This window comes from Enterococcus sp. 5H (genome assembly GCF_028128615.1).
In the GTDB taxonomy this organism is placed as follows: Bacteria; Bacillota; Bacilli; order Lactobacillales; family Enterococcaceae; genus Enterococcus_L.
In genome coordinates this window covers 173,014-288,356 of record NZ_AMDP01000019.1, presented here as the reverse complement: position 1 = coordinate 288,356, position 115,343 = coordinate 173,014, and the positions used below count along the sequence as shown (strand labels likewise).

At 36.2% G+C, this 115,343-nt stretch carries 101 protein-coding genes and 2 other annotated features (2 of these 103 only partly in view); of the genes, 24 read left to right on the top strand and 77 right to left on the bottom strand.

The features are described from left to right. The 4 genes from mreD to rpsO all read right to left on the bottom strand — a co-directional run. Positions 1-491: the 5' portion of a rod shape-determining protein MreD gene (mreD, locus tag C240_RS07370; protein ID WP_271493285.1), read on the bottom strand. The gene continues 19 nt to the left of window position 1, outside the view; only the first 491 of its 510 coding nucleotides appear in the window; its start codon is at positions 489-491; its stop codon lies beyond the left edge, outside the window. A 7-nt stretch (positions 492-498) separates the two neighbouring features. Next, the gene (gene mreC / locus C240_RS07365) at positions 499-1,359 is read right to left on the bottom strand and encodes a rod shape-determining protein MreC (RefSeq protein WP_271493284.1); all 861 of its coding nucleotides are present in this window, start codon (positions 1,357-1,359) and stop codon (positions 499-501) included. A 187-nt stretch (positions 1,360-1,546) separates the two neighbouring features. Next, positions 1,547-3,661, bottom strand: a complete 2,115-nt coding sequence (pnp, locus tag C240_RS07360; protein WP_271493281.1) for a polyribonucleotide nucleotidyltransferase — start codon at positions 3,659-3,661, stop codon at positions 1,547-1,549. A gap of 209 nt (positions 3,662-3,870) precedes the next feature. Next, positions 3,871-4,140 carry a 30S ribosomal protein S15 gene (rpsO, locus tag C240_RS07355; RefSeq protein ID WP_069663025.1) on the bottom strand — a complete coding sequence of 90 codons (270 nt, stop codon included), beginning with the start codon at positions 4,138-4,140 and terminating at the stop codon, positions 3,871-3,873. A 286-nt stretch (positions 4,141-4,426) separates the two neighbouring features. On the opposite strand from rpsO, the gene def (C240_RS07350) reads away from it, so the two are divergent. Beyond that, entirely contained in the window at positions 4,427-4,990 is a 564-nt protein-coding gene (gene def / locus C240_RS07350) for a peptide deformylase (protein ID WP_271493278.1), read from the top strand. A 52-nt stretch (positions 4,991-5,042) separates the two neighbouring features. Here the strand turns inward: def (C240_RS07350) and C240_RS07345 are convergent, their stop codons facing one another. From C240_RS07345 to C240_RS07335, 3 genes are all read right to left on the bottom strand, one after another. Beyond that, the gene (locus C240_RS07345) at positions 5,043-5,819 is read right to left on the bottom strand and encodes a Cof-type HAD-IIB family hydrolase (RefSeq protein ID WP_271493276.1); all 777 of its coding nucleotides are present in this window, start codon (positions 5,817-5,819) and stop codon (positions 5,043-5,045) included. 22 nt (positions 5,820-5,841) lie between these two features. After that, positions 5,842-6,489, bottom strand: a complete 648-nt coding sequence (locus C240_RS07340) for a DNA alkylation repair protein (protein WP_271493274.1) — start codon at positions 6,487-6,489, stop codon at positions 5,842-5,844. A 102-nt stretch (positions 6,490-6,591) separates the two neighbouring features. Beyond that, complete coding sequence (locus C240_RS07335) at positions 6,592-7,389, bottom strand: formate/nitrite transporter family protein (RefSeq protein WP_271493272.1); 798 nt, start codon at positions 7,387-7,389, stop codon at positions 6,592-6,594. 361 nt (positions 7,390-7,750) lie between these two features. On the opposite strand from C240_RS07335, the gene C240_RS07330 reads away from it, so the two are divergent. Continuing rightward, the gene (locus C240_RS07330) at positions 7,751-9,076 is read left to right on the top strand and encodes a TPM domain-containing protein (RefSeq protein ID WP_271493270.1); all 1,326 of its coding nucleotides are present in this window, start codon (positions 7,751-7,753) and stop codon (positions 9,074-9,076) included. 275 nt (positions 9,077-9,351) lie between these two features. Then, a complete protein-coding gene (gene rpsD / locus C240_RS07325) occupies positions 9,352-9,963 on the top strand; it encodes a 30S ribosomal protein S4 (protein WP_271493267.1) in 612 nt (203 codons plus the stop codon). Between the two features lie 123 nt (positions 9,964-10,086). Here the strand turns inward: rpsD and C240_RS07320 are convergent, their stop codons facing one another. Both C240_RS07320 and C240_RS07315 read right to left on the bottom strand, forming a co-directional pair. Beyond that, positions 10,087-10,761, bottom strand: a complete 675-nt coding sequence (locus tag C240_RS07320; protein ID WP_271493265.1) for an ABC transporter ATP-binding protein — start codon at positions 10,759-10,761, stop codon at positions 10,087-10,089. A 36-nt stretch (positions 10,762-10,797) separates the two neighbouring features. Then, positions 10,798-11,883, bottom strand: a complete 1,086-nt coding sequence (locus C240_RS07315) for an ABC transporter permease (RefSeq protein WP_271493263.1) — start codon at positions 11,881-11,883, stop codon at positions 10,798-10,800. Positions 11,884-12,057: 174 nt separating this feature from the next. Between C240_RS07315 and lepB the strand changes: the two genes are divergently transcribed. Continuing rightward, positions 12,058-12,606, top strand: a complete 549-nt coding sequence (gene lepB / locus C240_RS07310) for a signal peptidase I (RefSeq protein WP_271493261.1) — start codon at positions 12,058-12,060, stop codon at positions 12,604-12,606. A gap of 51 nt (positions 12,607-12,657) precedes the next feature. On the opposite strand, the gene C240_RS07305 is transcribed toward lepB, so the two are convergent. The 15 genes from C240_RS07305 to C240_RS07235 form a co-directional block, all read right to left on the bottom strand. After that, a complete protein-coding gene (locus tag C240_RS07305; RefSeq protein ID WP_271493260.1) occupies positions 12,658-13,275 on the bottom strand; it encodes a DUF1054 domain-containing protein in 618 nt (205 codons plus the stop codon). Between the two features lie 50 nt (positions 13,276-13,325). Continuing rightward, positions 13,326-13,898: a GNAT family N-acetyltransferase gene (locus tag C240_RS07300; protein WP_271493258.1), complete on the bottom strand. Its 573-nt coding sequence runs from the start codon at positions 13,896-13,898 to the stop codon at positions 13,326-13,328. Positions 13,899-14,001: 103 nt separating this feature from the next. After that, complete coding sequence (gene trpA, locus C240_RS07295; RefSeq protein ID WP_271493255.1) at positions 14,002-14,772, bottom strand: tryptophan synthase subunit alpha; 771 nt, start codon at positions 14,770-14,772, stop codon at positions 14,002-14,004. Then, the gene (trpB, locus tag C240_RS07290; RefSeq protein ID WP_271493253.1) at positions 14,769-15,962 is read right to left on the bottom strand and encodes a tryptophan synthase subunit beta; all 1,194 of its coding nucleotides are present in this window, start codon (positions 15,960-15,962) and stop codon (positions 14,769-14,771) included. The genes trpA and trpB overlap by 4 nt, the downstream gene beginning before the upstream one ends. Further along, a complete protein-coding gene (locus C240_RS07285; protein ID WP_271493251.1) occupies positions 15,955-16,560 on the bottom strand; it encodes a phosphoribosylanthranilate isomerase in 606 nt (201 codons plus the stop codon). Before C240_RS07285 ends, trpB begins: the two co-directional genes overlap by 8 nt. After that, a complete protein-coding gene (trpC, locus tag C240_RS07280; RefSeq protein WP_271493249.1) occupies positions 16,557-17,315 on the bottom strand; it encodes an indole-3-glycerol phosphate synthase TrpC in 759 nt (252 codons plus the stop codon). Before trpC ends, C240_RS07285 begins: the two co-directional genes overlap by 4 nt. Beyond that, positions 17,316-18,329 carry an anthranilate phosphoribosyltransferase gene (gene trpD, locus C240_RS07275; protein WP_271493248.1) on the bottom strand — a complete coding sequence of 338 codons (1,014 nt, stop codon included), beginning with the start codon at positions 18,327-18,329 and terminating at the stop codon, positions 17,316-17,318. After that, on the bottom strand, positions 18,322-18,906 hold the full coding sequence (locus C240_RS07270) for an anthranilate synthase component II (protein WP_271493246.1): 585 nt from the start codon (positions 18,904-18,906) through the stop codon (positions 18,322-18,324). The genes trpD and C240_RS07270 overlap by 8 nt, the downstream gene beginning before the upstream one ends. Then, positions 18,903-20,267: an anthranilate synthase component I gene (trpE, locus tag C240_RS07265; RefSeq protein WP_271493244.1), complete on the bottom strand. Its 1,365-nt coding sequence runs from the start codon at positions 20,265-20,267 to the stop codon at positions 18,903-18,905. The genes C240_RS07270 and trpE overlap by 4 nt, the downstream gene beginning before the upstream one ends. Before the next feature lie 628 nt (positions 20,268-20,895). Continuing rightward, positions 20,896-21,125, bottom strand: a binding site (T-box leader). Between the two features lie 70 nt (positions 21,126-21,195). Beyond that, positions 21,196-22,431: a peptidase T gene (pepT, locus tag C240_RS07260; RefSeq protein ID WP_271493242.1), complete on the bottom strand. Its 1,236-nt coding sequence runs from the start codon at positions 22,429-22,431 to the stop codon at positions 21,196-21,198. Between the two features lie 75 nt (positions 22,432-22,506). Further along, positions 22,507-24,153, bottom strand: coding sequence for a peptide ABC transporter substrate-binding protein (locus tag C240_RS07255; RefSeq protein ID WP_271493240.1), 1,647 nt, complete (start codon positions 24,151-24,153; stop codon positions 22,507-22,509). Between the two features lie 263 nt (positions 24,154-24,416). Next, positions 24,417-24,649: a binding site (T-box leader), on the bottom strand. Positions 24,650-24,758: 109 nt separating this feature from the next. Further along, entirely contained in the window at positions 24,759-25,721 is a 963-nt protein-coding gene (locus C240_RS07250) for a siderophore ABC transporter substrate-binding protein (RefSeq protein WP_271493238.1), read from the bottom strand. A gap of 91 nt (positions 25,722-25,812) precedes the next feature. Further along, positions 25,813-26,571: an iron ABC transporter ATP-binding protein gene (locus C240_RS07245; RefSeq protein ID WP_271493236.1), complete on the bottom strand. Its 759-nt coding sequence runs from the start codon at positions 26,569-26,571 to the stop codon at positions 25,813-25,815. After that, a complete protein-coding gene (locus C240_RS07240; RefSeq protein ID WP_271493234.1) occupies positions 26,568-27,536 on the bottom strand; it encodes an iron chelate uptake ABC transporter family permease subunit in 969 nt (322 codons plus the stop codon). Before C240_RS07240 ends, C240_RS07245 begins: the two co-directional genes overlap by 4 nt. Beyond that, positions 27,533-28,480: an ABC transporter permease gene (locus C240_RS07235; protein WP_271493232.1), complete on the bottom strand. Its 948-nt coding sequence runs from the start codon at positions 28,478-28,480 to the stop codon at positions 27,533-27,535. Before C240_RS07235 ends, C240_RS07240 begins: the two co-directional genes overlap by 4 nt. Before the next feature lie 226 nt (positions 28,481-28,706). Between C240_RS07235 and C240_RS07230 the strand changes: the two genes are divergently transcribed. Continuing rightward, positions 28,707-29,156: a YueI family protein gene (locus tag C240_RS07230; protein WP_271493229.1), complete on the top strand. Its 450-nt coding sequence runs from the start codon at positions 28,707-28,709 to the stop codon at positions 29,154-29,156. A 15-nt stretch (positions 29,157-29,171) separates the two neighbouring features. Then, entirely contained in the window at positions 29,172-29,579 is a 408-nt protein-coding gene (locus tag C240_RS07225; RefSeq protein WP_271493227.1) for a hypothetical protein, read from the top strand. 75 nt (positions 29,580-29,654) lie between these two features. Here C240_RS07225 and gshAB read toward each other — a convergent pair whose 3' ends face one another. Continuing rightward, the gene (gene gshAB, locus C240_RS07220) at positions 29,655-31,925 is read right to left on the bottom strand and encodes a bifunctional glutamate--cysteine ligase GshA/glutathione synthetase GshB (protein ID WP_271493225.1); all 2,271 of its coding nucleotides are present in this window, start codon (positions 31,923-31,925) and stop codon (positions 29,655-29,657) included. Positions 31,926-32,144: 219 nt separating this feature from the next. On the opposite strand from gshAB, the gene C240_RS07215 reads away from it, so the two are divergent. Together C240_RS07215 and C240_RS07210 are read left to right on the top strand one after the other, a co-directional pair. After that, positions 32,145-32,639, top strand: coding sequence for a cysteine hydrolase family protein (locus C240_RS07215; RefSeq protein ID WP_271493223.1), 495 nt, complete (start codon positions 32,145-32,147; stop codon positions 32,637-32,639). 184 nt (positions 32,640-32,823) lie between these two features. Beyond that, positions 32,824-33,702, top strand: coding sequence for a YitT family protein (locus C240_RS07210; RefSeq protein ID WP_442896580.1), 879 nt, complete (start codon positions 32,824-32,826; stop codon positions 33,700-33,702). A gap of 172 nt (positions 33,703-33,874) precedes the next feature. On the opposite strand, the gene C240_RS16365 is transcribed toward C240_RS07210, so the two are convergent. The 16 genes from C240_RS16365 to C240_RS07135 form a co-directional block, all read right to left on the bottom strand. Beyond that, entirely contained in the window at positions 33,875-33,961 is an 87-nt protein-coding gene (locus C240_RS16365; protein ID WP_442896583.1) for a type I toxin-antitoxin system Fst family toxin, read from the bottom strand. 145 nt (positions 33,962-34,106) lie between these two features. Next, positions 34,107-35,342, bottom strand: coding sequence for a signal recognition particle-docking protein FtsY (ftsY, locus tag C240_RS07205; protein WP_442896582.1), 1,236 nt, complete (start codon positions 35,340-35,342; stop codon positions 34,107-34,109). Between the two features lie 33 nt (positions 35,343-35,375). Further along, the gene (locus C240_RS07200) at positions 35,376-36,203 is read right to left on the bottom strand and encodes a Cof-type HAD-IIB family hydrolase (RefSeq protein ID WP_271493219.1); all 828 of its coding nucleotides are present in this window, start codon (positions 36,201-36,203) and stop codon (positions 35,376-35,378) included. Between the two features lie 18 nt (positions 36,204-36,221). Then, positions 36,222-39,800, bottom strand: a complete 3,579-nt coding sequence (gene smc / locus C240_RS07195) for a chromosome segregation protein SMC (RefSeq protein WP_271493216.1) — start codon at positions 39,798-39,800, stop codon at positions 36,222-36,224. A gap of 23 nt (positions 39,801-39,823) precedes the next feature. Then, on the bottom strand, positions 39,824-40,516 hold the full coding sequence (gene rnc / locus C240_RS07190) for a ribonuclease III (protein WP_271493215.1): 693 nt from the start codon (positions 40,514-40,516) through the stop codon (positions 39,824-39,826). Between the two features lie 264 nt (positions 40,517-40,780). Then, on the bottom strand, positions 40,781-41,179 hold the full coding sequence (ndk, locus tag C240_RS07185; protein ID WP_271493213.1) for a nucleoside-diphosphate kinase: 399 nt from the start codon (positions 41,177-41,179) through the stop codon (positions 40,781-40,783). Positions 41,180-41,635: 456 nt separating this feature from the next. Further along, on the bottom strand, positions 41,636-43,387 hold the full coding sequence (locus C240_RS07180; protein WP_442896581.1) for an oligopeptide ABC transporter substrate-binding protein: 1,752 nt from the start codon (positions 43,385-43,387) through the stop codon (positions 41,636-41,638). 44 nt (positions 43,388-43,431) lie between these two features. Continuing rightward, positions 43,432-44,334: an ABC transporter permease gene (locus tag C240_RS07175; protein ID WP_271493211.1), complete on the bottom strand. Its 903-nt coding sequence runs from the start codon at positions 44,332-44,334 to the stop codon at positions 43,432-43,434. Between the two features lie 30 nt (positions 44,335-44,364). Further along, a complete protein-coding gene (gene opp4B / locus C240_RS07170; RefSeq protein ID WP_271493210.1) occupies positions 44,365-45,327 on the bottom strand; it encodes an oligopeptide ABC transporter permease in 963 nt (320 codons plus the stop codon). Further along, entirely contained in the window at positions 45,327-46,271 is a 945-nt protein-coding gene (locus C240_RS07165; protein ID WP_271493209.1) for an ATP-binding cassette domain-containing protein, read from the bottom strand. Before C240_RS07165 ends, opp4B begins: the two co-directional genes overlap by 1 nt. After that, complete coding sequence (locus C240_RS07160; RefSeq protein ID WP_271493208.1) at positions 46,271-47,278, bottom strand: ABC transporter ATP-binding protein; 1,008 nt, start codon at positions 47,276-47,278, stop codon at positions 46,271-46,273. The genes C240_RS07165 and C240_RS07160 overlap by 1 nt, the downstream gene beginning before the upstream one ends. A 309-nt stretch (positions 47,279-47,587) precedes the next feature. Continuing rightward, a complete protein-coding gene (acpP, locus tag C240_RS07155; protein WP_271493206.1) occupies positions 47,588-47,827 on the bottom strand; it encodes an acyl carrier protein in 240 nt (79 codons plus the stop codon). 143 nt (positions 47,828-47,970) lie between these two features. After that, on the bottom strand, positions 47,971-48,969 hold the full coding sequence (plsX, locus tag C240_RS07150) for a phosphate acyltransferase PlsX (protein WP_271493205.1): 999 nt from the start codon (positions 48,967-48,969) through the stop codon (positions 47,971-47,973). A 112-nt stretch (positions 48,970-49,081) separates the two neighbouring features. Beyond that, complete coding sequence (recG, locus tag C240_RS07145) at positions 49,082-51,121, bottom strand: ATP-dependent DNA helicase RecG (RefSeq protein ID WP_271493204.1); 2,040 nt, start codon at positions 51,119-51,121, stop codon at positions 49,082-49,084. 218 nt (positions 51,122-51,339) lie between these two features. After that, a complete protein-coding gene (locus tag C240_RS07140) occupies positions 51,340-53,019 on the bottom strand; it encodes a DAK2 domain-containing protein (RefSeq protein ID WP_271493203.1) in 1,680 nt (559 codons plus the stop codon). A 195-nt stretch (positions 53,020-53,214) separates the two neighbouring features. Further along, complete coding sequence (locus C240_RS07135; protein WP_010761897.1) at positions 53,215-53,577, bottom strand: Asp23/Gls24 family envelope stress response protein; 363 nt, start codon at positions 53,575-53,577, stop codon at positions 53,215-53,217. Between the two features lie 267 nt (positions 53,578-53,844). Here C240_RS07135 and rpmB point away from each other — a divergent pair, with 267 nt between their 5' ends. Continuing rightward, positions 53,845-54,033, top strand: a complete 189-nt coding sequence (rpmB, locus tag C240_RS07130; protein WP_010761898.1) for a 50S ribosomal protein L28 — start codon at positions 53,845-53,847, stop codon at positions 54,031-54,033. A gap of 45 nt (positions 54,034-54,078) precedes the next feature. Here the strand turns inward: rpmB and C240_RS07125 are convergent, their stop codons facing one another. The 10 genes from C240_RS07125 to C240_RS07080 form a co-directional block, all read right to left on the bottom strand. Further along, positions 54,079-54,726 carry a thiamine diphosphokinase gene (locus C240_RS07125; protein ID WP_271493190.1) on the bottom strand — a complete coding sequence of 216 codons (648 nt, stop codon included), beginning with the start codon at positions 54,724-54,726 and terminating at the stop codon, positions 54,079-54,081. Further along, a complete protein-coding gene (rpe, locus tag C240_RS07120; RefSeq protein WP_271493188.1) occupies positions 54,726-55,376 on the bottom strand; it encodes a ribulose-phosphate 3-epimerase in 651 nt (216 codons plus the stop codon). The genes C240_RS07125 and rpe overlap by 1 nt, the downstream gene beginning before the upstream one ends. Positions 55,377-55,550: 174 nt before the next feature. After that, entirely contained in the window at positions 55,551-56,453 is a 903-nt protein-coding gene (rsgA, locus tag C240_RS07115) for a ribosome small subunit-dependent GTPase A (RefSeq protein ID WP_271493186.1), read from the bottom strand. Positions 56,454-56,557: 104 nt separating this feature from the next. Then, positions 56,558-58,720, bottom strand: coding sequence for a Stk1 family PASTA domain-containing Ser/Thr kinase (gene pknB, locus C240_RS07110; RefSeq protein WP_271493184.1), 2,163 nt, complete (start codon positions 58,718-58,720; stop codon positions 56,558-56,560). Then, a complete protein-coding gene (locus C240_RS07105) occupies positions 58,717-59,466 on the bottom strand; it encodes a Stp1/IreP family PP2C-type Ser/Thr phosphatase (RefSeq protein ID WP_271493183.1) in 750 nt (249 codons plus the stop codon). Before C240_RS07105 ends, pknB begins: the two co-directional genes overlap by 4 nt. A 15-nt stretch (positions 59,467-59,481) precedes the next feature. Beyond that, a complete protein-coding gene (rsmB, locus tag C240_RS07100; RefSeq protein WP_271493181.1) occupies positions 59,482-60,846 on the bottom strand; it encodes a 16S rRNA (cytosine(967)-C(5))-methyltransferase RsmB in 1,365 nt (454 codons plus the stop codon). 5 nt (positions 60,847-60,851) lie between these two features. Continuing rightward, positions 60,852-61,793 carry a methionyl-tRNA formyltransferase gene (fmt, locus tag C240_RS07095; protein WP_271493178.1) on the bottom strand — a complete coding sequence of 314 codons (942 nt, stop codon included), beginning with the start codon at positions 61,791-61,793 and terminating at the stop codon, positions 60,852-60,854. Further along, complete coding sequence (gene def, locus C240_RS07090) at positions 61,786-62,280, bottom strand: peptide deformylase (RefSeq protein WP_271493176.1); 495 nt, start codon at positions 62,278-62,280, stop codon at positions 61,786-61,788. The genes fmt and def (C240_RS07090) overlap by 8 nt, the downstream gene beginning before the upstream one ends. 24 nt (positions 62,281-62,304) lie before the next feature. Beyond that, positions 62,305-64,737, bottom strand: coding sequence for a primosomal protein N' (gene priA / locus C240_RS07085; RefSeq protein ID WP_271493174.1), 2,433 nt, complete (start codon positions 64,735-64,737; stop codon positions 62,305-62,307). A 147-nt stretch (positions 64,738-64,884) separates the two neighbouring features. After that, complete coding sequence (locus C240_RS07080; RefSeq protein ID WP_271493172.1) at positions 64,885-65,304, bottom strand: MerR family transcriptional regulator; 420 nt, start codon at positions 65,302-65,304, stop codon at positions 64,885-64,887. 79 nt (positions 65,305-65,383) lie between these two features. Between C240_RS07080 and C240_RS07075 the strand changes: the two genes are divergently transcribed. After that, the gene (locus C240_RS07075) at positions 65,384-66,115 is read left to right on the top strand and encodes an SDR family oxidoreductase (RefSeq protein ID WP_271493170.1); all 732 of its coding nucleotides are present in this window, start codon (positions 65,384-65,386) and stop codon (positions 66,113-66,115) included. A gap of 62 nt (positions 66,116-66,177) precedes the next feature. Here C240_RS07075 and rpoZ read toward each other — a convergent pair whose 3' ends face one another. Both rpoZ and gmk read right to left on the bottom strand, forming a co-directional pair. Continuing rightward, entirely contained in the window at positions 66,178-66,483 is a 306-nt protein-coding gene (gene rpoZ, locus C240_RS07070) for a DNA-directed RNA polymerase subunit omega (protein ID WP_271493168.1), read from the bottom strand. A gap of 4 nt (positions 66,484-66,487) precedes the next feature. Beyond that, positions 66,488-67,102, bottom strand: a complete 615-nt coding sequence (gene gmk / locus C240_RS07065) for a guanylate kinase (RefSeq protein WP_271493166.1) — start codon at positions 67,100-67,102, stop codon at positions 66,488-66,490. A gap of 703 nt (positions 67,103-67,805) precedes the next feature. Between gmk and C240_RS07060 the strand changes: the two genes are divergently transcribed. Continuing rightward, entirely contained in the window at positions 67,806-69,251 is a 1,446-nt protein-coding gene (locus tag C240_RS07060; protein WP_442896579.1) for a DUF1958 domain-containing protein, read from the top strand. A gap of 53 nt (positions 69,252-69,304) precedes the next feature. On the opposite strand, the gene C240_RS07055 is transcribed toward C240_RS07060, so the two are convergent. The 4 genes from C240_RS07055 to C240_RS07040 form a co-directional block, all read right to left on the bottom strand. Beyond that, positions 69,305-69,592: a hypothetical protein gene (locus tag C240_RS07055; protein ID WP_271493165.1), complete on the bottom strand. Its 288-nt coding sequence runs from the start codon at positions 69,590-69,592 to the stop codon at positions 69,305-69,307. Positions 69,593-69,662: 70 nt separating this feature from the next. Beyond that, positions 69,663-70,547, bottom strand: coding sequence for a YicC/YloC family endoribonuclease (locus C240_RS07050; RefSeq protein ID WP_271493163.1), 885 nt, complete (start codon positions 70,545-70,547; stop codon positions 69,663-69,665). 16 nt (positions 70,548-70,563) lie between these two features. Continuing rightward, on the bottom strand, positions 70,564-70,782 hold the full coding sequence (locus tag C240_RS07045; protein ID WP_271494190.1) for a YdbC family protein: 219 nt from the start codon (positions 70,780-70,782) through the stop codon (positions 70,564-70,566). Between the two features lie 2 nt (positions 70,783-70,784). Further along, a complete protein-coding gene (locus C240_RS07040; RefSeq protein WP_271493161.1) occupies positions 70,785-72,476 on the bottom strand; it encodes a patatin-like phospholipase family protein in 1,692 nt (563 codons plus the stop codon). Positions 72,477-72,635: 159 nt separating this feature from the next. Between C240_RS07040 and C240_RS07035 the strand changes: the two genes are divergently transcribed. The 3 genes from C240_RS07035 to C240_RS07025 are packed head-to-tail and all read left to right on the top strand — an operon-like array spanning position 72,636 to position 77,841. Continuing rightward, positions 72,636-74,324, top strand: a complete 1,689-nt coding sequence (locus C240_RS07035; RefSeq protein ID WP_271493158.1) for an Hsp70 family protein — start codon at positions 72,636-72,638, stop codon at positions 74,322-74,324. Next, the gene (locus C240_RS07030) at positions 74,321-76,387 is read left to right on the top strand and encodes a hypothetical protein (protein WP_271493156.1); all 2,067 of its coding nucleotides are present in this window, start codon (positions 74,321-74,323) and stop codon (positions 76,385-76,387) included. Before C240_RS07035 ends, C240_RS07030 begins: the two co-directional genes overlap by 4 nt. A gap of 17 nt (positions 76,388-76,404) precedes the next feature. Further along, entirely contained in the window at positions 76,405-77,841 is a 1,437-nt protein-coding gene (locus tag C240_RS07025; RefSeq protein ID WP_271493154.1) for a DUF1958 domain-containing protein, read from the top strand. Positions 77,842-77,934: 93 nt separating this feature from the next. On the opposite strand, the gene pgsA is transcribed toward C240_RS07025, so the two are convergent. From pgsA to yfmF, 4 genes are all read right to left on the bottom strand, one after another. Continuing rightward, positions 77,935-78,513 (bottom strand): CDP-diacylglycerol--glycerol-3-phosphate 3-phosphatidyltransferase, encoded by a 579-nt coding sequence (gene pgsA, locus C240_RS07020; RefSeq protein ID WP_271493152.1) that lies wholly within the window; start codon positions 78,511-78,513, stop codon positions 77,935-77,937. Between the two features lie 186 nt (positions 78,514-78,699). Continuing rightward, entirely contained in the window at positions 78,700-79,635 is a 936-nt protein-coding gene (locus tag C240_RS07015) for a helix-turn-helix domain-containing protein (RefSeq protein WP_271493151.1), read from the bottom strand. A 186-nt stretch (positions 79,636-79,821) separates the two neighbouring features. Continuing rightward, on the bottom strand, positions 79,822-81,114 hold the full coding sequence (yfmH, locus tag C240_RS07010) for an EF-P 5-aminopentanol modification-associated protein YfmH (RefSeq protein WP_271493149.1): 1,293 nt from the start codon (positions 81,112-81,114) through the stop codon (positions 79,822-79,824). Beyond that, on the bottom strand, positions 81,107-82,375 hold the full coding sequence (gene yfmF, locus C240_RS07005; protein ID WP_271493147.1) for an EF-P 5-aminopentanol modification-associated protein YfmF: 1,269 nt from the start codon (positions 82,373-82,375) through the stop codon (positions 81,107-81,109). Before yfmF ends, yfmH begins: the two co-directional genes overlap by 8 nt. 205 nt (positions 82,376-82,580) lie before the next feature. Between yfmF and mscL the strand changes: the two genes are divergently transcribed. After that, complete coding sequence (gene mscL, locus C240_RS07000) at positions 82,581-83,021, top strand: large conductance mechanosensitive channel protein MscL (RefSeq protein WP_271493145.1); 441 nt, start codon at positions 82,581-82,583, stop codon at positions 83,019-83,021. A 56-nt stretch (positions 83,022-83,077) separates the two neighbouring features. Here mscL and C240_RS06995 read toward each other — a convergent pair whose 3' ends face one another. The 4 genes from C240_RS06995 to treR form a co-directional block, all read right to left on the bottom strand. Next, entirely contained in the window at positions 83,078-83,506 is a 429-nt protein-coding gene (locus C240_RS06995) for a GNAT family N-acetyltransferase (protein ID WP_271493143.1), read from the bottom strand. 19 nt (positions 83,507-83,525) lie between these two features. Beyond that, positions 83,526-83,963: a hypothetical protein gene (locus tag C240_RS06990; protein ID WP_271493141.1), complete on the bottom strand. Its 438-nt coding sequence runs from the start codon at positions 83,961-83,963 to the stop codon at positions 83,526-83,528. A 132-nt stretch (positions 83,964-84,095) separates the two neighbouring features. After that, complete coding sequence (locus C240_RS06985; RefSeq protein WP_271493139.1) at positions 84,096-84,881, bottom strand: sulfite exporter TauE/SafE family protein; 786 nt, start codon at positions 84,879-84,881, stop codon at positions 84,096-84,098. 33 nt (positions 84,882-84,914) lie between these two features. Next, complete coding sequence (gene treR / locus C240_RS06980; RefSeq protein WP_271493137.1) at positions 84,915-85,628, bottom strand: trehalose operon repressor; 714 nt, start codon at positions 85,626-85,628, stop codon at positions 84,915-84,917. A gap of 204 nt (positions 85,629-85,832) precedes the next feature. On the opposite strand from treR, the gene C240_RS06975 reads away from it, so the two are divergent. The 3 genes from C240_RS06975 to C240_RS06965 all read left to right on the top strand — a co-directional run bounded on the left by C240_RS06975 (position 85,833) and on the right by C240_RS06965 (position 90,205). Beyond that, positions 85,833-88,559 (top strand): glycoside hydrolase family 65 protein, encoded by a 2,727-nt coding sequence (locus C240_RS06975; RefSeq protein WP_271493135.1) that lies wholly within the window; start codon positions 85,833-85,835, stop codon positions 88,557-88,559. Positions 88,560-88,561: 2 nt separating this feature from the next. Then, entirely contained in the window at positions 88,562-89,212 is a 651-nt protein-coding gene (gene pgmB / locus C240_RS06970; protein ID WP_271493133.1) for a beta-phosphoglucomutase, read from the top strand. Positions 89,213-89,380: 168 nt separating this feature from the next. After that, positions 89,381-90,205, top strand: a complete 825-nt coding sequence (locus tag C240_RS06965) for a VanW family protein (protein WP_271493131.1) — start codon at positions 89,381-89,383, stop codon at positions 90,203-90,205. Positions 90,206-90,548: 343 nt separating this feature from the next. Here C240_RS06965 and C240_RS06960 read toward each other — a convergent pair whose 3' ends face one another. Continuing rightward, complete coding sequence (locus C240_RS06960; protein WP_271493130.1) at positions 90,549-91,064, bottom strand: ClbS/DfsB family four-helix bundle protein; 516 nt, start codon at positions 91,062-91,064, stop codon at positions 90,549-90,551. Between the two features lie 134 nt (positions 91,065-91,198). On the opposite strand from C240_RS06960, the gene C240_RS06955 reads away from it, so the two are divergent. Then, the gene (locus C240_RS06955; protein ID WP_271493127.1) at positions 91,199-91,987 is read left to right on the top strand and encodes a MerR family transcriptional regulator; all 789 of its coding nucleotides are present in this window, start codon (positions 91,199-91,201) and stop codon (positions 91,985-91,987) included. A 96-nt stretch (positions 91,988-92,083) separates the two neighbouring features. Here C240_RS06955 and C240_RS06950 read toward each other — a convergent pair whose 3' ends face one another. From C240_RS06950 to C240_RS06930, 5 genes are all read right to left on the bottom strand, one after another. Beyond that, positions 92,084-93,544 carry an LPXTG cell wall anchor domain-containing protein gene (locus C240_RS06950; RefSeq protein ID WP_271493125.1) on the bottom strand — a complete coding sequence of 487 codons (1,461 nt, stop codon included), beginning with the start codon at positions 93,542-93,544 and terminating at the stop codon, positions 92,084-92,086. A gap of 260 nt (positions 93,545-93,804) precedes the next feature. After that, positions 93,805-95,235 carry an amidohydrolase gene (locus C240_RS06945; protein WP_271493123.1) on the bottom strand — a complete coding sequence of 477 codons (1,431 nt, stop codon included), beginning with the start codon at positions 95,233-95,235 and terminating at the stop codon, positions 93,805-93,807. 54 nt (positions 95,236-95,289) lie between these two features. After that, positions 95,290-96,165: an L-serine ammonia-lyase, iron-sulfur-dependent, subunit alpha gene (gene sdaAA, locus C240_RS06940; RefSeq protein ID WP_271493121.1), complete on the bottom strand. Its 876-nt coding sequence runs from the start codon at positions 96,163-96,165 to the stop codon at positions 95,290-95,292. Positions 96,166-96,184: 19 nt separating this feature from the next. Further along, positions 96,185-96,847: an L-serine ammonia-lyase, iron-sulfur-dependent subunit beta gene (gene sdaAB, locus C240_RS06935; RefSeq protein ID WP_271493119.1), complete on the bottom strand. Its 663-nt coding sequence runs from the start codon at positions 96,845-96,847 to the stop codon at positions 96,185-96,187. A gap of 5 nt (positions 96,848-96,852) precedes the next feature. Beyond that, positions 96,853-98,049, bottom strand: coding sequence for an MFS transporter (locus C240_RS06930; protein ID WP_271493117.1), 1,197 nt, complete (start codon positions 98,047-98,049; stop codon positions 96,853-96,855). A gap of 453 nt (positions 98,050-98,502) precedes the next feature. Between C240_RS06930 and C240_RS06925 the strand changes: the two genes are divergently transcribed. Beyond that, positions 98,503-100,431, top strand: a complete 1,929-nt coding sequence (locus C240_RS06925; protein ID WP_271493115.1) for a collagen-binding domain-containing protein — start codon at positions 98,503-98,505, stop codon at positions 100,429-100,431. Positions 100,432-100,510: 79 nt separating this feature from the next. Here C240_RS06925 and C240_RS06920 read toward each other — a convergent pair whose 3' ends face one another. After that, a complete protein-coding gene (locus C240_RS06920) occupies positions 100,511-102,856 on the bottom strand; it encodes a helix-turn-helix domain-containing protein (RefSeq protein WP_271493113.1) in 2,346 nt (781 codons plus the stop codon). A 141-nt stretch (positions 102,857-102,997) separates the two neighbouring features. Between C240_RS06920 and C240_RS06915 the strand changes: the two genes are divergently transcribed. From C240_RS06915 to celB, 3 genes are all read left to right on the top strand, one after another. Continuing rightward, the gene (locus C240_RS06915) at positions 102,998-103,759 is read left to right on the top strand and encodes a DeoR/GlpR family DNA-binding transcription regulator (RefSeq protein WP_271493110.1); all 762 of its coding nucleotides are present in this window, start codon (positions 102,998-103,000) and stop codon (positions 103,757-103,759) included. Between the two features lie 191 nt (positions 103,760-103,950). Further along, positions 103,951-105,342 carry a glycoside hydrolase family 1 protein gene (locus tag C240_RS06910; protein ID WP_271493108.1) on the top strand — a complete coding sequence of 464 codons (1,392 nt, stop codon included), beginning with the start codon at positions 103,951-103,953 and terminating at the stop codon, positions 105,340-105,342. 15 nt (positions 105,343-105,357) lie between these two features. Further along, complete coding sequence (gene celB / locus C240_RS06905) at positions 105,358-106,704, top strand: PTS cellobiose transporter subunit IIC (RefSeq protein WP_271493107.1); 1,347 nt, start codon at positions 105,358-105,360, stop codon at positions 106,702-106,704. Between the two features lie 126 nt (positions 106,705-106,830). Here celB and C240_RS06900 read toward each other — a convergent pair whose 3' ends face one another. Both C240_RS06900 and C240_RS06895 read right to left on the bottom strand, forming a co-directional pair. After that, a complete protein-coding gene (locus C240_RS06900; RefSeq protein WP_271493104.1) occupies positions 106,831-107,418 on the bottom strand; it encodes a DUF308 domain-containing protein in 588 nt (195 codons plus the stop codon). Positions 107,419-107,609: 191 nt separating this feature from the next. Then, entirely contained in the window at positions 107,610-108,581 is a 972-nt protein-coding gene (locus C240_RS06895; protein WP_271493102.1) for a ribose-phosphate diphosphokinase, read from the bottom strand. 310 nt (positions 108,582-108,891) lie between these two features. Between C240_RS06895 and C240_RS06890 the strand changes: the two genes are divergently transcribed. Then, entirely contained in the window at positions 108,892-112,668 is a 3,777-nt protein-coding gene (locus C240_RS06890; RefSeq protein WP_271493100.1) for a 5'-nucleotidase C-terminal domain-containing protein, read from the top strand. A gap of 130 nt (positions 112,669-112,798) precedes the next feature. Here the strand turns inward: C240_RS06890 and C240_RS06885 are convergent, their stop codons facing one another. The 3 genes in view from C240_RS06885 to C240_RS06875 are tightly spaced (each overlapping or abutting the next) and all read right to left on the bottom strand, a layout consistent with a single transcriptional unit that may run on beyond the window. Continuing rightward, positions 112,799-113,542 (bottom strand): hypothetical protein, encoded by a 744-nt coding sequence (locus C240_RS06885; RefSeq protein ID WP_271493098.1) that lies wholly within the window; start codon positions 113,540-113,542, stop codon positions 112,799-112,801. Next, positions 113,539-114,513 carry a DUF5067 domain-containing protein gene (locus C240_RS06880; RefSeq protein WP_271493096.1) on the bottom strand — a complete coding sequence of 325 codons (975 nt, stop codon included), beginning with the start codon at positions 114,511-114,513 and terminating at the stop codon, positions 113,539-113,541. Before C240_RS06880 ends, C240_RS06885 begins: the two co-directional genes overlap by 4 nt. Beyond that, on the bottom strand, positions 114,510-115,343 hold the 3' end of the coding sequence (locus C240_RS06875) for a YfhO family protein (protein ID WP_271493094.1). Its footprint extends 1,773 nt past the window's final position; 834 of the gene's 2,607 nt are visible here — the last part of the coding sequence; the start codon falls outside the window, past its right edge; it ends in the stop codon at positions 114,510-114,512. Before C240_RS06875 ends, C240_RS06880 begins: the two co-directional genes overlap by 4 nt.

Sequence of the window (115,343 nt, the reverse complement as noted above, 5' to 3'; positions counted from 1 at the left end):
CTCTTTAATGGATATGAAAAAATAACAAATATTAACATATTAAAGAGCAAAGTTGGTCCTAAAACTCTCGTGATAAATAATAAAGGTGCAACGTTAGATAGATGGAAAACAACTTGTAAACCAACCGAAATCAACTCGTATGTCGTCACAAATATAATCATTCCGAAAAAAGCAGTTAACAAATTAGTGTGTACTACTTTCTGAAAGTGATACATCATCATAACCGTCGCTGTTAAAGCTACCGTATAGATGCCTATAACACCTAAATAATAACTGTCACAAATCATTCCTAGAATCAATGCAGTAATCAATAAATAACGCTTAGATAGATTTGGTATCGCCATTAAAAATGCCAGTAACATAAAATGAGCACTTGCAAAATAAACATTATCTGTTAAACGTTGTGCTGATTGGGTCAGATGTCCGTCAATCAACATCAATAAAAAGAAAACAACCGGCGCATAATATTTAACATTTTCTTTCCGTATCATTTATTTCTCAATCCCCCGCTCCAGCTAGCCTTTTGATAATCGTAACAACTGGGACATCAGATGTATCTGCGTAAGGTTTAACATAGATTTCTCTGTCTAAGCCGTAGCTGTCAGGTTTTACTTTTTGGACAATCCCAACAGGCAAATTGGCCGGAGAGTTTTGGCCTAAACCAGATGTTTGAACAACATCGCCTTCTTTGATCTCTTTTTCTCCAACTACTTGGGAAACGATCATCATATTTTCTTTGTCATCGTAACTTTTCAAAAGTCCGTACGAATCGCCTTGTTCTGAAGTGATTTTTACTGGAAAATGGTTTGAATTTTGATTTTTAGATGTTAACAATTCTACTTTTGAAGAGGCTGCGTTAACTTCAATCACGCGTCCAATTAACCCTTTTTGTGATAACACTGCCATGTTCGGCTCAATACCATCATTCGTACCGCGATCAACAATTAGGAAATCTTGCCACATATCCGGTGTACGTGTTACAACAGTTGCTGTTACTTTTTCATAATTGCCCAGCGTTTCATTTAAGTCTAACTCTGTTTTTAGTGATTCGTTTTCTTTTTTCAAGTTATCGTTTTGGATTGCTAGTTCTCCGTATCCATCAATTCTTTCTTTTAAACGTGTATTTTCATCATACGTATTTAATAAGGCGCTGATTGAAGATACCCCATTTCCAATCGCTTTGGCAGGAAATGAGACGATTTTATCAATGAAACTAACACTGTCATTCACTGCAGATTGACCAAGATTGTTTTTTCCGCTGTTTGCTCGATGGGCAGCGGTCAAACTGATAACTGTCACCACGATAATCACAACGATTAACGTAATAATTATATTTTTATTTGGATTAAATTTTTTCACATCGACACCCCGAATAATCTTTAGACTGATAGCAATAATTTTACCACTAATTTAAGGCAAACAAAAGAGCTGTGGTGCGTCTTTACATTTTTTTATTAAATATTCTTGTTTTTCACAAAAAAACAGAGCAAGATAAATCCTCACTCTGCTTTAAACGACTCTTTAGATGACTCGCAGTTTTTATTGATTATTTTTCTTTGTTTTCTTCTGTTAGCAATGCTTTGCGGGAAACATTTACACGACCTTGTTTATCGATTTCAGTAACTTTTACAAGAACTTCATCGCCAAGTTTTACAACGTCTTCCACATTATTCACACGTTCATTAGCTAATTGAGAAATATGAACTAGACCGTCTTTTCCTTTAATCAAGTTAACAAACGCACCAAATTTTTCGATACGAACAACTTTTCCAAGGTACACTTGTCCTACTTCAACTTCTTTTGTTAACTCTTCAATAATTTTGATTGCTTTTTTAATCATCTCAGCATCAGCAGAGGCGATACTTACATTACCATCTTGATCGATATCAATTTTGACACCAGTTTCTTCGATGATACCATTAATTGTTTCGCCGCCTTTACCTATAACATCTTTGATTTTAGCAGGAGCAATTTGGATCATTTCAATCTTAGGTGCGTATTGACTTAGCTCAGCACGTGGTTCAGCCAATGTTGATGTTAATTCAGCAAGAATTTCCATACGGGCTTTTTTCGCTTGTGTTAATGCTTCTGTCAAGATTTGTTCTGTGATTCCTTGAATTTTAATATCCATTTGTAAAGCTGTAATTCCGTCTTTTGTTCCGGCAACTTTAAAGTCCATATCACCTAAATGATCTTCTAGACCTTGGATATCAGTTAGAATTGTATAATTTTCACCATCGCTGACAAGTCCCATCGCAATTCCGGCAACTGGTGCTTTAATTGGCACACCCGCATCCATTAATGCTAAGATTCCGGCACAAATACTTGCTTGAGAAGATGAACCGTTTGATTCTAATACTTCAGAAACTACACGGATTGTGTATGGGAAATCTGTTTCATCTGGGATAACTTGCGCCATTGCACGCTCACCTAAAGCACCATGACCGATTTCACGACGACCAGGAGATCCGGCACGACCTGTTGAACCAACAGAAAATTGCGGGAAGTTATAGTGATGAATGAAACGTTTACTGTCTTCTACACCTAGACCGTCAATGATTTGGTGTTCACCAAGCGGCGCTAATGTACAAATAGATAATGCTTGTGTTTGTCCGCGGGTAAATAAACCAGACCCATGAACACGTGGTAAAATACCAACTTCTGATGCCAACGGACGAATTTCATCTAACTTACGGCCATCAGGACGGATTTTATCAATGGTAATTAATTCGCGCACAACATCTTTTTCAAGATCTTCTGCGATTTGTTTTACTTCTTTAGTTACTTGCTCTTCATCTTCATGTCCAGCAAATTTTTCAGCATAAGCTTCTTTTACTTGGTCTTTGACAGCGTCAATGTTTACTTCACGCGCTAATTTTTCTTCGGTCATAACGGCTTCTTTCATTGTGCCGTAATATGCATCAAAGATTTCCTTTTTCAAGTCTGCATCAACTTGTAATAATTTGATTTCCATTTTTTCTTTACCGACAGCGGCAACGATTTCTTCTTGGAAAGCAACTAATTCTTTAATCGCATCAAAACCAAAAAGTAAAGCACCCAGCATGTCTTCTTCTGATACTTCTTTGGCTCCACTTTCCACCATATTGATAGCTTTTTTCGTACCAGCAACAGTTAATTCGATATCTGTTTTCTCGGCTTGTTCAACGGTTGGATTTAGGACATATTCTCCATCCACACGACCGACATCAACACCTGCAATCGGGCCGTCAAAAGGAATATCTGAAATTGCTAATGCTAGAGATGAACCAAACATTGCTGCCATTTCTGGTGTGCAATCTTGTTCCACACTCATAACAGTGTTTGTAATTTGCACTTCGTTACGGAAACCTTCCGCAAACATTGGACGAATCGGACGGTCAATCAAACGAGCTGTTAATGTTGCACGTTCACTTGGACGACCTTCACGTTTAATAAAACCGCCAGGAATTTTACCAACGGCGTACATTTTTTCTTCATAGTTGACTGTTAATGGGAAAAAATCAAAATCACGGGCATCTTTTGAAGCAACGGCCGCACTTAAAACAACTGTGTCGCCATAACGAACTAAAACAGCTCCGTTTGCTTGTTTGGCTAATTGTCCTACTTCAACTTGTAAAGGGCGTCCGCCCCAAGTTGTTTTGAAAACTTGTTTTTCTGACATATATCTGTTCTCCTTCGATTCTTCGGAAAAGCGAGACTGCTACTAAACAAATGAAAAGATTCAAATATTTGAGTCCTTTTATTTGGTTAGTAGATTCATTCAAACTTTCCAAAGATAGTTATTTTTTAGTATTTTAAGGATACTCAACCTGCGCTTTTAAATAAGCTAAAAAGCGAGGTTCATTAAGAATCTCGCTTTTCCTTGTTTGATTAACGACGTAATCCTAAGCGTTGGATCAATTCGCGGTAACGTTGGATGTCAGTTTTACGCAAGTAAGCTAACAAGTTACGACGGTGTCCAATTTTTTTCATTAGTCCACGGTAAGAATGATGATCTTTTTTGTGAACGCGTGCGTGTTCGTTAAGGTGGTTGATATCAGCAGTTAATACAGCGATTTGTACTTCTGGTGAACCAGTATCTCCTTCATGACGAGCATACTCTTTAATGATTTCGTTTTTCTTTTCTTTAGACATTGCCATGTTTTTCACCTCTTCTTTAAGTAATCATCTCACTACTGAGTAATGCGTTGGTGACTCGCACAACCAAGTAAAAGACGGTACGTTTCCATACAGGTACACTTTACAGGAAAGCTCTTAAAAATGCAAGACCAAACGTTAGGATTTGCTTGTTTTTTGAACAATTTATCCCCATTTATAAATGTTTTATGATAAACTAAATGAGCGAATAAATACATCAACGAATAGATTGATCTTTTTGGATTCGAAAATCTGGACGTTTAATATAAGTTGAAGGAGGAACTATCCTATGATTACCATGGAGGATATTATCCGTGAAGGAAAACCTACACTTAGAGAAGTTGCTGAAGAAGTTGCGTTGCCGCTTTCTGATGAGAATATCAAGTTAGGTGAAGAGATGATGGAGTTCTTGAAAAATAGTCAAGATCCTGTCAAAGCAGAAGAATTAGCATTACGAGGCGGTGTTGGTTTAGCTGCCCCGCAATTAGATATTTCAAAACGAATCATTGCAGTACATGTACCAAGTGGAGATTTAGAAAATCCTGAACCTACTTTAAGCGCAGTTATGTACAACCCTAAAATTTTGAGCCATTCCGTACAGGATGCTTGCCTTGGCGAAGGTGAAGGTTGCTTATCTGTTGATCGTGAAGTCCCTGGTTACGTGGTCCGTCATAATAAAATTACACTTTCTTATGTTGATATTGCTGGTGAAAAACAAAAAATTCGTTTGAAAAATTACGAAGCAATTGTGGTTCAGCATGAAATTGATCATTTGAATGGAGTTATGTTTTACGATCATATTAACAAGGAAAATCCATTCGCGTTGAAAGATGGCGTTTTGGTGATTGAATAATTAAAAGCTACCCGATCTTCTACGATGTTAGAAGATCGGATAGCTTTTTTATTTAAATTGCCTTTAATTCTTTCAACGCTTTCCAAATACCATCATTATCATTCGTATCTGTCACAAATTTTGCTTCTTTTTGAATGTGAGGTAATGCGTTCCCCATTGCAACACCAATACCCGCTTCACGCAACATTTCGCGATCATTTTCGCCATCACCAAAGGTAATAATATTTTCTCGCTCAATCCCCACACGATCAGCTAAATTCAATAAGGTCGCTGCTTTAGAACCATCTTTCGGTACAATATCAACACTTTCAGCGTGCCAACGGATGAAACGGAAGCTAGAAAATTCATGGTCAAATACACCATCTGAAGCTTCATCATAAAAAGCTAAAGCTTGATAAATATCATTTTCTTTTTGGAAATTCGTATCATATTCCGGCGCTTCAAAATTAATTGTGCGCATCGCTTCAGCCATTTGTTCACGGCGGTGATGATTTTTCTTTTTCACATCATCTAAACCAACATAAGCTAAACCAATCTCTCTCTTCTCCACTTCAGAAGCGAAGCGATGTAATTCATCTTGATCCAGTAAATTCTGGAAATACTGCTCATGATCTAAAAACGCTGCTGCTCCATTACAAAGAACATAGTTTGAAAAATCTAAATCCATAATAATATCTTGTGCCATAAATCGGCTGCGTCCTGTAGCTACTGTCACTAAATGACCTTGTTTTCTTAGTGCCTGTAATGCTTCTCGTGTGCTTTCCAATGGTTGTTTGTCTGTTCCCAACAAGGTTCCATCAATATCAAATGCAAAAAGTTTTCTTTTCATCGCGTGTTTTTTCGCTCGCTTTCTATGGTTTTGGCAAGTATTTACTGCCTTCTCTAACGGCTAATGGGCTTAAAGTATTGGTCGCAATCATTTCTTTGACCCATTCAGGATCAATTTTACTATGTTGACGCAACGCCCAGCCAATTGCTTTTTGAATAAAGAACTCATCTGTAGTTTTATCATAAATGATGGCTTTTTTCAATAACGCTGTGTTTGTTTTTTCTTTATATAATAGTTGCAGATTGATTGCAATTCGGCGATGCCAAAAATCTTCTTCACCATAAAATGCATCAAATAGCTGCGGCATTTCGTCAAAGTGATACGATCCCCAAAGTCCAAAAAATTTACGCCACGAATCCACACTATCCCACCAAGCTTTTTCAACGACAAAAGGTTTAAAACTTAACATTTCATCAAAAGATAATCGTTTAACATTAACAGTTGCCAGATCAATTGCAACATATTGGTACTCACGCTCTGGTTTTTGATAATAATAAGAGATTAGCTCAAATAATTCTTCGTAAGAAAATTGTTTACTTTTTTTCAGTAACTCTTTCTGAAGTGCTGTCCTTTCGGGCGCTGGTACACCTGCAAAAGGAAATAAATTTTTCATATATGCTGACATTTGCTGGGCTTTTTCTTTATTTTCTGGAAAAATCACTTCATTCATTTCAGGTCTCCTTTTAGCTATTTATTCCATTTTACTTTATTTAGTTCAAAACAACAAAAAAGCTGAAACAAACATTCACGTTTTGTCTCAGCTTACATTTAATTAGTCTAAATAATTGGTATCTGCGTTATTTAGCCATGCATAGCCTAAGCCCATTACTAAACCACCACCGATAAAGTTACCGATCAAAGCAAAGAATAAATTATGCGCTACACTACCAACTGTCATTGCCGCCATTGTTCCATGAGAAGCAAAATACGCTAAACTAAACGCAGGGAAATTAGCGATAACGTGTTCGTAGCCAAGAAAAGCAAAGATAAAGATAATAAAAACAATTGCTGCAACTTTACCCGCATCATCTTTCATACGCATACTTACTAATACGGCCGTATTTACAACAATATTTGCAAAAATAGCTTCTACTAAAATTTGTGTCGTTGTTTTATTTAATTTTCCAGCAATAGAAGTGAAAAAGAAGTTATCTGATGCCAAGTCTTGATAAGGTACTGTTAGCGAAATCAAATAGCCGAAAAATACGCCGCCGACTAAGTTGAAGAAAATACAAGCAAATAAAATTTTAGCTGCAAAAGAGAAATTGATTTTCTTACGGTAGACACCTACTGTCATATATAACATATTCGATGTTCCTAATTCAGCATTCATATAGAGAATCATCACAAGTGACCAACTGAACATAAATGCATAAAGCATTTTGCCTAAACCATGTGAGATATCTTCACCTTTCATAGCAATAGCAAAAGCTACCGCAGTTCCTAATGTTAAGAACATACAAGCCAGCATAGCACGAAAAGCATAGCGTAAAAAACTACTTTGGAATAAGTTCATTTTTTTATTAATAGATTTGTCGATCTGTTCAAATAATGGCGATACAGGTTTCATTTTGTTTCTCCTTTTCATATCGTTTTCAACTTATATTTTCAAAAACATCCTTTATCATTTTAAAGACCAGCAAGCAATTTGTCTAGTGCTTTTTCATACAAAGTACCACTTTTTACCATTATAAGCAAAACAAGCGGTAAAGTTCGTCAAGCCCTCGCTCTTTTTCATTCTTTTCACTCACTTCATTTTTTATGAAGAAACAATGAGAAAATCATTCGGAAGACCGATGAGATTTCACACTTAACTGATAAAATAGGAGTAAGTTATCTATTGAGCAATAAAAACGGGGTTGTTTTTATGAAAAAGCTGATAACCTTTGAGACAAAATTTTACCAAACTATGGGGAAGTAAGGTGAGCGAAATGTCAAAACAAGAACAAATCAATCAAGTAAAAAAACTGGATCACCGAATCAAAAATCATTATAAAACGATAAAATTTACAAACACCGTATATTCAATCGGTATGCTTACTATTTTCTTGATCTGTGTGGGCCTTTTCAGTATCTTTTTCTTAACTAATTCGCGCTACTCAGAAAAAATGGCCGCCTATGACCAAGAACTTAACAACCTACGGCAAGAAAAAGTAGCGATTGAATCAGGAAAAATCATCACTGCTGAGAAATCTTTTGACACTATTTTACAGGAAAATCTGAATAATTTAAAAGAGTATCCTCAAACAGAAAACAACTACACCGTTTCTATTGAAGGTACAAATAGCGAGATCACACTCAACGAAAATAATATTTTTGTCTCAGATAATGCAAACATGTTAAATAACAAGACCAAACAAAAAATTTATGAGCTTAATAAACAATTAGCAGCAAGTACGAATGGCGCGCAGTTAGAAGTCATTACGGTTCCCGAACTACCAAGAGGCGAAGATATTGAATCGTACGCTAACAAATTGTTCAACCAATTAGGGATCGGCGATAAGACGGAGAATAACGGTATTTTATATCTGATTGCTCTGGACGATCGTGAATTTCGTTTGGAAGTCGGCTATGGGTTGGAAGGTATAATCCCTGACGGAACAGCCGATTCAATCATCAATGATGACGAGATCGTTGATGCGTTTAAAGATGAAAAATATGACCTGGCAGTGAATCAAGTACTCGATCAAGTATTCCCTCTAATGAATACCAAAACGGCCTTAGTCGATTCAAAGATTAATCAAGTCGAGAGTCAAAAAAGTGCCGCCAAATGGGGGCATTGGGGACTAGGGATCTTTCTGTTCTTTGCTGTATTGACGAATTTAATCCTAACGTTTAGGAGTCTTTCAGCAGGGAAAGCTTTAAAACAAACATACAACGACTATCAAAACCAGATTTCAATCTCTGCGAATAAAGAGACAGAAATTCAGCTCGCTGAAATGAAACAAACGAACTTCTACCACCTAATGTTAAGCGGCAGTTCATTGATCGCTTCAAGAAGAAAATTACGTCGCTCGATTGCCCGAGGTCGTTTACTAAAACATCCTTCAGCTCAAAAGAAAGCCTTTGGACGTGTCTTGATTGGAGACACTTTATATTCTGGTGACGGTTATGTGTTAACAACAGCCTACCTTGCCTCTAATTATAATTCTGCCAACTGGTCTGACAGTAGCAATGGTTCTGATGGCGGCGGTTCGTCTTGGGGCTCATTCGGAGGGGGTTCATCTGGCGGTGGCGGTGCATCCGGTGGATGGTAATTGCTTGGAATGATGCAAGAAAAAGCTTGAGTTATCCGCTATTCTGAGGTATACTAGTCAACGTGTAAAATAAGCAGCAGAAAAATAATAGACTCGTCAACAGTTCATTGCCTTATTGTTTAACTTCTAAGACTAAAAAGTCTTAACAGTTTTTCTGGTTCAACTGCGTAACCACGGCTGCAAAGGGTGAAGGTTGAAGAATGAACTGAACGAATATGAATTTTTCAGAAGATTATTTTACTCCAAAAAAACTTATTTTATTGGAGGAATTTTTAATGTCACGTTATACAGGACCATCATGGAAAATCTCTCGTCGTCTAGGTATCTCTCTATCAGGAACTGGTAAAGAACTAGCACGTCGCCCATACAAACCAGGACAACACGGACCAAACAGCCGTGGTAAAGTTTCTGAGTACGGTATGCAATTAACTGAAAAACAAAAATTACGTCATATGTACGGTATGAACGAACGTCAATTCGTTAACTTGTTCGTTAAAGCTAGCAAAATCAAAGAAGGTAAACACGGTGTTAACTTCATGATCTTACTAGAACAACGTTTAGATAACGTCGTTTACCGTTTAGGTTTAGCAACTACTCGTCGTCAAGCACGTCAATTAGTTAACCACGGTCACGTGACTGTAGATGGCAAACGCGTAGATATCCCTTCTTACCACGTTGAAGTTGGTCAAGTGATTTCTGTTCGTGAGAAATCTCAAAATATCGTAACAATCAAAGAAGCAGTTGAAGCGACAGTTGGACGCCCAGCATTCGTAAGCTTTGACGCTGAAAAATTAGAAGGAAGCTTCTCTCGTTTACCAGAACGTGACGAGTTATATCCTGAAATCGACGAAGCTCTTGTCGTTGAATACTACAACCAAAAACTTTAAGATATCAGAGAAAATTTTTCACGATATCTTTCTATCAAACCTTGCTCATTTTATGAGCAAGGTTTTTTGTTATAAAAAATAAAGCCTCACCTGATTAGTAGGCTGGCTTTATTTTTTACGATACTATGATGTTTGTTTTTCCAATACGCCATCTTTCATAATGAAGACTTCATCACAGTAATCAATTAAGCGTTGATCATGAGTTACCATGATCGTTGCTTTGTTTTTTTCTTTTGTTTCTTTCGCTAATATTTTTACCACTTCAAATGCTCGATCTGAATCTAAACTAGCTGTCGGTTCATCTGCTAAAATAATCGATGGATCATTATACAATGCTCGAGCGATAGCAACACGTTGACGTTCTCCCCCTGAAATTTCATCTGGATATTTTTTCTTTAAATGTTCAATACCCAATTGTGTTAATAACTCATTGACTTTATCCACATTCGCCTTTTCCTTTTGAACTTTATCCACTAAATACAGCTGTTTTTCCACAGTTAAAAAAGGAACTAAATTAGAAGCTTGTAAGATAAAGCCAATTTCAGCAAAACGAATTTTTGAGCGTTGCTTTTCACTTTCTTGGCTAAATGCTTCGTCGTTAATCTTAACTTCCCCATTGGTCGGTGTTTGCAAGCCTCCAGCAAGTGTTAAAAATGTACTTTTTCCTGAACCACTCGGACCAATCACTGCCACAAATTGACCTTTTTCCACAGAAAAATTCGTCGGCTTTAATGCTTCAATGGTTGTATCTCCATCTAAAAACTGTTTATCCACAGTTAGAAATTCAATTGCCTTCAATTTGATTCCTCCTTATATAAAAGCTTTATCCAAAGGTTAGCCAATAGATTTCAACGGATCAATTTTCACAATCGTTCGGACAGAGAATAACGCTCCTAACACTGCAATAATCACCATCAATCCTGCAATCGCTAAAAAGAACAACCAATTACTTTGGAAAGGAACGGCCACGGGCAAGACTAATGCTGTCCCCACTGTTCCAAGTAATCCAATCAAAACACCAATTACTGCCAATAAAAAGGTTTGAGCAATCACTGATCTCGAAATATAGCCACTTGAAATCCCTTGTGCTTTCATAATCCCGAAAACATTCGCTTTTTGCATTGTTAAAACATATATGAAAATCCCAATAACAATCGCTGCAATTACCACTAAAAAACCGATCATAAAGCCAAATGTCAAGACTTGAGCACTGTAACCAGGCAACTTATTAATGAATGTTTTGATCGGATAAATCTTCAAATCCTTATCATCCACCGATGCATTCTTTAGATCATGATCTTTTGCGCGAAACACAATTGCATTTACTCGAGCGTTCTCTGAGGTATCCGTTTTTTCAAAACGAATTTCCTGATATGATTCAGTTGAAACATACAAAACAGGTGATACATTAAATTTTGCATTTTCTGTAAATCCGACTACTTTTAATTTTTTGTCACTACCGGCTAATTTGATAGTATCGCCTAACTGAATATCATTTTCTTTTTTTAGACTATTATCCACAACGGTTTCATTTTCATTAGTAAATGCTTTACCTTCGACGATGTTTGGCATCAAAAATTCATTTTTATTAATCCCAAAAAAACTGACATTAATTTTTTCACTGCCTTTTTTATCCAGTTGAATGACACCAGCTGTTTGTCCAAGTACCGCTTTTTCTTTAGCTTCCACCTGATCCTTTGATTTAATCGGGATCATTGACATATTAATATTGGTATTGGCTTCATCCGACAAAACGATACCATCTGCCTGCCACTTATCCACAGCCGTTCGGTTATCTTCCGCTAAGCCATAAGACAAACCTGTTAAAAAGAAAACTAAATAAGAAATTAAAAACATAACCCCAATAATCAATACATATCGCAATTTTGAACGTAAAATTTCATTCCATGCTAAAAACATATCCATCCTCCTTATCGTTTGATAAGTTTTATCAAAGTATAACAAATTTTAAATATAGGGACAAAACATCTGTTTTAAACTAAGAATATTTCATAGAATTTTCTATTCTTCTTCTTTTTTCATAATTTTAATCTGATATACTAAAATAAACAAGTTTTTAAAAGGAGATTTATAATGGAAAAGAAAAAGAGTAATGTACTTTGGACTGTCTTGCAATTGGGTTTTATTTTATTATCCGTACTTTTGTTAAGAATGTTCGTTTTTACACCTGTTGAAGTTGTTGGAATTTCGATGGAACCCACTTATCATGAATCAGATCGTTTATGGCAATCATCATTGCTTACACCTGAACGCTTCGATATTGCTACATTTCCAAGTCCACGAAACGGTAAAAGAATCGTTAAACGTATTATTGGATTACCTGGTGATACCGTTCGGATGGAAAACGATCAATTGTATATTAACGATAAAAAATACGATGAACCTTATTTAGATGAATTTAAGAGTGAAGTATCTGACGGAATGCCTTTAACTGCTGATTTTAGTTTAGAAACGATTGAAGGCGGTGCAGCAGCTGTTGTTCCAGAAGGAAAATATTTTGTTTTAGGAGATAATCGCCGAAAAGCAGATGATAGTCGCTATTTTGGTTTTGTGGATGAAGAGGATATCGTTGGTGTTGTTTATTTCCGTTACTATCCATTGAATAAAATTGGCGTACAGTAAATAAAAAAAGTGAACGGGCTATCAAATTTTTCTGATAGTTCGTTCACTTTTTTATTGCTGTAACTCAATTGCCAATTGATACAAAGGCACTAACTCCTGATAAGTTTTCAACATGTATCCACGTGCTTTTTCCGAATCATTCAATAAAGCATCTTCTTTTTTTATAATTCGACCAATTTGAAATTCACCTTTTTTGACATCACGAAAACGGGTTAAATGCTTTTCTAAATCAGCGTCTTGCAATCGCTCGATCATTGGCTGCGTGTGGTCAATCGATAGATAAAAATCATCATCCAATTGTTCAAATAATTCTTGATTATCTAAAAATGCCTGTGCAATTTCTTTTTCATTTTTTGGGTTATCAATCAATGACAGCCACATAAAAAGATAGTCTTCCCAAATACCTAATTGGAAGTGAGCTTCCATTTTATAGCCGCGCTTTTTCTGACTTAATGCAGACCACGTATTCTCTGGTGGATAAACGGTTCTACGGCGATGCTGAGCAATATGAACAAAAAATTCTGTTCCCAATTCTTCACCTAATTTTTCCGCAAAATAATCATCCAACTCTTGGAATTTCGGCTGAATTTTTGCACGAATTTCAGCCATTCTTGGATCTAATCCCTCGATTGTAAATACTTCAAAATCTTTTTCTGTAAACATTAGCATGTACTATATTCTCCTCTAAACCGTTCTTTCCCAACGATTTTCTTCTAAAGCTATTTTTTATTTTGCCGTTGCCACTCTTCCACAGTAATTCCTCGCATAACGTCAGTGACAACTTTACCTTTACAAATTCGAGCATTAGGAACGGTTCCTTCAACTTTCATACCAATTTTTTCCATAACTCGTCCAGAATTTGGATTATCAATATCATGTTCGGCGAAAATTCGAATCAGCTGTAATTTTTCGAAACCTAATCTCAAGATCTCTCTAGCTGCTTCTGGCATATAACCCATTCCCCAGAAGTCTTTATTTAACGTATATCCAATATCACCAATCGCATGTTTTTCTATAATTCGTATTTCAATTGTACCAATTAGCTTGCCTGTTTCTTTTATCTCCATACCATATTTCCCGAATGGTTCAGACATAAAATAATTAGCAATATTTTCTTTTGTATCTCTAACTGACTGGTGCTGCGGAAAAACGAAAGTTACTGTCTCTTCATCCGAGCCGTACTCAAACATATCATCTGCATCCGCTAGTGTAATTGGGCGTAAAAGTAAACGCTCCGTCTCTAAGTATTGGTTTTCTGCAAAAATCAAGTTTCGATTGATTACGAGTTCCATAGGCCCACCTGCTTTTTATACTACTTTACAGAAAGAACGGTTTGGAGGCAAGGGGAAAATGAAAATTAAATAAATTCTGTTTTGCTTTCAAACTTTACAAATTTTAGCTATCACATGTTATTTCTTCAATAAAGACTCTAACCTCTTCTTGTTTTCCTTCACCTAACATCTGGACAATTTTACTGCCAACAATTACACCTGCACAATTTTTTCTAAAACGCTCCACATGTTCTTTGGTTGACACACCAAATCCAGCCAATACTGGTTTATCACTGACTTTTTGAATATAGGCTAAATGCTCATCTAGCGACTCTTGGTAATCTCGCCCAGTTCCCGTCACACCATTTACCGCAACGGCATAAATAAATCCCTCACCTGCTTTTGTTAACTCAGGAATTCTTTCTTTTGGTGTAGTTAAAGCAATTAATGGCACTAATGAAAGATCACTTTTTTCTAATAATGGTGTTACTAAATTTTGATGTTCATAAGGTAAATCAGGAATAATTAACCCTTTTACATTTGTCTCTGCTAGATCTTGAACAAATCTATCTAATCCATAAGTAAAAATCGGATTGAAATACGTCATAATAACTAATGGTGTTGAGGTTTTTATTTTTTTAAGTTGCTGAATAATTTTGCCTAAAGTCACTTTTTGTTTTAGCGCTCGTAAACCTGCTTCTTGAATCACAGGTCCGTCTGCAACAGGATCAGAAAACGGAATACCTAGTTCAATCGCGCTAGCTCTTGCTTGGGAAAGTAATTGGATTTCTGCATCTAATTGATCCAAACCTTGAGCACCCGCCATAATGTAGGGAATGAAAATCATTTCGTTTGCTTGTTGTTTTGCTGTTAAGTGTTTCGTTAATGATTTCATTTGTTTCCCTCCGTTTCAAAAAGTTCTTTAATTTGTTGTACATCTTTATCGCCTCGACCTGAAAGGCAGACGATAATTTGTTTTTCTGAACCTAATTCTTTGGCTAATTTTAAGGCGTGACTAATCGCATGGGCACTTTCTAAAGCTGGAATAATTCCTTCTGTTTGGCATAAAATTTTAAATGCTTCCAGTGCTTCTGCATCTGTTACAGATTCATAGCTTGCTCTATTGGTTTCATTTAAATAGCAATGTTCCGGACCTAATCCTGGATAATCTAAGCCTGCTGAAATAGAAAAAGCTTCTAAAATTTGTCCGTCAGGATCTTGCAACAGCTTCATCATCGCACCATGTAAAACACCGGTCGTGCCTTTATTAATTGAAGCAGCATGGGAACTAGTTTCCAATCCTAGGCCAGCAGCCTCCACACCAATTAAAACAACTTCATCATTGATAAATGGATAAAAAATCCCCATTGCGTTACTACCACCGCCGACACAAGCGACAACTGCATCTGGTAATTTATTTTCCTCAGCTAAAAACTGACGTCTAGCTTCAATCCCGATAATACTTTGATAATCACGAACAATTTCAGGAAATGGATGAGGACCTAAAACAGAACCCATAACATAATGAGTATCTTCTACATTGGCAACCCAGAAACGAAGTGCTTCATTCACTGCATCTTTCAATGTTTGACTGCCAGATGTGACACTTTCAACTTTAGCGCCTAACAATTCCATCCGAAAAACATTCAGAGATTGACGCACCACATCTACTGCACCCATAAAAATTGTACATTCCATTCCGAATAATGCTGCAACTGTTGCTGTTGCAACGCCATGTTGCCCTGCGCCTGTTTCGGCTACAACTTTCGTTTTCCCCATTTTTTTCGCTAATAAGATTTGCCCAATTGTATTGTTAATTTTGTGCGCTCCTGTATGATTCAGGTCTTCTCTTTTTAGATAAATTTTTGCTCCGCCAGCGTAGTCCGTCAGACGTTCCGCGAAATACAAGGGATTTTCTCGCCCGATATATTGTTTTAAATAATAATTCAATTCCGCTTGAAATTCTTCATCTTCTTTTGAAGCTTTGTAAACTTCCTCTAATTCCTTAACTGCATACATTAAGGTTTCCGGCACAAATTGACCGCCATAGTTACCGTAAAACCCTTGATTTGGTTGATTATACATCTAATTCCTCCTTGGCTTGTTTTAAAAAAGCGATTATTTTTTGAGTATCCTTTTCACCATTTGTTTCTACTCCGCTGGAAACATCCACAGCATAGGGGTGAAATTGTTTTTTGGCTTGTTGAACATTTTCTATCGTTAAACCACCTGCAATGATGATTTTCTTATGATTAATTTGGGTTAAATCCAATTGCTGCCAATTAAAGACCTCACCGTTTCCGCCAACGAATTTTTTAGGCGGTGCATCAAAGAGTAAATAGTCAGCTTTTTCTGAATCTATTCTATTCACTTGTTCTGTTCCATCAACGGCAATTGCTCGAATAAGTGGTACAGAAAATTGAGTAGCTTTCAGTTCACCATGAATCTGGACTACATCTAAACCTACACTTTGAATAATTGCTTCTACATCTGATTTATTTGGAGAAACAAACACACCAACTTTTTTGACTTGTTTAGGCACGGAAGCTGTGATTTCTCTGACTTTTTCAGGTGTTACTTGGCGTTTACTTTCAGCAAAAACAAAACCCAGATAATCGGCTCCATGCCTGACCGCTGTATCCACATGTTCTTTGGTCTTTAAACCGCAAATTTTGACCTTCATCTCTGCACCTGTAATTCTTGCACTTTTTCCTTTGGATTTCCTTGTCGCATTAGACTTTCACCAACTAAAACTGCTTGATAATTTTCTTTTATAAGCTTGACTTGTTTACTTGTTGAGAATCCAGATTCACTAATATAAACGGCTTGCGTTTGTTGCTTCTGAGCCAATTTCTGACTTACTGATAAAGAAACATCAAATGTTTTTAAGTTGCGATTATTTACGCCAATTAATTTTGCAGGCAATGCTTCGGCAATCGTTAGCTCTATTTCATCATGAACCTCAACTAGAACTTCTAAATCAAGACTTGTAGCAATTTTATACAACTCTGCTAACTTTTCTTTGGTCAGCGCTGCGACAATTAACAATACAATCGTCGCTCCTGCGTTTCTGGCTCGAATCAACTGCTTTTTATCAATAATGAAATCCTTACACAAAACAGGAATATCCACCTCTTTTGTCACCTGCTTCAAATCTTCAATTGAGCCCTTAAAAAATACTGTATCCGTCAGTACAGAAATTGCTGATACGCCTGCTTGTTGATAGTCTTTAGCTTGCTCAACAACGTTTACTTCTAAATTAATATCTCCCTTAGAAGGCGAAGCGCGCTTAACTTCACCTATAATATGAATTTTCTCTGGGTGCTCTTTGACGAATTGATAAAAAGAATATGTTTTTCTTAGTGGCAAAATTTGTTCTTCTGGCATCTGATTGACTTCTATTTCTTTTTCGCTGATAATTTTGTCTAAAAAATCCATTTAAGCTACCTCCTTTTGAATTCGAATCAGTTGTTGTAACTTATCAAACGCCGCTCCGCTGGCAATACAATCTTTTGCTAATAAAACACCATTTTCTACACTAGACGTCTTGCCATTACTGAAAAACCCTAAACCCGCATTTAATAAAACTGAATCCAAATATGGACTTTGCTGATTATTCAAAATAGATAAAAGTGTTGCTGTATTTTGTTCTGCATTGCCACCACGTATCCCGTCTAGTGGTATTCTCTTTAGCCCTACCTCTTCTGGTTCAATCGTATGCATCGTAATTTTTCCATGCTCAAGTAATGCATAGTTTGTTGTTCCAGCAAGTGAAGCTTCATCTAAACCACCGAAACCATGCACTACAACCGCTCGTTTCCGTCCAAGTTCACCTAAGGTTTTTGCAGTTTCTTCTAAAAGATCTTGACGATAGGTTCCCATTAATTGTGATTCTAGTGATACAGGATTCGTTAACGGACCAATTAAATTTAAAATTGTCGGTATTCCGAGCTCTTTTCGAACTTTCATTACGTATTTCATTTTTGGGTGCATATGTGGGGCAAAGAGGAAAGCTAAGCCGATTTCATTTAATAACGTCTCTAATTTTTCTGGTGAAAGAGCCAAATCTACGCCTAAGCATTCAAAAATATCTGCACTGCCGGATTTACTGGAGATACTACGATTCCCATGTTTCGCAACAGTTACACCACCCGCTGCTAAAACGAAAGCCGAAGTTGTACTGATATTAAAACTACCTGATTGATCTCCGCCAGTACCGCAATTATCCATCACATTTTCTTTTTGGCACTTAATGACTACTGCTTTTCGTTGAATCGTTTCCGCAATTCCAGCCATTTCTTCAGCAGTTTCACCTTTACATTTCATCGCTGTTAAAAAAGCTGCAATTTGGCTATCTGTAAGCTTTCCTTCAAACATTTTATCTGCTACTTGCTGCGCTTCTAAACGAGTTAGATGTTGTTTACTAAAAAGTTTTTCAAATAAATCATTCATTTGATCGTTCCTCCGTTAATTGAATAAAGTTTTTTATCATCGTTTGGCCTTCAAGTGTTCCGATAGATTCAGGATGAAATTGAAATCCGAAAACTGGATATATTTTGTGCTCTATCGCCATAATTTCCTGATCGTCATCTGCTATTGCTGTAATAGTAAATTCACTAGGTAATGTTTGCGGTTCAATTATTAATGAGTGATAACGCATAACAGCAGTATTCTTTTCGATTCCTTGAAATAGTTGATTCTTTTCTCTTATTGAAATCATTGATTGTTTGCCGTGTCGAATCTGTTGAGCTGAACTTATCTGAGCACCGAACACTTCACCGATTGCTTGATGACCTAAACAAATTCCTAAAATTGGTTTAATTTGATAAAATTTTTGAATAACTTTTTTTATTTCCCCAGCTTCATTTGGTCTGCCTGGTCCCGGTGAGATTACAATTGCCCGCGCTTGTTCTGCCAGTTGATATATTTTTTCATCATCATTGCGGACAACAACTACTTCTTGTTCTGTTTCGATTAATTGTGCAAGGTTGTGCGTAAATGAATCATAATTATCAATCAATAAAATCATCCCCCCACCTCCAAAAGAGCTTTTGCTTTATGCAAAGTTTCTTCATATTCTTTTTCCGGTACTGAATCATAAACAATTCCGGCGCCAGCTTGGACATAGGCTTTTTTCTGGTGAATAACCATTGTACGAATCGCAATCGCAAAATCAGCTTGATCGTTTTTAGAAAGGTAACCAACTGCTCCAGCATATATCCCTCGTTTAACTGGCTCGAGTTCATAAATCCGCTGCATCGCTCGAATTTTCGGTGCACCGCTAACTGTTCCAGCAGGTAAAGTTGCTTTTAAAGCATCCATCGCTGATAATCCTGTTTTTAACTTCCCTGTCACAACAGACACTAAATGCATGACAAAACGATATTTTTCAACGGTCATATAAATAGGAACTTCAACTGAACCAGTTTGACTGACTTTTCCTATATCATTTCTACCTAAATCAATTAGCATTAAATGTTCTGCACGTTCCTTTTCATCATTCAATAATTCTTGTTCTAATGACAAGTCTTGCTCAACTGTTCGCCCACGTTTTCTAGTCCCTGCAATTGGATTCGTTGTGACTAGTTGGTTTTTAACACTCACTAGACTTTCCGGCGATGAGCCAATTACGTATGTTTCCCCAAAATCTAAAAAGTATAAATAGGTTGAGGGATTTGTCACTCGTAAACGGCGGTAGTAATCAAAAGGCTCTTCAGTAAAATCTGCAGTTAAACGTTGAGACGGAACCATTTGAAATAAGTCACCTTGTTGGATATAATCCTTGATTTTTCTGACTGTTTGTTTGAATGTTTGTTTAGTAAAATTACTACGGTAGTTTAATTTGTTTAGTTTGATTGTTTTTTGTTCTTCTAAGCTTGGTGTTTCCAGCTCTTTGATTTTTTGCTGCAGTGCTTGTTCAAGCTGCTTTTCTGTCCGCTTAGAATAAGTATTTGCCTCTATTAATGAAATTGTTTCGCTTACATGGTCGAAAATTAAATAAGAGTCAAATAGGTAAAAATGAATATCCGGTACGTTTAATTCATCAAATGGTATAGTGCCTAAGTTTTCGTAACAGGCTATTACGTCATAGCCTACGTACCCAATGGCACCCCCTTGAAATGGTAAATCGATTAGTAGTTCTTCTTCTTTTAAAACATATTTTTCAATTTCTTTTAGTGGATCTTTTATACTAGTTGTTTGTCCATCTATTGTTAATCGGTTACCCCGGCAAGTAATTTCAGAAACGGCATCCCATGCAATGATGGAATAACGACCTGTGCTTTTGTCTCTGGGAATACTTTCTAATAGGCATTTGTTCTTTCCTTTAATTCTTAGAAATGCGGAGATTGCAGTTAGATAATCGGCTTGGATTTTTTTTAGTTGTTGCATTGAGAAACCTCTTTTCTTTGTGGATTTTTAATTTGTTTTCTTTCATCACTGAATATTATTTGATTACTGATTTTTGATTAGTTTCCTATACCTAATTTGATATTAAAATGGTGAGTTTCTTTCGTGCGGCAATTTCGCTCTATTTGGTCGCCAAGTATTGTTCAACATCTGCTCTGGTGGAGCCAATCGCAGTCCTTCAATTCTTTGAGCTTTAGCTCTTAGAAATTGATGTGATCGTAACGAAGTGTAGTGTTTCTCTAGTTCGGTAACTTCGCTCCCCTTGGTCGCCAAGTATTGTTCAACATCTGCTCTGGCAGAGCCAATCGCAGTCCTTCAATTCTTTGAGCTTTAGCTCTTAGAAATTGATGTGATCGTAACGAAGTGTAGTGTTTCTCTAGTTCGGTAACTTCGCTCCCCTTGGTCGCCAAGTATTGTTCAACATCTGCTCTGGCGGAGCCAGTCGCAGTGTTTCACAACAAAAAACCTCACAAAACAGCACAGAAATCTGTTTTGTGAGGGCGAATAGATATATCCACGGTACCACCTCATTGAAAATCATTCCTCTTAATCTTCGAAACATCCGTAAATTGATATACAAAAAAGCCCTCAAACCACATAAAACATGTAGTTTGAGGGCGAAATATTCACGGTGCCACCTCAAGTTTGAAAGAAATTCTTTCCTCTTTTCAGTCGTCTATCAACGACCTTACTCTATAACGGGAGTTCCCGAAAATGCCTACTTAATCATTCAACATTTTGCTCGAAAGTCCATTCACAACCCATCCCCTGCTGATTCACACCACCATCAGCTCTCTGAAAAGTTACTGTGTTGTTACTCCTCTTTCTCAAAGCTTTATTATTGAAGATAATACTATTAGAAAATCTTAATCTTGTCAACTACTTTTTACTAAAAAAATAAAACTCGCTTTTATTTTCCTGATTTAATAGCCGTTTCTTTAATAATTTCTACAATCGTTTTTGCCGCTGTTTCCATCGACTCTAATGTAATAAATTCATACTGTCCATGAAAATTTTCACCACCAGTAAATAAATTAGGCGTCGGAATTCCCATAAATGAAATCTTAGAGCCGTCTGTTCCGCCACGAAATGGTTGAATATCTGGCTTAATACCTAAATTTTCCATTGCCTTTATTGCCAGCTCAACGGATGTCATATCTTTTTCGATAATTTCTTTCATGTTATAGTATTGGTCAGTGAATTCAATTGAAAGTCTTGGCTTATCCAACGAATTATTGATTTCTTCTACGTGTCTTTTAAGCCGTGATTTTCTAGCTAAAAATTGTTCCTTATCGTGATCCCGAATAATGTACGTAAGTTCTGCAAAATCTAAACTTCCATTGAATTTTGTTAGTAAATAGAAACCTTCATAGCCACGTGTTTTTTCTGGAACTTCATCTTTAGGTAAACGAGCATCCAGCAATTCTCCAAGCTTAATCGCGTTGACCATCATGCCGTAAGCTGTCCCTGGATGAACGCTCGTTCCTTCAATTTTGATTACTGCTTGAGCAGCATTAAATGTTTCATATTCAAAACAACCTACCCGACCGCTATCTATTGTATAGGCGAATTTTGCAGGAAAATTGGCAGCATCAAATTGATCTGCACCACGTCCAATTTCTTCATCTGGTCCAAAGGCTAACAAAATTTTTCCATGTTCAATTTCCGGATGTGCCATTAAATATTCAATAGCAGCAATAATTTCCACAATTCCAGCTTTATCATCAGCACCTAAAAGTGTTGTGCCGTCTGTTGTTATAAGTGTTTGTCCAATATAGCCTTTCAAATTAGGAAATTCGGCTATTTCCATGATAATTTTCAATTCTTCATTCAGTAAAACGTCTTGCCCATCATAATTTTCAAAAACTTTTGGTTGGATATTTTCTGCATGATAATCGGCAGTATCCAAATGGGCAATAAATCCGATTGTTGGGATTTCTTTAGTGGTATTTGCTGGTAGGGCTGCTGTTAAAAATCCATTTTTTTGATTATATTGAATTTCTGAAAGTCCTAGTTCAACTAATTCTTGTTCAATTAATTTGGCTAGATCTACTTGTCCTAATGTTGTTGGTGTTGTTTGACTCGCTGCATCTGATCGTGTGTTTACTTTAACGTAACGTAAAAATCGTTCTAGTAATTGACTCATTTGCTCACTCCTAAATTTAGAATTAAAAAAAGTGAATGTTTTTCAGCACATTCACTTTTCTTGTTTAACAACTCTCTATTCTGCTAAATATGCATTTCTCAGATTAAAGTAATCTCCATATAAATGATAGCTGATTCCTTTAATAGATGGATTAATCAAATAGTTTGAAGCACTTTGATATAACGGAACTTGAGCTGCATCTTGTGATAATAAAATCTCTTCTGCTTCTTTGTAATTTTCAAATTGCTTGTCCGGCGTATTAGCATTAACTGTACGTGCATCAGTGATTAAAGCATCATAATCAGCGTTTTCATATGAACCATAATTGTATGCAGAATCGCCAGCATATAAATTAAAGTAAGAATCTAAATCACTACTGCCTGCGATCCAACCTGATAGTGACAATTCATAATCCTTATCTTTACGCGTTTGTAAAACGTTGTTTCTTGGTTGAGCATTGATTGTAATTTCTAAGCCATTTAGGTTTTCTTGCAACTGACTTTGAACATATTCTGAGATTTTTTTACCGTTATCATCGTCAGAAACTAATAATGATAGTTTGATTTTATCTCCTAAATCTGCCTGAGCTTTTTTCCATTCTTCTTGAGCTTTTTTCACATCATAAACAGATTGGTCACCACTGAATTCTCTGAAATCTTCAGAAGTATCCGGATTTTTATAAAGGTTTCTTGGAATCAAACCATTCAAAGGTTTTGAACCATCATTTAAAACACTTTTCGTTAAAGCATCTTTATCGATTGCTTGGCTGATTGCTTTACGCAAATGAGTGTTAGCCAACGGTGTTCCTGCTTTTTTATTGAAATCCAGATAATAGTTTGCCACATCAGAATAAGTAATATAGCCCGGATCGTCACTGTATTGCTGCACGTATTGACCACTAATTCGTGTTAAATCTAAATCACCAGATTGATATAAATTAATCCCAGTATTCTCTTCTTTAATTGTATTTACCTTAACTTCCTCAAGCTTTACTTCATCTGCATCATAATATTCAGGGTTTTGCTTTAATGTCCATGTATCAGAAGAAGCATCCCAGTCTGTTAAAATAAATGGTCCACTGTAAATCAGATGATCGCTGTCTGTAGCATAATCTTTCCCTTGTTCTTCAACAAATGCCTGATTTTGCGGCGCTAACCAACCTATAGAAACAACAGTTAAAAATGACGGTTGGGCTTGTTCCAACTCAACTACAAATTCTTTGTCACTTGGTGCTGAAAGTCCGATTTCATCGACTGGTTTTTCACCATTACGGATCGCTTTACTATTTTTTACGTTATCTAACAAGTACGCATTTGGTCCAATTGTTTCAGGCGTTACAAGTTTTTTCCAAGAATAAAGAAAGTCTTGGGCTGTAATTGGTTCACCGTTGCTCCATTCGATATCATCTTTCAAGGTAAATTTATAAGTCAAACCATCTTCGCTGATATCAACATTTTCTGCTAATCCAGGGATCGGAGTGCTGTCGTCATCAAAGCGGTATAAGCCTTCAAAAAGGTGTTGAACAATCGTAAACGTATTTTTGTCCATCGTTTGTGTCGTATCCAAAGTTGAGAGTGGTGCTGGTGAACTGATTTCAATTTTCTGACTAGCTGCAATTGTTCCCGCCTCAGTTTTAGTAGCTTCTTTTTTGTCATTTTCCCCGCACGCTGTAAGTACTAATCCCGTTAGTATTGCGCTTACAATTAATAATTTTTTCTTCATTGTATTTCTCCCTCCAATATTTTCATACATTAACTACTCCTACCATGTTTTTGTGAAATTTTGTTGCTTAGAAAGTTTGCTTTTTAGCTGTGGATAGTATTTTTTTTGAGTGTAAAAAGTGGTAACTTCGCTCGCCAAGTACTGTTCATCATCTACTCTGGCGTAGCCAATCGTAGTCCTTCAATTCTTTGAGCTTTAGCTCTTAGAGATTGATGAGATCGTAACGAAGTGAAGTGATTCACAGCAAAAAGCCCCCGTCCTATAAAAAGGACGAGAGCTATAAACTTTCGCGGTACCACCTTCAATTGACTTAAATAAGTCCACTCTGTCAGTACAAACATACTGAGGCGCTATAACAGGCGCACCTGAATTGATTTCAACGTATTCAATCAATTTGCTCAAAGGCCATTTTCATTTCCATATTCACTATCTCTTTCCACCAGCCGAGACTCTCTAAAAGTTATCTGAAAAATACTTTCCTTATCTTCACATTTAATTTTAATAGATAATGTATTACAAGGATTGTAGCATATAAAAATAATCGACGTCAATAGGAGATAAATTAAAAACAAGAGGAACATTTTTATCCCTCTTGTTCTAATACTTTAATTAAATGCTTTTTTCACATCTTCGATCATCAAATGAGTAGATTCTAACCCACCACCGCTTAAATACCACACGTCTGGTTGTAAAGAAATAACTTTACCGTTTTTCCCAGCATTTGTTTGTTTCACTAATTCATTGTCCGCAACATTATCATTTGTATCGTCTCCACCGATGGCTTTAGTACGATCTACTACAAATAAAATATCAGGATTTTTTTCTAGCACATATTCATATGAAACACTTTGCCCATGAGTTGAAGCTTCGATAGCATCATCTGCTTGTTTAAAACCAAAAGTATCATGAACGATGCCGAAACGAGAACCTGTACCGTAAGCTGAAAGTTGGCCTTCATTTACTAAAGTAACTAGCGCAGTTTGATTGCTTGCTTCTGCTTGTTCTTTAACATCAGCAATTTCTTTTTCTAAATCAGCGATCTTTTTATCCGCTTCATCTTTTTTATCAAAAATTTCAGCTAATGTTTCGATATTGTGTTTTGTTGAGTTCCATGTATCTTTGGCATCTACTGATAGATAAACAGTTGGAGCTATTTTGCTTAATTTTTCTTGGAAATCTTGTTGACGACCAGAGATAATGATTAGTTCTGGTTGTAGTTCATTAATTTTCTCTAAATCTGGTTCTTTAATTCCACCAGCTGATTCTACATCTTTGTAACTTGATAAATACTCCGGTAAATTTTTTGTTGCTGCGCCAACAATTGTATCACCAGCACCTAATGCATCAATTGTATCTAATGAGCCGTTATCGAAAACAACAACTTTTTTAGGATTTTTCGGAACTTCAATTGAACCATTTGAATCCGTTACTGTAATTGTTGTTGCTTCTGCTGAACTTGATTCTTTAGCCGCTGAACCGTCTGTTACTCCATTATTATTTCCACATGCCCCTAAAGTTAATAAAGCAAGCATTGATACCGTAGCAATAGCTAAAAATTTCTTTTTCATTTTTGTCCTCCGATTAATTATTATTTTTTAATGTTTATTCAACATTTAGATTCCTAATTTTCATGAAAATTAAGTACGTTTTTTCACTGTTCTAATTAAAATACATACAAAAACGTTTGCCCTCAATTTCACAAATTCGGATGTTCATATCGTAAAGTTCGTTTAATACTTCTGATTGAATAATTTCATCCGTTGTACCATTTGTAAACAATCGTCCATCTTTCATTGCGACAATTTCATCCGCATAACTTGCGGCAAAATTAATATCATGTAAAACAATTACTACGGTTTTGCCAAACTCATCTACTAAACGTCGTAATGTTTGCATCATTTGAACTGCGAAATTCATATCCAGATTATTCAATGGTTCATCCAGTAAAATATAATCCGTATCTTGCGCTAAGACCATAGCAATGTAGACACGCTGCAATTGTCCACCTGATAATGTATCAATCAATTCATCAGCCAAATCCAACAAGCCTAAGTTTTTCATGGCCTCTTCGACTTTTTCATGATCTTCTTTTTTCAAGCGACCTTTACTATAAGGAAAACGACCGAAATTGACTAATTCTCTTACCGTAATTTTTAAATTAATCCCGTTTGTTTGCTTTAAAATTGATAATTTTTTTGATAGCTCACTTTGTTTCCAGGTTTTCACTTCATTGTGGTCTAAATAAATTTCTCCTGTATCTTTAGGAATTAAACGGCTCATCATTGAAAGCAGCGTACTTTTCCCTGCACCGTTTGGTCCAATAAAAGCTGTAAGTTTTTGCTCAGTAATCGGTAATTGAACTTCTGAAACCACAATTTTTTCACCATATCTTTTTGAGACATTTTTTATTTCAATCATACGTGCTGCTTCCTTTCGCTAATGATTTTTCCAACAAAATATAGTCCACCGCCAAATTCAATCACAATACTTAAAGTCGTATTCAACTGGAAGACTTGTTCAACGAGAAATTGCCCTAAAACTAATAAAAGAATAGATAACAAACTCCCGCCTACAAATAATTCTCGATGCTTATATGTTCCCATCAACTGATAACTCATGTTTGCTACAATAAAACCTAAAAAAGTCACTGGACCCACTAAGGCTGTCGACAACCCAATCAACCCACTAATCACCGTTAATAAAACAAATTGAAATCTAGGAACATTAATGCCTAAACTCGTTGCCTGATCGCTACCTAAATGCAACACATCCAGCGCATGACTTTTCACCCACAAGAATCCTGCTAACAAACTAATCAAAGTGCCTGCAATCAATAAATACTGGCTATTGACATTGCCAAAACTGGCAAATAATTTTCCTTGCAGCAGATCATATTCATTCGGGTCCATCACCACTTGCAAAAACGTGCTAATACTATTGAAAAAAGTTCCTAAAATAATACCGATCATTAATAATAAAAATAAATCATTGTTCCCTCTTTTCAATAGAAACCTTGATAAAACAATACTCACCGCAACCATTAATAAAACATTTAATAAAAAAGTTCCGATCGTTTCATTACCCAACAATTGCTGCCCACCTAAAAAGAAAAACAATAATGTCTGGATAAATACATATAACGAATCCAGTCCTAATATATTAGGCGTTAAAAAATGATTCTGGGTCATCGTCTGAAAGCTAATGGTCGAAAATGTCGCAGCAATTCCGACAAAAACAAATGCTAGTAATTTCCGACCACGAAGGTCTAATGCAAATGCCCAGTTTCCATAGGTTTTATAGGTTAAGTACAACACGCATACCGCAATAACAGCGATTGAGAGCATGATAATTTTAAACGCAAATGAGTGGAAGAATTTTTTCATACTGTTTTCCTCCTCATCAATAATGCGATAAAAATAAAACTGCCGAGCACACCTACGACAACGCTAACTGGAACTTCGTACGGCGCAATTACAACTCGCGCTAATACATCACAAGCCAGTAAAAAAATACTTCCTCCAACTGCAGTAATTGCTAACGTATTTTTCATATGATCGCCATAACGCATTGACACCAGATTAGGTACAATTACACCTAAAAATGGAATGTTTCCTACCATAATCAAAACGACTGCACTGGATAATGCCACAATGCCTAAACCAAACAACTGAATCCGTTGATAATTTAAGCCTAAATTTGTCGCCATATCTTCCCCCATCCCAACGACGGTAAAGCGATATGCAAACAGATACGTCACAATTAATAACGGAATCGTCAGATACAGCAACTCATAATTGCCTTTCATCACTGTAGAAAAATTTCCCTGCAGCCATGAAGACATATTTTGTACTAATTGAAACTGATACGCGAAAAATGTCGCTATTGAACCAATGATGTTACCAAACATAACCCCGATTAACGGAATCATCACTTGGTTTTTCGCTGGTAAAAATCGTGTTAAGTAAATAAACACCAAGGTGCCCCCAAAGGCAAACAAAAACGCAACAAAAGACCGAAATAATAATGGTGCACTTGGAAAGAAAATCATCACTACTAAAATTCCTAGACGTGCACTATCCATTGTCCCGGCGGTACTTGGTGACACAAATTTATTCTGTGTTAAATGCTGCATAATTAACCCTGAAATACTAATCGTACTTCCTGCAATCACCAAACTAATTGTCCGCGGTACCCTTGTCGTTAATAATACTAATTGCTGCTGTGAATCCCATTGAAATAATTGAGTCAGAGAGATATCTTTCACTCCAACAAAAATCGATGACACAATCAAAAGGAGTAAGAGAACAAATAGGCCTATTTTTTTCATACACTCGCTCCGTTTTTTCTACTTCCTAGAATAAAAACAGCCTCTCTAATTGAGAATGATTTTCATTCTTAGTTATTAGTTTATGCGAAAGCTGTAAGAAAAGCAATACCTTTTTAGAACTTAGCTTTCACGAGATTCTTATAAAATCAGCCTTTTCAGGTGAATTAGCCTAGTTCTATGCTATAATTTAAAGTAAGAAAAATAATGGAAGCAGGTTAGATAATTAATGGCACAAGATGACTTACAGAAACATTTAGACAATGCAATGTATGGCACCCCGTTGCTTAAACCCGAAGAACAACGTAAATATATGGGTACTTTTCGAGAACGTTGTTACCTAACAATGACAATTACCCAAATGAACTCTTCTGAAAATAAAACCAGCTTTTTAACTGAGCTGAAACAACACCCAGACGCTACCGTTCTATTGAACGGTTCTATGGATATTGCCTTACAATCTAGTTATATAAAGCTAATTAATGAAAATAATACGAATTTTACTGTGGTTAACGATTTTGTCACTAATTCACCGGATGCTTTGGGTCTAATTTTAACAGCTAAAGAAGCAGTCAATGAATCGGTGATTGATATTGAGGAAAAATATGCGAAAAAAGAAGAGGAGCCTGCTACTGTAGAAACGCCGAAAAAAAGTTTTTGGCATAAATTATTTCACTAAATAGGAGGAAAAAAGATGGTAGATCAACAGTTGTTAAAACAAGATTTGGCTAATGCACTAAACACTCACATTAAATTACTGCGGGAAGTAGAATTAATAGAAGCAGATCATATGGATGCTTTTACGTTTATGATGCGCAGCTTTGGTTTTATGCTGGATCGTGCGCCAAAGGTCATGCTTGAAAATGATGAAGAAGATCTAAAATACATGATGTTCCAATACTATAGTTTATTAAATGAACTTAAGTATAATCTAATTTTAAATTTCCCTTACGCTCGTTTGCAAGGAAGAACCATGAGCGAAGTAGCAGATGATTTCCCAACAACCTATGAACGTGAAATGAAGCAATGGTGGGAAGAAAAAACTGGTTTAGAAGTAGAAGAAACCAAACAAACCATTGCTATTAAAGCTTTAGAATACTAACCTAAGAAAAAAGATACTGGATTACTGCTAAACACAGTAAGACACAGTATCTTTTTAATTTATCTAACATCAAACTTATTCAAATAACTCTGGATACAACATCTTCAAGACATCCATTGTTAGATGACGTCCTTGACCAGAATGTGGATAAGCATGCATATGCATGGCAGGATTGAAATTCGCTTCGATGATACCATATGTCTGGCTATTTTTTGTTCCTATTACTGATTTATCAGGAATAATTAAATCAATCCCGCAAATTTTGGCTCCTAATGCCTGAACAGCTTCAACGGCAATTGTTTTATAACTTTCATCAAAATGATCGGTTACATCAATGGAATCTCCGCCAGTACTGATATTAGAATTTTCACGTAAGTAAACAATTTGGTCCTTTGCCGGCACCGATGTAGTCAGTAAATTTTGCTCTTTTAACATCAGACGTTCAAGATCACCAAGTTGGATCACTTCTAAAGGAGAACGATGATGTGTCCCTCTTAATGGATTAAGATTTTTTTCAGCTACTAAAGCTTCGATTGAACGCACTCCGTCACCAACAACATTGGCTGGTATACGTAATAAAATTGCTCGTACTTGGTCATCCAAAACAAAGAAACGATATTCTGTTCCCGGTAAAAACTCTTCAATCAAAACAGCTGAATCTTCTTTGAAAGCGATCTTCAACGCTTCCGTATAATCTGCTAAAGAAGCCCCTTCTTTGAAAATCGTAATCCCTACACCGTAATTCGTTGTTTTAGGTTTGACTACAAAGGCTTGCTCTGAATATTTTACGTAGGCTTGTTCCGCCTGTTCCATTGATGTAAATTCGTCACCGCCCGGCACTGTAAAACCAGCTTCTGCTAGAACTTTTTTAGTTACTGTTTTATTTTCCATTATTAAAGGAACTATATAACTGTCTTTACTAGTCATATTAGCATTTTTAACATATTCGACGTGATTTTTGTGTTTTAGTTTTAAGAACTGTTCTTTTTCATCCAGAATCTCAACTTCAACACCTTTTTGAATTGCATCAAATAAAAGCAGCTGTGTGGATAATTCCATATTTCTAAAACCAGCTAATTGATAGGGACGTTCAAACGCCATTCCTTGATATTCTTTACCAAAGATAATACCTAGTTCATGGTTTGAGTTGCTTTCGATAATTGTCCACATTTTCCCAGCTACTGTTAGATCTGGTGTTCTTAGCTGACTGCGGTGAATTTCTACAATTTTTTGTGCTCTAAACAAACCTAGCGCTTCAATCATTTCATCCATTTCAGCAAAAATCCGATCACCTTCTGCAATCATTTTCACTTGAGCATATGGGTGTCCTAAGGCAACTTGTTCATTTAAAAATTCTCCTGTTGCTACCCAGTCATTTGGTGCTTCTTTTTCATCTGTCCATAATAAAAATAGCATAAATAAATGAATAAATTCTAATGAATCTTCATCAACACCTAACGGAGCAAACGGATTTAGATCCAGATTTCGCAATTCAATGTAGCGAATCCCAGTTTTAGGCAAATCTGACATTTGTTTACCGCCACGCATTCGAACAGCTGAATAAAATTCTTTTTCCTCTGATAAAATGCCATTTTCAACCATGCGGTGAATATCATCAATATACTGTTGTAATGACTCATAAGAAACTTTGACTTCTTCATTATTTTTATAGCCAAAAGAACTGTTACGAATACTTCTGACTGGCTCTTTTGGACGATCTTCATGCTCAGTAAAGTAACCCATCTCGCTAACTGGAGAAGCACCAAATAGGTACGTAATTAACCAACGGTAACGTAAATAGTTACGCGCTACTTTCATATAAAGGATATTTTTAAATTCTTCAATTGTTTGATACTCTGCTTGTGCTGCAAAAAGTTGTTGCACCAATTCAATCGAAAATTCAAAATTAAAATGAATTCCGCTGACCATTTGCTTGCGTTTACCATATTCTTTTGCTAAATAACGACGATAAAGAACACCTTCAAATTGCTCTAGCTTAGCAATTTTAATATCTTCATCTCTTAGTGGTAATTTTGGCGGCATACTTAAGGGCCAAAGCATTTCTTGTTTATTCATTGAACGTTGAGCCACATCGTGAATAGCAGCCAAATAGCGCATCATTTCATTGATTGAATTTGCCACAGGAGTAATTAACTCCATTTGTGTTTCACTAAAATCTGTTTGAATATATGGATGGTACGAGCGATTCCCTAAAACTTCCGGATGATCTGTCGTAGCCAATTGTCCATTAAATGTGGTGCGCTGACTTTCTTTTTCTAAACCAAAGCGTGCCGTCATTGTATACGGACGAACATTTTTTTGTTGGAGTAAACTTCTAAATTTCATACTGTCGCCTTTCTTCCCGTTATTATTCCATTACCAACCATTATATAGAAAAAGTAAGGTAAAAAGAATATTTCGGCTTACATTTTTCCAAAAATTGAAAGAATCTTTCTTAATTTCGTAAAAAAACTATTTTTTGCACTTATCTATGATGTTTATCTTCACTTCCGTCAGTTCCTCTACTATTGTATACTAAAACAAAAAAGATAGAGAGGTTCAAAAATGAAAAATAAAGCCTTAATTATAATCGATCTTCAAAAAGGATTAAATAGCTTTGGGACCGGATTATTCCAGTTACCAGAAGTTTTAAACGGCGTTAATCAACGAATTATCGAGTATCGAAAACATGATTCACCAATTATCTTTATTCAGCATGAAGACGAGGATCTAGTTTTTAATACTGATAACTGGCAGCTATTTGATGAACTAGATGATCGTGACACTGATTTTTATATTGGTAAAACACATGCAAATGCCTTTTATCAAACCTCATTAAAAGAACTGTTGGACAAACTTTCTATAACAGATCTCGAATTTTGTGGAGCTCAAACAGAATATTGCGTTGATACTACTATTCGGATGGCTCATGGATTAGGCTATACTTGTTCAATGAAAAGCGGTTTAAGTACAACTTTAAGTAATGATTTACTTGGTGCGAAAACGATTATCTCACATCACGAAAATTTATGGGATCAACGCTTTTTAACATTCATTTAACTAAACACATGTTATCCTATCGTTCCTTCTAATTTTACCACAGCCATTGCTTAAAAAATTAAAAATATCTCATGATATTGTTTAGAAATTCATGATAGTATAACTAAGGGATCATTTTCTGTGATTATTTACAGTTGTACAATGAACGTCTCAGTTATTCTTTGAAATGGAGGAAGTTATAAAAATGAAATTTTCGAAAAGACAAATTCAAGACACACTCTATGTAACGATTGGTTCTTTTATTTTAGCAGTATCGATCAATTCTATTTTACTGCCGAACAAAATTGTTGCTGGAGGGGCTAATGGTATTAGTGTTGTAATTAACTATTTATTTGGAATTAATCCTGCTATTGTATTATATGCCATTAATTTACCTCTATTAGTCCTATGTTTTGCTTTATTAGGTAAAGAAGTCGGAATCAAAACGATTTACGGCAGTTTAATTTATCCATTTTTTGTTGGAATTACAACACATTTACCTGTACTGACACATAATATTTTTCTTGCAACTTTATTCGGCGGAATTCTGACTGGGATTGGATTAGGATTAGAGTTTAGAGGAAACGCCTCAACTGGCGGAACAGCAATTATTTCACAAATCGTTAATAAATATTTTAAAATTTCTTTAGGTGTCTCAATTTTATTTGTAGATGGACTGGTAATTTTATCGGCCTTGTATGTTTTTAATACAGACACCGTTTTATTCTCATTGATTTGTTTATATATTATTGGTCGTGTGGTAGATATGGTTCAAGTCGGTTTTGTCCGTTCGAAAAATGTACTTATTATCTCACCAAAATATGCCGAAATCAAAGAGAAAATATTAATCGGACTGGATAAAGGAATTACAATGATTCCAATTGAAGGTGGCTACCAACAAAACAAAAGCATGTTAATGATGACGGTCATTAGCGAAAAAGATTTTGTTAAGATTAAAGAAAGTGTTCTAGCAATTGATGAACAAGCATTTATCGTTTCAATGAACGCTAGTGAAGTTTTCGGGCGCGGCTTTAGTTTGAAGAAAATCGCAGAAGAATACGGAATCGAAGCTGGGAATTTGTAACTGAAAATAGAACAAATAGAATACTTACCACAAAAATTAAAATTGTTATTGAAATATTTTTTACATCAAGGTATAATTGATCTATAAACTGTTAACATTAACGACACACGAAACCCCTAGAGAGGGCTAGTCTCTAGGGGTTTTTCGTTGGCTAATGTCGCCATGCTTCAACTTACTTCTTATTTTTGGTATTTAGCCAATACTCAAATAAAGCGACCAGAATTCCTACCGCAAGTGAAGAAACAAATACTGCTAACATTAACGACACCTCCTTCCAGTCGTAAAACTGTAAATAGGCGACAAATTAACATACGCAATAGTTGTTCACTTTTATTTCAATTCTATAAAAAAACAACCTTTCAAATCCCTACTTAAAAGTAGTTATCTAAAAAGTTGTTTACTTTTTAATCTTCTTCTTTCAACAAGCCTTTAAACAAACCAATCGCAAAATCATTCGCATCGAACGGTTCTAAATCGTCGATTCCTTCACCAAGTCCAACTAATTTTACTGGTAAATGCAATTCATTACGGATCGCTAAGACAATTCCGCCTTTCGCTGTGCCATCTAGTTTTGTTAAGACTAAACCAGTTACATCTGTTGTTTCTTTAAATTGTTTGGCTTGTGACATTGCGTTTTGTCCGGTGGTTGCATCTACTACAAGTAAAACTTCGTGCGGTGCATCAGGTAGTTCACGTTGAATCACACGTTTGATTTTTTCTAGTTCGTTCATTAGGTTTACTTTATTTTGTAAACGACCTGCGGTATCAACAAGTAAAATATCCGCATTTTCAGCTTTAGCACGTTCAACAGCATCAAATACAACGGCCGCCGGATCACCACCAGCATTCCCACGAACAACTTCTACACCAGCGCGTTCGCCCCAAACGACTAATTGATCGATTGCGCCAGCTCTAAAGGTATCAGCTGCAGCTAACAAGACTTTTTTGCCATCTTGTTTAAATTCATGAGCTAGCTTTCCAATGCTAGTTGTTTTACCAACACCATTCACTCCCACAAACAACATCACAGTCAATCCGTCTGTCTGAATATTTAAGGCATTATTTTCTTCAACACCTTCAGCTTCATATAAATCAACCATTTTTTCAATGATCGTATTTTGAATCGCTGCTGGTTTCTTTACATTACGTAATTTTACTTCTTGACGTAATGATTCGGTGATTTTAATAGATGTATCAAAGCCAACATCAGCTCCAATTAAGGTTTCTTCTAGTTCTTCAAAGAAGTCTTCATCAACTGAGCGGAAATTAGCAAATAATTCATTTAAACGTTGACCAAATGTTTTACGTGTTTTTTCCAAACCTTTTTCATATTTTTCTTGGATGATGATTTCTTCTTGTTGTTCTTCAATAATTTCAGGATCAACAAGTTCTTCTGCTTGTATAGCTGAATTAACAACAATTAGTGGATCAATTTCAGCTTCTGCTTCAATTTCAACTGGTTCTGCTTCTGATATTGCTGGTAGGTCCTCATCTTCTGTTGTTTCAATTTGAGTTTCAGCTTCTACAGGTTCTGTTTCAGTTTGGTGCGACTCTTGTTGCTCAGCATCGGCTGGTTCAGTTGATTCATCAAGTAATTCATCCGTTTCAGTTTCAACTGGTTTCGTTTCTTTTTCGTTCATAAAAGCTTTTTTTATTTTATCGAAAAACCCCATTTAATTTCCTCCTCTCAATGGTTCTAAAACAAATTTTTCAACGGCATGTGCAACACCGTCATTATCATTTGTATCGGTAATAACATCAGCTAAAGCTTTCACACTGGCTACCGCATTTTCCATAGCAACACCGAGCCCAGCATATTCAATCATCGGTAAATCATTTTCTTCGTCGCCGATTGTCATAATTTCTTCTTGTTTGATCTCTAAATCTCTGGCTAATAAGGAAATTCCGTAAGCTTTCGTAATTCCTTTTGGCATAAACTCCAGTAAGTTACTTCTCGTTTTGATGATTTCATAACGATCATAAAACGTCGTTGGAATTTTTGAGATTTGCTCATCTAAATAATCCTCATCAATCGCTACCACCGCTTTGTTGTAAATTCTATCCGCTGTTAAATGTTGTAATTCAGCAGCTTCAAAAGTCAATAAATTGTTTAATTGACTATAAAGTGAACGATTTTCTAGTGAAGTCGGCAACTGTAAAACTAGTCCATCCGATAAGATATCAAGCGGCACATTTAATTCAGCAGCCAATTGATACAAATCATGAACAGCGTCTAAAGGCATTAATGCTTTTTCAATGATTTCACCTGTATCATTTTTTTGGACTAAACCGCCATTAAACGTAATACTGTAATCTCCATTATCACGTAAGCCCAATGTTTCTAAATAGACTTCGATTGCCGCTAATGGTCGGCCTGTACACAAAACAATTTTAACCCCTGCTGCTTTGGCTTGAGCTAAAACGTCTTTATTTTTTTGTGAAATTTCTTTATGACTATTTAATAATGTGCCATCTAAATCAATGGCGACTAATTTAATCAAGCCGATTCCTCTTTTCTATTATCCTCCAGCAGCAATTGCACCGCCTTCTTTGACATCTTCTAAACGAACAGAAACGATTTTCGATACGCCCGATTCCTGCATGGTCACTCCATATAAAACATCAGCGGCTTCCATCGTCCCTTTACGGTGTGTTACCACGATAAACTGTGTTTCGTCTTCAAATTCACTTAAATAGTGACCGAAACGGGAAACATTAGCATCGTCTAACGCTGCTTCAACTTCATCCAGCACACAGAATGGCACTGGTCGTACGCGAATGATTGAAAACAGTAAGGCTATCGCTGTTAAGGCACGTTCGCCACCAGAAAGTAAACTTAAATTTTGTAGTTTTTTACCTGGCGGTTGAGCTTCGATTTCCACACCTGTATTCAGCAAGTCTTCAGGATTTGTTAAAATCAATTCTGCTCGACCACCGCCAAACATGTTTGGAAAGACGACTTTAAATTGCGCCCGAATTGCTTCAAAGACTTCACTGAAACGAGCTTTTACTTCTTCATCCATTTCGCCCATTGTTTCAAAAAGCTGGTCTTTGGCATCCAATAAATCATCACGTTGAGAAACTAAAAATTCATGACGTTCGTTCACTTGCTCATATTGTTCGATCGCATTAAGATTGACTGGACCTAAGCGCTCAATTTCACGTTTTAGACGTTTGACTTCTACTTTGGCCTGTTCTTTATCCATAGTTAATTGATAGTCTTCATTTGCCCGTTCGAAAGTTAAACTGTATTCCTCTTGTAAATATTGCAGAGAATTATCTAGTTTGATTTCTGCACGATTTTTTTCCACTTCGATTTGTGTTTGTTCTGTAAGCAGATGTTGCTGCTGTTTGTTTTCTTCTGCTAAACCAGTATCAATCTGATCGACTTGCTCTTGCAATTGTTGACGAGCTGTTTTGGCTTCTTGAATACTTGTTTGCAGCTGCTCTTTTTTATCAGATAATTGTTCCAGTTGTACAGCAAGACTTTCTTCTGTCACTTGGTGATCTGTTGAATTGTCATTTAATTGTTGTAATTGCTGGCGTAGCGCTGTTTCTCTGGCTAAAAATTCATCCAGCTGCGTTTGTTTTTCAGCGACTTGACCTGTTAAATGAGCCAATTGCTCTGCTGCAACTGCTTGATCTGCCTGAATTTGATTATACCGCTCAAAAGCTTCTGCTCTTAAGGTTTCCATTTGACTCGCTTCTTGATCGACTTGTTTCATCTCTTGATCTAAACGGTCTTTTGTTTGGTTTAATTCTTGTTGTTGTGCGGTTAATTCTTCTTTGCGCGTTTGATATTCTGTTAAAAATTGATGCAATTCACGTGCTTCGAATTCAAACAGGCGCTGCTCTTTGGTTAAACGAGTAATTGTTTCTTCTTGGTTGGTTTGTTTATTTTGTAATTCCAATTGTTTCAAGCGGCTCGTTTCGCCAGTTGAACGTAATTGTTCTAATTTTTCGTTTAAGAGTTTCACTTCATCCGTTAGCTGCTGAACTTCTTTTTCAGTAACGGTTAATTGTTTTTCCACTCGTTCCATTTGCTCGGTTAACGTTTGTAGTTCTTGGGTTTGTGAAAATAAGCTTCCTTGGTTACCACGTTTATTTGCTCCACCAGTCATTGAACCACCTGAGTTCATTACATCGCCGTCTAAAGAAACAACACGGTACTGATAGTTTACTACTTTCGCTAGTTGATTGGCGCTTTCTAGACTTTCGGCTAACAATGTCACACCTAAAAGATTTTGAATCACATTGCTGACTTCATTAGGAAATTGTACCAATTCACTGGCAATTCCCAAAAATCCTGATACGTTATTGACACGTTCACGGACAGCAGTAGACACAGTTCTTGGTTTTATCGTAGTCACTGGTAAAAATGTTGCTCGACCACTGTGTTGTTGTTTTAAGAACGTAATCCCAGCACGTCCATCTTTTTCTGATTCGACAACCACATGTTGTGCGGCTCCGCCTAATGCTGTTTCGATGGCGACTGTATATTCTTTCGGTACCTCAATTAATTCAGCCACAGCTCCAACAATTCCGGTTAATTGGTCTTTATGTTTTAAAACAGATCGAACACCTTGATAAAAACCAGAATAATTTTCTTGGATTTCCTGCAAGCTTTTTTGACGTGCTTTAGCTTGCTGAACTTGATTCATCGCTTGGTACATTTGTTTTTGTTTCGTTGCTAATTGTTCTTGTCTTTGATCTAATTGGTGTTTTAGCTTAGTATATTCTTCTCTTTGATCCATTAGCGATTGCTCTGACTCAGCTAAGTTGACTTCAATTTGTTCTTTTTCTTGCAAAGCTTCTGTCATTTGCTTTTCTAATGCTTCATGCTTTTGGATCGATTGTTGATTTTTCGCAGTTTCTTGTTGATATTGACGTTCTAAATACTTCAGATCATTGGTCGTGTTTGCTTGCTCTTGCATTACTTCCACGTACTGGCTACGCAACTCTTCTAATAATTCTTTGGAAGATTTACTGTATTTTTCAACTTCTTTTTCTGACGCTTGAATTGCTTCTACTAACTCTTCACGCTGAGTTTTTTTCTCTGCAACTTTTGTTTGTAATTCTTGAACTTCTTCACGATAACGAGTGATTTTTTCCGCATTTTCTTCTAAAGACTGCTGATATTCACTAGTTGTTTGCATCGTGTGTTTTGAGCGTTCGATTAGAACGTCTTTTTGTCCTTCGGTCTGTTTCAAAGCTTCTGTGATTTGTAATAGTTGTTGCTGTTGGGTTTCAATTTGCTCATCTAATTTGTTTCGTTTTCCACGTAATTGGAATAATTCATCTTCTGAATCACGAATTTTTTTGCTTGCAATTTGCAGGCGTTCTTCGATTTTGGTTAGCTCGGCTGCTTTGATTTCCCAGATTTCTTTTGCTGCTTCGATTTCAGTCACTGTTAAGCTAACATCGATTTCCGTCAAGGTTTCTTTAAGTCTCAAAAACTCCTTAGCCGCTTCGCTTTGTGCAGCTAGAGGAGTCAGTTGATCTTCTAATTCATAGATAATATCTTGCACACGACTTAAGTTATCTTCTGTTTCAAATAGTTTTTGCTCTGCTTTTTTCTTACGTTGCTTGTATTTCAATACGCCCGCTGCTTCTTCAAAAATCCCACGACGGTCTTCTGGCTTACTATTGAAAATTGCTTCAACTTTCCCTTGAGAAATAATTGAAAAAGATTCTTTCCCTAAACCGGAATCCATAAATAAATCATGAATATCTTTCAAACGGCAGGCCTGTTTATTAATGTAAAAGTCACTTTCACCTGTTCTGCGGTAACGTCTGGTTACACTGATTTCAGTAAAGTCCAAAGGTAAAAAGTGATCGCTATTGTCTAGTACAACCGTCACTTCTGCTATATTCAGCGCCTTACGACCTTCTGATCCAGCAAAAATAATATCCGGCATTTTTCCACCACGAAGACTTTTCGCAGATTGTTCGCCTAAAACCCAGCGAATCGCTTCTGTAATGTTACTTTTTCCACTACCATTAGGTCCGACAACGGCAGTTACACCATTTTCAAACTCTATCACGGTTCGATCCGCAAAGGATTTAAATCCTGCGATCTCAATTCGTTTTAAATACACGAATAAAACGGCTCCTTCCAAACTTACTCAGGATCTTTTTTCAGCGCTTTTTCGGCGGCATCCTGTTCAGCTAGCTTCTTAGATTTCCCTTGACCTTCCCCAATCATTTTTTCATCCACATAGACTTCAACTGAGAATATGCGATCATGGGCAGGTCCTTCTTCATTAACCAAGCGATACTCAATTGTGACATCCCCTTGGCGCTGTAAAACTTCTTGTAAATGTGTTTTGTGATCCATCTCATGTGAAAAAGCACCGGCATCGATTTTTGGAAAAATGACCTCTGCAATAAATTTCTTAGCAGCAGGTGCCTTTTGATCTAAGTATAACGCACCTAAAAATGCTTCAAATAAATCACAAAGCAGGGCAGGTCGCTGGCGTCCGCCAGAATTTTCTTCTCCTTTGCCTAGGAGAATATATTGGTCAAAATGACATTCTTTCGCAAATTTGGATAAACTATCTTCCCGTACAATTGCTGCCCGCATTTTTGTTAACTTGCCTTCCGGTAAGTCTGGGAATTGCTCGTATAAGTATTGTGATACTAATAATTCCAATACAGCATCGCCTAGAAATTCTAGTCGTTCATTGTCGGATAGTTTTAAATATCGATGCTCATTCACATAGGATGAATGCGTAAAAGCCTGTTCTAATAGGTTGACATCATGGAAAACAATGCCGTAACGTTCTTTTAATTCGGTAGTTAACTGATTGTCCATTTTCTACATTCCTTTAAGTTTATTTACAGCCTTCTCTATTATACTTTTTTTTGTGGAATTTTTAAATGGTTAGGGGGGAATTCCCTTGAAATACGTGCTGTATTTAACATATTTGAATGGTTTTTTCATTATTTAGGCTATTAGTATGAGATATTTTATCATCTACCATTAAAATCCCTAATTTTCTTATAGTAAAATAAAAAAACGTGTAGATTCAGCTTTTCTAAAAAAACAAAATCTTCACACGTTGTTTATTATTTAAGTTTAGTTGAAAAATCGTCTAATTTCTATTGTAGCAGCCTCTGGTGAGTCTGATGCATGAACTATATTTTGATAGCTGCTGCCGCCATAGTCGCCACGAATCGTACCAGGTTCAGCTTCTAAACAATTAGTTATGCCAATCATCTTTCGGACAGTTTTAATCACATCATTACCTTCTAGAATAATATACACTACTTCAGATGAGGTCATATAAGTCATCATATCTTCAAAAAAATCGTATTTTTTTATATGAGCATAATGTTCTTCAGCCAATTCTCTAGACATGGTAGCAACTTTTAATTGGCTAAGTTTTAACTGTTTTCTTTCAAAACGCTGAAGAATTTCTCCGACTAATTTACGTTTAACACCATCTGGTTTAATAATAATTAGTGTTTGTTCCATATTGTCACTCTCCCTATTTTATCTGATTCATTTACTTTAGCAGCGAAAATGAAAACGTTTAACAAGAGATTATCATGCCTAGATAATCGTGTCTAGTATACAACAAACAAAAAAAGTTTTCGGTTTGTGGCTTTTGATCATTCAAGCAGACGATCATCAAAATAAACACTGGGACTAGGACATAACTATCTAAATTATATCTACGTCAGCGAAAATCAGAATAAACTGTGTGAACAAGTCGGACACTCCATTTCATTTCGATCACATTGTCGGAAATCACGAAGAATATTGTGATTCGATGATGAACGGCGCAAAACACAGAATATACGTTGCTTCTTTTAAAAGCTCTAAGAATTGAAAGCTTCGACAATCTCGTAAAACCCGCACAATGCGTTTTATGCATTGTGCGGGTTTTCGTCTAATTCAATTGCCCAAGTCTAACACAATTTCAGTTTTTTAACGGCTTTCAGCTGTTAATTCAATACTATAAAAATCTCTAGTATCTTCATAATTCCAAGTAAATGATTTTACTCGATCACTGATTGGCATAATTTCATTACGGTATAATGTCGGAATAACTGGTGCTTGTTCAAACATATACTTTTGCCATGCGTCATATGCTTCTTTACGTTTCTCAGCATCAAATGACTCTTTTGAAACAATAGCATCTAGCAATTTATCATTCTCTTCAGATGAGAAACGAGAATAGTTAAACGCCGCATTACGTCCATATAAACCAACTGGTGCTGGTGCAGTACTTACACCCCACGCGCCTTGGAAAACATCGATCTCAGGATCATCATTTTTCAACTTATCATAAAACGCTTGGAAATCAATTAAACGACCAGTTGCTAATTTAACATCCAACCCAATCTCTTTCCATTGTTGAATATAGTAATCTGCTAACGGTTGCGCTGTCTCACCACCAGCCATTGAAGCAAAGTTAATAGTTAATTTTTCACCTTTTGGCGTTTCTCTGAAACCATCATCATCTGTATCTTTGTATCCGGCATCATCTAATAATTTTTTCGCTTTTTCTATATCATATGTGTAACCTTTAATTTCTGAATCGTGCAATGTTTTGAAAATTGGCGGGATTAATGTTGTTGCATTTGTCCGTAAGCCGTTATAAAATTTCTCACCTACGGCATCATTATCTAATGCGTAGCCCATCGCTTGACGTAATTTAACATCACCCATTTTAGAATCTAGGTTCGTAACAACTTCACCTTTTTCTTTGTCAAACGTACCTAAATTAAAACCAATATACGTATAAGCTAATTCTTCTCGGCCTAACATTTGGTAACCATCTGTATCTTTGTATGTTGGATAATTATCTGTTGGCATTGAGTAAACCATGTCATATTTTTTAGCATTCAAAGCTTCAACAATTGAAGATGTTGGCACATTTGTGAACACCATTTTATCTAGTTTTGGTTTGCCTTTATAATAGTGCTCATTTGGTAGGTATTCCACTGATTCACCTGTAACTACTTTGCTTACGTAATATGGTCCAAATGAAACAGGATTTTTACGTACAGCATCACTTTGCTCTTGATCTTTGATTGGAATATCTTTAAAAATGTGTTTCGGAGCTGGACGAGTGTAAACACCACCATCTAATTGAAGCATGTCAGGATTTACTTCTTTATATGAAATTTCTGTAGTCAAATCATCAATCTTTTTGATTCCAGAAATTGAATCAGCTTTGCCATCATGGTACTCTTCCATCCCAACAATGTTTATAAACTGATCGTCATAACGGATTCCTGTGTAATCTTTATTTCCGATAACTTCATACGGATAAATAACGTCATCTGCAGTCACTGGTTCCCCATCTGACCATTTTACATCTTTTTGCAAGGTAATAGTTGCTTTTTTAGCATCCACGTCTAGATCCAATTTAGCAACACCTTCATCTGTAATGACAAAATCTTCATCATATGAAAATAACGATTCATCGAAAGGTCTCATATAATAATTATCATAGGTATCTTCATAATACATGGCTGAAAATAACCCTCTGAACTGCGTATCAGACGCTACTGCAACATCTAACGTGCCGCCTTTAATTGCTTCACCGTCATTTTTAACGGTCATAGAAAACTTGCTAATATCCTCTGTCTCCACATTTTTGTTGCCGGAATCTGATTTGTTACCGCCACCACATGCAGCTAAAGTCAATGTTGCAACTGCTGCCAATGTCATAAAACCCAAAAACTTACTGTTCTTCACTTTCCTTCCTCCTATTCTTAACCTAAACGTTGTCTTGCATCTGCTGAACGCTTAAACGCTTGGCCAATATAATTTATACATAACATCATTACTAAAATTAGCAACGATGCAGGTACCCAAATCCAAGTTTTATTCGCTAAAACATCTCCATTGCTCGCATAACCAATCAAGGTTCCTAAACTAGGTACACTCGTCGGTAAACCAAAGCCTAAAAAGGTTAAGGTTGTTTCAATCCCAATATTTGCTGCAAAGTTAATCGTTAAGTTCGTAATGATTAATGAACTTAAATTCGGCATAATTTCCCGAAACATAATTTTAAAATCACTACTACCTAAAGTTTTAGACGCACTCACATAGTCTTTACGTCCTTCAGATAACGTCTTACTTCTAAATAACCGCGCTTTGGCGACCCAATAAAAAGCACTCATTATCCAAACAAATGACCAAACACTATAATGCGGAATAACGGTAACAAATACAATAATTATCATTAAAATAGGCAAAATCATAATGAAATCAACTATTCTCATGACAACATTATCAAAAACTCCGCCATAATAACCAGAAACAATCCCAATACTTACCCCGATAATTGAAGTGATAATTGTAATGGCAAAACCAATCACGACAGAATTACGGGCACCAATAATTAATTGTCCCAAAACATCGCGGCCACCTTCGTCTGCGCCTAAAATAAAGTTGCCTCCGGGTTCTGCATACTTATCTAAAATACTGACTGTCATCACTTTATCTTGGTCCACAACTATAGCACCAATAAAAACAGTTAATAATATAATAACTAAAACGATTAACGAAAATATTGCCAAACGATCTTTTTTGAATTCTCTTGCGATCATCCGAAATCCCATTGGCGGTATTGCTTCAGCAATGATTTCTGTACTCTCTACATTTTTATCCATTTAGATTCTCCTCTCCTTAAAATTGATTTTTTACTGAATACGAATTCGCGGATCCACAATACTCATAACAATATCTGAAATTAAATTCCCGACAAGCGTTGCAGTCCCTAAAATCAATACTAAGGCGGTAATCACGGCGTAATCTCTTTGTCCGATAGAATCAATAAACAATTTCCCAATCCCCGGATAACCAAAAATTCGCTCGATAACGACTGATCCGCTAATTAAAGCCGTAATTTCATAGCTTAATTGCGAGATAATTGGCAAAGAAGCATTTCTAAAGATATGTCTTGTATAAACTTTATTTGTCGGCACTCCTTTTGAACGGGCAGTCCGAACATAATCCAATGACTGAGAGTCAATTACTTCATTTCGTAAATACTGAATAGTAATCGCTGTACCAAGCAATGCTTGAGACAATGCAGGTAAAATCAAATGGTAAAACCGATCCCAAACATAGGCAGCCGTTCCCGGTGATACCCCACTGGAGACAGATCCAGTTGTCGGAAACCAATCCAGCCGATAACCAAAAACAAACAGCATAACTAATGCAAAAATAAATGGCGGTACAGCAAAACTAAAGAAATTGTAAATCACAACAAATTTATCTAAAAATGAATTTTGGTAACGTCCCGATAACACACCTAATGGTAACGCGATCGCGTACATAATTACCACTGTTAATAATGACAATAAAATAGTGTTTACTGCACGATTTCCAATCAATGTGGAAACAGGTAACTTGTAAATAAAACTTTCCCCTAAATCTCCTTGAAAGACATTCCCTATCCAGCGAATATATTGTGTCGTCCACGGATCATTCAACCCAGCTGCTTCACGCATTTTTTCAATAACAGCAGGATCAGTATTTGGATTAATCAATCCAGTAAATGGATCACCCGGCATCATTTTAGCTAGTACAAAAATCAAAATACTTAAAATAAAAATCTGCGGGATCATAAAGAGTACACGTCGTAAAATCGTTTTCCACATTAGTTTGCACCCCCATTTTTCAACGCTACTTGATGCGTTTCACTAATTTTACGTAAATCATATACGCGTCCATCCTGATCGTAATACTCTTTTTGATTCTCCAGATATTCTTTTTCTACTTGGCGCCGCTGCTTCTTATGCTCTTCACGATTTGCTACATCAATTTTAGGAATCGCTGACAATAAACGCTTAGTATAAATATGCTGAGCATTCTGATAAATATCTTCCCGTGTGCCAATCTCTACAAAACGTCCTTTGTACATAATCGCAATATTGTCACACATATGCTTTACTACGCCTAAATCATGGGAAATAAATAAATAGCTCAAACCATACTCTTCCTGAATATTTTTCATAAAGTTCAATACTTGAGCTTGAACGGATAAATCCAAAGCAGAAACTGGTTCATCAGCAACAATTAACTTAGGATTCGTAGCTACTGCACGAGCAACACCTAATCGCTGACGCTGACCTCCAGAAAACTCATGAGGATATTTGTACAATGCATCTTCCGGCATACCAACAATATCCAGCAAGCCTTTGACTTTTTTCTTTTCCTCTTGGTCACTCAAACGTTCAAAATTACGAATAGGTTCAGCGATAATATCCAATACTCGTTTTTTCGGATTTAAACTAGACATTGAATCTTGGAAGATCATTTGAACATCTTTGTTGTATTTAATCGCTTTTCGATTATGTGCTTTAGTAATATCGTTATTTTGATATAAAATATTTCCGCTAGTCACTTTTTCTAAGCCTACAATGGCTTTTCCAGTTGTTGACTTACCTGAACCAGATTCTCCAACTAAACCGTATGTTTTACCTTTTTCGATAATAAAATTAACTCCGTCAACAGCTAGTACATGGTCAGTCACTCGATTGAAGAAACCACTGCGGATTGGGTAATGCACTTTTAAATCTTTAATCTGGATTATTTCTGTCATTACGCTTCCTCCTGTTCGTCTCTAAAATGGAAATGCTGATAACATGTACAGCGAACAAGATGACCTTCTGCCACTTCATGTAGTTCTGGCGAATCCTCATGAGCTGTTGGTGCGATCCAAGGAATTCTTGGCGCAAAACGACAACCTTGTCTTGGTAACTTGCTTAAAGAAGGGACAACGCCTTCAATTACATGTAGCTGACTATCATCTGAATTTTCTTGCGGAATTGATTGTAATAAAGAACGTGTATACGGATGCTTAGGATTAGTAAATAATTCTTCCGCAGAAGCAACCTCTACAAACTGACCTGCATACATCACGGCTACTCGATCGGCCATTTCAGCCACAACACCTAAATCATGCGTGATTAAAATAATTCCTGCGCCTGTTTCTTCTTGTAAATCCTTTAGTAAATCTAAAATCTGTGCCTGAATTGTTACATCTAATGCAGTTGTCGGTTCATCGGCAATTATAATTGCTGGTTTACAAGCAATTGCAATGGCAATAATCACACGTTGACGCATGCCTCCTGAAAGTTCATGTGGATATTGTTTCCCCACACGCTCAGGGTTTGGAATGCCAACTTGAGTCAGCAACTCAATCGCACGCGCTTGTTTTTGTTCTTTATTTAAATCTGTATGATAAGTCAAACTTTCTTTGATTTGCTCTTCGATACGCATCAAAGGGTTAAGCGCTGACAATGGATCTTGAAAAATCATCCCAATATCATTCCCGCGAACTTTGTTATATAGTTGTTCATTAAACGTTGTCAAATTTAAATCTTTATAAATTATTTCTCCCGTGACGCGTGTATTATCTGCATCATGTAAACCCATAATAGTTGTTGCTAAAGTACTTTTCCCGCAGCCAGATTCACCAACAATTGCTAAAATCTCGTTTTTCTTTAAGGTGAAAGACACATCGTCTACTGCATCATAATATTCGTCCTTTAATCGAAAACCCGTATGAAGATTTACAACGTCTAATAATTGATTCTCCTCACTCACTTTAAACACTCCTTCATTGATAACTTCCAGTAAAAAAAATGTAAATAGAAAACACTTGATTCGTTACACAAAAATTACTTTCAAAATCTAATTGTAATCTTTTTTAGCAATTGTATATAATTACAATCAAAATTGCAACTTTTCGATAGAAATAGATACAAAAAAAGATCAAGATCCCAATTAGTTAAGGAAAATTACCAACACTTAGTAAAATCCCATCCTATTGCAACAAAAAAAGCGCATCGATTCAACGAATCAACGCACTTTTTCAAGAAGTTTAGTATTTTGGGTTAAACTCTTATTTCTCAATTATAAATTATTTGTAATATAATCTACAGCGGCTCCAACTGTTTCGATTTTCTCTGCATCTTCATCAGAAATTTCTGTACCAAACTCATCTTCAAGCTCTAAAACAAATTCCATTACGCTAATAGAATCTGCATTCAAGTCATCTTTAATGTTTAATTGATCTGTGACATTTTCAGGTTCAATATCAAAGTGGTTTGAGATAATCTTCGCTACTTTTTCAAGTACTTCTTCACGAGTCAACTGTATTCACCTCCACTGTTTTTGAAAAACGTAACTCCTTAAAGAGTTAAACGCTATGATACATTGTACTCACAAATGAGTAATTTGTCCATCTTTTTTTTCAATCTTATTACAAAACAGTTGCAATCAAGTTGCATAAACTGTTATTCTTTCGTTTTATAATAACTTACAAGCTGCGGAACAACGTCTGTTTCCAACATTGTATGGATTTGACGAATAGTGTAGCGAACTGCTTCTGGACCAGTTGATCCGTGTGTTTTAATCACTGGTGCTTTCAAACCAAAAAGAACTGCTCCACCATGTTTTGAATAATCCATCTCGCTTTTCATACCGCGCAATGCATCTTTTAATAATAAGGCACCCATTTTTCCTTTAAAGCCTTCTGCCAAAATGGAAGATTTTAATAAACCCATCATATTTAATGCTGTACCTTCAATTGATTTCAAGACAGCGTTCCCTGTGAATCCATCAGTCACTACAACATCCGCTGCTCCATTCAATAGATCACGAGCTTCAACATTGCCGATAAAATTAATACTTTCTTCTGCCGAAAGTAATTCAAACGCTGCTTTTGTTAATTCGCTGCCTTTGGTTTCTTCTGTTCCGTTATTTAAAAGACCGACACGAGGCTTCGTGATATTTCTAACTTTCTCAGCATAAAAAGAACCTAATACAGCATATTGAACTAAATGCTCTGGCTTATTGTCTGCATTTGCACCTAAATCAAGCATATCAAAACCACCGTCAGGCTGACCAATAACTGGTAAAGTTGACATTAAACCTGGACGTTCAACGTTTTTGATTCTTCCAACGATAAATAAACCAGCAGCTAATAATGCTCCTGTATTACCAGCAGAAAAAATTGCATCCGCTTCGCCATCTTTTACCGCTTGTGCTGCTAAAACCATTGAAGCTGTTTTTTTACGACGAATTGCTTTTACGGGCTCATCGTCACTGTTAATTTTTTCGTCCGTATGAATGATTGTGATATTTGTTTCATCAGTCACGTATTTTTTAATTTCAGCTTCTTTTCCATATAGTAAAAATTCAACTTCCGGAAAATCTTGTTTGGCTAACATTACTCCTTCAACGATAGCCTGCGGCGCCTGATCGCCGCCCATTGCATCAACTGCAATCTTCATAAATAATCCCTCCTAGGTATTTCTCAACAAGTAGTATAACATAACGAAAAGGGGAATGAATCACTTAGCATCCTTGCCTATCCGCCAGTAATTAAAATAGTCCTATTCCTGTCTAATCAAAAAATTGATGCTCAGTTTCATGCGGTTTAATTTTCTCTGCTAAACCTTGATATTCAGGCAGTATCCACCATTGACTTTTTTGCCAAATCGATGATGCTTCTTGGCGCGCAACCTCTAAAATATTAAAATCAGTTACGATATCACCAACTGCAAATTGTGGAATCCCTGATTGTCTAGCTCCAAAAACTTCACCCGGTCCACGAAGCTCTAAATCTTTTTCGCTTAAGATAAAACCATTATTCGTCTCTGTCATGATTTTCATACGTTCAACACCCATTTCGTTCTTCGGGTTGGCAACTAAAATACAATAAGAAGCTTCCGAGCCACGTCCCACACGACCACGAAGCTGATGTAATTGGGCTAAACCAAAACGGTCAGCATCCATAATTAACATAACCGTGGCATTAGGAACATTTACCCCAACTTCGATTACTGTCGTAGAAACAAGCAGTTGAAGTTTATTTTCTTTAAATTCTTGCATGATTTCATCTTTTTCCTGATTTTTCATTTTTCCGTGAAGTAATCCCACTTGATAATCAGGATTAAAGAACGCTGACATATGTTCAAAGATCTCAGTTGCATTTTTCACATCTAATGCTTCTGACTCTTCAATTAAGGGACAAATAACATAAGCTTGATGTCCTCGTGCTAGTTCTTTTTGCATCCACTCTAACACTGTATCTAGTTGCGGCGGCCTAATCCAGCGAGTTTCAATTGGAATTCGACCTGCGGGCATTTCGTCAATAATTGAAACATCCATTTCCCCAAACGCTGTAATCGCAAGAGTTCTAGGAATCGGCGTCGCTGTCATAAAGAGTACATCCGGTTTCAAACCTTTTTCTCTTAAAATCCTTCGTTGATTCACACCAAATCGATGCTGCTCATCTGTAATAACTAAGCCTAATTTATGAAAAATAACATCCTCCTGAATTAACGCATGGGTTCCTATAATAATATCGATTTCTCCTGATGAAAGTTGTGCGAGAATTTCACGTCGTTCTTTTGTTTTAGTTGAACCTGTCAGTAAAGCCGTGCGAACTTCCAGAGGATCATATAATTGCTGTAAACTTTCCATATGCTGCTGGGCTAAAATTTCTGTTGGGACCATTAAAGCACCTTGAAAACCAGCTGTCATCGTCGCGTAAAGAGCAATGGCTGCTACTACTGTTTTCCCACTCCCTACATCACCTTGTAATAATCGCTGCATATGACTTGGGCTCATTAAATCCCGACAGATTTCATTTGTCACTTTTTTCTGAGCTGAGGTGAGTTCAAATGGAAGTTTTTGCGTAAATCCCTTCAATCGCTCGACATCATATTGGATCATCAAGCCATTTTTCTCAGCTTTTTCTTGGCGTTTTAATCCTTGCATTTTCAGTTGGAATAAGAAAAATTCTTCAAAAACGACACGACGTTTCGCTTGGTGACTTTCTTCAGGATTACTTGGAAAGTGCATCGCAAATATTGCATCTTTTCTTGGCATTAACCGATACTTTTCTAATAACTCTTCTGGTAAAATCTCAGGAATTAACTCGCCATATTTTTCAAAAGCCGTACGAATCAATTGGATCAAACTACTTTGCCGAACTTTTTTATTCACATGATAGATTGGGGCAAAATCTTCTCCGTCATTTTTAGCTGCTAAAATCTTCATACCGTTAAGCGCTTTTCGTTTGGCATCCCATTTTCCATACACAGCAATTTCTTCTGATAAAACGATTTTGCCTTTTAAGTACGGCTGGTTAAAGAAAGAAACATTGATGACTGCATGATCTTGCATCATCCGAAACATTAGGCGGCTTTTTTTATATCCGTAGCGGCTGACCACTGGCTCAGAGACAACTAAACCTTTTAGCGTGACTTTTTCTTGATCTTGGATTTCATTTAGTTCCTTTTCCTGAATATCATCATAGCGAAACGGATAATAGGTAAGTAGGTCTTCAACGGTTTGAATACCCAGCTCTTTCAAGTTTTCTGCACGCTTAGGACCAACACCAGCTAACACAGCAATATCATCTGACAAGTTCATCAATTTTCCTCCTTTCATAATTAGTTACGTAATTTTTGCTTGTTTTTTTTAAACTACAAAAAAGAGGTCGGAACAAAACTAAACTCAGTTTTGCACCGCCTCTAAATCCGCTTAAACGGCGAGAAAAGTTACTGCACGATTCAACTATCAACGTCTAAGAGATTGAAAAAGTTGATTCTTAGCACATTTCACTGTTTATTCGGCATTTGTTAAATCATAAATTATTCAGCTGAAAACAGATACGGATAAACAGGTTGTCCGCCTTCATGAAGTTCTGTTTCTAAATCTTCAAATTCAGCAGTTAATGCTTCTACTAATTTCTCAGCTTCGTTTAATGTACCGCCTTCACCTACAATGATTGTCACGATCTCTGTATCTTCATCAATCATTCGTTTTAGCGTATCTAATGATGCTGCAAACATATCAGGTTCAGAAACAACGATTTTGCCGTCAATCATCCCAAGATAGTCATCTTTTTTAATTTCAACATTATCGATTGTTGTATCACGAACAGCAGTAGTTACTTGACCGCTGACTACACTTTCAATCATTTCAGTCATCGTTGCTTGATTTTTTTCCAGTGTTTGGTTGTCATTGAAAGCCAACATCGCTGTCATTCCTTGTGAAATTGTTTTCGTTGGAACAACGGCTACTGGAATATCTGCTACTTCAGCTGCTTGATCGGCTGCCATAAAGATATTTTTGTTATTAGGTAAAATAATAACTTGATCGGCATTCACTTCTTTGACAGCTTTTAAAATGTCTTCCGTACTTGGATTCATTGTTTGACCGCCGCTGATGATGTAGCTTGCGCCAAGACTACGGAATAATTCCTGTACACCTTCACCTGCTGCAATAGCAATTACGGCATAAGGTACACGTGCTTTTTTCGTAGCCGTTTGGGCTACTTGAGCATCATGTTCAACTAATGTTTCATGCTGTAAACGCATGTTATCTACTTTAATTTTAACCAATGAACCAAATTTTTGTCCGTAATTCATAACTTCACCTGGGTGTTCTGTATGAACATGGACTTTGATGATTTCATCGTCGTTTACTACAAGCAATGAGTCACCTAGTTCATTTAAGTAATTTCTAAATGTTTCATAATCGAAGTCACTGTCTACTGTCGGACCTTCTCCGATTTGAACCATGATTTCTGTACAGTAGCCAAATTTAATATCTTCTGTCGCTACATGTCCACTAACACCGCGATGATGTTCAGCATTCACCATTTCGTCCATTTCACCTGGAGTTGGCTCATAGACTTCTGTCGCTAAAAAGTTACCTGATAAAGCTTCCAAGAAACCTTCATAGATAAATAGTAACCCTTGACCACCACTATCAACTACGCCAACTTCTTTTAATACAGGTAAAAGATCCGGAGTTTTAGCCAAAGCACGTTTAGCACCTTTAACGACCGCTTCCAGTACTTCAATACAGTCATCTGTTTCGTTTGCTTTACGTTCACCTGAACGAGCGGCTTCACGAGAAACAGTCAAAATTGTTCCTTCAACTGGTTTCATAACTGCTTTATATGCTGTTTCAACGCCATGAGTGAACGCTTGTGCTAAATCTTTAGCATTTAGTGTTTCTACATCCGGAATTTGCTTTGAAAAACCACGGAATAATTGTGACAAAATAACACCAGAATTCCCTCTAGCGCCCATTAATAGGCCTTTTGAAAGAACTGCAGCCAATTCGCCGACTTTCTCAGAACGAGAATCAGCAACAGCTTTCGCTCCACTTGTCATCGATAAGTTCATATTCGTTCCTGTATCACCATCAGGCACAGGGAAAACATTTAATGAGTTGACATACTCTGCATTGACATGCAGACGACTCGCACCAGCCTGTACCATCTCTTGGAACTGACTTGCACTGATTTCTGTTACATTCACCTAAAAAATCCTCCTTTAGATTCACTGTTGCATCGAAAAGTGAAGTACATCGATTAGCTTATGAGCAATATTAGAACACAAACTTTAGCAGAGTTTATCTCTGCGAATTTTTATTCGTTATTGCCGATTGAGCTGATGTACGCAGCTAGACATATCGAAAAGCGAAGTACTATTTCTCTGCTAACAGCCGGCTACCTAATCAGGCAACACACGAACACCTTGAACAAATACGTTGACAGAATTAGCCGTTACGCCTAATAATGTTTCAAGGTTATATTTTACTTTTTCTTGGACATTTCGAGAAACTTCCGAAATTTTTGTTCCATAACTGACAATTGTATATACGTCTACCGCAACACCGTTTTCTTCTTGGCGTACGACGACACCTTTAGAATAATTCTCTTTGCGTAAAATGCCATTTAAATTATCTTTAATTTGGTTTTTACTTGCCATACCGACGATTCCGTAGATATCCGTTGCAGCTCCGCCGACAACAGTCGCAATAACCTCATTGGTAATCTCAATGGTACCTGCTGGTGTTTTAATTTTTACAGCCATTGATGAAAGCCTCCTTAAAGAGCATAATTGCCCTATTTTCTTCTATAATATTTTAACATAGCCGTACCCCAATGAAAAGGAAGTTAACCAGATTATTATAGAGCGTCTCATCATAAGTTACTAATAATTGTATAATTTACATCGTTTGTTGGTAAAAGTCAATCTAGATTTAAAATCTTCTTGCAAAGTCTTGTAAATTATGATAGATTAATCTAGTATGAGCTGAAAACTATCGCTCCGAGATCAAAGCAAAGGAGGAAACTAAAAATGGCAAAAGTATGTTACTTTACTGGTCGCAAGACAAGCAGCGGCAATAACCGCTCACATGCAATGAACGCTACTAAACGTACTGTTAAACCTAACTTGCAAAAAGTTCGTGTATTAATAGACGGTAAACCTAAAAAAGTTTGGGTGTCAACTCGTGCTTTGAAATCTGGTAAAATCGAGCGTGTTTAATAGAACGTAATCAAAAAGCTGAACGGCATGCCGTTCAGCTTTTTTTTATTTTTGTCCATCCCGACTTTGAATCACAGCAATCATTCCTGAATCAAACGAAAAACTTGCCGTTTCACCTACAAATTCATTACTAGCAAACGATGTCGGAATTGTGACATCTGTCTGATCCAGAGTATACTTACTACCCATAAGTGTCAGCTTTGCAACTGGAGTCAAACAACAATATGCCAGATAATTCATTTGAGGCTCTTTAGTGATTGTATAGCTTCCCGGAAGATAATAAGAAAGACTATTTTTTTGATCTTTTAATTGTATTTGACCTGCAAAATTTTGGAAACGGGGTTCTAAAGGCAGCCATAAGTTAGATAAAAAGTGATCTAATCTACCACCAGTTGCACCAATAATCATAATCTCAGCTTCAGGGAATTTTTTTAACGTTAACGCTAATGCTAACTGCGTATCCGTATCATCTTTTTCAGCCTGAGCTTGTTCTATTTCTTTTGCTTGCAGCTGAACTTGTTGTTTTTCTTCCGCTGTTAACGAATCAAAATCACCAACAGCTAAATCTAAACGCCAGCCATGTTCTAAAATAAACAAACTGCCTCGATCAATACCAACAAAATAATCAATTGCTTCCACATCAAATTGCGGCCATTCCTTAGGCGTGCCGCCAGCTACAAGTAAAATATTCATTAGCCCAACACAGCTTTCAATGCATCAATTCGCTCTTTTGGACTTTCTGAGTTATAGATATAAGATCCTGCTACGAATACATTGGCACCCGCTTCTTTACAACGTTTCGCTGTTGTTGGATCAATTCCACCGTCTACTTCGATATCATAAGTATAGCCTTTTTCTTCTTTCCACGCTTTTAATTGAGCGATTTTATCTAACGAACTTTCGATAAATGATTGTCCGCCAAAGCCTGGGTTAACGGTCATAATTAAGACTTGATCGACTAAATCAAGAACATATTCAATAGCTGATAGCGGCGTTCCCGGATTAATAACAACTCCAGCTTTAACACCTGCCGCTTTAATCATTTGGATTGCACGGTGAATATGAGGTGTTGATTCTTGATGAACTGTAATGATATCCGCTCCAGCTTTAGCAAAATCTTCAATATAGTTTTCTGGCTGAACAATCATTAAATGTACATCTAACGGTAATTTTGTAACTGGACGGATTGCTGATACAACGTTAGGACCTAAAGTAATATTCGGCACAAATTGCCCATCCATCACATCTACATGAATATAGTCGGCTCCTAACTTTTCGACTAATTGGATATCTCTTTCTAAATTGGCAAAATCAGCGCTTAAAATCGATGGTGCTAGTTTCATTCAAACCTCTCCTTTTTCTTTAAGGCTGAGACAAAAGTGTTTAGCTCCGAAAAATAAGAAGGAGCTGCTTTTTTTCTCGCCGTTTATTCGGATCTAGTGAGTGAAACAAAACTGATTTTTAGTTTTGTCCCACTCACGACTATACTTTAAATAACGACTATACAAAATAAAAAATTATTGTTTTTTCTTGTAAATAGGTCTGCGATTTTCTATCTCTAGTAAAAATTGAAGATAATTATCATAGCGAGTTTGAGCGATCGTTCCTTCTTCAACACGCTTTTTCACTTCACATCCAGGCTCTTTACGATGCATACATTCACGGAATTTACATGAAACGGATGCTTCAACAAATTCAGGAAATCTTTTCGGCAACTCTGTGGTTTCCATTTCTAAAAAGTCAATCGAGCTAAATCCTGGCGTATCCGCAACTAAACCATCATACAACGGTAATAATTCCACATGACGAGTGGTGTGTTTTCCCCGCCCTAATGATTCAGAAATTTCATCCGTTGCTAATTGTAAATCAGGAGAAATTTTATTCAGCAACGTCGATTTGCCAGCACCTGATTGGCCCATAAATACTGTTAAACGTTCCGGGAAATATTGTTCTAATAAATGCACAGCTTGGTCATCATTTTCTTGCGTAGCTGCAATTACAGGGTAACCAATTGCACCATAGACACTTTTGACCGCTGCCACACTGACTGCTTCTTCACCTGTTAATAAATCAATTTTGGTCAGGTAGATAATAGGTTCAATCTCTTTTTCTTCCAGAGTTACTAAAAAACGATCCAACAGGTTATAAGAAAAATTTGGCTCCACCATACTCATTACAATGACGCCTTGATCTACATTCGCTACAGGCGGACGGACAAGTTCATTATGCCTTGGGAAAACTTCAAGTAAATAACCATCAGTCAGATTATCGCTTTCAAACATCACTTCATCACCAACTAGCGGTGTAATTTTACGATTACGAAAATTCCCTCGCGCTCTTGTTTGAAATGTCTCTCCGTCTACATAGATATAGTAAAAACCACTCAACGCTTTTCTGATTTGACCTTTCAGAAATGCCACCTCCTTGTTTCTATTGGTTTTATTTTAACACAAAAAGAAGAGACAGTCAGAAACCTTATAAAATAGTTTCTATCTGTCCCTTTTCATTTATATTACCTAAAAAATTATTCTGCTGTGTTGTCTGTCGGATTAGAACTGTTTGAAAAGTTAACAGTTACTGTCGTACCTTTGGCAACACTATCGCCAGCGCTTGGTGACATACTAACAGCTTTTCCTTTTGATGTATCACCCGACCCAGCAACATATTTCAAGCCCGCACCTTCTATTTGTGACTTGGCTTCTGTTGGTGAAAGATTAACAACATTAGGAACTGTTACATTTCCTGGTCCAGTACTTACTCTTAACGTAATCTTACCACTATTAAGGTTGAAACTAGCGCCTGCTCCCGGATCTTGCGAGATAACAGCACCTTTTTCCACGGTATCACTAGATTCATCTACACGCGAAATCTGATTTGCCTTAATCCCTAATGCAGTTAACGCATTAACGGCATTATCATAGCTATAACCTACATAACTGCCTAGAACAGTTTTATCCGTTCCTTTGCTGACAGTTAACGTAATTTTCCCTGTCTTCGGATTTAGCGTTGATCCAGCACCAGGGCTTTGAGAAATGACTACGCCTGCTTCGACAGTATCACTTTCTTCGTCAGAACGAGAGATTTGATTTTCGCTAATACCTAGTTCAGCTAGAGCTGCAACAGCATTTTCATAACTATACCCAGCATAACTGCCAATATATACATCTTCTGGTCCTTCACTAACAACTAATGTGATTTCATCTGTTTTAGGGTCAACTTCTTCACCAGATTCAGGTGTTTGGCTAATAACTTTATCCTCATCAACGCTTGTGTCAGCTTCTCTTGTAATCTTAATTCTGCTTTCTTGGAAGCCTAATTTACCCAAAGCTTCAATCGCATCTTTATAGTTTTCACCTGTATAATCGCTCATCTTAATTTTTTTACTACCAGAACTGATATATAGCTCGATTTCGCGATTTTTCTTCACTGTTGCGTCAATTGTCGGGTCGGTTTTTACAACACGACCTTCTTCAATAGAATCGTCTGGAATTTCTTTGGTTTCAGCTTTAACTTTTAAACCAGCTTCTTCCAGTATGCTTCGCGCTTCTGCTTCTGTTTTATTTGCTACATTTGGAATTTTGACTTCACTGCTGCTGCTATTTCCAGCAAAATATAACAACCCGCCTACTAACAACGCAAGAAATAATAAGATTAAAGCAATCAGCCAGCGTTTTTTACGTTTCTTTTTCTTCTTGGCTGCAGCATCTTCTTGTTGTTTTATTTCTTCATGCTCATTTCGTTCTTCCGGTGGTGTCTCCATTGTATTGAATGAAGACGGCATTGGTGTCTCTTCAGTAATTGGAGTTAAAATTTTCGTTTCGCCTATTAGTCCAGTCGGTTGCCATTTTGGTTCATTCAACCGATTAGCTGCTAAAACAGTATATAGGTCACGAGACATTTCTTCTGCTGTCTTATAGCGATCAGCAGGATCTTTAGTCGTTGCGTGTAAAACAACATTCTCTAATGATTGAGGTACATTTGGATCAAAAATTTTAACGGACGGTATTTCTTCTTGGAAATGCTTCAATGCAATTGTAACTGCTGATTCACCGTCAAACGGAACATTTCCTGTTAACATCTCGTATAAAATGATTCCAACTGCGTAAACATCCGATTGATTAGTCGCCATGCTTCCTCTAGCTTGTTCTGGTGATAAATAGTGAACTGAGCCTAGCATAGTATTCGTTTGTGTGATCGATGTTTCCGTCAAAGCAATCGCAATTCCGAAATCTGTGATCTTCACAACGCCGCTTTCATCCATCAAAATATTTTGTGGTTTTAAATCTCTATGAATAATTCTATGTTCATGTGCAAGTGAAACTGCCGATAAAATTTGTTCCATGATATCAACAACTTTTGCATAAGGAATAGGATACTGTGTTTGAATATATCTTTTTAAATCCATTCCTTTTACGTATTCCATAACTAAGTATTGTAATCCGTCTTCCTCGCCTACATCATAGACACTAACGATATTCGGATGAACCAATTCAGTGGCAGCTAATGCTTCTCGTTGGAAACGTCGAATAGCAGCTTGATCGTTTTGAAAGTCAAAGCGCAAGACTTTAACAGCAACGTCGCGGTCAAGAATCAGGTCATGTGCTAAAAACACATTTGCCATACCCCCGCTACCAATATTGCCAATAATATGATATCGACCATTTAATTTTCTGCCGATTTCGATCATTGGTTTTCCTCCTTCTGTTCGTTAAAATGGATCACTAAAACAGTGATATTATCAGCACCGCCAGCTTCATTTGCGCGAGTAATTAATATATCTACTTTTTCAGATAATGTTCTTTCTGAAAGCAATACTGCTAAGATTTCTTCTTCAGAAACCATATTTGTCAGCCCATCTGAGCATAGTAAAATATAGTCATCATGAACCCAAAGATGGTTGGTTACATCAACTTCCACCATTCCAGGCATACCTAAAGAACGAGTCAAAACATTTTTACGTGGATGATTAGCCGCCATTTCACGAGTAATTTCTCCAGATTTGACTAGTTCGTTAACTAAAGAATGATCTTCTGTCAATTGTAATAGCTGATTATTACGCACTAAATATGCGCGACTATCACCAATATTAGCTAATACAAATGATTGATCTAATAAAACGGCGCTAACAATCGTCGTCCCCATTCCTAAGTATTCAGATTGAGATTGACCTTTTTGATAAATCTTCTCGTTTTCATCTTGGATTTCTTTAATTAGCCACTGTGCAGCTTTTTCAGACGTTTCAAGTGAACTTTCCTGCCAACGCTCGCCTAAATTATTTACCGCCATTTGACTCGCTACGTCACCTGCTTGATGACCACCCATTCCGTCAGCTAAAATAGCCAAAGAAACACCTGCTTGATTTTCAAATAAACCAGCATAATCTTGATTTGTATTTCGTTTTCGTCCAACATCTGTTTGAAAATTGATTTCCACTATGTTTCACCTCGTTTAACAAACTTTCTGCATACAACAGATAAAGAAGCCATCAGTTCCTAATTGATGCGGGTATAATGTTAACATTTGCTCTTTCACCGCAGACTGAACAGTTTCATTCACTGCAACATCAATTTTTTTAAATTCAGGGTGCTTCTCTAAAAAGGCTGCTACTACTTCCTGATTTTCTTCTTCAGCGATTGTACATGTGCTATAGACCATTATACCCCATTGTTTCAATGTATGTGCAACACTTTCTAGAATTTCTAATTGGATTTTTGGTAATTGAGCAAAATCTTGTGCGGATTTATGGTACTTGATATCTGGTTTACGGCGCATTAAACCTAAACCTGAACAGGGGGCATCCACTAAAATCCGGTCAAAATATTCTGCTGGGAATTCTGTTCCAACTTGTCTAGCATCTAATTTTTCTGTATCAACAACTTCTTTTACATGTAGACGTTCCGCGTTTTGTTTAATCAACTTTATTTTATGATCATGAATATCTAACGCTTTAACTCGCCCGCCTTGCGTCGAATCAAGGAATGTCGCGATGTGAGTTGTTTTTCCACCGGGAGCCGCACAAGCGTCTAAAACAACATGATTGGGTTCGATTTGCATCGCTGGGGCAACTAACATTGAGCTTTCATCTTGAATCATTAGCTTACCAGCCCCAAATAAATAGCTGCCTGCTAAAAATCCTTTATCTGCTACCACACCATATGGCGAAACTTGGCTGGCATAGGCTTCAATGTGATCTCTGTGTAATTCTTCTAAGGCATCGTCAATACTGATTTCTCTTGTATCAACCCGTCCGCTGACATGACTTTTATCAAAAAGTGATAACCCCAATTTTCTGGTTTCTTCTACGCCCATTTGTTTGATTAGTTTTTCCGTTAACCATTTAGGCATACTGATTTCTATAGACAAACGTTCAACTGGATCTTTAATTTTATCTAAACTCGGGATACCTTCACGCTGAAATGCACGCAGTACACCATTCACAAATTTACCAATGCCGACGTTTCCTCTGTGTTTACCGATTTCTACAGCTTCATTAATGATTGCATGATCGGGAATTTTATCTAGAAAAACTAACTGATACACAGACAAGCTAAGCAGATTTTTTACCCAGCTGTCTACTTTTTTAGGATTTTGAATAAAAGGTGTTAGATAATATTCTAGTAATAACTTACGGCTAATTGTACCGTAAACAAGTTCTGTAAATAAGCGGCTGTCTTTTTCTCCTAAAGCAGATTTATTAATCATTTCATTTAGCAATAAGTTTGAATATGCTCCGCCGTTATCCACGCGCTCAATTGTTCTTAGTGCCACGTAGCGTACGGAACTTTTCACTCTTGCTGGTATTTTTTTCCCCATATTAATTAGCCCACCTTATCCGCTTTTTCAACTGTTTGACCAACGCCATTTAAGAAATCTTGGATCGCTAATTTACCTTTACCTGACGGTTGAATAGTATTAATTGCTATAACAGTTCCTTCACCACAAGCAATCCAAAGTTCTTTTTTTCCACGATAAATGATTGTTCCAGGTTCTGCCTCAGTCGTTTCAGTTAAAGGTGTTACGTCCCATAACTTCCAGTTAATTTCTTTATACGTTGTAAAAGCTGTTGGCCATGGACGCATGCCACGCACTTGATTATCTACTTGCTCTGCTGTTTTATGCCAGTCAATACGTTCTTGTTCTCTCGTAATATTAGGCGAAAATGTTACTTGGCTTTCGTCTTGCGGAATCGGTGTAATCTCGCGGGCAATAATTTTAGGTAAGGTTTCTAATAGTAACTCTTTCCCTACAAGACTTAGACGTTCAAACATTGTACCCACATCGTCTTTTTTCGTAATTGGAATAGCTCTTTGAGAAAGAATGTCACCTGCATCCATTTTTTTGATCATTTCCATGATGGTCACGCCAGTTTCTTTTTTCCCTTCAATAATTGAGTAATGAACCGGGGCACCGCCGCGGTATTTCGGCAACAATGAGGCATGAACATTAATTGCGCCTAATTTCGGTGCCTGTAAAATCTTCTCAGGTAAAAATTGTCCAAAAGCTGCAGTGACAATTAAATCGGGTTTAAGCTCAATAATTTTCTCCATCTCCGGAGAACCTGAAATTTTTTCTGGTTGTAAAACTAGTAGATCATGTTTCACCGCCGCCTCTTTTACTGGTGTTGGAGTGATTACCTTTTTTCGTCCAACTGGGCGATCCGGTTGTGTCACTACGGCTAAAATCTCGTAGTTATTTTCAATTAATCCCTCTAAAATCGGAACTGAAAACGCAGGTGTTCCCATAAATATAATTTTAGTCATCAATATGTTCCTCCATATATGCTTCTAAATCTTCTGGTTTAATAGGATCGATAATTTTGTCGATAAATAATTCACCATTCAAATGATCAATCTCATGTTGGAAAGCTCTAGCAAGATAGCCGTAAGCCGTGACTTCTATTTCATCACCTTCACGATCAAAATAACGAACCGTCACTTCATCTGCCCGCTCAACTGTTCCATACGTTTCAGGAATACTTAAGCAGCCTTCTACATCAATATCTGAACCTTTTCGCTCAATGATTTCGGGATTAATTAGTTCAAACAGCCCAGTTTCTTCATCAATTTCAATCACAGCGAGTTGAACATTTTTACCAATTTGCGGTGCCGCAAGACCAATACCGTCATGAGCGACCATTGTTTCATACATATCTTCTAATAGTTTAATTGTATCGTCAGTAATCATCGTTACTGGTTGTGCTTTTTGAGTCAGACGCTCATTTGGGTGAATTACAATAGGATAACGCATAGATTTTCCTTTCTTTTTACAGGATTAAATAAAGTTCATCGGTTCTGCATCAATCGATAATTTCAAACCTTGTGCTGTGGCTCTTTGAGTATCTGTTAAAATCTTTTTCAAGATGTTTTGTAAATTAGGTTCATGCTTATATTTGATGATTACCTGATAAAAGTAACGGTTATTTACACGCATAATCGCATTTGGTGTTGGTCCTAGTAAGATACTCTGATCAGATAAACCATTTTTTAATTCTGTTACAATTTTAAACATTTGTTTCGCTGCTTGATTCTCTTCTGGATGGCTAGCGGTAATTTGTACAGTAAAATAAAACGGTGGATAGTCTCCTCTATGCCGCACGTACATTTCTTGCTGATAAAAATCTTCAAAATCTTGCGCTTTAGCCAATTGAATTGCATAATGTTCTGGATTAAAGGATTGAATAATTACTTCCCCGGGTTTGTCCGCCCGACCTGCCCGACCGCTAACTTGGGTCAACAACTGGAACGTTCGCTCACTAGAACGAAAGTCAGGTAAGTTCAGCGCTGTATCAGCATTTAACACACCAACAAGGGTTACGTTAGGAAAATCAAGTCCTTTAGCAATCATTTGGGTTCCTAATAAAATATCTGCTTCGTGATTACCAAACGAGGTTAAGAGCTTTTCATGCGCTCCTTTTCTTCTTGTGGTATCAACATCCATCCGCAAAACGCGACTTTCCGGGAACAAAGCCTTTAATTCTTCTTCAACTTTTTGCGTTCCTGTACCGTAGTACCGAATTTTATCACCACCACAATTCGGACAATGATACGGAATTCGTTCTTCATGACCACAGTAATGACATTTCATCGTTTTTGAATCCATATGCAGTGTTAAAGAAATATCACAGTTGGGACAAGGTAAAACATACCCACAATCTCGGCACATCACAAAAGAAGAATACCCGCGACGATTTAACAGTAGAACACTTTGTTCTTTTTTAGCTAATCGATCGTTGATTTTTTCTTGCAATGCCATTGAAAAGGACGAGGTATTTTTATTTTGAATTTCTTCCCGCATATCTACTACATCAATCGTTGGCAATGTAGCTGTCTGATTTGCTCGTTTTGTTAAAACCAAACGCTCGTAGACCTTTTTCTGCGCTCGTGCTCGCGATTCTAATGACGGTGTTGCACTTCCTAAAACGACAGGGCAATGGTGATATTCTCCACGCCAAATCGCTAAATCTCTGGCATGATAACGCGGTGTTTCTTCTTGTTTATAGCTCGCTTCATGTTCTTCATCAATAATAACGACACCCAGATTCTCTAGCGGAGCAAAAATTGCTGAACGTACGCCGACTACAACTTGAGCTTCTCCGCGCTCAATTTTGCGCCATTCATCGTATTTTTCTCCTTGAGATAAAGCACTGTGCATAACGGCTACTTGATCGCCAAAACGACTTTTAAAACGATGAACCATTTGCGGTGTTAATGAAATTTCAGGAACAAGCATCATTGCTGTTTTTCCTTGATTTAAGACTTCCGCAATCACTTGTAAATAGACTTCGGTTTTTCCACTTCCAGTGATCCCTTCAAGCAAATAGGTTTGACTTCTTTGTTGATTCATCGAACCTAGAATCTTATCCACAGCAGTTTGTTGTTCATCATTTAAAGATAGCGCCGTTGTTTTTTCGAAAGTGTGGTCGGCAAATGGGTCGCGGTAAGCTTCGGACTCTATAAATGTCAGCCAACCTCTAGTTGCTCCATCGTTTAAAATTGCCGTACTAAAACCTAGTTCTTTCATCTCTTTGACACTTGTCTTTTGTTCTAAGCCTAAGTGTTGCAGGTAATGAAGTAATTGCTCTTTTTTTTGCGAACCTTTTCTCAGTTCCATTCGCGCTTCTTCTAATTGTTCAAAATCTTTTAGTGCTTGAATGTAGCGGATGGTTTTGACTTTATTACGAGTATTTACTTCGTAGCGAATATCAACTTTTTGTTGCTTCCTAAGCTGCATCAACTGGGGTAAAATATTACGTTCCTCAGCATCTTCCCAAGCAATTTCATCCAGTCCATAAAACAGCTCATCTTGAACTGTTTCTTCTAACTCATCTGCTATATATATGTACTTGCGATAATCCGCCCGCATCACACTTGGCAGCATTGTTTGTAGGCAGGTAATTTTAAATGCAAATGTTTTTTCTTTCATATATTCAGCTAATTCCAGTAATTCAGTATTCAGCACTGGTTTTAAGTCCAGAACAGAAAGAATTTCTTTCCATTCAAATTTTTGTGAAGCAATCACTTCGGTTGAAACCTCATCAATCGCTAAAACAAACCCTTGCAAATGCCGATTTCCATTTCCAAACGGAACTTCTACACGCATTCCTATGCTTAACTGTTTTTCTAAGTTAAAAGGAATTAAATACGTAAACGGCTGATCCGTCTGCATAGTGGGTACATCAACAATCACTTGTGCCGCTTTTCTCATATCCAATCCTCCATTTCCATTCATCTTAATAAATCTTAAAAAATCGTCTAATTCTTTGCTTATTGTACTAAAGAATCCAGCATTTGTCTTGTTCCTCTGATTTCTGTATCGAAAAATTAACAGTTTTGATCGTCACTTTTCGATTGATTATTCTTTTTTATAATATAGCTCATACAATCCAGCAGAATTTTCATGGATTTTTTCTGTCCCTGCATTCACAGCTGTTTGATAGTAGTCGATTTTCCAGTCGACTTTTTCTAAATTTGATTCTAAAGAAGCAATTGTTGCTTCCATTTTCATCCGGTATTCTTGGTAGTACTCCAGTCTCTGTTTTAGCGTTTGATCGCCACCCATAATTAAAGCCATCACTTGTCGGATTTCTTTTGTTGATGACCCTGTATCTTTCATAAAGCGAATTGTCGCCAATAAATCTAAATCAGAGTTAGAGAAACGACGCACACCATTAGCATCTTTCTTTACAAACGGCAGTAATCCTAAACGATCATAATATCTCAATGTATGCTCTGAAAAATCAGTCATTTTTGCTACTTCTCCAATTGTGTACATCTACCATCTTCCTCCTTGACTTTGAGTATACTCAAAGGTGTAGTATAACATATATCAAAGAAAAGTGAGGAACGAATAAATGAAAAAACCATTAATCGTTATTACAGGCGCAAGCTCTGGCTTTGGAGCTGAAATGGCAAAATTATTTAATGCCGACAATTATCCATTATTATTACTAGGTCGTAGAGTAGATAAAATCAAGGCTTTACCGTTAAATTTTGATAATGTCTTGGTCAAATCTGTTGATGTTACTGATTTAGAAAGCTTTCAAGCAGCCGTCCTAGAAGCTGAAGAACGTTTTGGTAAAGTTGATTTACTGGTAAATAATGCTGGTGTTATGCTATTAGGAAATGTATGGAAACAAGACCCTTCTGAATGGCAAACTATGCTTGATACCAATGTTATGGGTGTTTTAAACGGAATGAAAACTGTTATTAACAGTATGATGGACAGAAAAGGTGGAACAATTATCAATATTAGTTCCATCGCAGGACGAAAAACCTTCGGTAATCACGCCGTTTATGCAGCCAGCAAATTTGGTGTCCATGCATTATCCGAAACTGTTCGTGAAGAAGTCTCCGGTCATAATGTTCGAGTGATGGTAATGGCTCCCGGGGCCGCTGAAACAGAATTGTTAACACACATCACAGATCAAGATGCTGTGGATACGTATGAAAATTGGAAAACTTCAATGGGTGGCACAACATTAGACCCAATTTATGTTGCCAAAACCGTAAAATACATGTACGAATTACCGCAAGAAGTTTCGATTAGAGAAGTTCTGATTGCTGCAACTAGCCAAGATGCATAAGAAAAATAAACTAAAAGCCGCTATGATCGAATAAACAGATCATAGCGGCTTTTATCTATAGTTTAGATACTTTTTTCATCGCGAATGCGATTTTCAAGTTCTTTTTGTTCTTGTTCACGTCTTATTTTTTGCTCTTCTTTAGCCATACGCATTCTTTCACGTTTTTCTTCTGGTCTAGGGTCGTTGATTACTGTTGAAGCATCAATTTCTTCTAAAGCTTGCCCTACACTTTTAACAGATTCAAAACTTTCTAACGTTGGTTGAGCACCTTCGTCTAATTCATGCGCACGTTTACTCGCTAAAATAACAAGTGAATATTTTGATGGTACTTCTTTTAATAATGAGTCAATAGATGGTTTTAACATCATAAGCCTACATCTCCTTCAACATTTTAATATATTTGCCAATTACTCGATCAACACGAAAATGTTCACTCGCAATAATATCCTTGATTCGTTTGACTGCCAATGGCACTTCGTCATTAACAACTGCATAATCATATAATGCCATCATTTCGATTTCTTCGCGAGCCACACGCATTCTTTCTTCAATAACTTCGTGATCGTCTGTACCGCGACCAACGATTCGTGATTTTAACTCAGCTAAATCCGGCGGTGTTAAAAAGATAAACACACCATCTGGCACTTGCTCTTTAACTTGCTCAGCACCTTGAACTTCGATTTCTAAAAAGACATCTTTTCCTTCATCAAGCGTTTGGTTCACATAAGATAGTGGCGTTCCGTAATAATTTCCAACGTATTGCGCATATTCCAACATTTCACCAGCTTCAATCATCGCTTCAAATTCTTCTTTGGTTCGGAAATAGTAATCTACTCCTTCTACTTCACCTTCCCGCATTTTACGAGTAGTCATAGAAATTGAGTACTGAAAATCATTTTCTTCACTTTCAAAAATCGCTTTTCGAACCGTTCCTTTACCAACCCCAGAAGGACCCGATAGTACAATTAATAACCCACGCTCTGACATGATGACTTCCTTTCGTTTAAAAGCTGAACGGACTGTTTAGACTCGAATGAAAAATAGGAAAAATTGGGTTTGGCGCTTTTAGCCATACACTATTTTTATCTTTTTTCCGAGAGTCTGGTCCGAGAAGCTAGATAATTTTAAAAGCTGAACGAATCCGATTAACTCTGACTGAAAAATAGGGAAATATGATTGTGCTGTCCTTTAGCACTAGCAGATTTCATCTTTTTTCCGAAGAGTTGATTCGTGAAGCTAGATAATTTAAAAGCTGAACGGATTGTTTAGACTCGAATGAAAAATAGAAAAAATTGGGTTTGGCATTTTTAGCCATACACTATTTTTGTCTTTTTTCCGAGAGACTAACCCGTGAAGCTAAGCATTAATAAAGTATTAGTTCTATAATGCACTTTTTTTCAGTAATTTTCAAGACCTTATTAATTAATATTTCCAAAAAAAGAATGACTCATTTTAATTTTAACATCAGGTAAACTACTCTTAAACAGCGTTCCGATTAAACCATGGTAACCATTTAATTTATTTATACAATTATTATAATTTTAACATAACATATTTTTATGATAAAAATACCAAAAACCATATACAACAACTATGCTTTTCAAGTAAAATAAAGTAACAAGCTATTTTCAGAATAACATAATCATCTTATTTTCTAGTAAAACTTGAACAAATGAAAGGATTTCAATCTATGTTCCCAAGAAATATATTTTTTAAATTAGCACTAGCTCTGTTTTTTTCTGCTTATCTATCATTTGGAAGCATCATTCAAACAGCCTATGCAGAAGAAGACTTGATGGAATTTGGTAAAAAAGCCGGTTTTCCTGTTAAAGAAACATATCGACCTAAAGCATCCATCGTTATTGATGCAGCAACCGGGCAAATCCTATGGTCAGATCAGCCAGACTTAATTTGGAGTCCAGCCAGTATTGCTAAAGTTATGACAATGTATTTGGCTTTAGAAGCAATAGAACAAGGGAAGTTCACTTTAGATACTACTATTCAAGCAACTGAAAAGGACGTAAAAATATCTCAAATCTATGCGTTAAGCAACAATAAAATTTCACCAAATGTCGACTACCCTGTCCGTGATATCTTTACGATGGTTGCAGTTCCTTCTTCAAATGTTGCGACAATAATGTTAGCTAATCTAGTTTCTGACAACGATGAAGCAGCTTTTATCCATAAAATGAATGCGAAAGCAGCGGAATTAGGTATGACCAATACAATTTATTATAATTGTAGCGGCGCACAGATAGGCGCTTTTGAAGGCCTTTATCAGCCAGAAGGAATTGACCCTAATGGTGAAAATAAATCGACTGCGCGCGACCTAGCTATTTTAACTTACAACCTGCTAAAAAAATATCCTGATGTCCTACAATTTACTAGCAAACCTGTAGTCACAACAATGGAAAATACCCCTTACGCTGAAACGTTCGAAGCTTATAATTATTCATTACCTGGGACAAAATATGGTTATGAAGGGGTAGATGGTTTAAAAACTGGATCAAGTCCCACTGGTGCTTTCAATTACATCGCTGCTGCTAAAAAAGGTGATGTACGACTTATCGAAGTTATTTTAGGTGTTGGCGATTGGTCTGACCAAGAAGGTGAATACGAACGGCACATTGCTGGAAATGCAATTTTAGATCATGTTTTTTCAACTTATGATTATAAAAAGCTACTTGCCAAAGGTACAAACACGATTAATAAAAAAGACATCAATGTAGCAAATGATTTTTACGGTCTTGTAAAAAAAGACTCTGGTCCTATTTTTACTTTAGACAATGGTCAGCTGTCCTTAAAAAGTGACTTAGGACAAGTTTCGCCTAACATTCCTGCGCAAAGCGTTAGCTTCCAAGAGACTGTTGGAACAGATGAGTCCGTTCTGCCAAAAACAAAACCGCAAAAAAGCAGCTCTCCCACAAAAGCAAATAGAAAAAGTCCTAATTATTTACTTAGCAGCATCTTGTCTATTTTAGGTATACTTTCATTGCTTTTTTCAAGAGTTTTTAGAAAACGAGTAGCCGGTGTGAAACGCGGCAGCCGCAAAAGATCAACACCAACTACCCATCTACTTTTTACAATCGGTCTTTTATTCCTACTTTCAGCTGTAGCTATTGTTATTTTTCATTAAATACAAAAGGTGAGTAAAACGAATGTCGTTCTACTCACCTTTTGTATTTTCTTTTAAAAGCCCATATTTGACAAAGTATTCACAACACCCATAATTTCATCATGCCGTTTGATTTTTTTATCCACAGGACCATCGACTATTTCAACATCAATTCTAACCACAAAACGACGATTCAATGTAACAAACGTATCTTCATTCACCTGAATATTTAATTCATCATCTGTAAATGTAACACACGCATCTTGCCAGACATCGAAAGATTCTTTATCAGAAATGATTTCTCTTTTTACTACTGATTTACCGCTTAATTCATGGAACGTTACATCATAATAGTTTGACATAATTATTCACCTCTTCGCTTTCTTCTATTTAATTATAACGTTAAAGGAGAAAATCACAAATTATTTTCTATTATTCTACGTTTTGAACTTGTTCTCGAATCTTTTCCAGAATCGTTTTCATTTGAACGACAATATTTTTAATTTCGATCGAGCTTGACTTAGAGCCTATCGTATTGACTTCACGGTTCATTTCCTGAATCAGAAAATCCAGCTCACGTCCGACGGGTTCAGCTTGAACCAATAATTCCTGTAATTTTTCCACATGAATTGCCAAACGATCTAATTCTTCATGAATATCTCCTTTTTCCAATAAAATCGCTAATTCTGTCAAAAGGCGTGATTCTTCCACTTGGCTGCCTAACCAGTCATTCAGCTTTGCTTCGAATTTATCACGATAATCTTGTTCATAAACAGTAACAAACCCCGATAAATCATTCACTAATCCAATAAAGTCCTGACTGTATGTAGCCAATACTTGTTGAATTTTTTCTCCTTCTGCTAAACGGCTGGCATCAATTTTTAAGACTGCCTTTTTCACAACATCTAAAATAATTTGACCAAAGTTTTCATCGGATTCTTGTTTCTCAGTCACTTCAACATAATCTGAATTATTCAACAGCTGATTAATATTTTGCGCTGGATCAAATGTAGCCTCAGGGTATTTTTCCACTAATTCTTGTTGTACATCTCTCAATAACTGATGTATTAATTCCCAATGGATAAACACTTCTTTGTTACTGCTACCCATTTGTTTGATATTAATATAGGCTTCGGTCCGCCCACGCTGCAAAGTTTCCTTGATTAGTTGTCGAATTGCCATTTCATACGGATTAACTTCTTTTGGCATCCGTAATTGAATATCTAAAAATCGTTGGTTAACACTTTTAATCTCCACATCAATTTGATAGGTATCATTTAAAAATGCTGCTTTCCCAAAACCAGTCATACTTTTCATTGACAGGGTGTCCCTTCTACATAGATTTTATCGTATTTGACAATATCTCAAACTCTTCATTCGACAAAGTAATCCCTTTGCCCATCTTTTCATGGTTCGGTGCCCATTCTCTTAAATCAAATTTCGGTGGACGACCATTCCAGCTGACTAAGTTAAACTCCTTACGCCAACCCTTGGGACTTTCTGATAATACTGCAATTTCTTCTACGATTTCATATGAAAATTCTTGTGCCATGTTCACTTCACTCCTTGTATGATAAATTCCTTCATTAAAATTTGTAACACTTGGACAGGTAATTTGTCTAATAAAAATGCTAATCGCTGCGGTTTTTCTTTTTCATCTGCATCAAGTATATTTGTCATCAAAGCTACTTGCTGTTTCTCCGAAAGTAAAAAATAATCCGTATAGTATTTTTTCAGCCACTCCTGAATGGAGATCATTCCTATTGTTTCTACCAAGTCCACTTTTACTTCGCTACTTCGTTGGATAGACTCAACCAGCTCATCAATTGTATATAATTTTGAAGCTGTAATCTCTTGGTTTTTCGCCAGCAATTCCAATAAAACTAAACCGATATTTTCCGAATACACCCTGTCTCTATAAAATTTACGCAATTTTTTACAAATTTTATTTTGTTGTTCAACAGAATACCATAAATTCAGCTGATATGCATCCCTGATAAAATCAAAAAAAGCTTGTTGAAACTTCTCCATCTGAGCAAAAGTTTCATCGAAAGTATACCAGTATCCAAGGTATTTTTTACTAATCGTTCTTATGGTTTCCAGATAGCCCAGTTTAATATTTTGAACTGAACGTGCGCCATCAAACAAAAGAACTGCTCCCATCGACCACGGTGTTTGTAAAAATAAATAAGACGTTGCTTCCGGTACTTTGATTGGTTTGCTTATACCCGGACCTTTAACATCCACAACAATACATTCCGTTGCGCCATGATTTAGCGCTACATCACACGGTACATTGTTGCGATAACCGCCATCTACGTATAAGTTATTGCCAATTTTTGCCGCCGCCATTGCTGGGAAAAATGAAGCCGAAGCCAATAGCCACTCTTGCCATTGATTATTTTTACATTCATTAAAATAGATCACTTTTTCCAGCATATTGGGCAATTGTGTAGTGACTAAATAAAATTCAATCGTATTCTGTTCTAGTTTCTCTTGTGAAAAGGTATCATCAATTAGATTTCTCAGAGGCTGTGTAGAAACACCTTTAGACTGGAGCGCATTCAGGGTAAACGAACCAATTTGACCAACCATACTGCCAAAAGTGTCACTAGACGCCTTGACTGTCGGAAATGCCAATATCTGCTGCGTATCTATTTTTTCCCACATATTTTTTGCTGCTTCAAAATCATCCTGTAAAATCAAAGCTCCATTTAGCGCACCTACCGAAGTCCCTGTAATAATATCAAAAGGTATCCCTAGTTCTTTCAATGCTTGCCAAACACCAATTTGATATGCCCCTCTAGCCCCGCCTCCGCCAAGTACAAGAGCAGTGCGATAAGAAAGTTTTTTAATTACTCGATTTTCTTTTTGTATAGTATAGCCTTGCTGCAGAAAGACTTCCTGTAAATGAAGTGTAAGTGATCTAGAAAAGTTAAATAAAATTTCTGGCTGAAATGATTGTTTAAACAAATTTTCGATCATAGTGAAAATAGTCGTCCAGCTAATTTTAAGGGACTCTTTAATAAGTAAATTTGTCACTTTACCATTTTCCATCAATACAAATAAACTGGGCACCTTTCCACGATAAACGACATAAGCTCCACCAGAATTTTCTCCTACTTTTTTGCGAAATACTTGCCTTGCCAACGTATGACTATCGTAAAAAGGCAGTAATTGGATACTATCAGAAACTTGTTGGGAGTACTTTGCCCATTCTGATGCAACCATTTGTTCAATCAACATTTCAATCACCTCCATCTTCTAAATTATACCAAAATTATGAAATAATTACTTTTTATAAAAATCAACAAAAAGCATACCCTTTTATTCCCTTTTCACGTAAAATAAACATGTTATACTTTATATATAAAATATATGATAATTCAATACAAAGGGGAAAATATGAAAATAATAAGGATTGATTTAGGAACATCGAATAGTCTGGTATCTTTCTGGGACGGCACATCGGTTCAACTAATAAAAAATCAGTTTGGTCAAACACTGACACCATCTGTAGTTGGTATAGATGATAACGGGGAGCTTTTAATCGGGGCTATTGCTAAAGAAAGACTAATTAGTCACCCTCAATTAACCGCAGCAACCTTCAAACGTTTTATGGGAACAGATAAACAATATACTCTTGGCAGGCATTCATTTACACCTGTAGAATTGTCTTCTTTAATCTTACGTAGTTTAAAAGAGGACGCTGAAAATTTTTTAAAGCAAACATGTGAAAAAGTCATAATTAGCGTTCCAGCTTATTTCAACAATGTTCAACGAGAAGCGACAATTGAAGCTGCGAAACTAGCTGGTTTAACTGTCCAAAATCTAATCAGTGAACCTACCGCAGCAGCAATCGCATACGGATTTCATAAAGAAGCAGATCAATCAATTTTAGTTGTAGATTTAGGCGGCGGAACTTTTGACGTATCATTATTGGAAATGTTCGATGGTATCATGCAAGTAGAAGCGATTGCGGGAGATAATCATTTAGGCGGTGAAGATTTCACTCATGTAATTGTAAAAGATTGCTTGAAAAAAAATCAATTAAGTGACACTCTTTTATCTGCTACAGCACAGTCAGTTTTATATCAAAAAGCAGAACTATTAAAACGCACAATAGCTACTCAAGAATCTTTTTCTTTTAATTTTGAATGGGAAAACAAAACCTACTCATACGAATTATCTCAAGAGCGATACAAAGATTTATGTGAACCTCTTCTAGCTAAAATGAGACAACCAATCAGCCGCGTCTTAAATGATGGAAAGATCAGTATTAAGGATATTGACCAAGTTATTCTAATTGGAGGCGCGACAAAAAATCCAATTGTCCGTAACTATTTTTCTCGTTTACTACAAACTATTCCTTATACACAAATAAACCCAGATGAAGCTGTTGGACACGGTGCTGGCATTCAAGCAGCCTTAAAGCAAGATCGTTCTATGGTCAGCGAACTGATGTTAACGGATGTTTGCGCGTATACACTAGGAATTGAAACTGTCAGTAGAACAAGTGATGGTTATATGGCTGGTATCTACTCACCAATCATCGAACGTAATACGACTGTTCCTGTCAGTAAAATAAAGACTTTTTATACAATTTATGACAACCAAACTTGTGTGAATTTTTCTATCTACCAAGGAGAAAATCCGATGGTCAAAAACAATTTAAAAATCGGTGAGCTGGAAATTCACATTCCGTCCGCTCCTGAAAATACACCGATTGACTGTCGTTTTACCTATGATGCTAATGGTTTACTCGAAGTTTTAGTTTCCGACAAAAATGGGCGTACAGAACAACTAATTATTGAAAGTTCACCTGGAAAATTATCAGAACAACAAATGTACGATAGTTTACAAAAGCTAAATGCTTTAAAAGTTCATCCAAAAGATCGTGCTGAAAATCGTTTATTACTTGCTCGCTTGGAAAGATTCTACGCCGAGACAACCGGGCAACAACGTGAACAAGTTCAATCACTGCTTTTTCATTTTAACAATATCTTGGAAAAACAAGAGGAAATATTGACAAAACGAACAGCTGTTGAAATTACTCGAAAGTTGAATGAAATTGAAAAAGGGTTGTGGTTATGAATCCTTGGAAAATTTTAGAAATAGCAGAAACATCAGATAAAAAGGCAATTAAACGTGCTTATGCCGCAAAATTAAAAACAATTTTTCCTGATGAACAACCAGAAGAATTTCAGCAACTTAAAACAGCATTCGATCTAGCTCTACATCTGTCAAAAATTAGTAAAACTGAACCTGATAATGATTATAAAATTGAACCTGTCATAATTTCCGATACAACTAATAGTACCGATTCTCTAGACTATACGTTCCAAAAAGAAAACTCATTTTCTGAAAATTTACACCAGCTAGTAGCAACTGAGGATTATTTTGATGACTTATCCGGATGGAAAAATTTAACTTCATCAATCAATCATTGGTCAATTGATGAATACATGAATAATTCATACACGATCCAATTATTTTTAGTGGAAAACTATCCTTGTTTATCAAGAAATATCATTCGTTCACTTTTTCAAACTTTTGATTTATTCGAATTAACAGATCATATTGGACAAGAGCGTTTTATATCCACCGATTTTATTTATTTAAAAAACAATATTTACAATGTACCACCATTTTCTTTCCAAGTTGCCAGTAAAATTCCAAAAGAAAATCGTAAAAGATATTTTTTCCTACGCTATAACATTTACCAAGCAATTGTTAATCGGAAATCTTATAATATGGATATTAGTGTAGAAATTAGTGACTGTGCTGAACTATTTTCTGAAGATAGTGAACTTTGGAATCTACAGATGATTGACTTATTGGATACAACAAACGGCTTGTTGAATACAACTGCAGCTAAAACACATTTCAAAATTTTACTGGATCGAACTAAATCTATGAACAGTAATCCAACAACTGTTTTCTTAAACACTTATTATGAATTACTAAATAAAGCTCCTGAAAAACTCAAAACAGAAGCCTTTGATAATTGGCATAAAGAAGAACTAACAATTTCTGATGATTTATTTTTCTTACTGCTCTCGTTGATCTTTATCAAAACCCAAAAATATTCTTATGCTTTCAACTTTTGGAAACAATTAGATAGTCCTAGAAGAAATTTACTACTAAAACAAATCAAAAAAATTTATCCTCATTTATCTAAGCAAGAAAAAAAAGAGTTTCGAAAAATTAGAAGAGAAGAGCGTAAGAAAAAAGAGCGACCTGTGCTAACAACCCTTGTACAACTTTTCTTCTTTCCAGCAATCGTAGCTTTTTTTGTACTGCTATCTAACATTAGTATGCTATTCTCTAATTCATCTGAGCAAAAAACATACGACAGCACAGATTTTCAAACAGCTCAAACTTTTTACGAGGAAGATAGTGAAGAGGAAATCGTGGTTGAAGATAAAAAAGAGCTTTATGAAGGAACATTGACAGAACGTTTTGCCCACTACTTCTATGCTTCAAATGATCCTGAAGGTAAGCAATTATTTATTGATACATGCGTTACTAACTATAGCGTTAAGGAACTCTTGCAAGAATATGTTGATAAAGATACTGCTAAATATAATGATGATTCTAATTTTAAATTTGAGTCAAATACTATCAACAATGCTGATAATATACATGCTATTTATAATAATGATGAGTTACTTTGCATTCTAAAAGCAACTTATAGTGATTCTTCACTCGAAGCTGTTTACGGAAATGACTGGCAATCATTACCAGAGGATCAGTTTCAACAATTACAGCAATCTACACTAATCAACCCAGAAAGTTCCACCTATATTTTTATTAAAAAATTCCTATTTTCAGACAAGAAACAAGAAAATCTGTTACAATATAGCGACTACCTTTCTGAAAATGTGAAAAAAGTTATAGAAAATAATTTGAATGAACCAACCTCTGGGAATTTGAAAAAAGGCTTTCTATATTTAGTGAAAGAACCCAGCATTAAATTTATCGTTTCCGATCAAGATAGTGAAAACGAAGAAAAATTAATCCTAACATTCGATGAACAAGGAAGAGTAGATCACGTTTTCGGCCCACATTGGGAAGAAGTAAAAGAAGAAATGATTCACTATCCTAACAGAGCAGCTTTTAAAAATATTCGCACTCTATTAGAAGAACCTGATTAATTATAAAGGATGTTTGCATGAAGATAAGAAATTTACTATTAAAAATCTGTTCGTTACTCCTGTTTATAAGCTATTTCTCTAGCATTTTTTCTGTTTCAACTGTTTATGCACAGGAAGATATTCTAACTGTCACTCAAAATGCCGGCTATCAGACCAGTGAATTTTATAAACCCAAAGCTTCTATTGTTATTGATGCTGCAACTGGTCAAGTTCTTTGGGAAGATAATCCGGATTTAGCATGGAATCCTGCGAGTATCGCCAAACTAATGTCTGCCTATCTTGTTTTTGAAGCAATGTCTCAAGGTAAATTTACGCTAGACACTATTGTTAAAGCAACAGAAAGTGATCAAGCTATTTCTCAAATCTACGAACTTAGTAACAATGTAATTGTAGCTGGAGTGGATTATCCTGTACGTGATTTGCTTTATGCTACACTAGTTCAATCATCTAATGTAGCAACGGTTATGTTGGCAAATTTAGTTACTGCTAATGACGAAGCAAAATTCATTCATATGATGAACGATAAAGCGAAAGAGCTTGGCATGACAAATTCGACTTTCTATAATTCGAGTGGTGCTGAATCAAGTGCCTTTAATGGCTACTACAATCCGCAAGGTATCGATCCTACAGCAGATAACGTTACAACTGCGCGAGATCTAGCTATTTTATCTTATTTTCTCTTAAAAAATTATCCTGATACATTAACTTATACAGCGCCAACTCAAATCACGATTATGGAAAATACGCCCTATGCAGAAATTTTGGAAAATCATAATTATTCATTACCGGGTCTAGCTTATGGTTATGAAGGTGCAGATGGGTTAAAAACAGGTTCCAGTCCTACTGGTGGTTTCAACTATGCTGCCACAGCTAAACGTGGGGAAACGCGCTTAATTGAAGTGGTCTTAGGTGTTGGTGATTGGCAAGATCAACAAGGTGAATTTCAACGTCACGCCTTTGGCAATGCTATCTTCGATCAGGCTTTTGCCACCTATGAGTATAAAAAATTACTCTCTCAAGGTAATAATACGATAAATAATGAAAAAATTATTTTAGATCAAGATTTTTATGGTTTAATTCAAAAAAATACTGAACCAGCCTTTACGCTAGCTGCTAATAAACTATCCTTAGATAATGGTTTAGCACAAGTTGCACCTACGATTGCAGCACCTAGTGTTGGTTATGAACCAGAAAAAATTATTGAATCCCAACCACAGAAAAATATATCTATCTTAACTAATAAAAACAGTAGCAGTATGACTGCGTTCTTTATTAATGGACTACTTGTTATTTTAGGTCTGTTGCTTATGGCAGTGGCGAAATTAATCCAAAGCAGAGCAGTTAGACGTGGGCGATCTCAAAAATCTAGTCCTGCATTTAAACTAGGGATTGTTTTGCTCCTAATTGGAATTGGTTTATCTATTTATACTTTTGTTAATGGTCCTTGGATTTAAAAGCTTTAATCAAAAGTTATTTCATAAAAAAATGAACTCCTTTTCGGTCTCACAACATTGAGCCAAAAAGGAGTTCGTTTTTATTTTGTATTTCTACATTGAACCTTTAAACACGTCTGCATTTTTTACAAAGTAATCAACACCTGAATAAATGGTAAACAATAGACAAACGTAAAGCATAATTAAGTCTACTGGTAACCCGATTGCTGTAAATGGAATATTATTAATAAATAATAAGATAATCGCGACCATTTGGGTTGCTGTTTTTACTTTTCCTGGCCAAGCTGCAGCCATTACTTCGCCGCCTTCAACCAATAACAGACGCAAACCTGTTACCGCTAATTCTCTACAGACAATAATTGCGACCACCCAAGCAGGTGCTTTATGTTGTCCTACTAATACGATAAAGGCTGTCATAACCAACATTTTATCTGCTAATGGATCAGCAAATTTACCAAAGTTAGTGACTAATCCGCGTGCTCTAGCAATTTTCCCATCTAGCCAGTCTGTAATACTCGCTACTGCAAAAATAATGGCGCCAACCAACTGTGTAACGGCTAGTGATGTGCCTGCAAATGTGATTGTTCCCCAATCCATTGGAATACTTACAACAATAATAAAAATTGGAATCATAAAAATTCTAAGTACTGTTAATTTATTTGGTAAATTCAATGTTTATTACCCCTCTCTTCTCTTCCTTATTTTACGTTATCTTATAGAGCCTGTCACGAAAAAAGATGCCTTCTTTCATCACAGTTTAAGATACTCACTTCGTCAACTTTTAAGAAATGAGCGGGAAAAAATGCAGTACCGCAGATTTTTCCCGCCCATTTCTATTTGTGAATAACTACATTCAATTTATTGTGGTTGCTGTGTTTGCTCAGTTTGTTCTGTTTGTGTATAAGCTAACGACATGTTTATATTTCTTGGACCAATCCCAGTGTTGTTCGGATTAAAGGCTGCATTTTGTCCATTCACTTTAAATTCCATATATTCAGAAGCACCTAAGCTTATCACAATTTGTGTCGTTCCTGCTGGAATTTCAACAGATTGAGGATCTCCCGGCTGAATGGTTTTTTGATAAAAATAGCCATTGTCACTATTTGCAGCAGTTGCAATATAAACACCAACCCAACACGGTCCAGTTACAGCAGAAAACTCAAGTTTAGCAGGAGATACAACATTAGTTGCGCTCATGTTTACTGTCGTTCCTGATTCACTTTCAAATTTAACTTCTGTCGGCACTTGAGGTGCAGATGACGTCGTTGTTGTTGAAGGCTCAGTAGTACTTGATGATATTTGAGTTGATGATTCACTACTTGGTTCAGTAGAAGTTTCTCTGATTACCTCTGAATCTGGAACTTGAATCATTGGACTCGATTGACGATCTTGCCAAGTAATATAAAAAACAACAATTGCTATAGCCAATCCAATTAAAGAAAAAATAATTGCCGGCAAGCTGCGCATAAAGCGTTTTGTCTGACTATTTTCATCGTACATTTGGGTCCGAGACTCATCCAGCGTTTCATATTGAATTGCTGATTCGATATCTTCCGGCTCATCTTTTCCATCATAAATATCTACTAATTCATTTCCATCCAAGCCCACTGCGTTAGCATACTGACGTATAAATGCCCGCACATAAAAGGTTCCCGGCATAGAATCAAAATCATTTTCTTCAATTGCTATTAAATAGCGTTTTTGTGTTTTCGTAATTTGCTGCAGCTCGTCCAAAGACATATTTTGCTGCAGTCGTGCATCTCTTAACTTTTTCCCTATATCTACGCTGGCCACTCGTCCATCTTCTCCAGTCTCTTTAATTTATCCATTTACCTGCTTTAATTTCTATTATAGCGAATTAATGTAAACAAAAATCCGACGTTATTCTCTGCTCTAACTCTATAAGGATACCACAAAAAAATGCTGCTGAGGATAACATTTTTGAAAGTTTTTGACTAAATATCAAAACAATTTTCTACGCTATTTCTTAGGATACATATAGAAACGACTAACTCCATCCTCTTTGATAAATGTTTGGGCAAACGTTTGAACGTCAGACAATTGAATACTCTCAATTACTTCTGGTGTATCGAACAGTGTCGCTTCCCCATATAAGGATTGTGAAAATTGATTTGCAATGTATTCTAATGAATTTAGTGATTGGAAATATTTTCCGATCATTTTTTTCTTCAACAATGACAAATTCTCTTCTGTTACTTCACTACTACCAGAAGCAGAGAAAAGGATTGCTTCAATTCGTTCAGCTAATTGTTCCGGCTGATCGCTATCTCCGCCAAAATCAGCAAAATGGAAACTACGATCTAAACTAAATTCATACCCGAAGCTATCATCCAATAGACCTTCGTTATACAGGTTTAAATAGTTTTGTGAGGTGTTACCAAACAATAATTGGAATAACAAATTCGCCGTCGTTTTATATTTTAGCAATGCTTTTCCATCTGTCGGTACTTCATCTAAACCTTTTAAGCCAACAATCACTTTGGGACGGCTGATTGCCATTTCAATTGAACTTTCTTTGACAATGTCAGCTGCTGTTTCTTTCGGAAAATGACGTTTGATTGGTTTTGCTTTTGCAAATGTTTTAGCTGCTTGATTTTCACGAATAAATGCCATCATCTCTTCTGGGTCCATTTTCCCAACAACAAATAAAGTCATGTTGCTCGGATGATAAAATGTATTATAACAAGTGTACAAATCTTCTGCGGTAATCTCATTAATACTTGCTACAGTTCCTGCAATATCAATATGAAGCGGGTGTTTCGGATACATATTCCCTAATGTGCCAAAGAACAAACGCCAATTAGCATCATCTAAATACATTTGGATTTCTTGACCAATAATGCCTTTTTCTTTATCCACAGTTTCCTTAGTAAAATACGGATCTTGAACAAAATTCAATAGTGTTTCTAAATTAGTCTCAACTTGATCTGTTGTGGAAAATAAATAGCTGGTTTTAGTAAAACTAGTAAAAGCGTTAGCAGAAGCACCTTGTCTACCAAATTGTTGGAAAACATCACCGTCTTCTTTTTCAAACATTTTATGCTCTAAAAAATGAGCGATGCCATCTGGTACTTTAACAAATTCTTCTTGCCCCAGCGGAACAAATTCATTATCGATCGAACCATAATTAGTTGTGAATAAGCCATATGTTTTGTTATAGTCTTTTTTCGGCAGCAAATAAACTGTTAAACCATTTTCCAAGACTTCTGTATAGAGAACTTCGTTGATTTGTTGGTATTCTTTCTTATTCATCAATTTTTTCTCCTTCCAAAAAGAAAATAGCTTGTAGTTGGACTAATTTTGCTACGCGCTGAACGTCAGCTAATGTCACTGCTTCCATACGGCGAAGCCATTCATCATCTTTTAGACGAAGGTGAGGAATTAAGTCGTCCAAGTATCTGTTTTCTAAAACAGCACTAGCATTATCTAATGAAAGTAGATACTGATTTTTCAACATTGCTTTCGTTTGTTGAATTTCTAAGTCTGTTACATTTCCTTGACGGATATTTTCTAATTCTGCCGCGATTAAATGTAAAACTTGATTGCGATTTTCCCCGTCAATTCCCGTTTGTACCGTTAATAGACCACGGAATGTATCAATACTGCTAGAAGCATAGTAGGCTAAATTTTCTTTCTCACGAACATTCATAAATAATTTAGAATGTGGAAATCCGCCAAATACGCCGTTAAATATTTGCATCGCAAAATAATTTTCATCACCATAATAAACATCCGTATGATAACCCAAATTCAGCTTGGATTGCGCCAAGGGTTCTTGTTCTGAGCGCTCTTCGATGACATTTCTCGAAGGTTGGGCATAAAAAATATCCGCAACTCCAGCAGCTCGATCAGTAAACGGCAGTGCACGGAATAATTCTGCAACAACAGGTTCCTCTACATCACCTAGGACAAAAATATCGACTTGATCTTTTTGGATCATTTGTTGATAGTAAGCCGCAATACTTTCAGGCGTTTCCTTTTTCAGATCTTCGATTGTTCCAAAACTTGGAATTCTTTGATCTTCAGATTGGCTAAAATACAGATTTTGTAGCGCTAAAGAAGAATAGGCTTGCTTATCTTCTGAGACACTTTCGTAATATGCATTTAGGTTTTCTTTTTCACGCTGGAACGTTTCTTCTTCGAATTTCCCATCAATAATATTAGGATAAAAAAGAATCTCTTTCACAAAATCAACTGCGTCTGCCAAAACATGACTATTTTCTAAATATCTATCGTTCACTAAATTCATTGATAGGTTGAGCCAGTGCAAGTTACCTTTCTTATTTACATTAATGCCAAAGCTCGCACCATATAATTGGGCTAGTTGCTCGCTTAATTTAACTTGGTCAGGATAATTCAAACTATTCGTTTCTAATAAGCTGGATAAAAATGTCCGTTTCGTAATAGTTTCTCTAGTTAAACGCGTATTAAAACGAACCAAAATACGCACAGTTTTATATTTTTCGGTTGGAACAACGTGTAAGTTGACTCCTTGTGCTAATGCAATCGGCATTTTGTCAGCTCCTCTGTGTGTTTTATCATAATAAAGCCTAGCATGAAATACAATCATCTGGGCACTTTTAAATATATTTTTAAGATTTTTCTGCATCTATTTAATTATAGCACAGCTAAGCGGTCTTTCCTTTATCTAAGAGTCTATCATTGTAAAATTTTTCATTTTTTCTGTATACTGAATTTGAGAAAAGGAGGAGATATTTATGATAAAAGAATTTAAAGAATTTATTATGCGTGGCAGCGTGCTTGATTTAGCCGTTGGGGTCGTGATTGGGTCTGCTTTTACTGCGATTGTTACTAAAGTTGTTGACGGATTGATTACACCGTTAGTTAGCTTAGTTTTTGTATTAACAACAGGAAAACAAAGTGCTGACGATGCATTAGGTGCATTGGTCTTTTCAGTTAAAGGTGTGCCATTTAAGATCGGTGATGTGATTAGTGCTATTATTACTTTTTTAATTACTGCATTTGTCTTATTCTTAGTTGTAAAAGCAGTCAACAAAATGCAAGCTCGCAAAAAAGTTGAAGAAGAAACTGCACCTGCAGCTCCTACAACTGACGATTATCTTGAACAAATCCGTGACTTATTGGCTGCTCAAAATGCTGATAAATCCGGCAAAAACAACACCGACAAACCTGTATAATAGTATATAAAAAGCCTTGCGACGTAAGCTAAGATAGCTAATTCGCAAGGCTTTTCTTATTTTCTCATCTGGATATGAGGAATATCATCTTCCAGATATATGTCGGAAGTTTGTTTAAATCCAAATGCACCATAAAATTCTGTTAAATGTGCTTGAGCACTAATTATAATTGGACGATCCAGATAATTTCCAGCTATCACATTCAAGGTTTCTTCTAAAAGCTTTTTCCCTAAATTTTTTCTGCGATAATCAGGATTCACTAAGACTCTGCCAAAGGTTACCGTTTCGCCTTTATCAATAATCCTTGTATAACCGACAATTTCATTATCCTCCTGTAACCATGTATGCCACGCTTGTTCATCTAACTCATCTAATTCTTGATAAGCACAGTTTTGCTCCACCACAAAAACCTTAATACGTAATTTAGCAATATCAAAAAGCTCTTTTGTTGTTAGCTCTGAAAATTTCTTAACATGATAGTCCATAAACAACCTCCACGACTATTTATTCGTTTATTTTTAATGATCCCTCGCCTGAGCGGTACATTATTTTCACACTTTCACTAGCCATTGCCGGATATAACACATCAACTAGTATGATTTTACCACTCGTCACAGATTCTTTACCTAATTGAAGCATTGTTCCCTCTGTTGATTGTTTTGTGTCTAATGTATATACGTAATTTTCTGTTTCACGCAGATAATCAATGTACTCTTGCATTTCTTTTTCACTAATACTGCCAGCTTTGTACGTCAATGTTGTTTTGCGAACTTTATTTTCAACCTCGCTATTTGTCCCAACAATTTTTTTCTCTCCAATTACAGAGTAAATCGATGGAACCTTATCATCATTAATTTCGATGTTCTCCGCTGTACTTGAAGCACATCCAACAACTAATACACTTAACATAACCATTAAACTACCATAAATCATCTTTCTCATCTTATTTCTCCTTTTTGTTTAGATTGATCCCTTTTTGATTGTATCATAAATCAGGTAACATTCTATACGTACATTGCAATAAAAATAAGACTAAGAAAAACGAATAATCCGTTCTAGCTCAGCCTTGTATGTTTAAATAAATAGTTGTATCCCATTCCAAATATTAAGCAATAATACTAATAGAATTACGACTTGATAAATTTGAGTCACTCGATCAGCAGAAACTTTTCCGCTAATTAAAGCTCCCACAAAACCGCCTATAATCGCTGCTGGAATCACGTAAAATAAAATGGCTAAATCGAATCCGCTAAAACCAGTTGTTTGAGCAATCGTCACCAATTTAGCTGCTTGCGAAAAGAAAATCGTGATAATCGAGTAAACGGTAGCTTCTTTAATCGGTATACCAAAACACAACATCAACAATGCCACATTAATTGGACCGCCGCCAATCCCCAACAGCGTGGAGATGAATCCTAAAAATAAACCAACCATCACATACCATAACGGATGGGATAAATTATACGACCTTGATTCGCCAAATTTCGTATAGAAAAAAGCAAATAGCAATGTAATCAAGGTCAAAATAATTTGAATGGTCTGAACGTATTTTTCATCTGAAAGTAGCTTGAGTAACTCATCAAATGTTGTATTTCCTATAATTCCACCAACCACCGATCCCAAAGAAACAAATATAGCAACTGGAATTTTTAATTTCAAACCGTTTTTCATTTGCCTTAAGGTAGATACAATTGACATCGTAAAAACTGCTACACTTGAGTAAAAAGAAATGGCTGCTAATGGATGAAAATGAAGTGTGTCCATAACTGGCTTAATAATTACTCCGCCACCCATTCCAGAAATCGCCCCAACCGTATTCGCTAAAATAATGACAATAAAATAAATGAAACCAACATACACACTTGTTCAACTCCCTGCTTACGCCATTTTGAATCAGGCTTTCCTTCGTCTCGCAAAATCTACAAACTTAAATTTATCCAATCTATGTCTAGATTCTGTGTATTCAAAACAACGTGTATCCTCTAAATTGACCACACTGCGAACAACAACTACATGAGTGTCATCTGAAATATCCATTAATTTTTGATCTTCTTCCGTCACTGCTTCAACCGTAATTTCTTTTTGCGCATAGCTAATCGCTAAACCTAAATCGTTTTCAAAATAATCATAGATTGAATCTGCTGCCCGCTCTTTCGGCAAATCTTGGATGATTTCTTTCAACAGATAATCAATATCTACAATAACCACTTCACCGTCAATTTCCCTTTGTCGAACTAATCGCCACACAGCATCGTCTTTCTTCCAACCAGTCAGACGTGCTAATGATTCACTAACTTTTTCTTCCTTTAGTTCAACTACTTTCGTTACGCTATGGATTTGCTGAGCATTTTGTAATTCTTTATAACTAATTACCCCAGAAATCGGCAAATCAAATTTCCGAACATTTAAAACAATCGAACCTTTACCTTGTTTCTTCTGAATATAGCCAGCATTTATCAGTAGATTCAAAGCTTTGCGAATTGTTTCCCTAGAAACTGAATAGCGCTCAACCAATTGATTTTCACTTGGCAATAATGTCCCAGGCTGATATTCACCTTCTAAAATCCCTTTTTCTAATTCCAAAAATATATCATGAAATTTATTCACTTTTACCCCTCCACCTTAGGATTCTCAAAGAAAATGATAGCACACTCTCTCTTAAAAAAATAGCATTCTTCCTAACTAAACGAGGAACTTTAGTCAATCCTTTTCTATCATCCCACTTGTATTTACAAGCATTCCATACTATAATGAAATCACTAACATGTCTATACAAGTTGCAAAAAATAACTATTGCAAGGAGACTCTACCATGAAATTTTTACTATTTACCCTTACTTCAAATACATTAGAGGTTTGCGAACAGACGCAACAACAAACTCTATCTGAACAATCTTTCTCGTTCACTGATTTTAATTTTCCTGAAACTGCTGACCAACTAATTGAACAGATTAAAGAACAGTTTACTACCGTAATTGGTGGTGTATTTAATCCAGTTTCAACTAGTTTTTACTCAGAAAATCAAAAAACTACGCCTCTGAATGCTGGTCTGGACAATCTAGTCAAACATTTTTCTGAAGCATTAAATATCCCCATCCTTACAAGGTCTGAAGCTGATATAGCCCAAGATCTAACATCTGCTTTTGATAAAAAAAGAGAACAACTTACTTGGAATCTAGACTATTACGGTTATACTCCTGGAAAAGAAGAATATTCGGTTGAATCACTGTTAACGATTGGTAACGGTTTTATGGGTTTGCGCGGAACCGTTCCTGAAATGACCTTATCTAAAGAAAACTATCCAGCCACTTATATTGCCGGACTTTATAACGAAGAACAATCAGAAATTGCTGGACAAATTGTGGAAAACGAAGATTTTGTCAATACACCAAACAATCAATATATCAGTCTGCAAGTTGAAGGAACGAATGAATGGCTAACAGTAGAGAAATCAACCCTACACTACTTACACAGAAATTTGGATTTAAAAACTGGATTGTTTACTTCTCAGATGATTATTGAAGATGAACATCAGCATCAAATAAAAATAACTGCCAAAAAAATTGTTAATATGGCCAAAATGAATAATTACAGTATCAAATACTCATTCAAACCATTAAACTTCTCTAAAAAGATTACCGTTAAAACAATAACTGACGGTTCTGTTTTCAACTTTAATGTGGAAAGATACCGCAATTTAACAGCTAAACATTTCCATGTTACTCAACTTGAAGCAGAAAAAAATCAAACTTTAATTCAGGTTCAAACGAATCATTCAAAAATAAATGTTCAGCAAACAGCAACCATTACTGGCGATTTTTTCACCTCAGCTGCTATTGAAAACGTACTATCTAAAGAGATTATTGAGCAAACTGTGACTTTTTTTGCTGAGCAAGACACTTCCTACACTATTGAAAAACAGGTCAAAGTGAAGGCATCTATCGCTACTTCTAATTGGAAAAGCCTACTTCCAGAAGCAGCTTCTTTTGATGATGAATTTGCAGAAAGTCAACAAGCTTGGTCAGCACTTTGGGAAAAATCAGATATTCAGATTTCTGGCGACTTAATGTCCCAAAAATTGTTACGTATCCATACTTATCACTTACTTGTTTCGGCATCACCAACCAATAATAATGAACTTGATGTATCCGTAACTGCCCGCGGCTTGCACGGTGAAGCTTATCGTGGTCATATATTCTGGGATGAAATCTTTATTTTGCCATTTTATATCCTCCATTTCCCAGAAACAGCCAAACAGCTATTAATGTACCGTTATAATCGTTTAGACAAAGCCAAAGAAAATGCTAAGGAAAGCAATTATGAAGGCGCAATGTATCCGTGGCAATCTGGTCTCGACGGCAGTGAAGATACACAGAAACTGCACTTAAATCCACTAAATGGCGAGTGGGGTGAAGACCATAGTATTCTACAACGTCATGTTTCTCTGGCGATTGCTTATAATATTTGGATCTACTGGAATAGCTCTGGTGACGATCAATTCATCAAAGAATATGGCGCAGAAATGCTCTTAGAAATCGCTAATTTTTGGCGCAGTGCTGCAACTTATAATGAAGCTACTAAACGCTATTTTATTGATAAAGTTATGGGACCAGATGAATTTCATGAAGCCTATCCTAATAGTACTGAAAGCGGCTTGAAAAATAATGCCTATACCAACTTAATGGTCGTTTGGTTATTTGAAGAATTAGAAACAATCCTCTCATTACTAAATACGCAAGAACAAGCCAAATTATTTAATAAAACTGGTATTACACCAGAAAATCTAGAAAAAATGGCGGAAATCCGTAATCTTTTAGCGATCGAAATCAATGAAGATGGTATTATCGCGCAATATGAAGGCTATTTTGATTTGAAAGAGATTGATTGGGAACAAGCCAAAGAAAAATATGGCAATATTTACCGCATGGATCGGATTTTAAAAGCAGAAGGTCAATCACCAGATGACTACAAAGTAGCCAAACAAGCAGATACCTTGATGCTTTTCTATAACCTAAACAAAGGAAAGATCGATGAAATTTTGGCAGATTTAAACTATGATCTACCTGTTGATTATCTTGAAAAAAATCTATTGTACTATTTAAACCGAACCTCTCATGGCTCAACTCTTTCAAGAATCGTTCACGCTCAGCTGGCAGAAGAAGTTGGTTTCCATGATTTATCTTGGAAATTGTATCAAGAAGCACTGCATTCTGACTATCAAGATATTCAAGGTGGAACAACCGCTGAAGGTATTCATACAGGTGTTATGGCAGCAACTATTTACGTTACCTTAACGACTTATGCAGGTATTGATATTAAAGAAAACATTTTAGCGATTCACCCAAATATACCGAAATATTGGCAAGATATTCACTTTAATCTTGAGCATAAAGGAATTCAATACACGTTGACTATTTCTAAAAATACTGTTCAAATCCGTGCAAGTCAGGATGCTACTATTACTATTAAAGAACATCCTTATCAACTAAAAGCAAATGAAGAACAGACAATTATCTACAAAAATCAGTTAGGAGAATAACGATGAAAAAAGGCTTTGTATTTGACCTAGACGGTGTCATTACTGATACAGCAAAATTCCATTACATTGCATGGAAAGATCTAGCAAGTAGTCTGGGAATCACGATTGACGAACAATTCAACGAAACATTAAAAGGCATCAGCCGTATGGATTCACTGGATAAAATTTTGGCTTATGGTCAAAGAGAAAATGATTTTTCCTTAGCAGAGAAGGAAGAATTAGCACAAAAGAAAAATGATGAGTACGTAAAACTTTTAGCAAATCTTTCCGAAAAAGATCTACTTCCAGGTGTTCATGATTTCTTGGTTCAAGCAAAAAAACAGCAAATCCCTTGCTCTATTGCTTCAGCTTCTAAAAATGCCCCAATGATTCTAGAAAAACTCGGTGTCCTTGATTTCTTTGGACATATCGTTGATCCGGAAAGTTTAAAAAAAGGCAAACCTGATCCGGAAATTTTTATAAAAGCTGCCAAAAGTATCAATGTTGATCCAAAAGATGCCATTGGTTTTGAGGATGCACAAGCAGGTATTGAAGGTATTAAAGCCGCAGGAATGTATGCTGTAGGAATTTCAGCAACAGAAGAATTAAAAGGCGCTGATCTTCAAGTAAGGTCTATGACAGAATTGACTTTTGAAGCATTGATAAATAATTAAAAAATAAACGATGAACCTAGCTTTCCTAATCATGCTGGTTCATCGTTTTTTTTTTTAACTCACTTTGTCTAGACACTAAACAAACTTTATATTACATTTTCATTTCATTTTCAATACTTTTATGTTACTATATCGTTATAAAAAGAATGGAATTGGAGTTATAGAAAAATGAAAAGGAAATTATTTAGCGAACTATCACCACTCACTTATGAAATCTCCGTTAAAAAGAATATTCTACAGCGAAAACTGCAAGATTTTATTCAACGAGAGCAGCTTTCTCAATCTAAGCAAGCTTCATATCTACCTGTATCCGTTTACAAACATACTTCATTGATCCGTAGACAACTAGGCAATACCGACCTAACATTACAGGAAAATAAAGCTACCAATCTGCGATTAGCTGCGCCTAAAGTTTCAAATATTTTAATTAAACCTAATGAAACCTTCTCATTCTGGCATCTAGTTGGTAAATGCTCTGCAAAAGAAGGTTATAAAAATGGGGTGACAATTTTTAACGATTCAGTACGGCCTGGGCTTGGCGGAGGTCTATGTCAATTCACGAATTTGATTCATTGGATTATTTTACATTCACCATTAGAAATTATAGAGCATCACCACCACGACGGATTGGATCTTTTCCCTGATTTCGGTCGTAAAATTCCTTTTGGAACAGGAACATCCATCGTTTATAACTATCTTGATTATCGGTTCAAAAATAATACGGAAAATACTTATCAGTTAATTATTTCTGTTAGCGAAACTCACCTTAATGGCGAGCTCCGCTCAGATAATGAACAGCTTTATAGCTATCATATTCGCGCTGAAAATGAATATTTTTCCAAAGAAAATGACCAAGTATTTCGCAACGGTCAAATTTTCAGAAAATGTATTGATAAAAGAACTGGAAATCTATTAGAAAAGAAAATGATTAAAGAAAATCATGCTCGTGTGTTGTATGATACAGCACATTTAGAGATACAGAATAATTATTAAACGTAATCGACAAAACTAAAGATCAGTTTTGTTTCACTCACTAGACCCGAATAAACGGCGAGAAAAAAGCAGCTACTCCACTTCGTTCCGATCACATCAATTTCTAAGAGCTTAAGCTCTAAGAATTGAAGGCTTCGGAAATAAGCCGAAATTCACAAAAATTTGAAGAGCCACCGAGTAGGTACCAGTCATCATCCATTCGCAAGCTCATGGTGATTCTTGGCAATTTTCGTGAATCCCTTCTTATTGCTGTAAAACACAACGAGAACCGAGTTGATGTTGCACAGTACCTACCCGGTTCTCGGAGCTAAACGCTTTTGTCTCAGCCTCTTTATTTTTTTAATTATTTGACTTCCGCAAGCTTCTTCCACTTCCTGATTTTAGTCCGAAAATTCGTAAACGGTGCAACCGTATTGATATGAACCCATTTATAGACCGGCCACATTGCTTTAGTAGTTGCCCAATTTCTTTGTCCTGCTTCAAACAATTCTATGTCAGACAAGGTAGCAACCCAATCACACAATTCATTAACCGTTTCTCTTAACATCGCTCTTTGTTTGCCCAAGCTGTAACTACCATATTTTTCATAAAACGACTGATACAAACCACCTAAATTATTCCATTTATAACCTGTTGCTGGTGTTTCCACTATTTTTCCTGCTTGTTCATCTTTTTCCCATTGAAGAAGCAAATTCACCCAACCGAGCTGATAAGATAAATTTTCTGAAGGAGTCTTGTCCACTTCTTCGATCCGTTGATCTTTTAATACTTCTGGAATTTGGTCGAATTCACTATCATATTTTTCAAAGCGAGTTTTGATTTCATGGATTAATTCCTGCTTGTTTTCATAACTTCTCACAAATTAACCTCCTTTATTTTCGCTAACTTGTTCTTATTGTAAACCTTATCATAATGTTAAAGTCAAGTGTACAGATATCGTCAGAAAATAGTATAATAGTAAAAAATCAGCGAAGGATTTCTTAAGGAGAAAAAATGTTTAAAATTAGTGAATTCTCTAAACTAACTACTATTAGTTCCCGGATGCTGCGGCACTATGACAAAATCGGGTTACTGAAACCAGCATTAACGGACCAAGAAAACAACTATCGTTACTACACACCTGAACAAATCAACCAAGCTAATCATATCCGTTCACTCAAAAATATCGGGTTATCACTAACCGAAATCAAAACTATTTTGACTGAATCAATAGAAGAATCCGAGTATTTAACCACACAAAAAAAGCAATTAGAAACAGAATTAGCAGAAAAGAAACTGCAACTTTCCTATTTGCAGCTTCTAGAAAAAAAGGCAACTGCTTCACCTGACAATCTAGTCAATTATCCAATAGAAACAAAACAATTACCTGAAATTCTGTGCATTTCCTATCGTAAAAAAGTTGACTCTTACTATCACGAGGAGCAATTATGGCAACAGCTTTTTTCCACTATTAGAAAACAAGATTTGGCAAAACTAAATCAATCAATTGCCATTTTCCATCCTTGTACAGGTAAGATTGACATTGAAGTACTGATAGAAATTCCTAAAACGCTACAATCTATTTATCCTGCGGCTAACTATTTTTTACCGGGATTAGTTGCCTCTGTTGTGGTTAGTGGTGGCTACTCTTCAATACCTAACGTTCATAAAGATCTGCAAAACTGGTTACAATTGAACAACTATGTACGTTCAGGAAATCCGTTTAACATCTATCATACCAGTCCAGCTACTGAGGAACGAGATACGTTGTATATTACCGAAATTTGTTATCCGATAAAGTAAAATAGTGATATTTATTTTCGAAAATCAAACCAATACGCTAAATTATTTTCTTAAGATTCATTATTGCTATCCCAGCCTCAAATTGAAGCCATATTTTCATTTTTGCTTAACCTTTACTTCTTTAAGTATTGTTATAACTGACAGCATAGTGATAAATAAACCAATTATTATTCCATTGACGTTTACAATTTCACCCGTTTTCGGTAGTTTAACTTTGTTTGAATTTCTGCTATTTATTGGGTAAGGATGATGATGATTCTGGTTATTATTTTGATTGCTACTGTTTCCAAGCTTTTTGCTATCAGCGGAATTATTATTGTTTTGTACTTTATTATTTCCAGCGTCGCTATCACTTTTTAATACCTTTAATGCATTCATATTATCTATAATATTTTTGGTACATTCATCCACTTGCTCTTGCGTGCAATGAGCATTGGTTAGCATTTCCTTGCCTTTTAAAATTGCAACTTCAAGATCTCTGGTCGTTATATACGTTTTTTTTTTTAGCAAATCTTCAGCACTTTTAATTGCTTTGTTAAGTTTAGAGTCATCAACTTTAGTTGCAGAGTTAACGACTACGGTTAAAGTCTTACCACTCCCACTTGTAATTGTTCTTGTACCTTCACTACTAAAACGGATACTTCCGCCATTAATAATGTCATTGGGATTTGAACTTATCAGGGATTGGGAGGTATCTTCTACATTAACTATCGTTTCTGTCTTAGTTCCGTCATTAAAGAATTCAACTTGACTATATTTATACTTTTTAACTTCTCCCACCTGAGCTGTACTATCTCCAATTACGTCGTAATAAAGGTCGATTCTTTTTAATTCATTACTATATAAAAATGTAAAAATTGTATTTTCTTCAATCGTTTGAGTGATAACTTTTTCTCCGTTCAATACAAAGTATCCATCTATTTCTGGAGCAATTTCTGTAATAGTTTCACCTTTTTTTGCTGTTTTTATCACCTCTTGGACACCAGGGATAGGGTTGCCATACTCGTCTAAATACTTAATCATGTAATTTCTGGTTTCAGTAGGTAGACTTGCATTAATGTCTTTTTCTAATTGTTGCAAATCTGCCAAAATACTCGCCAGTTCTGGTAACCAATAGTTATAAAAATCTTGATTTCTATCTTCTAAGGGTATCTCTAGAGTAGCCCAAGTGACATCGCTCATACGATCAAATAATTTATCATATCTTGTTTGAAAATTTGTATTAAAGACCTTACTTCCTAATTCATTCATGAGTGGCATTATTTTGCCGATGTAATCGTTCCACTCTTTTTCATTCTCACTTAAAATGATTCGGATATCGCTTTCTTGTGGTGAAATAGATTTATTATTGTCATTGGCAAACTGAGCATTGGAGATATCGCTATTTTTTTCATCCGCACTATCTTTTTCAACTGACGGTATCATATTCTCTGCAAAAGTTTTGTCTGTAGCCAGCATCGCCGAAAAAACAATTCCGATTAAAGTAACTGCTATGTAGATTCGCTTACTGGCATTTTTAATTTTGTTTTCATTTATTTTTATAAATTCAGCTTTCAATTCTGGTCACTCCTTTATTTCAATTAATTGTTATTACTCTTACTATATTATTAATTAGACTTATACATAATAACACAGAAAAAACATATTTTTCTCAAAAAATATAAACAATAATAATCTGTATTTTCTATATATAATATAACAAAATAAAAAAACTTAATACATAACTAATCATGTCATGTATCAAGCTCTTAATAGTCAAAAATTGAATTAAATCAAAACTGGCATCATATTTAGATGATAACTTAACTACTCAGTGATTATTTCGGCATCACTTCTGCTGGAATAGCTGATTGGTATTTTTTCCCACCTACTGTTATTTCATGCTCTGCTTTAGCTTTAGCTACTAATTCTGGATTCGTTAGTAAATCGTATGCAGTTGTTGCAATGGTTTTCCCTGCGGCTAACAATCCTTTATGTGCTACAGAAGATTTGCCATTAGCTACCCATTGCCATGAATGAGGCGGTGTTCCTTGTGGTTCACAGCCAATTAAGACTTGGGCAGTTGGACAAACCCAGCTTACATCACCAACATCCGTTGAACCTGATGTTGCATCGGTAAAGACCAAAGGACCAATTTGATCTAGTACTGGCATTGTTCCCAGACGCTCGATTTCTCCTTCGCTTGCTGTTGGATTACTTTGTCTTGCTCTAGCGATTAAGCTTTCTTTAGTCGCTTCATTTAAACTATCATAGTATCTTTGACTGTATTCTTGATCTTCTTTGGATAAATTCAGATCACCGAACACAGCTAAATTTTCATTCATTGCAGTTGTAACTGCTCGGTTTGGTAAATAATTGGCACAAGCTGAATCAAACACAATTTCTAGCTTTGTTTCGGTCATTAGAGCCGCGCCTTCAGCAATTTTATTGACTCGTTTATAAATAGCTTCGGCTTGTTCTAATTTTGGTGCACGAATAAAGTAATACAAACTCGCTGTCGGCTGAACGACATTTGCTGATTCTCCACCTGCGTCCATAAAAGCATAGTGAACTCGACCTTCGTCAATAATATGCTCACGTAAAAATTGTACACCGATATTCATTAATTCAGCCGCATCTAATGCGCTACGTCCTTGTTCAGGAGCTGCTGCTGCATGAGCTGAGATTCCTTTGAAGTTGTAATACACTTGATAAACAGCTAAACTACTTAACCCCCACGCCATAGTTGTGTCCATTGGATGCCAAGTAAGTGCAACGTCCAAACAATCAAACACACCATCACGTGCCATAAAAGCTTTACCATAGCCACTTTCTTCCGCCGGGCAACCAAATAATTTAATTGTTCCTGTTAGTTTTTCTTGTGCCATCAGATCTTTAATGCCCACTGCTCCTGCTAAGGCACCTGTTCCTAATAAATTATGACCACAGCCATGTCCGTTCCCGCCTTCTACTTCAGCTTTCTGTTCACCTAAATCAGCTACTTGACTTAGATTCCCTAATGCATCATATTCAGCAAGAATCCCGATAGCTGGACTACCACTGCCATATGTTGCAACAAAAGAGTGTTCCATATTGGCTACACCTGTTTCAATTGAAAATCCTTCTTTTTCTAAAATTTCAAGAAATGGCTTAACCGATTCTGTTGTTGCAAAGCGTGTTTCAGGCGTGCCCCAAATTTGATCTGCTGCAGTAATAAATTGCTCTTTTTTTGCTTCGATTAGTTCCGCTATTTGTTGTTTTGCATCCATTATTTTGCTCCTTTTCTTCATGATCTACTCAACCTTTTTTATCTCGTTTCCCCTTTATCTATCTATACCAAATAATTCTTTAGCGATTCTCTTCCCCGTTTTTGTTCCTGCCAAGCCGCCAATTCCTGTTTCTCGAATATCTGCCGGCATACTACGTCCAACTCGATACATCGTTTCTACTACTTCATCTGCTGGAATTTCGCTTTCGATACCCGCTAATGCCATTTCTGCTGCACTGATCGCGTTTGATGTGCCCCCTGCGTTTCTTTTAATACAAGGAATTTCAACTAAACCAGCCACCGGATCACAGGCTAAACCAATCAAATTGTTTAAAGCAATTGCAAACGCCTGACTTGCCTGCCGTGGAGTGCCGCCTGCCATTTCGACTAAAGCAGCTGCCGCCATACCGGAAGCTGAACCAATTTCAGCCTGACAACCGCCTTCGGCTCCTGAGATCATGGCATTATTCGCTGTAACAAAACCAAATGCCGCTGCTGTAAATAAAAAGCTCAGCATGTCCTCACGTGTAGCTTTAAGTTTTTCACGAAACGCGAGCAACACACCCGGAACAACCCCAGCTGAACCAGCCGTTGGTGTCGCACAAATCATCCCCATCGCGGCGTTTACTTCATTTGTTGCTACGGCATAGCACAAAGCTTTGACAAAGGTATCATCGGTTAAAACATTTTTTTGATCTAAATAAGCGTGTAATTTTTTCGCATCATAGCCTGTTAATCCAGAATGAGAACGGACACCTTGAACTCCTTTAGCAGCAGCTTGCTCCATTGTATCTAAATTTAACTCCATTTGATTCATAATTTCTAAGCGGCTGCGTCCAGAAGTTTCTATTTCTTGAGCAATCATAATTTCCGCTATTTTACATTGTTTTACTTCTGCTCGCTGGACAAGTTCTTCGATTGATTCAAACAAAAAATTCACGCCTTCCACTTTAGCCGGTTGTCGGCAATGCTGCTGTAATTCCCGGTATTTCTCTGATTTTTGCTAATAATTTTTGACTAATATCACTGACAGTTTCCACAAAAATAACCGTTTCTTTATTTAACTGTTGAACTTGGACAAAAGCTGGACTTTCTAAGGCGTCCTTCACACAAGGAAGAGCCTTTTTTGGTTGATCTGCTGTCAAAACTAGTCCATTCCCTTGCGTTTGATCCAGTAATGTTGAATAATGATTAATTTCTGTTAGCTGAATACTGCCTCCGCCAATTGAGATTGCCGTTAGATTTAGTTTTTCTTGCGCATTAATTAATTCTAAATTAACTGTATTTGCATGTTCAGTTTCCTTTGTGCTGACTAAAAATTCAATTGTTACACCTTGATTTTCCGCAATCTTAATCGCCTCTGGAATACGTTCATCATTGGTTTCAAAACCTAAAACACCAGCAACAATCGCCACGGCTGTTCCATGACCTTTATATGTTTCAGCAAATGAACCGAAAAAAGTTACTATTAATTTTCGCGGTAGTTGTTTATATAGTTTTCGCGCCATATTTCCGATTTTAACGGCACCAGCGGTATGTGAACTGGAGGGTCCAACCATAATGGGTCCGATAATATCAAAGGCGCTTTTGTATTTAAATTTTCTGTCTGACATTACGCTTATTTTTTCACTCCCAATACACAAAGCCCGCAAAGCAGACCCGCTACAGCCATAAAGCTAAAGGCTAAGGTAAATGATCCACCAGCCGCTTTAATCAATTGACCTAAGATTAACGGAGCTAAGAAGCCACCCAATGTCCCACCAGTATTAATAATTCCGATGGACGAACCAATAATTGATGGGTCCATAATTTTATGCGGCCATGTGAAAATCGCTGTAAAAGCATTGACTGAAACCATGCTAACGGCAATTAAGCATATCATTGATAAGACGAGATTATTCGATAATACAAAAGCTACAATTAGCACAGCCGACAAAATCGTTGCCCCAAGAATAAACATCCTTTCTTTACCCAAAAATAGTTTCGACAATAACACACCTGCAAACATCGTGGCAATCGTTTGGAAAATTGCATTAACCGCGAGTAAATACCCAATTGTTTTAAGGTCGATTGAGAATTTTTGCGCTAGATAGCTTGGTAACCAAGACATGTTTCCATACAACAAAAAGTTTAATAACAACATCGCTACAAATAACACTAAAACATTACGATTGGTTATAACTTGACTAAATTTAATCGGAGATACATGATTACGTGAAACTTTTTTATTCTCTGCATTGTTAGGAACGAAAATCGCTACTAACACCAATGCTCCCGCGAACAATGTCCCTAAAGCTAAATAACCATAACGCCAATTAGCATTGATTAAATTCGTCCCCAGTGTAAACGCCAAAATTCCGCCAATCCCTGAAGTAGAAAGAATTAGTGATTGAATAAACGTTCTTCTTTCTTGTGGAAAATTATCGGCAATTGATTTAGAGCAACTTGGCGGATACCCCCCATGTCCGATGCCCGCAAAAAAACGAATTGCCATAAACAACATCAAACTACTAACTGTTCCAAATGCAAATGAAAAAACCGAAATAATTGCGAGTGACAACATCAAAACTTTTTTAGCACCAATCTTATCGGCTAACCAACCACCTGGAATTTGCATCAAGGAATAACCTAAGAAAAAGAACGACATAATCATCCCTGTTTGCCCGGCATCTAAATTAAACTCTTTGGCAATTGGCAGAACAGCTGTCGAGATCATATTTTTATCCATATAGATCATCGAGTAACCAGCCATTAATGCAAAAATCAATCCAGCACTACTTTTTTTTACTGTTGTTTTTTCAATCTGTGTTTCCATTTTTCCCCTCCATTATCTAAATATAAGAAAACGCTTTCCTTATGATTTATTATATAAAAAAACAAGCAAACATAAATCACTTTAATTGCTCTATGTTGTCTTATTATTTAAATATTGGAGAAAAATAATTCGAAAAAGCAAAAAAACGGTCGCTTTTTTTGCTCAAATTAGCTTGTCTAAAAAAATTTTCTTGATCTTTAGAACTCTTGCTAAATTAAAAAATGAACATTTTCTTGTATGAAAATATACTATTCATTTTTTTCTTTTAAAAAACCAAAATTGAATTAACACTGTTAAATAAACGTTTTACCCATCACAACAATATGTTTTTTGTTATTTTTAAATACAAATATAAAATATATTTTATGCAAACGAATTATAATAAATATAATCATCATACAGATATTTTCTGGATAAACATTGGTGAAAAACATTGAAAAGCAGGTGAAAATTATGAAAAAACTTAACTTACTAATTGGCTCCATATTATTGACTGTTTCCTTTCCTTTAGCGGCTGTTTCTTCTTCAATTTACGATGGTGGTACATTTTATACGGACGTCCCTTCAGCCCAATCTAGTCTTTTAGGTGCAGCACAGTATTTTCATATTTTCGCTAACCAAGTTTATTTGAGGAGTCATACAGATGGGAATATCGCTACAAGAAATTTAACTGGACAAAATGCGGATTTTGGAACCAGCAATTATTCGTCTAAAGAATACAATTATGTGCAAATAATCACGTCTATTAATAGTGCTTCTTTTATTAGTGGTCCAAATAAGAATAAATTTGTCGTTGGCAACACAATAACTGTTGATCGTTCAAATAGTAATCGTCCTAAAGTTAATGGTACTTTTTTAGATCATTTAACTTCTAGCCAAGTTTTTCAAGACGATCAAACGCCATATATTGATTTTGATCTTGAATTTGCACGATTACGGACGGTCAATACTACTTTAGCAGGTTTATCACCAGATCTAGTTGTTAACAATAGTATGTTTTCAGATTTCAACAATCGGGTAATTGATATTTCAAAAATTAACAAATCTGTCGTAGTTGTAGATATTTCTCCTGATGTTTTAACGATGAATACTCCATTGATATTTAAAGGACTGGAAAAAGGAATAACCGGAAAAAAATTGCTGCTAAATGTCAAACTCCCATCCGGAAGTTCATATACCATTAATAGTCCCATTAAACTTTTTTATACTGACGGCACACAAAGAAATCCCCAACAAAGCGGTGGTGATTTTTCCGGAAGTACCTTCTTATGGAATTTCACTCAAAATGACACTTTGTTTTCTGGCTTGCTAACTATCACAGCACCTTGGCAAGGAACTATTTTAGCTCCAAATGCGAAACTAGATGGTACTGGTGTAAATATTGATGGATCAATTATTGTTGATACTTTTCTTGGAGCTGGTGAAACACATCGTTGGGATTTAGTTTATGGAGCCACAATCACACCTACAAATATTGTTATTTCAGACTCTAGTTCTAGCTCTACTAACAGTACTAGCGAAATATCAAGTACTTCTGAGTCTAGTATTGAAAATTCTCAGTCTAGTTCTTCTGTTTCTGATTCCAGTTCTGACTCTGTTAGTTCTAGCTCTACTTCTGATGACTCTACTACTGAAAATTCTGAATCTAGTTCTAGTTCTTCCGAGTCTAGCTCTGATTCGTCTACTACTTTTTCTGACTCCATTAGCGGAGGAGCAGATTCTACTACTTCTGAATCTAGTTCTGAACCTACAAGTTCTAGCTCTACTTCTAATGACTCTACTACTGAAAATTCTGAATCTAGTTCTAGTTCTTTTGAGTCTAGCTCTGATTCATCTACTACTTTTTCTGACTCTATTAGTGGAGTAGCAGATTCTACTACTTCTGAATCTACAAGTTCTAGCTCTACTTCTGATGACTCTACTGCTGAAAATTCTGAATCTAGTTCTAGTTCTTCTGAGCCTAGCTCTGATTCGTCTACTACTTTTTCTGACTCTATTAGTGGAGTAGCAGATTCTACTACTTCTGAATCTAGTTCTGAATCTATAAGTTCTAGCTCTACTTCTGCAAGTCCTATTAGTGAAGTAATAGATTCTAGTTCAACTTCTTCCAGCTCTAGTAGCGATAATAGTTCTACGACTAATACAAGTGAAGGGTCAAGTTCTAGCATAAGTTCTTCTAACTCTAATAGTAGTACTTTAAATCCCAGCTCTACAACTAGCAAAGTAGCAACTTCTAATTCAACCACTTCTGATAGTAACAAGAATACTAGTAGTGAAAAACAATTGCCCGGACTTGGAAGTAAACGAAGTATTCTATTAACAATAGGTGTAACCCAACTTCTTTTAGCTTTTTATTTAATTTTTACTAAAAAAAGAAACTAGATAAATTATCTAATTTCTAATTAATTTGTGAGGTATTGCAAGAAATTATTCCTGTCAACACCTCACTTTTTTATTTTCTTTAATACAACGGTTGAAACAAATACAATTTACAAGCATTCAATGTCAATGTACTTTCTAACTTATATCCATCAGCTGAAATTCTTTCTTTCTGCAGCTCAAATTTAGGTAAAATCTTTTGCTCCAAATATTTTTGCAATTCATAATCAATTTCCACTTGTCCACCAACTCTGATCCAGTCATTATAAATACCACCATGATCTTTATCCAGCACATATTCTCGAATCAAATAGTCTCCACAAGGTAATTCTTTTAAATGAATAGATACCTTTTTCGTCTGATATTGCACTTGAAACGTATCTACAGAATAAAGTGGATCAAGGTAGCTAGAATTATAAAGTAGTAGCTGAAATTGATCTTGATCTCTTGTCAAAATGTAGCCATCACCGCACGCAACAAGCTCGCCCTTTAAATGATTCAAAAAACGCAATGAAAAAAAGAGTGGCCGCCGCAATTCTTCGTATAAAAAAACCGATAAACTACTGTCTTCACGCAAATGCGTCTGGCGTTCCTTCACTTTTATATTCAACCAAAAAGCAATCCCGGAAACTTTTTCCGAAAGTTCAACAATGGATTCTAAAATTAAAGCTGAGCGGAAAAAAGTACCCGAGAATGTATTTCCTTCACCTACCAAAGTATTCCAGTCAGTCAAAAATAATTCTGGTTCCCAATCCGCTAGCAATTCTTCTTGAGTCGTTTGGATCACAGCGTTTACTCGACTTAGAATTTCTTGTTGGTATTCCTTAAAACGTACAGCATGCTCCCCTTTCACAGAGTCAGATGTATAGGGGTCTGCATGAAAACTAATAAAATCCGGTAAACAATTTTGCGATTTCTGTTCCTCAATAAAACGCTGGTATTGTAGAAACTCCCTGTCTTCTAATGAACGCACAGACATCAGCCCTAGTTTGCAGCCTTGTAGCAATTGTTTTAATCTTCGATAAAAGTAATGATAAGCCCAATAATTTTCTTCACTCCAGCTACTACTCACTTTAGGTAACGACCATTGAAAATACCATTGATTCACTTCTTTCATCCCATAGCGGTTTAGAAAATGGCGAATAATTTTTAGTTGTTTGTCACACCATAATTGCGCCTCTTCTTTCGATTGATAATTTTCAGGCAAAAATAATTGAATCATGGGTTTTAACTGGATTTTGACTAAAAAATCGAACCATTGATTATTTAAAATATACTCTGAGACTAACAAAACATCGTGATCAAAGTTCGTTTCTTCACAAAAGCCTTCAAATTGTACCAAGTCGAAAGCTAAATCCTTTTGCAAAATACAAAGTTCTCGTTGTACACCATTGGCTAAGCCTTCATTTGCTGGACCAATTTTGATAATCTTTTTACTTTGATGATAAGGCGGCTGACATTCATTCGGTAAAATAAGTTCCAATTTTTGCTGGATTGCAGCATTTTCATCATCGATATCTTTTTCAGCTAAATACTTGGCTAATTCTTGCAACGCTGCTTGCCCTGTAATTTCCTGATAGTCAGCTTTTTCAATAGATTTGCTTACTTGTTCTTGTGCCAATGAGTATTTCTTACGATAATTGGCTGGTGTTAGCCCGTAGTGCTTTTTGAATAATTGATGAAAGTTTTTAGCATTTGAAAAACCATTGTTTAGCGCAACTTTGATAATTGGTTGCTTGGTTAAGAGCAAAGATTCCGTTGCATGTACTAGCCGAATTTGACTCAAATATTCAGTAAAAGTAACCCCCAATTGCTTTTTAAACGAACGGGAAAGGTGATAATATGAAACCCCACTGCTTTTAGCTAATTCCTCCAACGAAAGTGGCTGATCGTATTCATTTTGGATCTGTTCTATTAGTTCGTTCATCCAACTATCCGTTAACGCTGCTGTAACTTGAGGCATGGGAACAATATTTTTTTGAAATGATTTTACCAAGTTAGTAAGCACTGTAAATAAATATTGATAGACTTCAAGCTCATTTTCCTGATTTTGTTTAAAATATGCTGCCATAAGATGAACTAAATTTTCTCTTAATTCTTGGAGTTTTTCACTTTCTACTTCCTTAGAATCGATTGTAGAACATTCGATATATGGCATCCAATTGTCTTTAAGATCTGGTATCAACGGTTTTCTAGAAATACGCAAAGATAAAAATAGATTTTTATCGGTACTTTTTAACTGATATTGCTGCAAGGGATTAATAACTAACAAATCGTCTGTTTGCAATTGATACTTTTGTTTTGCCGTTATGACCTGCAGACTGCCACTCAGCACAAGAAATAGCGTTAAACCTTCACTTATTTTGGGCGGAGCATAACTGACTTTAGCTAATGACAAGTGAAACGGAAAAGGATTTGATTTTACCATAGCAAGGACCTTCCTTATTTCTCAATATTGTTTAACAAAATATATCATCTAATCACTAGCTGAACAAGTTGCCCTTTTCATTAAAACATGTCTATACTATGAGTAAAATACCTGAATTTAACTCAAGATTGGAGGAAAAGGATGAAAACTAGCCAAGGCGATGTCTTTAAAAGACGAGAAAAACTAATCGAATATTTACATGAAACTGAGCAAGCAAGTGTGACTGATTTGGCTGAATTTTTTAAAGTTTCTCCTGTTACTATCAGAAGAGACTTGTTATTTTTAGAAAAGAAGAAGATGATTGAACGCTTTTATGGTGGCGTTAAATTACTTGATAATCAAACACAAGTGCCTGTTACATTTACCAACAGCTATTCATTTCCAACAGCTATTTTCATTTCAAAAATTAAACCTTTAGTAAGCAGCGGGATGAGAATTTTTATTGGAGCAGGTCTTTTTTCCACCGAAATCATCTACGGTTTGGCTCATTTAGAAGTAGAAATAGTAACCAATGACTATTCGGCATTACAGCTCAACCATACCTCAGTTAATGCCGTCATTTCCATTTGTGGGGGTGAATTAGAGAAAAATTCTAAGGCTCTTGTCGGTGATTTTGCGATTTATTCATTCAATAAAGTCGAAGCTGATCTTTGTATCATTGAAGCGGCTGGGATTAATGCTCATGAAGTCACCACTAAAACGCTGAACGAATCCTTTATCTATCGAACTATGTTGCAGCATACCAAAGGTCCAAAACTTACTTATACAGCCTCAAACAACCTAGGATCAGTTAGTCATTTTATGATCGATAAAACGTTCCTATTCGATACTTTATATACCGATTCCACCCCAACTATCTTGCTAAATAACTACCCAATCACCGTTGAAGTCTTAACTGAATAAAAAAGGTATACTAAAAGCGTTCGCTTTTTCTTAGCTCAATGTTTTTCTGCGAATTAAAGTTTATCTTGCGAACTGTTCATAAAAAAACTTTCATGAACAGTTCTTTTGATTGTATTGAATTCCAATAAGCAATCCTTTATTCTAAGACCAAAGAAAACGCTTTACAAAAAAATAACAGATTGGAGAAACCAATGACAAATACATTTCCAGAAAATTTTTTATGGGGCGCATCGATTTCCGCTCATCAAACTGAAGGAGCTTACCAAAGTGACGGTAAAGGACTCAGTGTTCAAGATACTCGCCAACGAGACAATCATGAAATTGCAGATTTTACGGTAGCCGTCGATCACTACCATCATTACAAAGAAGATATTCGTTTACTAGCTGAAATGGGCATCAAGATTTTTCGTTTTTCAATTGCTTGGACACGAATTTTCCCAAACGGACGAGGTGAGATAAATCAAGCTGGTTTACATCACTATAATGCAGTGATTGACGAGTTACTTAAATATGATATTCAACCGTTTATTACATTAAACCATTTCGATTTACCACAAGCGTTGGAAGATGAAGGTGGATGGAGTGTTCGCAGCACCGTGGATGCCTTTGTTCACTACGCTGAAACACTTTTTGAAGCATATGGTGATCGAGTAAAAAATTGGCTAACGATCAATGAACCCAATATCATGCTTTTAGTCGATAAAAAAATTCTCGGCAAAGAAATTCCATTACAGGAAAAATACCAACAATTTCACCATCTCATGATTGCTGAAAAATATGCATTTAAACGTTGTCATGAATTAATCACGGAAGGCAAAATTGGACCTGTTCCTAATATTTCTCTAGTTTATCCAGCAACCAGTAAACCGCAAGACAATCAGGCTGCACTTTATTTTAATAGTGTCAGAAATTGGGCCTACTTGGATTTTTCTTGTCTTGGACGTTATAACACTGTTTTTAAAGACTATTTAAATCGCAATAATATTCACATTACCTTTGCTCCAGAAGATAAAAAATTAATGGAAACCCATTTTCCCGATTATGTTGCAATGAACTTTTATACAACGGTCACTGTGGAAAAACCAACAGAAAAAGCTGGGATGAAAAATGGGATCAGCGACCAGCAAAGTGAAGATATTATGGAATGGGGCTTTTACAAAGGCTTTACTAATCCGTATCTTGCTAAAAATGAATTCAATTGGACGATTGATCCAGATGGTTTAAAGACGACGCTGCAAACTCTTTACGATCGCTATCATTTACCAATTATTATTACTGAAAATGGTTTAGGTGCAAAAGATGAATTAACAGCAGATGGCAAGATCCACGACAATTACCGCATTAATTATTTAAACTTACACATTGACCAATGCTTGCAAGCAATTGCTGCTGGTGTTGACTTAATTGGCTACAGCCCTTGGTCAGCTATTGATTTAGTCAGCGTTCACGAAGGTATCAGTAAACGCTATGGGTTTATTTACGTTGATCGTACTGAACACGATGAAAAAGAACTATCTAGATATAAAAAAGACAGTTTTTACTGGTACAAAACATTAATTGAAACCAATCAATTGCCCTCATAAAGGAAGGAGAAAAAAATGAATACAGTATTTATGTTTTTAGAAACAAAATTGATGCCGCCATTAAATAAGGTCGCAAACCTGCGTTTTATTCGTGCAATTATGCAAGCCGGGATTATTACAGTACCATTTACGATCGTTGGATCAATTTTTCTAATTATTAATAATTTGCCACAAATCATTCCACCACTTGCACCATTTTTTGAAAATACAATTTTAAAATTTGCGCCGATTTACAGCGTTGCAACGACTATGTCGATTGGCTCTATTGCTATTTTTTACTGTTTAGCTACAGCCTACTACTTAACGGATATCTATCGTAAAGAAGAGAATGACGGATTAAGCAGTTTTGTGGGCGCAATTTTAGGTTTGTTTGCCTTTTTGATGACTATTGTTCAAACGGATATTGTTGATGGCGGTGCGCAATTAATCCAAAATGAAAGTGAAACAGCAATTACTTATAATGGTGTTGCACTTGGAGGATGGATTACACGATTTGGCGGTGTGGGAATTTTTATCGGGATTATTACTGCGGTGATAGCGACGCAAATTTATCGTCTATGTGTGAATAAGAACATTACCATCCGCATGCCTGAAGGTGTCCCTGATGGTGTAAGTAAAGCTTTCGCTTCTTTAATTCCGGCGATTTTCATTGCGTTTGTGATGTTGTTTATTAATACAATTTTAGCCGTTTTTCATACCGATTTACATGGGTTGTTGTCAAAACCGTTTGAATTTGTAAAAGATTTAACTGGTTCTTGGCTAGGCATTATCGTGATTATGCTGTTGATTCACTTATTGTGGGCTGTGGGGGTCCATGGTACAGCGGTGATTAAAAATAGTTTTATTAATCCAATTTTATTAGTCGCTTTGACAGAAAATATTGATGGTGGAACAAATATTTTCGCTGGTGATTTTGTAAATATGTATATTTTTATCGGCGGTGCTGGCAGCACACTTGGTTTGGTTTTATTAATGATATTTGCTGCAAAATCAGACCAACTTAAGGTTTTGGGAAAAGCTGCCGTTTTACCTGGTTTGTTTAATATTAATGAACCTGTAATCTTTGGGGCACCGATTGTTTATAATCCGTATTTGATTATTCCATTTATTGTGACCCCTTTGATTAATGTGACAATTGCTTATTTTGCGACTTCTGTTGGCTTAGTTAATAAAGTAATTACTGGAATACCGTGGATTTCTCCAGTAGGAGTCGGTGCGTTTTTAGGAACTGGCGGTGATTTCCGCGCTGTGTTGATTGCATTTATTAACTTAGCGGTGTCAATTGTGTGTTATTATCCATTTTTCAAGATGTACGATGGGAAATTGTATGCAGAACAGACAGCGGGTATCGAGAAAAATTAATCCAAAAATATAACAAATTGACGTAGCCATAACTCAAAGAGTTATGGCTACGTCAATGAAAATCTGAATAATCAATATAGAGAAGTTAAGCTCTTTGACAATTTACCAAAGCCTATGAAACTTTTGTTATAATCTCTTTTTTAAATTGTGAGTTTGGTTTGTCACATGAATATCTCTACGATTTAGCATACCACCAACTAATTTTACAAATCCAAATAATAAGAAGTAAATACTAATCAATGTCGGAACCGAAGCAACCGTTGTATCACCGGCTATCAATAAAACTAGACCGATGACTCCACCGATTAAATAAATAATCAATGAAACATAATAGTAAATCTCAGATATTTTTTTAGCCAAATCCAACATGAAAAATGAAATAACCGCATCCCCTATAAACCAGATGCCAAATAGCATTGCTAAAGCTGTTAAATCCAAAGAAGTATTTACGATCATTATAATTCCGATTACAATATCAACGATACCTAAAGCAAAAGAAGAATATTGGTTATGATTCGTTCTCTTTTTGATATTCGCTCTATTCACAATTTCAAAGATCCCCTTGACTACAGAAAATGCCCCAAAAATCTGAATTGATTCTACGAGTGTATTAGATGTATATTTTAACGCCAAAATTGCCATAAAAAAGTACATTACACCTGTAACTACTTGTAAAAAACGGTAAGACTTTAAAAATTTTGTTGTGTTACTCATTTGACTCACGCTCCCTTATTTCATTCTTTATCTATATAATAGGTCCATAATGCTTTTTTTTCAAAAATTTACTATCATTATTCTAATAAAATAGTTTTATATTATTTTTTATAAAAAAATAAAAAATAGGCATTATTTTCTGTACAGTTATCTACAGAAAATAATGCCTATTTCGTTTTTATTTACCTTAATTAGCGATGTTTTGTTTCAAACAATGGACTAACTGGTTTATTTTCATGGATACGTTTGATTGCATCTCCAATTAACTCACCAACACTGACTTCATCGATTTTCTCGATTTTACGATCATCTGAAAGATAAATTGAATCAGTTACCACTAAACGTTTGATTGCAGAATCTTCAATACGTTGTAGAGCTGGTCCTGATAAAACTGGATGCGTACAAGAAGCGTAAACTTCTTTTGCACCAGCTTCTTTCAAAGCATTCGCTGCAAGTGAAATGGTTCCTGCTGTATCGATCATGTCATCGATTAAAACACATGTTTTGCCTTCTACATGTCCAATAATATTCATTACTTCCGCTACATTCGCTTTTGGACGACGTTTGTCGATAATTGCGATTGGTGATTTTAAATACTCTGCTAATTTACGGGCACGAGTCACTCCACCATGGTCAGGTGATACGACAACAACATCATCGCCTTTGATATCACGTTCAAGGAAATAATCTGCAATTAATGGGGCACCCATCAAATGATCCACTGGAATATCGAAAAATCCTTGAATTTGAACCGCGTGTAAATCCAATGTCAACATTCTAGTTGCTCCTGCTTTTTCAAGCATATTTGCGACAAGTTTCGCTGTGATTGGCTCACGGGCACGGGCTTTACGATCTTGACGTGCATAACCATAATATGGCATTACCACATTAATTGTTTTCGCACTGGCACGTTTTAACGCATCAATCATAATCAATAGTTCCATTAAGTTATCATTAACTGGACTGCTTGTTGACTGGATGATATAAACGTGAGAACCACGAATACTTTCTTCAATATTAACTTGAATTTCACCATCACTAAATTGTGTGACAGAAGATTTTCCTAGCTCTACACCGACAGCTTCAGCAATTTTTTCAGCTAACGGGCGATTTGAGTTAAGAGAAAAGATTTTCAATCTTGGATCAAAATAATGTTTAGACATGGGAACCTCCACTTTCTTTTACTGAACAATAGTTTCCTTATAAATAGTAGTCACTTTTTCGAAATAAATCAAGTGATTTTGAGGTATTCGTTAAAAATAATGAGATTTTCTAATAAAGACTGTGGAGTTCATATTTTTTAAAAAAAAGAAACTGATGTTTTTTGTCATATCTATCATTTTTTTACCCAAATTCAGAGAATTTTCTAATGACAAGGTTAAGAATATATATTACTATTTAATTGTTGCGGAAAATGAAAGCGTATTATTTCCGTTTCGTTTGTTTGATCATTCATTATTAGGGAGGAATTTTGTGAAAAAGTCAGTTTTGAAAAAAGTGCAACTTGGTTTACAGGTATTCATGGTTTCTACTTTATTGGTAAGCGCAACAACAACGACAGCTTTAGCAATTGAAAGCACGTTAAGCAGCGAAACACAAGCAACAGAAGTACCACTTTCAGAAAATGTAACTGCAACAAGTTCAACACCAGAAGAACCAGACAACATCCAGACAACTGCTCTGGAAGGTACACAAAAATTAACAATTTTAGGAACCTCTGATGTACATGGTCAATTATGGAACTGGTCTTATGAAGATGATAAAGAAACACCAGTCGGGCTTTCTCAAGTCAGCACAGTGGTTAATAATGTCCGTACACAAAATCCTAACGGTACTATTTTAATCGATAATGGTGATATCAATCAGGGCACTATTTTAACTGATGATCTTTACAATAAAGATCCGCTGATTAAACAGCCAAATCCAATGATTAAAGCAATGAACTATATGAAGTATGATGCAATGGTTTTGGGGAACCACGAGTTTAACTTTGGCTTGGATTTAATACACAAGATAAATACAGAAGCTGAATTTCCAATTTTATCAGCTAATACCTATGTTAAAGCAACAAACAATCATTTTGTTGGCAGTACTACGACGAAAGACATTGATATTAATGGTGACGGGGAAAAAGATTTAACCGTTGGCATCATCGGTTTAACTACGCCGCAAATTCCTTTATGGGACGGATCGAAAGTCGAAAGTCTTTATTTTGAACCGCTAAAAGAAGAAGCTGAAAAAGCTGTTGCTGAATTGAAAGACAGCGCAGATATTATTGTTGCTTCAATTCATGCTGGTAGAGAAAATTCAGATCCTGCTGCTAGCGCCGACCAAGTCATCAATAATGTTGCCGGTATTGATGCATTTATTTTAGGTCACGATCACCGCTCATTTGCTGAACAGCTAGATGGACCAAATGGAAAAGTTCCCGTAGCTGGACCAAAAGATACTGGGACAGAAATGGTCAGAATCGATCTAGATGTTGAAAAAACGAATGACAAATGGCAAGTTAAAAATAGTAACGCAGCTATTGTTGATACTAAAAATGTAGCAGCAGATGAAGATTTAAAAAGCGAAACCCAAGAATATCACGATACAACTAGAGCATTTATCTCTGAAAAAATCGGGACAGCAACAGCTGACTTTTTACCTCCAGAAGAAGTCAAAGGTATTCCAGAAGCCCAATTACGTCCAACAGCAATGATTTCCTTGATTAACAATGTTCAACGTAAAGCAACTGGTGCTCAATTGGCAGCTTCAGCACTTTTTAAAGCCGATAGTAAATTTAATGCGGGCGATATTTCTTATTCAAACATCTTCGATATTTATAAGTATCCAAATACGCTAGTCAGTGCCAATATCACTGGTGCAAATTTATTAAAATATATGGAAAATCAGGCCGATTACTACAACACCCCCGGCCCAGATGATCTAACGATTAGTTTTAATCAAAATATTCGGGTCTATAACTACGATATGGTTTCAGGTGTCTCCTATAAAATTGATATTTCCAAACCTTCAGGCAGCCGAATTATCAATCCAACTATTGAAGGAAAACCAGTCGATCCTGAAGCAACATATACGATGGCGATGAATAATTATCGTTATGAAGGATTGCTAGCCCAAGGCATTGTTAGTGGAGAACCCATTTATAATTCCGATCCGCAAACACTTCGCGGTCTAATCGCTGATTACATTCGTGAAAAAAATGTTTTAGATCCTGCCGAAGAAATCGAAGAAAATTGGGAAATTATCGGTTATCATTTTGAGAAAAAATGGCGGGATTTAGCTGTCGAATTGGTTAACAATGGAACATTACACACAGAACCTGCCGCAGATGGACGTACGCCGAACGTTAAACCTATTACCAAACAAGATGTTATTAACGCTGATTTTGAACCTCAATCATTTACAATTATGCATACAAATGATGTCCATGGGCGTTTAGAAGGAAACGGTAAAGATGTCTTAGGTATGGCTCGTCTAAAAACCTATAAAGATCAAATAGAACCAGGTCTGCTAATTGATGTTGGCGATGCATTCCAAGGACTGCCGATCTCTAACTTCTCTAAAGGTATGGATATGGCAGAAATTATGAATGAAGTTGGTTACGATGCAATGGCTGTCGGCAATCATGAATTTGATTTCGGCTTTGATACCGCAATGAAATACAAAGAAGTATTGAATTTTCCTCTGCTATCTAACAACACGTTCAAAGATGGAAAATTAGCATTTGAGCCTTATAAAATTCTTGAAAAAGATGGAAAAACATATGCCATTATCGGAGTAACAACACCTGAAACAGCAACTAAAACACATCCAAATAATATTGTTGGTGTAACTTTCGCTGATCCGATCACAGAAACGAAAAAATCGATCAATGAAATCAACAATAGCGGACAACAAATCGATGCTTACATCATTGCCGGACATTTAGGCATTGACGAAACCACACCGCATGAATGGCGTGGTGACACGTTAGCAGATAGTTTAAGCAAAGAATTCGCTGATTTAAATATCACTGTTTTAGATGGACATTCTCATACTGCTGTTCCTGGTGGAAAACACTACGGCAATGTCATTTACACTCAAACTGGCAACTATTTAAACAACGTTGGGCTTGTGAATGTTGATTGGGAAAATACTAACCCGAAAACGGCATCTTTAACGTCTGCAGAGTCTTTAGCAGGATTAGAAGAAAATCCAGCCGTCAAAGCTTTAGTTGATAAAGCTCGCGCTAATTTTGAAGAATGGGGTTCAGAAGTTGTCATCGATTATAATCCTTATCAGTTTAACGGCGAACGTGATAATGTTCGGACACGTGAAACTAACTTAGGTAACCTGATCGGCGATGCGATGCTTGACTATGGACAATCTGGTTTTAGTACACCAACTGACTTTGCAGTGACTAACGGCGGCGGTATTCGGGCAAATATCGAACCCGGAAAAGTAACGTTGGGTGATGTGATTGCAGTAATGCCTTTCGGGAATAGTATTTCACAGATCAAAGTAACTGGCGCACAAGTTAAAGAAATGTTTGAGTTATCTTTACGCTCGGCAGCACAAAAAGATGAAAATGGTGAAATCATTCTAGATGAGTACAACCAGCCAAAACTTGGTGCAAATGGCGGTTTCCTTCACGTTTCTAGTACGATTCATGTTTATTATGATTCAACGAAAAAAGGCTCTTTATTACCTGCAGACGAAGGTAATGGAACCGATAAAACAATCGTCGGTGAACGTGTTTTACGTATCGATGTTCAAAATAAGGAAACTGGTTTATTTGAGCCAATTAATGAACAAGCAACTTATCACATGGCAACGAATGACTTTTTAGCTGCCGGTGGTGACGGATATGATATGCTTGGCGGCGAACGTGAAGAAGGTCCTTCTTTAGATAATGTTTTAATTGATTACCTGAAGAAAGCTGCTACTTTACGCGTATATGATGCTACAACCAATGTCGATCTTGCTCAATACAAAGAACCGTTCCCAGGTGAACGAATTATTTCAATTGCTCAGGCAGACTTAGAGAAAGAAGAAGAAAAACCAACTCCGACTCCTACACCCGAACCAGTTGATCCTGACACGCCTAAAAAGCCAGATACAAATCCGGCAGACAAAGGAAAAACAGGAACTGGAACTTATCCAAAACTAGGTGCAGAAATGGCTTCTTATCTTGGATTAGGTTTGCTAGCTATTGGTACAGCGGCAGGAGTTTACTTCTATAAATTTAGAAAAGTAGGATAAAAGACATTGAATACATCGATGCTAATAGAGTAACTTTCCTATTAATTAAACTCTTTAGCTTATAGCACACTGCTGCAAACAAAAAAGACAAGCAACGCTTCTAGATACGAAGTTTGCTTGTCTTTTTTTCTTAACGTAAATCTGAAATTTCTCCGTATATTTCTCTAAGTGTTCCATCAACATCATACGATACTGCAATTATTTTAGTAAATTCTGTATCTTTGTCTATATTATTTGTATTTTGTACAACAGGTAGAAACTCCGTTGTTATCGGACTTGTTGCTTCATCCACTTGTAGCTCATATCCTGCTAAACCAGTTGCGATTGTTTCATCAGAAAATTTCATAGTTTGACCCATATTTTGAATCAACTCACCGACGTTATCATTTGGCAGTTGTCCTTTTACCTGAACTACCTTAATAGAAACGATTTGCGATCTTAAATAAGCTTGTTCTTGTTTTTTTGAAAATTCGTAGTTTAGCGTAACATCCGCCATAATCTGTAGTTCATCTTCCTCATAAAATGTATATGTTGTTTGAAAGGACAACTCTTTTTCTCTGGTAAAAACAGAGTAAAGGGTCTCTCCTTGCTTCACCTTTTCGGAAGGAATTTCATCTTCAATCAGCTTTTTGCTTTCCTCGTAATAACTGGGAATAGCAAGTTGGTATTTATCTTTTACCAAACTGAAAGCTTCTGCTTCTGTTTCTATTTTAGAATAGTCTGAATCACCAAATGAACGTTTATGTTCACCTTGCCAGCTAAGTTGTTGATCTTCTTTGGAAAATTTAGCGTAGCGATCCGATGAACCACATCCGGCAAAAATAAACAGACACATCAACAAGGCAATTCCTATATTCGTTTTCTTACTCATCATTTAGGAACCACCACCCCTATAGCCTTTTGCTCTGGAAATGCTTCTTGAGAAAAGTTCAATTCAACTGTGCTATCATCTAATAGTTCATAAAGAACTACACTTTCGACGGTTTCATTCTTCTGCACGGTTTCTATTTGAGTTGCTGCTAATTCTTTTACATCTAAAAGAGACGTGTCTTCTGGTAGCGTTCCAATAGAAAGAGGCTCACCGTTTTGTTTCGCTGTGACCAAATCCGCCCAAATGGATGGTTGGACAGGTTCTCCACTTAAATTAGTGAATGAATAGCGAATTGCTAACAAGTTTTCTCCTTGTGCTCCAGTAATTCTTCGGACTGCTGTTGTTTCCATTTTTAATTCATCATTTTCTATCGTAACAATATCGCCTTCACTTTTTTCCTCAGATTCTTGTGCAGACTCTGCTTCTTTTTCATCAAAACTAACTTCTCTAAACGTTGCAACAGATGCATCAATTTTCTCTGAGCGTTTTTCATAGGCGTTATCATCTGCAGAATAGAAGGTCATTTGGACAAAACTATCTTTGGTCCAAATATAGTAGAAATGAGCCCACACACTTTTTTCTTTGTATACTGTATTTAAAGTATATTTGTATGCTGGCGCATCACCAACTTTTAGTTCTTTCATATAAACATCTTCTAAATTTTTATATTTATAACGTTCTTGTAATTTTTTTCTCGTTTGCTCACCAAAACCGTCTTGTTCAACTTCTGCAACAGGCGTTGTGGTAATAAATAGATAGGAATTACTTTTGCTATCTTCTGCACTAAAAATTGTTTGGATGCCATAATTACTATTGCTTACTTCATCCGCTTTCCAGCCACCAGGGAGCTGCATTTCATAAGATACTCCTCTAGCAGAAAACTTTTCCTTGTTTGGCTCTAATTCTTTTGAACACCCTGCTAAAAAAAACAGAATCGCTACAAAAGATAAGAGTATTGTTCTTTTTTTATTCATCGGGTTTCTCTCTTTCTCTCTTTTTTCTGATACCAATAAGCGTAACCGCAAAAAATCAAGATACTACTGATAAACAGTAGCCCGCCCAGCTTCATTCCTTGTGGATAATAGGTCAATTCAACGGTATGTTTTCCTTTTGGCACTTTCACTGCAACCAATGCATTTTGTACTGCTTCTATTTCGACTGTTTTACCATCAACTTTCGCCTGCCAACCAGCATCATAAGGAATCGTAGTGAAAATTACTTGTTCTTTTTCCGTAGACACTTCAGCTTGGGCATGATTCCCTTTTACATCAAATGTTACTTCTTTTTCTTTAATCGCACTGATTGCGTCATCAAGCCTATCTGTTTTTAAAAGCATGACAGACGGACGTAAAACCTGTACATTTGAACTGCCAATAAATTTAGCTGTTACTTCTATTTTTTTAGCTTCTTCATAGTAGCCAAGATTGTAATATGAACCTGTTGAAGAAAGTGCATTAGTTGTTTGATAACCTCCAGCTACACTTACTTCGACAGAACCATTATCTGAGATATTCGATAAACTAGTATCTAAGGTTAAATAAGCTTGACTTTGTGCGGGAACATTAACTTCCCACGTGATACTTTTTTCTTCCCCAGCATTGTTTTCTTCTGAGAAGATGGTAAAATCATCTACTTCACGAACATACATGTTGGTTCTAGAAACTTCATTTAAACCAGTAAATTGGAATAATGTTTCATTTGCTTCTGACAAATATTGTACTAATGCCGTCTGATTACTACTATTTTCATTTTTGTAAATAGCTTCATCCGTCAATACACCTAAAGGCAATGCATGTTCATTTTC

Excerpts from the sequence above, each read along its gene's own strand:
- pnp (WP_271493281.1), bottom strand. The coding sequence starts at position 3,661 with ATGTCAGAAAAACAAGTTTTCAAAACAACTTGGGGCGGACGCCCTTTA.
- rpsO (WP_069663025.1), bottom strand. The coding sequence starts at position 4,140 with ATGGCAATGTCTAAAGAAAAGAAAAACGAAATCATTAAAGAGTATGCT.
- def (WP_271493278.1), top strand. The coding sequence starts at position 4,427 with ATGATTACCATGGAGGATATTATCCGTGAAGGAAAACCTACACTTAGA.
- C240_RS07345 (WP_271493276.1), bottom strand. The coding sequence starts at position 5,819 with ATGAAAAGAAAACTTTTTGCATTTGATATTGATGGAACCTTGTTGGGA.
- C240_RS07340 (WP_271493274.1), bottom strand. The coding sequence starts at position 6,489 with ATGAATGAAGTGATTTTTCCAGAAAATAAAGAAAAAGCCCAGCAAATG.
- C240_RS07335 (WP_271493272.1), bottom strand. The coding sequence starts at position 7,389 with ATGAAACCTGTATCGCCATTATTTGAACAGATCGACAAATCTATTAAT.
- C240_RS07330 (WP_271493270.1), top strand. The coding sequence starts at position 7,751 with ATGTCAAAACAAGAACAAATCAATCAAGTAAAAAAACTGGATCACCGA.
- rpsD (WP_271493267.1), top strand. The coding sequence starts at position 9,352 with ATGTCACGTTATACAGGACCATCATGGAAAATCTCTCGTCGTCTAGGT.
- C240_RS07315 (WP_271493263.1), bottom strand. The coding sequence starts at position 11,883 with ATGTTTTTAGCATGGAATGAAATTTTACGTTCAAAATTGCGATATGTA.
- lepB (WP_271493261.1), top strand. The coding sequence starts at position 12,058 with ATGGAAAAGAAAAAGAGTAATGTACTTTGGACTGTCTTGCAATTGGGT.
- C240_RS07305 (WP_271493260.1), bottom strand. The coding sequence starts at position 13,275 with ATGCTAATGTTTACAGAAAAAGATTTTGAAGTATTTACAATCGAGGGA.
- C240_RS07300 (WP_271493258.1), bottom strand. The coding sequence starts at position 13,898 with ATGGAACTCGTAATCAATCGAAACTTGATTTTTGCAGAAAACCAATAC.
- trpA (WP_271493255.1), bottom strand. The coding sequence starts at position 14,772 with ATGAAATCATTAACGAAACACTTAACAGCAAAACAACAAGCAAACGAA.
- trpB (WP_271493253.1), bottom strand. The coding sequence starts at position 15,962 with ATGTATAATCAACCAAATCAAGGGTTTTACGGTAACTATGGCGGTCAA.
- C240_RS07285 (WP_271493251.1), bottom strand. The coding sequence starts at position 16,560 with ATGAAGGTCAAAATTTGCGGTTTAAAGACCAAAGAACATGTGGATACA.
- trpC (WP_271493249.1), bottom strand. The coding sequence starts at position 17,315 with ATGGATTTTTTAGACAAAATTATCAGCGAAAAAGAAATAGAAGTCAAT.
- trpD (WP_271493248.1), bottom strand. The coding sequence starts at position 18,329 with ATGAATGATTTATTTGAAAAACTTTTTAGTAAACAACATCTAACTCGT.
- C240_RS07270 (WP_271493246.1), bottom strand. The coding sequence starts at position 18,906 with ATGATTTTATTGATTGATAATTATGATTCATTTACGCACAACCTTGCA.
- trpE (WP_271493244.1), bottom strand. The coding sequence starts at position 20,267 with ATGCAACAACTAAAAAAAATCCAAGCCGATTATCTAACTGCAATCTCC.
- pepT (WP_271493242.1), bottom strand. The coding sequence starts at position 22,431 with ATGAGTCAATTACTAGAACGATTTTTACGTTACGTTAAAGTAAACACA.
- C240_RS07255 (WP_271493240.1), bottom strand. The coding sequence starts at position 24,153 with ATGAAGAAAAAATTATTAATTGTAAGCGCAATACTAACGGGATTAGTA.
- C240_RS07250 (WP_271493238.1), bottom strand. The coding sequence starts at position 25,721 with ATGAAAAAGAAATTTTTAGCTATTGCTACGGTATCAATGCTTGCTTTA.
- C240_RS07245 (WP_271493236.1), bottom strand. The coding sequence starts at position 26,571 with ATGATTGAAATAAAAAATGTCTCAAAAAGATATGGTGAAAAAATTGTG.
- C240_RS07240 (WP_271493234.1), bottom strand. The coding sequence starts at position 27,536 with ATGAAAAAATTCTTCCACTCATTTGCGTTTAAAATTATCATGCTCTCA.
- C240_RS07235 (WP_271493232.1), bottom strand. The coding sequence starts at position 28,480 with ATGAAAAAAATAGGCCTATTTGTTCTCTTACTCCTTTTGATTGTGTCA.
- C240_RS07230 (WP_271493229.1), top strand. The coding sequence starts at position 28,707 with ATGGCACAAGATGACTTACAGAAACATTTAGACAATGCAATGTATGGC.
- C240_RS07225 (WP_271493227.1), top strand. The coding sequence starts at position 29,172 with ATGGTAGATCAACAGTTGTTAAAACAAGATTTGGCTAATGCACTAAAC.
- gshAB (WP_271493225.1), bottom strand. The coding sequence starts at position 31,925 with ATGAAATTTAGAAGTTTACTCCAACAAAAAAATGTTCGTCCGTATACA.
- C240_RS07215 (WP_271493223.1), top strand. The coding sequence starts at position 32,145 with ATGAAAAATAAAGCCTTAATTATAATCGATCTTCAAAAAGGATTAAAT.
- C240_RS07210 (WP_442896580.1), top strand. The coding sequence starts at position 32,824 with ATGAAATTTTCGAAAAGACAAATTCAAGACACACTCTATGTAACGATT.
- C240_RS16365 (WP_442896583.1), bottom strand. The coding sequence starts at position 33,961 with ATGTTAGCAGTATTTGTTTCTTCACTTGCGGTAGGAATTCTGGTCGCT.
- ftsY (WP_442896582.1), bottom strand. The coding sequence starts at position 35,342 with ATGAACGAAAAAGAAACGAAACCAGTTGAAACTGAAACGGATGAATTA.
- rnc (WP_271493215.1), bottom strand. The coding sequence starts at position 40,516 with ATGGACAATCAGTTAACTACCGAATTAAAAGAACGTTACGGCATTGTT.
- ndk (WP_271493213.1), bottom strand. The coding sequence starts at position 41,179 with ATGGAACAAACACTAATTATTATTAAACCAGATGGTGTTAAACGTAAA.
- C240_RS07180 (WP_442896581.1), bottom strand. The coding sequence starts at position 43,387 with ATGACATTGGCAGCAGTTGCAACATTGACTTTAGCTGCATGTGGTGGC.
- C240_RS07175 (WP_271493211.1), bottom strand. The coding sequence starts at position 44,334 with ATGGATAAAAATGTAGAGAGTACAGAAATCATTGCTGAAGCAATACCG.
- opp4B (WP_271493210.1), bottom strand. The coding sequence starts at position 45,327 with ATGTGGAAAACGATTTTACGACGTGTACTCTTTATGATCCCGCAGATT.
- C240_RS07165 (WP_271493209.1), bottom strand. The coding sequence starts at position 46,271 with ATGACAGAAATAATCCAGATTAAAGATTTAAAAGTGCATTACCCAATC.
- plsX (WP_271493205.1), bottom strand. The coding sequence starts at position 48,969 with ATGAAGATTGCAGTTGATGCAATGGGCGGCGATCAGGCGCCGCAGGCT.
- C240_RS07135 (WP_010761897.1), bottom strand. The coding sequence starts at position 53,577 with ATGGCTGTAAAAATTAAAACACCAGCAGGTACCATTGAGATTACCAAT.
- rpmB (WP_010761898.1), top strand. The coding sequence starts at position 53,845 with ATGGCAAAAGTATGTTACTTTACTGGTCGCAAGACAAGCAGCGGCAAT.
- C240_RS07125 (WP_271493190.1), bottom strand. The coding sequence starts at position 54,726 with ATGAATATTTTACTTGTAGCTGGCGGCACGCCTAAGGAATGGCCGCAA.
- rpe (WP_271493188.1), bottom strand. The coding sequence starts at position 55,376 with ATGAAACTAGCACCATCGATTTTAAGCGCTGATTTTGCCAATTTAGAA.
- pknB (WP_271493184.1), bottom strand. The coding sequence starts at position 58,720 with ATGATCGAAATCGGCAGAAAATTAAATGGTCGATATCATATTATTGGC.
- rsmB (WP_271493181.1), bottom strand. The coding sequence starts at position 60,846 with ATGGGGAAAAAAATACCAGCAAGAGTGAAAAGTTCCGTACGCTACGTG.
- fmt (WP_271493178.1), bottom strand. The coding sequence starts at position 61,793 with ATGACTAAAATTATATTTATGGGAACACCTGCGTTTTCAGTTCCGATT.
- def (WP_271493176.1), bottom strand. The coding sequence starts at position 62,280 with ATGCGTTATCCTATTGTAATTCACCCAAATGAGCGTCTGACTCAAAAA.
- priA (WP_271493174.1), bottom strand. The coding sequence starts at position 64,737 with ATGAGAAAAGCGGCACAAGTGATTGTTGATGTACCCACTATGCAGACG.
- C240_RS07080 (WP_271493172.1), bottom strand. The coding sequence starts at position 65,304 with ATGTACACAATTGGAGAAGTAGCAAAAATGACTGATTTTTCAGAGCAT.
- C240_RS07075 (WP_271493170.1), top strand. The coding sequence starts at position 65,384 with ATGAAAAAACCATTAATCGTTATTACAGGCGCAAGCTCTGGCTTTGGA.
- rpoZ (WP_271493168.1), bottom strand. The coding sequence starts at position 66,483 with ATGATGTTAAAACCATCTATTGACTCATTATTAAAAGAAGTACCATCA.
- gmk (WP_271493166.1), bottom strand. The coding sequence starts at position 67,102 with ATGTCAGAGCGTGGGTTATTAATTGTACTATCGGGTCCTTCTGGGGTT.
- C240_RS07060 (WP_442896579.1), top strand. The coding sequence starts at position 67,806 with ATGTTCCCAAGAAATATATTTTTTAAATTAGCACTAGCTCTGTTTTTT.
- C240_RS07055 (WP_271493165.1), bottom strand. The coding sequence starts at position 69,592 with ATGTCAAACTATTATGATGTAACGTTCCATGAATTAAGCGGTAAATCA.
- C240_RS07050 (WP_271493163.1), bottom strand. The coding sequence starts at position 70,547 with ATGAAAAGTATGACTGGTTTTGGGAAAGCAGCATTTTTAAATGATACC.
- C240_RS07045 (WP_271494190.1), bottom strand. The coding sequence starts at position 70,782 with ATGGCACAAGAATTTTCATATGAAATCGTAGAAGAAATTGCAGTATTA.
- C240_RS07040 (WP_271493161.1), bottom strand. The coding sequence starts at position 72,476 with ATGTTGATTGAACAAATGGTTGCATCAGAATGGGCAAAGTACTCCCAA.
- C240_RS07035 (WP_271493158.1), top strand. The coding sequence starts at position 72,636 with ATGAAAATAATAAGGATTGATTTAGGAACATCGAATAGTCTGGTATCT.
- C240_RS07030 (WP_271493156.1), top strand. The coding sequence starts at position 74,321 with ATGAATCCTTGGAAAATTTTAGAAATAGCAGAAACATCAGATAAAAAG.
- C240_RS07025 (WP_271493154.1), top strand. The coding sequence starts at position 76,405 with ATGAAGATAAGAAATTTACTATTAAAAATCTGTTCGTTACTCCTGTTT.
- yfmH (WP_271493149.1), bottom strand. The coding sequence starts at position 81,114 with ATGAATAAGAAAGAATACCAACAAATCAACGAAGTTCTCTATACAGAA.
- yfmF (WP_271493147.1), bottom strand. The coding sequence starts at position 82,375 with ATGCCGATTGCATTAGCACAAGGAGTCAACTTACACGTTGTTCCAACC.
- mscL (WP_271493145.1), top strand. The coding sequence starts at position 82,581 with ATGATAAAAGAATTTAAAGAATTTATTATGCGTGGCAGCGTGCTTGAT.
- C240_RS06995 (WP_271493143.1), bottom strand. The coding sequence starts at position 83,506 with ATGGACTATCATGTTAAGAAATTTTCAGAGCTAACAACAAAAGAGCTT.
- C240_RS06990 (WP_271493141.1), bottom strand. The coding sequence starts at position 83,963 with ATGAGAAAGATGATTTATGGTAGTTTAATGGTTATGTTAAGTGTATTA.
- C240_RS06975 (WP_271493135.1), top strand. The coding sequence starts at position 85,833 with ATGAAATTTTTACTATTTACCCTTACTTCAAATACATTAGAGGTTTGC.
- pgmB (WP_271493133.1), top strand. The coding sequence starts at position 88,562 with ATGAAAAAAGGCTTTGTATTTGACCTAGACGGTGTCATTACTGATACA.
- C240_RS06965 (WP_271493131.1), top strand. The coding sequence starts at position 89,381 with ATGAAAAGGAAATTATTTAGCGAACTATCACCACTCACTTATGAAATC.
- C240_RS06955 (WP_271493127.1), top strand. The coding sequence starts at position 91,199 with ATGTTTAAAATTAGTGAATTCTCTAAACTAACTACTATTAGTTCCCGG.
- C240_RS06945 (WP_271493123.1), bottom strand. The coding sequence starts at position 95,235 with ATGGATGCAAAACAACAAATAGCGGAACTAATCGAAGCAAAAAAAGAG.
- sdaAB (WP_271493119.1), bottom strand. The coding sequence starts at position 96,847 with ATGTCAGACAGAAAATTTAAATACAAAAGCGCCTTTGATATTATCGGA.
- C240_RS06930 (WP_271493117.1), bottom strand. The coding sequence starts at position 98,049 with ATGGAAACACAGATTGAAAAAACAACAGTAAAAAAAAGTAGTGCTGGA.
- C240_RS06925 (WP_271493115.1), top strand. The coding sequence starts at position 98,503 with ATGAAAAAACTTAACTTACTAATTGGCTCCATATTATTGACTGTTTCC.
- C240_RS06920 (WP_271493113.1), bottom strand. The coding sequence starts at position 102,856 with ATGGTAAAATCAAATCCTTTTCCGTTTCACTTGTCATTAGCTAAAGTC.
- C240_RS06915 (WP_271493110.1), top strand. The coding sequence starts at position 102,998 with ATGAAAACTAGCCAAGGCGATGTCTTTAAAAGACGAGAAAAACTAATC.
- C240_RS06910 (WP_271493108.1), top strand. The coding sequence starts at position 103,951 with ATGACAAATACATTTCCAGAAAATTTTTTATGGGGCGCATCGATTTCC.
- celB (WP_271493107.1), top strand. The coding sequence starts at position 105,358 with ATGAATACAGTATTTATGTTTTTAGAAACAAAATTGATGCCGCCATTA.
- C240_RS06900 (WP_271493104.1), bottom strand. The coding sequence starts at position 107,418 with ATGAGTAACACAACAAAATTTTTAAAGTCTTACCGTTTTTTACAAGTA.
- C240_RS06895 (WP_271493102.1), bottom strand. The coding sequence starts at position 108,581 with ATGTCTAAACATTATTTTGATCCAAGATTGAAAATCTTTTCTCTTAAC.
- C240_RS06885 (WP_271493098.1), bottom strand. The coding sequence starts at position 113,542 with ATGATGAGTAAGAAAACGAATATAGGAATTGCCTTGTTGATGTGTCTG.
- C240_RS06880 (WP_271493096.1), bottom strand. The coding sequence starts at position 114,513 with ATGAATAAAAAAAGAACAATACTCTTATCTTTTGTAGCGATTCTGTTT.